Raw genomic sequence first — 111775 nt, forward strand, 5'->3', positions numbered from 1 at the left:
GGAAAGCTGGTGACAGGTTGCCATCGTTGCGCTAATCGGTGGCCCGATTTCCCCAACCCGCAAAGACCGGTTCATGGCAGACAGGCCCAACACGATAGCGTCCCTGACGGAGATATCGGGACGCTACGCCGCGATCCTTTGCGATGTCTGGGGCGTTCTACACAATGGCGAGTGGTGTTTCGAACCGGCAGCGCAAGCGCTGTCGCAGGCGCGCGAAAGCGGAATCGCTGTGGTCATGATAACCAACTCGCCCCGGCCCCATGATGGCGTGGAGGCCCAGTTCGAGACGCTTGGCGTGCCGGACACCGCATGGAATCGCGTGGTGACATCGGGCGACGTGACGCGCGACCTTGTCGCCGCTGGTCCGCGCCGCATCTTCCATCTCGGTCCTGAGCGCGACGTCAACCTCTACGACGGACTCGACGTGGAACTGGTCGAGGAGTTCGAGGCGAGCGGGGTGGTGTGCACCGGGCTTTTGGACGACGAGGTCGAGACGCCAGACGACTACCGCGACATGCTCGCCCGGCTGCGGGCGCGCAACCTTCCGTTCATCTGCGCTAACCCGGACATCGTGGTCGAGCGTGGCGAGAGGATCATATGGTGCGCCGGCGCACTGGCACGCGATTATTCACAGCTTGGCGGCCGCACGCTGATCGCCGGCAAGCCGCATAGGCCGATCTACGAGGCCGCGCTGAAAGCGGCGAGCGAGTTGCTGGGGCGCGAGATCGACCGCAGCGAGGCGCTGGCCATCGGCGACGGGATGCTGACGGACATCAAGGGCGCATCCGACAACGGTGTCGATGTGCTCTACATTTCCGGCGGGATCCATGCGCGCGACTATGGTCATCCGGAAGACCCGGAGCCGGAAAAGCTGCAGGCTTTCCTGGACAAGCACGGCTACCGGACGGTGGCGACCATGCCGAAGCTGAAATAGCGGACAGGCGATGAGCGACCCGTTTCGACATGTCACAGGCGATGACCCGCTCGGCGTGGATTTGCGCGGAGGCGTCGTGGCGATCGGCAATTTCGACGGCGTTCATCGCGGTCACCAGGCCGTTCTGCAGCGGGCGCTGGACGAGGCAAGGCAACAGGACGTCCCGGCGCTGGTGCTGACTTTCGAGCCGCATCCGCGCAAGGTCTTCCGGCCAGATGTACCGCTGTTCATCCTGACGCCGCCGGCCATGAAGGCAGCCGTACTCGCCGAGATGGGCTTTGCGGCGATGGTCGAGCAGCCTTTCACGCGCGAATTCGCGTCGCACACGGCCGAGAGCTTCGTCACCGACGTGCTGGAGGGCCGGCTGGGCATCAGCCACGCTGTCACCGGTTTCGACTTCCATTTCGGCAAGAACAGGCAGGGCGGCCCGGCTTTCCTCATGGAAAGCGGAGAGCGGCACGGTTTTGGCGTGACGCTGGTCGACGCCTTTCGCGACGAGGGCGCTGAAGTCGTATCGTCGAGCCGGATACGCGGGCTGCTGGAAGCGGGCGACGCCGCGCAGGCGGCGGGTCTGCTCGGCTACCGCTTCACCGTTCAGGCCAAGGTGAGGGGCGGTCAGAAGCTTGGCCGCACACTCGGCTTTCCGACCGCCAACATGGTCATGCCGCCCGACTTCGCGCTTCGCGAGGGAATTTATGCCGTCCGCTTCCGGCGACAGGACGGGTCACTGCATGATGGCGTGGCGAGTTTCGGCAGGCGGCCGACAGTGGACAGCGACGGCTCGCCCCTGCTGGAAACCTACGTATTCGACTTCTCTGAGGAGCTTTATGGCGAGGCCTGCCAGGTCTCATTCTTCAGCTATCTGCGCGGCGAAGAGAAGTTCGGCGGACTGGATGCGCTCGTCGCGCAGATGAAGCGCGACGAGGCCGAGGCGCGGGCGATGCTTTCGGGCGTCAAACCGTTGTCGGAACTGGACGCCCGGATCGCCTTTTAGAGTTTCGCGCCGCTCTTGAGCGCAAGGCCGAGCGCGATGCTGGCCCAACCCTGGAAGATCATGTCGATCGCCAGGAACATGCCGAGCACCCAGACGCTGTTGACCGGCCATCCGATCCCGATGACGATGCCGGCAAGCGCCGTGATGATCGCTGCCGCGATGATCCAGCCGGCGCCCTTTTCGTTCCAGTGCTTGAAGCCGATCCAGGCGCGCACGACGCCGGCGGCTATGAGGCTGGCCGCGAGCAACAGGGTCAGGACGCCAGCCGCGAGCAACGGGTTGATGAACGCGACAATGCCGGCGATGGCGTAGAGCAGGCCACCGAGCAGCCAGCCGAAGAAGCCACTCCAGGTCTTGACGCCAAACGCGTGCACAATCTCGAAGCCGCCCGCCATCAGCATCATGATGCCGACAAGATAGACGGAGGCGACCGTCGCGATGAGCAGGTTTCCGAGCGCGACGCCGCCGACGATCAGCATCAATATTCCGAGCGCGACGAACCATCCCCATTTGGCGCGCAGCTCGCCGGCTCGTTCCTTGAAAGTATCCGTTATGTCCGGTGTCAAAGTCATGGCTTCGTCCCTCCTGAAGCACACCCCAATCAGCGAGGGGATGGTAGTCTCGCCGCAGCGTTTCGTCCATGCGGCGGGCACGCGGAGATATTGCTGAATTAATTCAAATTTTACGCAATCGCCGCAAACAAAGGGTGGTGGCGGCCTTCGGCGCCGGGTAGGGTTGAGTCGTGCTGCGTAAAAAACCATCATTGCTTGCTGCAAGTCTTCTTCTGGCGCTTCCGAACATCTCCCTAGCCGGCGAGGGAGGTGGGGTTTTCGACTGGGTGCACGGCGACTGGAAGCTGATCGTCGGTGCTACCGGCATGGTCGCTCCAGATTTCGAGGGCGCCAAGGACCTGATTTTCAGCGTCTCTCCGATCATTTCGCTTGGCAAGGCCGGTCCTGAAGCACGCTTCACCTCGCGCAACGACGGCATTTCAATCTCGCTGTATGACAATGGCAGCGTGCGCGCCGGCCTGAACGGCCAGTTCATTCGCGAGCGCGACAGCAACGATTACTGGCAGTTGCAGGGGCTGGACCCGGTTCGTTGGGGAGGTGAAATCGGCGGGTTTGCCGAAGTGTATCCGACCGATTGGCTGCGCCTGCGCGGCGAGGTGCGGCACGGCGTGCGTTCTCACACCGGCGTCGTGGCGGATATCACTGTCGATGCATTCAACGACATTACTGACTCGGTTCGCATCTCGGGTGGCCCTCGCATGTCATGGGCTTCGGCGGACTATTTCGAAAGCTACTATGGCGTCGACGCTGCGGAATCCGCAGCCTCCGGCCTGTCCGAATACGATCCGGGCGGCGGCCTGAAGTCGATTGGTTTCGGCGGCGCCTACGATTGGAAGGCGACCGAAAAGCTGACGACCAGCGTTTTCGCGGAGTATTCGCGCCTGATGGGACCTGCGGCGGATTCGAGCCTCGTGGAACAGCGCGGTTCGCCGAACCAGTTCACCTTCGGCCTGTCGGCAGCCTACCGATTCGATTTTTCGATGTAGGACCCGGCGCAAACAGCGCTTTATTCCTTAACCGGTCTCGGCTAGAAGCGCGGCATGACGCATTTTTCGCGCATACCCTTTGCGGCGATACGAATTATGAGCCCGGTGTTCCGGGCAGCCTGAAGGCTGCCGGAGCCGCCGGGACTTTTTGCGCGAAGTTCCCTCGCGCTTTTTCCAGAACATGATAGTTCAACGCCCGAAGGCTTGCGCCCCACGGGCATGCACCATGGCAGAACGATGACCGACACCGCCGAGAAGATCGACTACTCAAAGACGCTCAACCTGCCGCAGACGGATTTCCCGATGCGCGCCGGCCTGCCGGAAAAAGAGCCCCTGGCTGTAAAGCGCTGGCAGGAGATGGACCTCTACAAACGCCTGCGCGAGGATGCCAGGGACCGTCCACTCTACGTGTTGCATGATGGCCCGCCCTATGCCAACGGCAACATCCATATAGGGCACGCGCTGAACAAGATCCTGAAGGACGTGATCACGCGCTCCTTCCAGATGCGCGGCTACAACTCCAACTACGTGCCGGGCTGGGACTGCCACGGGCTGCCGATCGAATGGAAGATCGAAGAGGAGAACTATCGCTCGAAGGGCAGGCAGAAGCCGGATCTTTCCGACCCTGCGGCGATGATCGAGTTCCGCCGCGAATGCCGGGCCTATGCCGAAAAATGGATCGGCGTGCAGGGCGAGGAGTTCCAGCGGCTCGGCGTCGTCGGCGATTTCAAGAACCCCTACACGACGATGGCCTATCATTCCGAGGCGCGCATCGCCGGCGAACTGCTGAAATTCGCCATGAGCGGCCAGCTCTATCGCGGCTCCAAGCCTGTGATGTGGAGCGTGGTCGAGCGCACCGCGCTGGCCGAAGCCGAGATCGAATACCACGACCACGAGAGCGACACGATCTGGGTGAAGTTCCCGGTTGTTCCGCAACACATTGTCCGTGACGGGCCAGTCGCAAAGGATCATCCGCTACGAACGCAAGAGGATCTTTGGTCCTCTTCAGTCGTCATCTGGACGACCACCCCCTGGACGATCCCCGGCAACCGGGCGGTCGCCTATTCGCCGCGCGTCGAATACGGCCTCTATGCAGTCGCGGAAGTCGAGAACGATTTCGGCCCGCGCGTTGGCGAAAAGCTGATCTTTGCGAAAAATCTGGCCGAGGACTCCGCTACCAAGGCCAAGCTCAAGCTGAATCTGATCCGCAACGTTTCAGCGCAAGAACTTGAAGCGATTCAGCTTTCCCATCCGCTGAAAGGTCTCGGAGGCGGCTACGAGTTCACCGTTCCCATGCTCCCCGGCGACCACGTCACAGACGACGCCGGCACCGGCTTCGTGCACACCGCACCTGGCCATGGTCGCGAAGACTTCGACGCGTGGATGGATGCGGCTCCGGAACTGCGCAAGCGCGGCATCGAGACCACCATCCCCTTCACCGTGGACGATGGCGGCTTCTACACGAAGGACGCGCCTGGCTTCGGGCCGGATCGTGAGGGCGGGCCGGCCCGCGTTATCGACGACAACGGCAAGAAGGGCGACGCGAACAAGGCGGTCATCGATGCGCTGATCGAGCGCAACATGTTGTTTGCGCGCGGTCGGCTGAAGCACCAGTACCCGCATTCTTGGCGCTCGAAGAAGCCAATCATCTTCCGCAACACGCCGCAGTGGTTCGTCTATATGGACCACGACCTGAAGGACGGCACGACCTTGCGCAGCCGCGCGCTAAAAGCGATCGACGACACGCGCTTCGTCCCGGCGGCAGGGCAGACGCGCCTGCGTGCAATGATCGAGGAGCGGCCCGACTGGGTGCTGTCGCGCCAGCGCGCTTGGGGCGTACCGATCGCGGTCTTTGTGGACGAGGACGGCAACGTCCTGAAGGACGAGGGCGTGAACCAGCGCATCGTCGATGCCTTCGAGGCAGAGGGCGCTGACGCCTGGTTTGCCGAAGGCGCAAAGGAGCGCTTCCTCGGCAACAGCCACGACCACGCCAAGTGGACGATGGTCAAGGACATCCTCGACGTGTGGTTCGATTCCGGTTCGACGCATGCCTTCACGCTGGAAGATCGCCCCGACCTGAAATGGCCGGCCGACGTCTATCTCGAAGGCTCAGACCAGCATCGCGGCTGGTTCCACTCCTCGCTGCTGGAAAGCTGCGGCACGCGGGGCAGGGCGCCCTACAACGCGGTCGTCACCCATGGCTTCACCATGGACGAGGAAGGCCGCAAGATGTCGAAGTCGCTCGGTAACACCGTGGTGCCGCAGGACGTCATCAAGCAGTCGGGCGCGGACATCCTGCGCCTCTGGGTGGTGACGACCGATTACTGGGAGGACCAGCGGCTCGGCAAGACCATCCTGCAGACCAACATCGACGCCTACCGCAAGCTGCGCAACACCATCCGTTGGATGCTGGGCACGCTGGCGCATGACGACGGCGCGACGGTTCCGCTGGCGGAGATGCCGGAACTGGAGCGGCTGATGCTGCACCGCCTGGCGGAATTGGATCAGGTCGTGCGGGCCGGCTATGACGCCTTCGACTTCAAGCGGGTGACGCGCTCGCTGCTCGATTTCATGAATGTCGAGCTCTCGGCCTTCTATTTCGATATCCGCAAGGACGCGCTCTACTGCGAAGGCCCATCGACCCTCAAGCGAAAGGCTTCGGTCCAGGTGGTCAGGCACCTCTTCGAGTGCCTCGTCACCTGGCTGGCCCCGATGCTGCCCTTCACCACCGAGGAAGCGTGGCTGGATCGCTATCCGGGCAAGGAATCCGTGCATCTGGAGCAGTTCCCCGCGATTCCGGCCGATTGGCGACACGATGGGCTTGCGGCCAAGTGGGAGAAGGTGAAGGACGTGCGCCGTGCCGTCACCGGCGCGCTGGAGATCGAGCGAGCGAAGAAGACAATCGGCGCGTCGCTCGAAGCCGTCCCGGTGGTCTACCTGACAGATGGGGCACTAAAGGAAGCGATCGCCGGCGTCGACATGGCCGAGGTTGCCATTACGAGCGGGCTGGACATCACGGACCATCAGGCTCCGGCGGGCGCTTTCATGCTGCCGGACGTTCCGGGCGTAGCGGTTTTGGTTGAGAATGCCGAGGATCGGGGCTTGCGGAAATGCGCTCGCTCCTGGCGCTACACGGCCGATGTCGGCGACGATCCGGCGTTCCCGGACGTGTCCGCGCGCGATGCTGAAGTGCTGCATGAATTGCGGCGGCTCGGGCGTCTCTGACGCATCCGTGATGGGACGTTGCGGGGCGCAAAGTTGCCCTTGACGGACCCTTAAGGTAAACATTGGACAATCCGGCCGACAAATTGTCGCCGGATTTCCGTCCGATATGCGCAGGATGCGCGGCTGGGCGACTGTTCGGCCGACGGAGAGGTGGTTTTTAGTGGGACTGGTGTCGATGAAGGAACGTTTTGGCGCACGGATGATCGTTGCCGCGCCGCTACTCGTATCCGGCCTGGTTGTGTCGGGCTGCATGAGTTCGCCGACATACGGCACGGGCGTCAGCGCCAACGAGCAGCTTGCATCGGATATCAGCGGCATGTTGTCGATGGCGCCGAAGAGGACGAGCGCCGAGTACGCACCCCGCGCGGAACTGGTCAAGCCGACCAAGCCGACTACGGAGCTTCCGGCACCGCAGGATAGCATTGTCACCGCCGACGCCGGTCAGTGGCCCGAGTCGCCGGAACAGCGACGCGCACGCCTTCGCGCCGAGGCGACCGAGAATCAGGACGATCCGAATTGGAACTCCGGCATCGTGAATGATCTGGGCACGTCGCCAGGCGGTGCCTCGAAGAACACGAAGCTCGGCACGTCGGGACGCAGTTCGGAATCTGGCGTTGCCAAAGCCGGCGAAGCAGAAAACCTCAATGCACTCGGCGCCAAGGCCCGGCAGGCAAAGGCTGTTGCGATGCAGGGTAGCCCGACGGTACGCAGGACTTTGACCGAGCCGCCACTTGACTATCGCCAGCCGGCCGCTACGGCCGCGACCGACGATCTGGGCGAGCCCGAATATCAGAAGCAGCGCCGCCTGAAGGCAGAAGCAAAAGCCGGCGGCAAGAAAACCTTCAAGGACTATATTCCTTGGCTCTAGCGCCAACTAAAGGTCCAGGCTTCACCGGCGTTCGCTGAAGAACGTCCTGAGCAGGTTGGCGGACTCCCGTTCGCCCAAACCCGAATAGACCTCCGGAACATGATGGCATGTCGGCGCGGCGAAAAATCGTACGCCGCTGACGACCCCGCCACCCTTTTCGTCAGTGGCGCCGAAATAGAGGCGGCGTATACGTGCGAACGAGATCGCGCCGGCGCACATGGTGCACGGTTCGAGCGTGACGTAGAGGTCCGCCTCGCCGATGCGTTCGGCGGAGAGCTTTTGCGAAGCCTCGCGGATGACCAGCATCTCGGCGTGAGCGGTAGAGTCGGAGAGTTCGCGGGTTCGGTTGCCGGCACGCGCGACGATGTCGCCACCGTTTACTAGCACTGCGCCGATGGGCACTTCGCCGCGTCGGCCGGCTGCCTCGGCCTCGGCGAGCGCTTCGCCCATGAAATTCGTGCGGCCGGCAACCAATCTCTATTTCCTCGCAAGGCTGAAACGATCCTGTTATCTACGCGCCCAAAGAGGCAAAGGCCACATGAACGACGAACGAGACAACAATCGCCCCCGCAACCGCGGAAAGAAGCCCGGCGGGTCGAAACCGGGCGCACCGGGACGCAGGCCGGACGACTTCCGCAAGGGACCGCCAAAGGGCGGCAAGCCGTTTCGAGCCGACGGAGGCAAGAAGCGCTTCGAGAAGAGCGACGGCGAGCAAGGTTCGGACAGGTCAAAGCGGCCATATGCGCGACCTGAGCGCTCCGAGGGCGATGCCAGAGCGGACCGTGGGCCACGCACCTTCAAGCCCGACGGCGCGCGTGGCGATGGCAAGCCTTTTGTCAAACGCGCCGCGGGCAAAGGCAAGCCTTTTGGCAAGCGGCCCGACCGCGAAAGCGGAGGACGTTCGGCCGGCGGCGGCGAGCACCGCGAGTGGAAGCCACGTCCGCAAGGCACTGAAGCCGGCGGTGCGGAACGCCCACGGCGCGAGTGGAAGCCACGTCCGCAAGGTGTTGAAGCCGGCGGTGCGGAACGCCCACGGCGCGAATGGAAGCCCCGCCCTCAGGGTGCTGAAGCCGGTGGCGCGGAACGTCCGCGCCGGGACGGCGCAAGGTCGTTTGGCTCGAAGAGCCATGAGGGGCAGCGTCGTTCCTATGGCTCGAAAAGCCATGACGACGGTCCACGAAAGCCATTCGCCAAAAGCGCTGAGGCTGTTGAAGGGGTATCTGAAGAGCGCATCGCGAAACGTCTGGCGCGGGCCGGTATCGCCTCGCGCCGGGATGCCGAGGACCTGATCGCGGCGGGCCGTGTGAGCGTTAACGGCCGCAAGCTGGATTCGCCCGCCGTTAACGTCACCGCGAACGACAAGATCGAGGTGGACGGAACCGAAATTCCGGCGATCGAGCGCACGCGGCTTTTCCTGTTCCACAAGCCTGCCGGTATAGTCACCACCAACCGCGATCCCGAGGGTCGCAAGACCGTCTTCGACGCGCTGCCGACCGATCTTCCGCGCTTGATGACCATCGGCCGCCTCGACATCAACACCGAGGGCCTGCTGCTGCTGACCAATGATGGCGGGCTGGCTCGCGTGCTGGAGCTTCCGGCCACCGGCTGGCTGCGGCGCTATCGCGTACGCGTGCATGGCAAGGTCGAGGAGAAGGCACTTGCTGGCCTCAAGGACGGCATCGCTGTGGATGGCGTGTTCTACGGCGCGATCGAGGCGTCGCTGGATCGCGAGCAGGGAACGAATGCGTGGCTGACGATCGGCCTGCGCGAAGGCAAGAACCGCGAGGTCAAGAACATCCTTGGCGCGCTCGGCCTCGACGTGACCCGGCTGATCCGCATTTCCTACGGGCCGTTCCAGCTCGGCGAATTGCCGGAAGGGCATGTGCTGGAGATCAAGGGACGCATGCTGCGTGACCAGCTCGGAGAGCGGCTGGTCGAGGAATCGGGCGCGAATTTCGAAGCGCCCATCGTCAACCAGTTCTCCAACCACCCGGTGCGGCGCGAGTCATCGAGGTCCGAGCCGTTGGAGGAGCGTCCGAAGTTCAAGCGCGACGGTGAGCGTGGCAGGATCGGCGAGGGCGGCTTGATCAAGAAACGCCAGCGTCGCGAAGGCGCGCGCGACGAGGCTCTGGGAAAGCTTTCGACCCGGCCCGACCGACCGAAATTCGAGCGCGGAGAAAGGCCGGAGCGCCCGAAACTGGAACGCGGCGAGCGACCTGAGCGACCGGCCAAGTTCGGCGAACGGCCCGACCGGTTCGCCTCCTTCGCCGACAAGGGTAGCCCTAGGCCGTCGCGCGGCGGAAAGCGCGAGCGCGAGCAGCGCCCGATCGAGCCGCCCGGACAGCGCAAGGCGAATGTCTGGATGGCCCCCGGCGCAAGGCCGATTGGTGCCGGACGCGCTGCGGCCGAGAAGGCTGAGGTAGAAGCAAGGCGGGCAACGAAAAAACCCTTCGGCAAACCCGGCCCACGCAAGCCTCGTGAGGGCGACAGGCCTCACAGCACTCGCAATGGTCCCGGCAAGGGCGGTCCGCGAGGGCCGCGCGGTGGGGGACGCAGCTAGGCGATGCGCATCGTCGGCGGTGAATTTCGCGGGCGTCCGCTCGCCACGCCGCGCAGCCAGTCCATCCGACCCACGACGGACCGGACGCGGGAGGCTGTCTTCAACGTGCTGGCGCATCGTTTCGCCGACAAACTCGAAGGCGCGCGCGTGCTCGACCTTTTCGCCGGCACGGGCGCGCTGGGCATCGAGGCGCTGTCGCGTGGCGCGGCGCACTGCCTGTTCATCGAGGATTCGACGGAGGGACGCGGGCTGATCCGCACCAACGTGGAATCCTTCGGGCTGGTCGGTCGCACCAAGATATTTCGGCGCGACGCGACCGGTCTGGGCGATGCGGGAACCATCGCGCCCTTCGGGCTGCTGTTTGCCGATCCGCCCTATGGCAGGGGCCTGGGCGAACTGGCCTTGAGTTCGGCGCGCAAGGGGGGCTGGCTTGCACCCGGCGCGCTGTGCGTCGTGGAAGAGACCAGTTCGGCGTTGTTCGCGCCGGGCGAGGGTTTTTCCGTCCTCGACGAACGCAACTACGGCGAGACGACGGTCCGCTTCATCGAAGCGAACTGAATTCGGCCTCTTTTCCCGCCCACATGACCAACAATTAACTTAAGGCGGCGGGCCGTTCCCTGTAGTTTCGCGCGCAAATCAGCGGAGCAGATATGGAATCGAAGAGCTTTTTGGGCCGGAGGCTGCGGCTTGGCGCGGCCCTCCTGATCCTGTCGACGGGTCTGGCGGGGACAGCGCACGCGGACACGACACCTGCCACGGCGACGCCCGTCGCACAGGCGCAGGTCGAAAACGAAATCTCCAGCTTCATACTAGACAACGGCATGCAGGTGGTGGTGATCCCCGACCGTCGCGCGCCGATCGTCACGCACATGGTTTGGTACAAGGTCGGCAGCGCCGACGAACCGCCCGGCAAATCCGGCATTGCCCATTTCTTCGAGCACCTGATGTTCAAGGGCACCGAAAAGCATAAGGCCGGCGAGTTCGCCGCCAGGATCGCCGAGATCGGCGGCAGCGAGAACGCCTTCACCTCCAACGACTACACGGCTTACTACCAGACGGTCACTCCGGACGCGCTAGAAAGCATGATGGAGTATGAGGCCGACCGCATGCGCAACCTCATCCTGACCGACAATGTGATCGGGCCGGAACGGGACGTCGTGTTGGAAGAGCGCCGACTGCGTATCGAGACCAGCCCGGAGGCACTGCTTTCGGAAGAGGTCAACGCGACGCTCTACCAGAACCATCCCTATCGGGTGCCGGTGATCGGCTGGATGCACGAGATCGAGCAGCTCAACCGCACCGATGCCGTGGCATTCTACAATCAGTACTACGCGCCCAACAACGCGATCCTGATCGTGGCTGGCGATGTCGATGCCGGCGAGGTGCGGGCGCTGGCCGAAAAGACCTATGGGCAGCTGAAGCGCGGGCCGGACCTGCCGCCAAGGCTGCGCCCGACCGAGCCGGAGCAGAATACCGCGCGTACTGTGACGTTGACCGACCCGCGCGTCACGACGCCGAGCTATTCCAAGACCTGGCTGGTACCTTCCTACAACACGGCCGAGCCCGGCGAGGCCGAGGCATTGGACCTTCTGTCCGAGATACTGGGTGGAGGCATGCGCAGCCGTATTTACCAGGCGCTGGTGGTGAAGAATGGCCTCGCCTCGTCGGCGGGAGCCTATTTCAGCGGAACGAGGCTCGATGTGGCCTCATTCGCCGTTTACGGCGCGCCCCGCGGCACCGCAAAGCTCGATGAAGTGCAGCGGGCTGTCGATGAGGAGATAGCCGCTATCGTCAAGGACGGCGTCGGCGAGCGGGAGCTGGAGGCGGCGAAGGACCGGTTCGTGCGTTCGATGATCTTCGCGCGTGACAACCAGTCATCCATGGCCAACATCTACGGCGCGTCACTCGCCACGGGCGGGACGGTCGAGGATGTCCAGCAATGGCCCGACCGGATCAGGAAGGTGACCGCCGCCGATATCCAGAAGGTCGCAGCGAAGTATCTCAAGGCCGGAAACTCGGTCACGGGGTATCTCCTGCCAGCCGAACCCGTTCAGAACTGACGTGAGTGAAATGACAAAACTCTTTCAAATGACTCGGGTTTCGGCCTTCGCCTTCCTCCTGGCGCTTGGCGCAGCCACGCCTGTTCCGGCATTCGCCGAGGTGGCGATCCAGGAAGTGAAGAGTGACAAGGGCATCACCGCCTGGCTGGTCGAGGACTACACGGTTCCGATCGTCACGATCCGCTTCTCCTTCCAGGGCGGCAACACACAGGACCCACCCGGAAAGGAGGGCCTGTCGGAGCTTATCAGCGGGCTGTTCGATGAAGGTGCGGGCGAGTTCGATTCCGACACGTTCCAGACGAAGCTGGACGAAGCGGGCGCCGAGATGCGTTTTGGCGCCGGGCGAGACACGATCTACGGGTCGATGCGGATGCTGGCCGACAGGCGCGACGAGGCGCTCGACCTTTTGAAGCTCGCAGTCGAGCAACCGAGGTTCGATGCCGCGCCGATCGACCGTATCCGCGCACAGATCGTGGCCGGCATCGTGGCGAATGCCCGCGACCCGGAAACCGCAGCCCAGGTAAAATGGCAGGAAGCCCTTTATGGCGACCACCCCTATGCGCGTCCCGACGACGGCACAGAGGAAACGCTGGCGACCATCACCGTCGACGACCTGCGCGCCTATCACAAGGCGATCTTCGCCAAGGACACGCTGAACGTGTCGGTGGTCGGTGCGATCGACGCCGAGACGCTGAAGCGGAAACTGGACGACCTGTTCGGCGAACTGCCGGAAAAGGCGGATCTCCGGCCCGTTCCGATGGTCGACCTCAAGCTTGGGCAGGAAGTGCGGGTCGATTACGACCTGCCGCAGACATCGCTGCAACTGGCCTTTCCGGGCGTCGCCCGCTCGTCGCCCGATTTCTTCCCTGCTTACGTGATGAACGAGATTCTTGGCGGGGGCGGTGCATTCTCGTCGCGGCTTTTCAATGAGGTCCGGGAAAAGCGCGGACTGGCCTACGGCGTCAGCTCGGGCGTGGTGACCAACAAGTATTCGTCCGGCCTCGTCATCAGGACCGCAACCCGTTCCGACCGCGCGCCCGAAACCCTCGGCGTCATCCGCGACGTCATCAGGCGCATGACGGAGGAGGGGCCAACCGAGAAGGAGCTCGCCGCGACGAAGAAATACATCATCGGCTCTTACGCGCTGAACAATCTGGACAGTTCTGAGGCGATTGCGGCAACCTTGCTCTCGCTGCAGCAGGAAGACCTTGGCATCGACTACATGCAGCGTCGCGACGCGCTCATAAACGGCGTGACACTTGAACAGGTGAAAGAGGTCGCCAGGAAGCTTCTGAGCGTCGAGCCCGCCATTCTCGTGATCGGACCGGCGTTCGAGGAAGGGACCAAGGGATGAATTACAAGGCGTCGGCCGGCCGGGAGGGCGGCTCAACTGGAGGGCCGACATTCGCGGTGGCGTTCGGCGGCGGTGGCGCGCGCGGGCTTGCGCATATCCACGCCATCGAAGCGCTGGATGAACTCGGCATCAGACCCGTCGCGATTGCGGGAAGCTCGATCGGCGCGATCATGGGAGCAGCGGTCGCCTCCGGGATGACCGGACAGCAGATCGAGGACTATGCCCGCTCCATCCTCTCGCGTCGTGCGGAAATCGTCAGCCGCATATGGAGCGTGCGGCCGCAATCATTGGGCGAGATCGTTGGCGGGCTGAAGGTCGCACAGTTCAATCTCGAGCGCGTCCTGCACGCTTTCCTGCCGCATCATGTTCCAAAAAGCTTCGAAGAGCTGGCAATCCCTCTGCAAGTCACTGCAACAGACTACTACGGGCATCACGCTAAGATCTTTTCCCAGGGCGATCTGCGCGGTGCGCTGGCGGCTTCTGCGGCGATCCCGGCAGTGTTCGCGCCGGTGGTGAAAGACGGGCGCACCTACATCGACGGCGGCATCTATAACCCGGTCCCATTCGACCTGCTGCACGGCAAGGCTGATATCGTCATCGCCGTCGACGTTGTCGGCGCGCCGCAGGAGGTGGAAGGCCGCAAGCCGACCTCCGTCGACCTGATGTTCGGCGCAACGCAACTGCTCATGCAGTCGATCATTTCCAACACGCTGCACAAATGCCGGCCCGACATCCTGCTGCGGCCGCCGGTCTCGAAGTACCGGGTGCTGGATTTCCTCAAGATCGATGCTCTGCTGGCCGAAACCGCCGGCATCAAGGAAGAGCTGAAATGGGCAGTCGATGCGGCGGTCAAGGCCAGGCAAGCGGCCTGAAGCGGCGGTTCCGCCATTGCAGAAGCGGGGTCGGCGCAATAGATGGTGCGCAACGCCATTTTACGCCGTCAGGACAATTTGATGAATGAAGGACCGGACGCCAAGCGACTGACCGACCAGGTCGCCGCCCTTGTCGACGCGGCGAAGAGGGCGGGCGCCGACGCGGCGGATGCGGTCGCCGTACGCGGTCGCTCGACCAGCGTCTCCGTGCGGCTGGGAAAGGTTGAAGGCACGAATTCGTCCGAAGGCGACGACGTGTCATTGCGCGTCTTCGTCGGCCAGCGTGTCGCCAGCATCTCCGCCACTGCCTCGTCCGATCCGGCGACGCTGGCCGAACGCGCCGTGGCCATGGCGAAAGTCTCGCCTGAAGACCCTTATCAGGGTCTTGCCGACGCCAACCTGCTGGCCAAGGCGGTGCGCGATCTCGATCTTTACGATCCCATCGAAGTCTCGGCGGACGAGTTGCGCGACGCGGCCCTGGCAGCCGAGGCGGCGGCGCTTGAGGTGCCGGGCGTCACCAATTCCGGAGGCAGCGGCGCAAGCGCCGGGCTCGGCGGCATGGTGCTGGCGACATCGCATGGTTTCGTCGGACATTATGTCGGCTCGCGCTTCGGACGTTCGGCCAGCGTGATCGCCGGCGAGGGGACCGGCATGGAGCGCGACTACGAATACTCGTCGCGAATTCATTTTGCCGACCTCGAGGCTGCCGAGGAGATTGGCCGCAAGGCTGGCGAGCGCACCGTTCGCAGGCTGAATGCCCGCAAGGCGAAGACCGGGACCGTCGATGTCGTGTTCGACCCGCGTGTGGCGCGCGGCATCGCCGGGCATCTCGCAGGCGCGATCAACGGCGCTTCGGTCGCCCGCAAGACCAGCTTCCTGCGCGACAAGATGGGCCAGCAGGTTGCATCCGCAGGCATTACCGTCACCGACGATCCCGGTATCGTGCGGGGACAGGCGTCGCGGCCGTTCGACGGTGAGGGCGTTGCCGGCGAAAGACTGCTGATGGTCGAGAAAGGTGTGCTGAACCACTGGTTCCTGTCCACCTCGGCCGCGCGGGAACTCGGCCTGGTCACCAACGGACGCGGCGCGCGCGGCGGGTCATCGGTATCGCCCTCTTCGACGAACCTTGCCATCGAGCCGGGCGAGCGCACGCCGGAAGACATCATCAAGTCGCTGAAGACCGGTTTCTACGTCACGGAGGTGTTCGGGCAGGGTGTCGACATTATCACCGGCGAATACAGCCGAGGTGCTTCCGGTCTCTGGATCGAGAATGGCGAACTTGCCTATCCGGTCGCGGAGGTGACGATCGCCTCCAACCTCAAGGACATGTTCATGAGGATGGTTCCGGCCAGCGACCTCGACAGGCATCATGCAACCGCGAGCCCGACGCTCTTCATCGAAGGCATGACCCTTGCCGGCAGTTGACCACGCCATCGACGCCGGAGTGGCTGCTGATCTGGCCGCCGATCTTGCGCTTCTGAAAGACGCGACGCGCGAGGCAGGCAGGATCGCGATGGGCTATTTCCGCCAGAACCCGGAGGTCTGGCTGAAGGGCGGCAGTTCGCCGGTGAGCGAAGCAGACTACGCGGCCGACAAGTACCTCCGCGAGACGCTGCTTGCGGCGCGGCCCGATTACGGCTGGCTATCCGAGGAAACGGCGGACGATGCCGCGAGGCTGAAGGCGCGCCGAACTTTCATCATCGATCCGATCGACGGCACGCGCGGATTCCTGGACGGACGCCGCGAATGGTGCGTCTCGGCGGCGGTGACAGAAGGTGGTCGGCCGCTCGTCGGCGTGCTAGAATGCCCGGCGAAAAACGAGACATATCTGGCGACGGCCGGAGCGGGCGCCTTCAAGGACGGCAAGCCCCTCCGCATCGGCGCGCCGCAATCGCCGGCCATGGTCGGCGGCCCGGTATCGATGATCAACGCGATGCCGGCCGGCCTCAGGGACCGGGTGAAGCGGTCGGAATACATACCGTCGCTCGCCTACCGCATAGCGATGGTGGCCGAAGGCCGGCTCGACGGGACGTTCATCAAGCCGAACTCGCAGGACTGGGACCTCGCGGCGGCCGACCTGATCCTGCACGAAGCCGGTGGGGCGATCCTCGATGCTGGTGGCGTTTCGCCGACCTATGGCGGCCGCGAGACGGTCCACGGTTCGCTCGTCGCTGGGAGTGGTGAACTTCTCGGGGCCATGATCCGCGCCATTCGCGGCGAAGCCTGAACGGAAACAGTTGAAAAGCGTACGATTCTTCGGATAGTGCGCGACCCATGCGATATTCTTCGTGATGACGCAGCGGCACGAACTTTGGTCGGCGCGGCTCGTCACAAATCGATTCCGATTTCCGGATCGATGCGCTAGACAGGCGGCAAAACAGTCAGGATCAAGACAATGTCCGGCAGCGAGAGTGAAAAACAGCTTCTGCACCTCGTATTCGGCGGCGAGTTGAAGAAGCTCGGGGGCACGGAGTTCCGCGACCTCGACGCGCTGGACATCGTCGGTGTCTACCCGAATTACAAGACCGCCCACGCCGTCTGGAAGGCCAAGGCCCAGGCCAGCGTAGATAACGCGCACATGCGTTACTTCGTCGTCCATCTGCACCGGCTGCTCGACCCGGAGGCGAAGGGCGGCGGATCGGAATAAGCATGGAGGACCAGACTACAGCAGAGCCGGCTGAGCGGCCTGCGGCCAGCGGGCCCGCTTCGCGCCGCAGCAAAGCCTTCTGGACGAAGGTTCGCGGACCGCTGGTCGAGTCCCGGTTTGCCAAGGCGACGATCACGTCGCTGATTGCCCAGGGGTTGCGTCTCATCAAGAGCACCAACCCGCTCGCCCCCGGCTCGACCGATCTCTACGACGTCTATGAGGACGAGCAGCCCTTCATCATCGCCCTGTGGCACGGCCAGCATATCCTTGCCCCGGTCTTCTATCCGCCCAAGCGCGGGTTGGTTGCGATGGTCTCGCGCAGCGCCGACGCTGAGCTCAACGCGATGGTGGTGCAGAAGTTCGGAATCGGGGCCGTTCGCGGCTCGGGAGGACGTGACAACGGGCATCGCCTGGACAAGGGCGGGGCGCGCGCACTCGTTGCCCTGAAAAAGGCGCTTGATGACGGCAACAACGTCTGCATGATCGCAGACATACCGCACGGAACGCCACGCGAGGCCGGCTTGGGGATAGTCCTTCTGGCCCGAATCTCGGGACGGCCGATCATTCCGATGGCCTTCGCGACCAGCCGGCGAAAGGTGCTCGAGCGAAGCTGGGACAAGACCACCATCTTCCTGCCGTTCGGCAAGGGAGCGGTGGCCGTCGGAGACTTGATCTACGTGCCCAAGGACGCTGACGATGCTGAATTGGAGCGCAAGCGCCTGCTGGTAACGGAACGGCTCAACGCGACGACGGACCACGCCTATGCGCTTGCCGATGGTGACGCATGAGCGAGAAGTGGGCCCGCACTGTACTGGCAGCGTACCGGTTCGCGGGCGCGGCCGCCTTTCCGCTCGTCGGTCCCTATGTCGCCTGGCGCGCAACGAAGGGCAAGGAAGACCCTAACCGTCGTCGTGAACGCTCGGGCTACGCCGGCAGGCCCCGCCCCGAGGGTCCGCTCATCTGGGCGCATGCGGCGAGCGTCGGCGAAACGATCGCCATCGTACCGCTGATCGAGAACATCCTCGACCTCGGCGTCAATGTCGTGCTGACCACGGGCACGGTGACGTCAGCACAGGTCGCTGACGAGCGGCTGGGTGACCGCATCATCCACCAGTTCGTGCCTCTCGACCTCAAGCCGGCCATTTCCCGCTTCCTTAACCACTGGCAGCCCGACCTGGCTCTGATCGCCGAATCGGAAATCTGGCCGATGACGATCATGGAACTCGGGCTCAGGCGGATACCGCAGGTGCTCGTGAATGGGCGGCTGTCGGAGCGTTCCTTCAACGCTTGGCAGAAACGGCACTTCATCGCGGAAGCGCTGTTCGAGAACCTGTCGCATGTTGTCGCGCAATCCGATCAGGATGCGGAGCGGTTCGAGACGCTCGGCGCGCGGCCAGTTACCGTATCAGGCAATCTGAAGGTCGATACCAACCCGCCGCCAGTGGATGTTCGCACGCTGCAGACCATCTCGCGCCAGCTTAGCCTGCGTCCGACATGGGCGGCAGTCTCGACCCATGATGGCGAAGAGCGGATGGCGGCGGATATCCATCTGCTGCTGCGCTCGCGCCACCCCGGCCTGATCACCATCATCGTACCCCGCCATCCTGAAAGGGCGCCGGCGTTGGCCGCCGAATTCGCTGCGATGGGGCTGAAGGTGGTGAAGCGCAGTTCAGGCGATCGCATACGCTCCGATACCGACATCCTGCTCGGCGATACCATCGGCGAGATGGGGCTTTATCTGCGGCTGACCGAGGTTGCCTTCGTCGGGCGCTCGCTGACGGCCGAAGGTGGACAGAACCCGCTCGAACCCGCGATGCTGGAAACGGCCGTCCTGTCGGGGCGCAACGTGCAGAATTTCCGTGAGGCCTATCAAAGGCTGATCGACGGCGGCGCAGCCAAGCTGGTAGCCGACCGCGACATGCTAGCGGGCGCGATCAACTTCCTGCTGCTCAACGATGCGCCGCGCCGCAGGATGATGGCGGCCGGCGTGGCGACGGTCGAGGAAATGCGCGGCGCGCTGGGCAAGACGATGAAGGCGCTGGAGCCCTTTATCCAGCCGCTGATCGTCAAGTCGCGTCTGAGGGGGACACGTTAGAAACATGGCCGCAGAAGCGCCTCCGTTCTGGTGGGAGAAAACGGACTGGCGCGCCCGCGCGCTCTATCCGGTCTCGCGCGTCTACGGATCGATCGCGCGCCGCAGAATGGTCAACGCCCGCCGCGAAAGGCTCGACGTCCCCGTGCTTTGCGTCGGCAACTTCACGGTCGGCGGCACAGGCAAGACGCCGGTCGCCATCGCGCTGGCCAAGCAAGCCAAGCAGATGAACCTGACGCCGGGCTTCCTGTCGCGCGGCTATGGCGGGACGATCCACGAGCCGCACGTGGTCGACCGCAAGCAGGACAGCGCGCGGCAGGTCGGCGACGAGCCGCTTCTGCTTTCCGATCACGCGTTGACCGCAACGACGCCGAACCGGGTCGCCGGGGCGAATCTTCTGCTCGACCGCGGCTGCAATTTCATCATCATGGATGACGGCTTCCAGAGCGCGCACATCCATATGGACTATGCGCTGGTGGTGGTTGACGGACGCTATGGCATCGGCAACGGCCATGTGCTGCCCGGCGGTCCCTTGCGTGCGCCGCTCATCGACCAGGTGCGCCTGGCCACCGGCATCGTGCGGATGGGCGACGACCAGGCGGGCGAGACGGTCGTCAGGCAGGCTGCGCGCGCGGGAAAGCCGATCTTCGAGGCATGGCTGAAGGCGCGTAGCGCGGAGAAATTCGCCGGCAGGCGTTTCCTGGCATTCGCAGGCATCGGCCATCCGGAAAAGTTCTTCGCGACGGTCGCCAACGCCGGCGGCGAGATCGTGACGTCTCGATCCTTCCCGGACCATCACTTCTATTCCAACGGCGAGCTGACCGATCTGGTGACGACCGCCCGCGAGGGTGGCCTAGAGGTGATCACAACGGCGAAGGACTTCGCCCGGCTGCGCAACGGCATCGCGCCCTCGGAACTGATCGACAAGCTCAACGTGCTCGAGATCGACGCCGTGTTCGAAAACGCCAATGCGACGCGGCGCATTATCTCCGAAACCCAGAACAGCTGGCGCGACAGGCGACTTTCGCGCTGAAAGCGAGGGTCAGGCGGCGTGCCCGGCCAACGCTGGATTGACTTCCATCTCGCGCTTCAGCGACGCCGCGGCGTCGATATAAGCTTCCTGGCGTGCGACGCTCCAGTAGCGCAGTTCGTCGAGTGGGATGGATTCTCCGGTCACGGCGCAGCGCACGAACGCGCCCGGGCTGGTGACCTGGAAATCGCCATCGAGGTAGCGGATGCGGGCTTCCCGTGCGCCGGGGCCTTCGAAACGGTTCATCATCGCCTTGTTCCGCCACAAATCCCGGGACAGGTCAAGCCGCCGACCTTGCGCTCAAGGCAAGGCGGGCGGTGGAGCGCTGTCCAGACAGCCGGTGCGAATAAACACCCCGCGCTCCATCGGGTCCCTCTCGGCGGTCTCGTCCAGCGTCACGTCGCGCGGCGAATACCAGAGGACGGAGCCAATTTCGGGTGCGAACCAAACATCCGGGGCCGGATCGCCTGCATTTGGCGGGTTTTCGAGCACCGTGAAATCACGCTGCATCGGGTAGATGCGCAGGGAATGGGTGCTGGTGTCGTCCGGTTCGATGTCTACCGGCCCGTTGTCCGGGTCGCCCCCGTCAGCCACATATGGATCACCGACCGGACCCAGCGAAATGCCGGTGTATCCAACGCCCATGCCGAAGGTGAACCAATAGGTGCGCTGCGGCGACTTGATCCAGAAGTAGAGGTTGGATGGCGTGCTGGCGAAGTGCTTCGCCGGGATGAAGCCTGCGCTGAACGCCGGGTTGCTCTTCAGCGTGTAGACCGCGCGCTCCGCGGCGCAGGCCATATCGTCGAAGGTGATTTCCGTCGCGGCTACTGACGGCGAGCCCGCGAGTGTTGCGGCGACGAGAGATGAAAAGCCCAAGATTGTGCGCAAGAGACCCCCAGATTTGCCCTTAGACACCAATGATGCAGATTCTGGCCGATTTGGGGAGAACTCATCGCCTCCCGAACAGGCGTTCGATGTCGGCGAGCTTGAGCTCGATATAGGTGGGACGTCCGTGGTTGCAGGTGCCCGACCCCGGCGTTGCCTCCATCTGGCGCAGCAGGGCGTTCATCTCCTCTGCCTTCATCAGCCGGCCGGAGCGGACGGAGCCATGGCAGGCCATGGTCGATGCGATGCGGTCGAGCCGCGCCTTGAGGCTGTCGACCGTGTCGTTGTCGGCGATCTCGTCGGCGAGGTCGCGGATCAATTGCCCGACATTGGTCTCGCCGAGCATGGCCGGCGTTTCGCGCACCGCGACCGCGCCGGGGCCGAAACGCTCGATACCGAGGCCGAATCGGGAGAGCGTCTCGGCATGCATCGCCAGTCTCTCGACGTCGTCTTCGGGCAGGTCGACGATTTCGGGCAGCAACAGCATCTGCGCAGGCATCGGCCGCGCATGCAGCGCGTTCTTCAGCGCCTCGTAGACCAGACGTTCATGCGCCGCGTGTTGGTCGACGATGACCAGCGAGTCGCGCGTCTGTGCCACGATGTAGTTCTCATGCACCTGCGCGCGCGCCGCACCGAGTTCCATGCCAAGCAGCGTTTCGTCCAGCGAAGCGGTTCCAGCGCGGGCGTCGGCGCTGGCGACGGGTCCGGTGTCGAATACCGCCTGCGCGGCTTCAGCCAAGCCCTGGCCGAGCGGCCTGTAGGGGGATTGCGCGGGGTCGTAGCCGGAGGTCGAGGCGCGGAAGGCGGGGTCGAAACTGCGGTGGCCATTCGCCGGTCCTGAATGTCCGTATGCCGCCGCGCCCGGCCGGAATGCGCCGGCGAGGCTGGTCGCGCCTGATGTCGCCGGGCGGATGCCGGCGCCCGCCAGCGCCTGCTTGATCGCACCAACGATCAACCCGCGCACGAGGCCGGGGTCACGGAACCGCACGTCGGCCTTGGCCGGGTGCACGTTGACGTCCACCAGCGCCGGATCGAGCGTCAGGAACAGCACGGTGACCGGGTGGCGGTCGCGGGCCATCACATCGGCATAGGCGCCGCGAATAGCGCCCGCGATCAGCTTGTCGCGCACCGGCCGGCCGTTCACATAAGCATATTGCTGCAAGGCGTTGGCGCGGCTGTACGACGGGATGGAGACGTGGCCGGCCAGCGTCACGCCCTCGCGCTGCGCATCGATGGCGAGTGCGTTTTGAGGGAAATCATCGCCCATGACCTGAGCGATGCGGCGCAGATAGCCTTCATCGCTGTCGTCCGTTGCCGGCAGGTCCAGCGTCGACCGGTCGGTCCCCGACAGCGTGAAGCGCACGGCGGGGAAAGCGATGGCGATGCGCTTCACCACATCGGTGATGGCCGAGCTCTCGGCGCGCTCGCCCTTCATGAACTTGAGACGGGCCGGCGTCGCAAAGAAGAGATCGCGCACCTCGACCGATGTGCCCCGGTTGGCGGCGGCGGGACGCACGGCGGAAACGCGGCCGCCATCGACGGAAATCTCGGCTGCCGCGTCAGCTTCCGGCGTGCGCGAACGGATCGCCAGCCGGGATACCGAGCCGATAGAGGGCAGGGCCTCGCCGCGAAAACCGAGCGAGCGGATGTCGTGGATGTCGGTGGACAGCTTGGAGGTGCAGTGGCGCGCGACCGCCAGCATCAGTTCGCTGGCGGCGATCCCCCCGCCGTCGTCCACCACACGCAACAAAGACAGCCCGCCGCCACCGGTCGCAACCTCGATGCGTGAGGCCCCTGCATCGAGCGCGTTCTCGACCAGTTCCTTCACCACGCTTGCCGGACGCTCAATGACTTCGCCGGCGGCGATCTGGTTGATCATCGTTTCGGAAAGATGGCGGATGGGCATGGGCTGATTATACAGGGATTCGAGGCGGCGGGCAGGTCCGGTGGCTTGCGATCCCCCGATCGTGCCAGTCCGGCTACGCGTTCGCTACCAGCCAGTCGCGCACGCGGCGCACACCATCGTTCAGCGGGCGGTTCTTCGGCCAGGCGACATAGAACGCGGCCTCCATGGTCATGGAATGGTCGGTCACCCGCACCAGCAGCCCGCGCGACAGCAGCCGCTCGGTAAGATGCCGCCAGCCAAGCGCTATGCCTTCACCCTCCATCACGGCCTGGATCACCAGCGCATAGTCGTTGATGACCAGCCCGCGCGGCGGCGCGCCGGCGACGCCCGCCGAGCCAAGCCATTCGCGCCAATCGGCCGCCCGGCGGAACGGTTCCTCCAGATGGATCAGCCGGTGCGAGAGAAGCTCGGCCGGCGCAGCCGGCGTGCCGGCGCGTGCGAGATAGGACGGCCCGGCCACGGCGACGATCTCCTCGTCTGCGATCCGCATCATCTCGTAGTCGGGGAACTCCTCGGGCGTGCCGCCGCGCACGCCGAGCGGGATGGTCTCGGCGACCAGGTCGAGGTCGCGGTCGGCGGTCTGGATACGCAGGTCGATGCCGGGCAGGTCGTCGCGCAGCTTTTGCAGGCGCGGCATCATCCAGAACGAGGCAAAGGCGGTGGAAGCCGACAGCGTGACGTGGCGGCCGGCGGCTAGCGCCCGCATCTCCTCGGCCGATTTGCGGATGTGGGTGAGGCCGAGCGTCACGTCGGCGAAGAAGCGCTCGCCCGCCTCGGTCAGCCGCACCTGCCGGTGCCTGCGTTGGAAGAGCTGGACGCCGAGCTGATCCTCGATTCCCTTGACAGCATAGGAGACGGCGGCCTGCGTCATGCCTAGCTCGCGCCCGGCGGCGGTGAAGGACGACAGCCGGCCGGCCGCCTCGAAGACGATGAGCGCGCCGGCGGAGGGGAGCAGCTGTCGGAGGGTTTGCATAAACACAGCTTATACAAATGATCAGGATTTTCCAGCGTCACAGGCGGGTTACGGGGCGCTAGCGTGAGTTCAACTGATCGGGGTGAACATGAGCGACGCAGCGACGGCACTGGCGCAGGAACCCTCAAAACGCCGAGAGCGCGGAGGCCGCAGCGCGCGACGCGAGCTGCGCTCGCATGGCCCGGAAGGTCTCGGAAGGCCTTACATCCTCCGCAACATCCCGACCTACGACATCCTCTCGGAAGAAAGCCTTGTTCGCATCGAAGCGACGGCAGACCGCATCCTTGCTGAAATCGGCATCGAATTTCGGGACGATCCTGTGGCTCTCGACCACTGGAAGCGCGCCGGCGCGAAGATCGACGGTGTCCTCGTAAAATTCGAGCCGGGCATGCTGCGCGAGCTCCTCAAGACCGCGCCGGCCGAGTTTACCCAGCACGCCCGCAACCCGGCCAATTCGGTGATCATCGGCGGAAAAAGCGTTGTTTTCTCACCCGCCTACGGGTCGCCTTTCGTGATGGATCTCGACAAGGGCCGCCGCTACGGCACCATCGAGGACTTCGGGAATTTCGTGAAGCTGGCGCAATCTTCGCCATGGCTGCACCACTCTGGCGGCACCATCTGCGAGCCGGTCGACGTTCCCGTGAACAAGCGCCACCTTGATATGGTCTACAGCCATATCAAGTATTCCGACCGTCCCTTCATGGGTTCGGTGACGGCCGAAAGCCGCGCCGAGGATTCCATCGACATGGCGCGCATCGTCTTCGGCGAGGACTTCGTTAACCGGAACTGCGTGATCCTCGGCAACGTCAACGTGAACTCGCCACTCGTCTGGGACGCGACGATGACGACAGCGCTGCGCGCCTATGCCCGCGCAAACCAGGCGGCTGTCATCGTGCCGTTCATCCTCGGCGGCGCGATGGGGCCTGTGACGAATGCCGGCGCGATCGCCCAGTCGCTTGCCGAAACCATGGCCGGCTGCGCGCTGACGCAGCTCGAAAGGCCGGGAGCGCCGGTGATTTTCGGCAACTTCCTGTCCTCGATGTCGCTGCGCTCAGGTTCGCCGACCTTCGGCACGCCGGAGCCGGCAATCGGCTCGATGGTGGTCGGCCAACTGGCGCGGCGGCTGAACCTGCCGCTGCGTTGCTCCGGCAACTTCACGACGTCGAAGCTGCCGGACGCGCATGCAATGAACGAGGGCACCATGTCCATGCTGGCCGCCGTCCATTGCGGCGCGAACTTCATCCTGCACTCGGCAGGTTTCCTCGATGGGCTTCTCTCCATGTCCTACGAGAAATTCGTCATGGACGCCGACTTCTGCGGCGCGCTGCATACCTATCTCGACGGCGTGAAGATCGATGACAACGAGCTGGCGCTGGAGGCCTTCCGCGAGGTTGGTCCGGGCAGCCATTTCTTTGGCTGCGCCCACACGATGCAGAACTACGAGACTGCCTTCTGGGACAGCGAGATCGCCGACAACGAGCCGTTCGAGAAATGGGAGGCGGCGGGCTCGGAAGACGCGGCGATCCGCGCCAACCGGCGCTGGAAGCGCGCGCTCGCCGAATACCAGGCGCCGCCGCTGGACGAGGCGATCGACGACGCCCTGAAGGATTTCATTGAACGTAAGAAAGCATCCATGCAGGACGCTTGGTACTGAGATGAAGATCACCGGGATCAAGGTCACCCACGTCAACGTCCCGCCTCGATGCTCCGTTCTGATGGACGGCCGGTCTCTACGGCGGCGCTTCGAAGTCGATAATCGAGGTGGAGACGGACCAGGGCGTCGTCGGCCTAGGAGAGGCACCGTGGTGGCACTTCGGCGAGGTGGTCAAGGCCGAGATCGCGCCGGCGCTGATCGGCGCAGACCCGCTTGATATCGCCGACTGCGAGAGCCGTTGCGTGCCGCCATGGCAGATCACCGCCAATACAGGGGAGAACGCGGCTTCGGTGGCGTTCGGTTCGGTGGAGCTGGCGCTCTGGGACATACGCGGCAAGGTTCATGGTGAACCGCTCTACAAGGCTCTCGGAGGCGCGGTTCGCAAGGACATTCCCTTCTCGGAATATTTCGCCTTCCGCCCCGAGCACGAGGGGTCAGGTGGGCAGATGACGCCAGAGGCGATCGTCGACTACTGCCTGCGCATGCGCGAGGAGCACGGCTCGACCATCTTCGAGGGCAAGCTCATCATGGGCGACCCGGCGCTGGAGATCAGGACGGTGCGCATGCTGCGCGAGGCGCTCGGCGAGGACGCGCAGCTTAAGCTCGATTCCAATATGCAGTGGTCGCTGACGGCGGCGCGGTGGATCCTGCGCGAGATCGAGCCCTACAACATCCGCAACTACGAGGATCCGGTCGCGACCTTCGAGGAAATGGCGGCTTTGCGCCAGCACTCGCGCATCCCGTTTTCCACTCACGTGCCCGATCTCCGGCGCGCGGTCGCGCTCGGCGCGCCTGACACCTTCGTGTGCAATTTCGCCGTTCTCGGCGGACTGTCGAAGACGCTCAAGTTCATCGCCGCCTGCGAGGCCATGGGCAAGGGTTTCTGGTGCTATTCGAACGATCTCGGCATCATGACCGCTGCCTATCTGCACGTCACGGCGGCTACCCAGTGGATCACAGAGGCGTCGCAGTCACTGTTCCACTGGCAGGTCGGCGATGTGATCAGGGACGGACCGTTCCGGCAGAAGAACAACACGGTGCGGGTGCCGGAGGGACCCGGGCTTGGCGTTGAACTCGATCCGGCTGCGATGAAGAAATGGGCGACCCACTTTACCGAGCATGGTCCGATGGGGCACTTTCATGATCCGGGCATGCCGGGAAGGTACCGCCGGCTGCCCCTGAACTAGGGAACAGAGCGGTGCGCGAGCCGGGGGGCGATCATGCGAAGTGCGATGGGAGCAGGACTGGGCTTGATATGTTCGATCGGCGCGGAGGCTGCCTTTGCCGGACCGGCCAGCGAGGTTGTCCGGCCGTTCTATCTTCAGCCAGGACTCGAACTCGAGCAGTCGGCAAGGGGCAATTTCATCGATCCGGCGCGCAAGGTGCTGAACCTCAACGACGAGATACGGCAGGGCGGCGAGGAAGGCTGCCTCGACCCATCGCTGCCGTTCAACGACACGAAATTCGATCCAGCCGAGGTCGTGGCTACCCTGAAGCTCGAGGAACTGATCACCGAAAACGACGCGACCGTTGTCGCAAAGTTCATGGCAGAAGGGCAGGAACAGGCCGTGCAGTGGCGGCTGAAGGACATAGGCGGCCGCTGGCGCATCTCCGACATTGCCTCGATGTCCAAGGACTGGGCGCTCAGCCGCTTTCAGTGCGAGTAGCTGAACGCCGAAGGTCGAAATGCGTCGCAGCGGGACGCTCTTGCGCATCGCGCATCCTGTCCGGTGACGCCTAAGATTGACGTCTGCCAGGGATGAGACCCAGGGAATAGCCTATGAACGCCGACCCCATCCTGCAGCCATTTCAACTGAAGCACCTGACGCTGAAGAACCGCGTCATGTCGACGAGCCACGAACCAGCCTATTCCGAAGACGGCATGCCTAAGGGGCGCTACCGGCTCTACCATGCCGAAAAGGCGAAGGGCGGCATGGCGTTGACGATGACGGCTGGCTCGGCGCTGGTGTCGCGCGACAGCCCGGCCGCCTTCGGCAATCTTCAGGCCTATCGCGACGAGATCGTGCGCTGGTTGCGCGAGCTTGCGGATGATTGCCACGAGCACGACTGCAAGGTCATGATCCAGCTTACCCATCTCGGAAGGCGAACCGGTTGGAACAAGGCGGACTGGCTGCCCGTACTCAGCGCCTCTCCGGTTCGCGAAGCCGCGCACCGGGCGTTTCCCAAGACTGCCGAGGACTGGGATATCGAGCGCATCGTCGCGGACTACGCGTCGGCCGCGCAGCGCATGAAAGAAGCCGGGCTCGACGGCATCGAGTTCGAGGCTTACGGCCACCTGATGGACGGCTTCTGGTCGCCTGCGACCAACCATCGCGACGATGAATATGGCGGTTCGCTTGAAAACCGCCTGCGCTTCACATGGCGCGTCATCGATGCCGTGCGCGCCGCCGTCGGCAAGGATTTCATCGTCGGCATCCGGATGGTGGCGGACGAGGATTTCGCTGCCGGACTGTCGAAGGAAGAAGGCGTGGAGATCGCGCGTCGCCTGGCTGCCTCGGGTAAATTCGATTTCCTGAACATAATTCGCGGCTCCATCGAGACCGACGCGGCGCTGACCAAGGTCATCCCGATCATGGGCATGCGCTCCTCGCCGCATCTCGACTTTGCCGGCGCGGTGAGGGAGGCGACGAAGTTTCCCGTGTTCCATGCGGCGCGCATCTCCGATGTCGCGACGGCGCGCCACGCCATTGCGTCCGGCAAGCTCGACATGGTCGGCATGACGCGCGCCCACATCGCCGATCCGCATATCGTGCGGAAGGTCATGGAAGGGCGCGAACACGAGATACGGCCGTGTGTCGGCGCGACCTACTGCCTCGACCGCATCTACGAGGGCGGTGAAGCGCTGTGCGTCCACAATGCCGCGACCGGGCGCGAGGCGACGATTCCCCAGATCATCGTCCGCACGCAGGGCGCGACGAAGCGGGTTGTTGTGGTCGGCGCCGGCGCCGCAGGACTGGAAGCGGCGCGCGTTGCCGCCGAGCGCGGGCACAAGGTGACGGTCCTGGAAGCTTCCGGGCAAGCCGGCGGGCAGGTGCGGCTCGCAGCGCAGAACCAGCGCCGGCGCGAACTGATCGGCATCGTGGACTGGCGGTTGGCGGAACTCGAAAGGCTTGCCGTCGACATCCGCTATGATGTCTGGGCGGAACAGGATGATGTTCTTTCGCTCTCGCCGGATATCGTCATCATCGCGACCGGCGGCCTGCCGCAGAACCCTCCGCTGAAAGCAGGTGACGATCTCGTCACATCGAGCTGGGATATCGTCTCAGGCGCGGTCAAGCCGGCGGAGAATGTGCTGCTCTACGACGACAATGGCGGCCATCAGGGCATGACGGCTGCAGAACTGATCGCCAATGCGGGCGCGAAACTGGAGTTGCTTTCCCCGGAGCGCTTCTTCGCCCCGGAAATGGGCGGCATGAACCACGTGCCCTACATGCGCGCGTTTCACGAAAAGGACGTCACGATCACCATCAACACGCGCCTGCATTCGGTGCGCCGCGAAGGCAACCTGCTCGTCGCAGTGCTGTCTTCGGACTTTGCGGAAGGCTGGCGCGGCGAGCGCCGTGTCGACCAGGTTGTGGTCGAGCACGGCACGCTGCCGCTGGACGACCTCTATTTGTCGCTGAAGCCGTTGTCCAAAAACAAAGGTGCTATCGACTACGAGCGACTGGTTTCGGGCGATGGTGACGTTTTCCCGGCGACAGACAGCGGGGCGAGCTTCATCCTGTACCGCATCGGCGACGCGGTCGCGGCGCGCAACATCCATGCCGCGATCTACGACGCGGTGCGGCTCGGGATGCGCGTCTAGAGCAATTCCGGGAAAAGTGCGCAGCGGTTTCCCTCCGGAATTGCGTGGAAATAACGACCTAGATCAGCCTGGCGTAGTACCGCACCGCTTTCTTGCCGCCATGAATCACGGCGTCTCCGACATGAGAGAAGCCGAGGGCTGCGTGAAAGGCTTCCGAAACCGGATTTGGTGGATCGACGTTGATTTCGCAGACGACGATAGCGTGGCCGGCCAGCTTCGCCCGTCCGAAAAGGTCGTCGTAGAGGCTGCGGGCATGGCCGCGCCCGCGCGCTTCCGGTGCGACGAGAATGCGGTCGACATAGACAAAGCGTGGATAGCGCGCCTTGAACCAGAGGAAGTTGGGGCTGTCGTAGTCGGCGTTCTGGTCGAAGGCGATCAGGAAGGCTTCGAGGTTGCCGATCCTCGGCGCACGAAATGCCCGCGCGACAAGATGCGCCAACTCCGCCGGCTCCAGCCAGGATAGTTCTTCAGCGTGCTCGTTGTTGAGCGCCAGGACGGATGGCTCGACCTTTTTGGTAATCGGTTCGATCATTCCAGTCCGCTACCACGACGGCCGAGCAGCGGGAATGATCCAGCTTGCGGCCGAGGATGGTCTCAGGCCCGGTTGCCTTGGACGACGGTAAGCTGTGGCTTCTTCGGATTGCGAAGCGCCAGCCATTCCTGCGCCTGCTCGGTCGGCATGGGGAAGGCGATGGAGTAACCCTGAACCTGGTCGCAGCCGATCGATTTCAGCGACGTCAGTTCCTCCTCGGTCTCCGCGCCTTCGGCGATGATCGAGATGCCCAGCCCGCGCGCCAGCTCGGTGATGGCGCGCACGATCTTCGTGTTGTCGCTGTTGGCGTTGATGTTCTGGACGAAGCGACGATCGATCTTCAGCCTGTCGATCTCGTTCGGATTTACGTGGCTGAGCGAGGCATAGCCGGTGCCGAAATCGTCCAGTTCGAGATGCACGCCCGCCGAGCGGATGTGCCGGAGCTTGGCGGCGATGCCCGTCTTTTCATCGTCGAGGATGACCGACTCGACGATTTCAAGCGAGAGTTTCTGCGGCGGAAGGCCAGATGCTTCGAGCGTCTCGAACAGGAACCTGTCGAAATCGACTTCACGCAGTTCGGTGCCGGAGACGTTGACCGCGAGCCGTCCGAATTGCAGCCCGGCGCGGTACCACTCTCCCGCTGCGGTAATCGCCTTGGCGATCACTATGCGACCGACATCCGCCATCAGGCCGGACTTTTCAGCGACCGGGATAAACTCGCCGGGCGAAATCATGCCGCGCGTCTCGTGTTTCCAGCGGACGAGGGCCTCTACGCCGGCGATCGATCCGGTGGTCAGCGAAACCTGGGGTTGGAAATAAACCTGGAACGACTTTTGCTCGATCGCCACGCGCAGATCGTGTTCGAGCTGCTTGCGATGCTCCAGTTCAAGGCGCAATTCCTCGGAGAAGAAGGAGAACCCGCCGCCGCCCTGCTTCTTGGCATTGTAGAGGGCGAGGTCGGCGTGGACGACCAGGTCCTTGGCGTTGTCGGCATCGACCGGATAGACGGCGATGCCGGCGCTTGCGCCGGGCAGGATCGTGGCGCCCTGGAACACGATCGGCTCGTTGATGCGGGTCATGATGCGCTTGGCCACCATGTTGATGTCTTCGGTGCTGCCCGCACCCTGGAGGATCATGACGAACTCGTCGCCGCCGAGCCGTACGCAGATGTCGGAAGCTCGGCAGGATTCACGCATGCGCTGCGCTGTGGCGACCAGCACGAAGTCGCCCGCCGCATGGCCGAGCGTGTCGTTGATCTGCTTGAAGCGGTCGAGGTCGATCTGCACCACCGCCATGCGCTCGTTGCGGCGTTGGGCGCCCTTGATGAGCGTATCGAAATGGTCCGTGAGGAAGGCGCGGTTGTGCAGGCCAGTCAGGCCGTCGTGCACGGCGAGGAAGGCCATCGAGTTGCGCGCGTCCATCAGCTCATCGGTCCTGCGCAGGATGACGTCCGACATCGGGCGGAAGACGAACAGGGCGACAAGGATGATAACGCCGATCGTCGAGTAGAAGAGCGTCCTGTGCAACGAAAGCGTGCTGTCGAGGCGGGCGTTCGCCTGCGCGGTAATGCGGTTGCCGAGCGCCGTGAAGCCATCGAGCGTGGCGTTGGCGACGGTTTCGTCGAGAATTGCCCGCTCCTTGCCTGCGCGATAGTCCGACCCCTTCACGCCAAGCTCGGTCTCCAGTGCCGAGATGAAGCGCCAGCCATTCGCCGCAAGCTCCGTCGAGTAGAGATCGAGATGGTACGGGCTGCCGTAGAGGATACCTTCCAGCGACTCGCCATCGAGTTGTCCTTGGGACCGCGCGTCGGCAGCCGTCCGGACGAGCAGGACATCCTGATTGGCCTCGAATTCAGTCACGGCCTTGCGCAGTGAGGCGAGCAGCGCCAGCCGATCCTTGTGCTGGGAGTCGCCGATTGCGCCCGCGAGGAACACCACGCGCTGCGAAAGCGCCTTCTGCGCATTGGTCAAGGTTAGAAGAGAGTCGTCGCGCTGCTGCGCCGCCATCATCTGCTGCAGCATGACGAAAGACGCCATGGTGATCGCGGCGATGACCAGCAGCGCAAACCAGTACGCACCCTTGATCAGCGCAATCAGCCGCCGCGAACTGGTGCTGGCGGGCTGCTGCTGCATGAACGGTTTGCGCGGTCGGTCCGGAGATTGCATGACATAACCCATTGCGCGAGAAGGGTTAACGGCATGTCGATGGAGGGTCCGTCGCGGCCGCGAACCGTTCGCAATCCGTTCGAATGGTTATCGGTCTGTTTTGCTTTTTCCGGGCTTTTTCGCGATCGGCGCTGGATCTGGTCTAACCAGACTGTTTCAGCCGCCGATACGATTCCCGACACGGTCGCATTCGGGCGGTTACAGCATCGGCCTATTTATTCCCGCGTAGATGAAAGACGAGGGAAAAGCCGAATGACGATGCACACGACGATAGGCAAGCCGGGCGACATGTTCTGGTTCAAGGGAACGCTGGTGAAAATCCGCGTATCCTGGAACGCAGGCGAGGACAGGGTAAGCGTCGTCGAGCACTACATGCCGTATGGCGAGTCGCCGCCGCTGCACATCCACCGCAACGAAGATGAGGTCTTTCACATCCTCGAAGGCGAGATGCGGATCCATATCGACGGCAAGGAAAGCGTGGCCAAGGCGGGCGAAACGGTGCTGGCCCCGAAAGGCAAGCCGCATTCGTTCAGGGTCGAATCTCCGGAAGGCGCGCGTTGCCTGACGATCACCTCGGGCGGCGATTTCGAGAACATGATCCGCGAGATGGCAGAACCCGCGACATCCGCCGGCCTCCCGCCACAGGTCGAGCCGACGCCGGCGATGATCATCGCGCTTTACGAGGCCTGCGCGCGCAACGGGATCGAAATCATAGGCTCACCTTTGTCATAGGGCTTGGTGGCAAGGGCGAAGGAATGGGCGAGGCGAGGTCCCACGTCTCGCCCATTCTGCTTTTTCGTCGCGTTTGTCATAGATTTTTCGACGCCTTCGCGCAAAAGTCCGCGCTGATGTGATGCAGGGCTGGCCGTCGATGACAAACGCGTTTCTGGAACACCTCTCGTCCGAACTGGACGGGCTGAAGTCTGCCGGGCTCTACAAGTCCGAGCGCGTGATCGCTTCGCCGCAGTCGGCCGAGATCGAGGTTGGCGGCCGAAAGCTGCTCAACTTCTGCGCCAACAACTATCTCGGGCTTGCCGACAACACGGAACTGCGCGACGCGGCCAAAGCTACGCTCGACCGCTACGGCTACGGCATGGCGTCAGTGCGCTTCATCTGCGGCACGCAGGAGGAACACAAGCAACTCGAAGCGAAGATCTCGCAGTTCCTGGGGATGGAGGACACGATCCTCTACGGCTCGTGCTTCGACGCCAATGGCGGCCTTTTCGAAACGCTGCTCGGCGAGGAAGACGCTATCATCTCTGACGCGCTCAACCATGCGTCGATCATCGACGGGGTCAGGCTCTCCAAGGCGAAGCGTTTTCGCTACGCAAACAACGACATGGCGGCGCTTGAGGAAGAACTGAAGAAGGCCGAAGGCAGCCGCTTCAAGCTGATCGCCACGGATGGAGTCTTCTCCATGGACGGCATCATCGCCAATCTGGAAGGCGTCTGCGACCTCGCCGAGAAATATGGCGCGATGGTGATGGTGGACGACAGCCACGCTGTCGGCTTCGTCGGCAAACACGGTCGCGGCTCGGCCGAACATTGCGGCGTCGAGGGCCGTATCGACATCATCACAGGCACGCTGGGCAAGGCGCTCGGCGGTGCGTCCGGCGGCTACACGTCTGGCAAACGCCAGGTGGTGGACTGGCTGCGCCAGCGCTCGCGGCCCTATCTGTTTTCCAACACACTGATGCCCGCCATTGCTGGAGCGTCGCTCAAGGTTTTCGACTTGGTCGAGAACGGCGATGGCCTGCGGAAGCGCCTGTACGAGAACGCCGGGCTTTTCCGGTCCGGCATGACGAAGCTCGGCTTTACGCTCGCCGGCGCCGATCACCCCATCATCCCGGTCATGCTGGGCGAGGCGACGCTGGCGCAGCAAATGGCAGAAAAGATGCTGGAGAAGGGCATCTACGTGATTGGCTTCTCCTTCCCGGTCGTGCCCAAGGGCCAGGCTCGCATCAGGACGCAGATGTCGGCTGCGCATTCCAAGGCCGATGTCGAGCGGGCGATCGAGGCGTTCGGCGAGGTGGGCAGGGAACTGGAGACGGTTAGCTAGCTCACCCAGAATCCAGAAAGACGATCTTGCCCTCGTGTGGATCGACAATTGCCACACCGATGCGCCCATAAGCGTAAAAACTACCGGGCGAAGAGATCAACGAATTGATGTAAGACTCGACGTCTTTTCTGATCTGGATACCAAAGCCGTAGCGGTCAAGGTAACCGGCGATATCCGGGTATTCCGCGAGTTCGCCATCCAAAACCGGCGTCGGTTTCCATTCTCCGAACATATTATGGCGATCACGCGGGCGTCGCCGTGCACTATCAAGTCCGTTAAGTTAGATGACGCCGCGTTCAAACGTTTGCCGGATGGATTCTTGGGGTAACGAATAGACGATTACCCCGGTTTCGTTGCCACCGGGGCCGAAGCCCCAACTTTCCTGTCTAGCATAGCCGATCCACCAAACGTTCAAGTCTTCGGGGATCAGCCAGAGCCGGAAACGGTATTCGAAAACCTTCCACGCGATGATCGGGGTCGCGATGATAAGAAACAGTGCGGAAAGGCAGCCGATGCGCCATCGCTTCCGGGCTTGAATTTGACCATTCATGCACTGACATTCCTGTCCTGAATGATAGGAGTATTTCTCGCGAGCCGGTCAAGTTTTGCAGAACGCCCGGTTGACCTGTCCCAGCAAATCTTCCGCCGCCTTGCGTGTCGAAAGATCATAGGTCTGAAAACGCTCGGTGCTGGTGGTCAGTTGAACGAACCACGTGTTCTCGCCTTCGGAGGATTCGCGCTCGACGACCTGCAGGCCGAGTACATCAGGAGGCTTCAATCGCACGACTTTCCTCTGGAAAGGGTTGCGCAGTGAAATGGTGATGAGGCCGGGCGTGACGTCCCACGTCGCAGACCAGCCGAACAGGCCGCCCAGGATCGTCGGTCCTCCGACGGTGCAGGCGCCGAGGATCAGAAACAGGAAGAACGGGGAGGTGACATTCAGCGGCCACACGCCTCTTCCGAGCTCGTAGATCGTGATGCCGATGATGAAGACGCCAAGCGCAATGAAAAGGACCCTGACGACCGGATATTCCGGCATTTCGATGCGAAATGGCTGTCCGCTCATACCAACCCGCCCCGCAGGCACACTATATTCAGTCGCCGCAACATAATGATGGCCAGCATATTGGCTTCAAAATCGTGCAAAATGCGTTCAAGACTATCCTCAACTTGTCCCGGAGAAGCCCATGTCCAACATGATGCGTGCACTGGTTAAGGCGCGTCCCGAACCGGGCATCTGGATGGAAGAGGTGCCGGTGCCGGAAATCGGCCCGAACGACGTGCTGATCAAGGTCCGCAAGACCGCGATCTGCGGCACGGATGTCCACATCTACAACTGGGACCAGTGGGCGCAGAAGACGGTGCCCGTGCCGATGGTCACCGGCCATGAGTTCGTCGGCACGGTGGCCGATTTCGGCGCGGCGGTGACCGAATACAAGGTCGGTCAGCGCGTATCGGGCGAAGGGCACATCGTCTGCGGCCATTGCCGCAACTGCCGGGCGGGCAGGGGGCATCTGTGCCGCAACACGCTTGGCGTCGGCGTCAACCGGCCGGGCGCCTTCGGGGAATATGTGGCGATCCCGCAGCACAATGTCGTGCCGATCCCCGACGATGTTCCCGATGAAGTCGCGGCGATCTTCGATCCGCTCGGCAACGCCGTGCACACCGCGCTGTCCTTCGACCTCGTCGGCGAGGACGTGCTGGTGACTGGAGCCGGGCCGATCGGCATCATGGGCGCGCTGGTGGCGCAGGTCGTTGGTGCACGCAAGGTGGTCATCACGGACATCAACCCGGTGCGCCTGGCGCTGGCGAAGAAGCTCGGCGTCCACCACGTGGTCGATGCGTCGAACGAAAGGCTCGCCGACGTGATGAGGCAGGAGGGCATGAAGGAAGGCTTCGACGTGGGGCTTGAGATGTCCGGCTCGGCGGCGGCTTTCCGTGACATGATCGACACCATGAACAATGGCGGCAAGATCGCCATCCTCGGCATCGCGCCGACCGGTTTCGAGATCGAGTGGAACAAGGTCATCTTCAAGATGCTGCACCTGAAGGGCATCTACGGCCGTGAGATGTTCGAGACCTGGTACAAGATGATCGCGTTGGTGCAGGGTCCTCTGGACGTGTCCGGCCTGATTACCCACCGCATCGGCGTGGACGACTACATTTCCGGCTTCGAGGCCATGAAGTCAGGCAATTCCGGCAAGGTGGTCATGGACTGGTGACGGCCGGGCCTTCGCCCACCGTCCGCGTGGCGCAACGAATTTTCTCCAGCAGGCCCGAAAAAGCGAATTTCTTCCGTTGCCGCCACGGCATCGGGATTGCTAACGGAGCCGGTCCTTTTCGCTTTGGTTCCGCCCAAGATGCGTCACCACATCAGACATTTTACGGCCCGGCACGAGCCGGCAGGCCAGATCGCGGCTCACCTCAAGTCCGGTGCCGGAGCGATGATCGGCATCGGTGCGGTCGGCGGGCTGTCTGTTGCAACGAGCCTGCCGCTGCTGATCGCGCCGCTCGGAGCCACGGTCGTCCTGCTGTTCGGCCAACCGGCCAGTCCGCTGGCCCAGCCGATGAACATTTTCGGCGGCTATCTGCTGGCAACCGTACTCGGCGTAGCCGCTGCATTCGCGTTCCCCGGAGTATGGTGGATAGCGGCCGTCGCCGTGGGCGTCGCGATCGCCGGAATGGCGCTGTTGCGAGTCACCCATCCACCCGCTGGCGCGGTGCCGCTGGTGGCGCTTGCGTCGCCCGTCCAGAGCGCTTGGCTGTTCCCGACAATATTGATCAGTTGCGTCAGCCTTCTCGCGCTGGCACTTTTGCACCACCGCCTGCCACCGCGCGTCCAGTATCCGAAGCAATTGCCCCAGGACTGATCGCCGAACCGGCCGGGCGGCTGTTCGGTGCGGGGGCCAGTCTTGGATACGACATTCTACGTTTTGGCCAGCATATGGGCGATCGTCATGATCGTCATCTTCATCATGGCCATCCGGCTGAGCTATCGCATCGAGGCGCGTTCGCCCGAACTGATCAACAAGACCGGCCTGCCGCAGCGGGCCAAGATCATCCATACCGTCACAAACTGGAAGGTGGCGCGAGATGAGGAGACGCAAGGGCTGCGGCGGCTGATGAACCTGCTGCTTCTGGTCAATCTTGCCGGTTTGGTCCTGTTCTGGATCGGCATCCGCGCCCTGCGCATCCACGGCGGCTGATCCTCGGCGCTTCTTTCGCGAGAAGATCGAGCGGTTGGAACGTGGCTGAAACCGTCAGTTCTTCACGATCGGCGGCAGCTCTATCGCCTCGACCGTGATTGCCTGCTGCACCGGCTCCTCGGCGAAGGTGAAAAGCTCCATTTCCTCCGACACGCCATTCAACCGCTGCCGGCCGATGCTGACCCAGCTCTCCGGCTGAAGCGCGACGATGTCGCGAGTCACCAGCGCGTCAACGCCGGTCGCCTTCGTCAGCGATTCGATGCGCGACACCTCGTTGACGGTCGGGCCGATGACCGAGAAGGTCAGGCGCTGCGACACGCCGATATTGCCGAACATGACGGTTCCCGTGTTCAGCCCGATGCCAAATTTGATGGGGAATAGCCCCTGATCCATGCGCGCCTCGTTCAGCCTGTCGCGCGCGGCCAGCACGTTGGTGAGCGCAGTCGTGGCGGCGATGACCGCTTTTTTCTGCTGTTCGTCATCCGAATATGGGAAAATCGCGAGTACGCCGTCGCCGACGAAATCGAGCACCTCGCCGCCCGCCTCGATGATGGGGGTCGCGGTGACGTCGAAATATTCGTTGAGAAGCTGGATGAAGTCCTTGCCGGGCATGGTGTCGGCCAGCGCCGTCGAATTGCGCAGGTCGTTGTACCAGACGACGGCTCGGGTTTCGGCACCGTCGCCGCGCCGGATCGATCCGGCGAGCACACGGTTGCCGGCTTCCCGACCGAGATAGGTCTCTGAGATGTTGCGGGCGATGCGTGCCTGGATGGCCGTCTTGCAGGCAACCGCGAAACGCCGCTGGATCTTCTTGATCGCCTCCAGCTCGTCGTTGGTGAAGCCGCCCGGCCTGTCCGCAGACCATGTCGCGATGATGCCGAGCGTCTTGGTGGTATCGATTTCGTTCCGTATAGTCAGTGCGGTCCTAAGTACGAGGTAGTCGGTCAATCCTTGGTCGGCCAGTTCGTTCAGGACCGGGAAGTCGAGGAGTTTCGCCGGGCCGTCCAGATTGCGGCGAAGCACGTTCAGATCATGATCGAACATGTATTTCATGGGGCTCTGGTTCCAGGCTTCCGAAGCATTCTCCTGATGCAGGAACTGCTCGAACTCCGTCGTCTGGCCGCGTCGCCAGACAATGGTTTCAGCCTTGAAGAGCGGATGCAGGGTAGGCCAGGTGAGCCTCGCGCGGCCGAGCGGGATGCCAATGCCGTGGATGCGGCTGCACAGGCCCTCGAACATGGTGACGACGTCCGGCTCGCCGAGCGCCTGATCGACCAGCCACTCGTTGATACCGGTTACAAGCGTTGCATCCGTCATGAAAACCTTCGTGAAAAATCCGCCCGTCTGTCCGAAGCGTAGCATGTGGGTAGACCAAAGTGATTTTTTTAGTGTTCCGGCAAAATTCGGTGCTGGGTTGTTGCAAGGCACGCTCATAGCAAGGCAGAGGACCTCCATTGTCCATCGAAAGTGAAAACTTCACCCGCTCTCTCCCTGTGAGCGCTGAGTTCAGCGCAGTGCTTGACGAGGAGTCGTATCGCCGGGTGCCCGACGACTGGCTGATCGCAGTGACCGACGTGGTCAGCTCGCGCAAGGCAATCGCCGCTGGGCACTACAAGGCCGTCAACATGGCGGGCGTGGGCGTCATCAGCGCCTTGATGAATGCGCTGGGGACGCAGACCTTGCCGTATATTTTCAGCGGCGACGGCGCGGCTGCCATTTGTGCGCCCGAGGACCGCGAGACCGTGGCCGATGCGCTGGCCAGGATGGTGGCCTGGACGAGGGACGAACTGGGACTGGAACTGCGTGCGGCGCTGATTCCCGTGGCCGACATCCGTGCCGAGGGCTACGACGTGCTCGTCCAGGCAGTGCGTGTTTCCGACGCCATCAACAACTTCGCATTTCATGGCGGTGGCCTTTCACGTGCGGAAACGCTCATGAAGGCCGGCAAATACGGGATTGCCGCGGCTTCGGCTGGTGATCGTCCTGATCTGACGGGGCTTTCCTGCCGATGGTCTCCGATCACCCCGCCGCATGGCAAGATCGTTTCGATCATAGCCGAGCCGGACAAAGCCGCCGAGGGGCGCTTTTCCGACGTGGCGCAACGTCTTCTGGCGTTGATCGGCATGCAGATGGCCGGCGCCGGATCGCCGATGCCGAAGGAGGGACCCACCGGAACATGGCCGCCCGAAGGCCTTGGGTTGGAGGCGCGCGCAATGCGGGGAGAACATCCGCTATGGCTGCGAAAGCTCGGCGTCTACTTCTGGACGCTTTTCTCGTGGTTCGTCATCCGCTTCGAAATCAACATGGGTTCGTTCAACGCACGGCACTACAGGGAATTTACTTCTCTCAACACGGACTATAGAAAATTCCAGGACGGATTGAGGGTGACGGCGTCGTTGGGGGACTCCGAGCTGGCCAGATTGACCGATTTTCTTGAGGGGGAGCGCGTGGCGAAAAATCTTCGCTACGGACTTTGCGTTCAAGATAGTGCAATCCTGACATGTTACGTGCCGTCTGTGACGTCGGATACGCATTTTCACTTTCTCGACGGCGCAGGGGGAGGCTATGCAGGGGCGGCGGAGAACATGAAGTCCTGATCGACGAGGACCGGCGTTTCAAATCGATACACGAGTGGTGGGTTGCAGGCGGCGCTGATGGCCGTATGGTCGTCGGCCTAGGCATGATGATGCGACGGCGCATCGAAAGCGGGTTGGGGAATGCGAGTTGGATGAGGGTGAGGTTCTCCGCGTCAACGACCTGAGGGTGGCGTTCGACGTAAACGGCTCGCCGGTCGAGGTCGTCAAGGGCATTGGGTTTCGGGTCTGTCAGGGGGCGGTCACCGCCGTTGTTGGCGAATCCGGGTCCGGTAAGTCTGTTACTGCCCAGGCCATCATGCAGATTTTGCCCAAGAACGGCTCCATTGTGGGTGGCTCGATCGAGTTCCGACCGAAGGATGGCACCGTAGTCGACATGGCAAAGCTGCCGCCCAACGGCCCGCAGGTCCGTTCGCTACGCGGCTCGGCGGTCTCGATGATCTTCCAGGAGCCGATGTCGTCGCTTTCGCCGGTGCACACCGTTGGCGACCAGGTGGAGGAGAGCCTGCGCATTCACGCCCTGGGCAAGGGCATGAACCGGAAGGAGTTGCGGGCGGCCACCGAGGAGACGCTCGGGCTGGCCGGTTTCCCCGATCCCCATCGCGCCTACGACATGTATCCGTTCGAGATGTCGGGCGGATTGCGCCAGCGCGCCATGATCGCCATGGCGCTGATCTGCCGGCCGGCGCTGCTGATCGCCGACGAGCCGACCACCGCACTGGACGTGACCGTCCAGGCGCAGATCCTGAAGCTGCTCAAGGATCTTCAGGCGAAGTTCAACATGGCGGTGTTGCTGATCACCCACGATCTCGGCGTCGTGGCCAATCTCGCCGACGAGGTCGTCGTCGTCTATGATGGCCGCGTCGTGGAGGCCGGACCTGTGGATGAGATATTCAGTGATCCGCAGCATGAATATCTGAAAGCGCTTCTGAACGCGGCGCCGCATTTCGACATGGCGCCCGACCAGAGGCTGGTCGCCCTGCGCGGCGGCAAGCGCGACATGGTCACGGCGAGGAAGACCGAAGTGCACCGCGAGCAGCCGGACAGCCGGCCATTGCTCACAGTGTCCAACCTGAGCAAAATCTACCATCTGCGCAAGGCATCGTTGTTCGGGGGCGAAGAGCGGGTCATCCGGGCCGTCGACGACGTCAGCTTCACGATCCGGCGCGGCGAATGCCTTGGCCTCGTTGGCGAAAGCGGCAGCGGCAAGACGACCGTCAGCAAGATTTTGACCCGTGCCGTCACCGCGGATTCCGGGTCGGTCATTTTCGACGATGGCGAAAAGCAGGTGAATGTGCTTGCTCTTGACGACAGGGAACTGAAGGCTTTTCGTCCCCACCTGCAGATGGTCTTCCAGGATCCCGTCAGCAGCCTCTCGCCCAGAATGACGATAGCCGACATCCTGCGCGAGCCGATGCAGATCCATGACCAGGGCAATCGGGCGCAGCAGATGGCGCGGGCCAAGGAACTGCTCACGGCGGTGGAACTCGGGCACAATGCGCTCAACCGGTATCCGCACAGTTTTTCGGGCGGCCAGCGTCAGCGGATAGGCATAGCGCGCGCGCTTGCGATGAACCCGGACCTGTTGATCCTTGACGAGCCGGTTTCCGCGCTGGACGTCTCCGTGCAGGCGCAGGTGTTGAACCTGCTGAAGGACCTTCAGAAAGAGCTGGGCCTGACGTATCTTTTCATCGCGCACAACCTTGCCGTGGTGAACTACATGGCCGAACGTGTTGCCGTGATGGCCGCTGGACGCATCGTCGAGATCGGACCGAGCCGCGCCATCTTCGAGGCGCCGACGCACCCCTATACCCGCGCACTGCTTAAGGCCGTACCCTTTGCCGACCTCAATCGGCCGCTCGTCCTGGACGAGCTTGTGCTGAAAGGTTCATCCGACCCGGGCAACTGGCCGGAAGCCTTCCGCGGCGATATGGACGATCTTGCCGCCGTCGATCTCGGCGGCGGACATCAGGTTCTGGCACGCAAGGCTGCCGATTTCAGGGAGTTCCGAGCATGAGAATCTTTGCTGTCTTGGTGGCCCTTCTGGCCATCGTGGCCGCCCCCACCGTCAATGCGGAGGAGGCGCCTCTTCTGGCGACCATGGTGAGCGAGGGCAAATTGCCTCCGGAGGCTAAACGGCTTCCCAAGGAACCGCGCGTCATGACCATAGACGAGTCTACGGGCCGCACCCCGGGCAAACGCGGTGGCACCATCCGCACGCTCATGTCAGAGCAGGGCGATCTGCGCCTGATGACCGTTTACGGCTACGCGCGATTGGTGGCTTATGACAGCGCGCTGGAGATCCACCCGGACATCCTGCTGAGCTACGAAAACGACCGCAACCGGGTGTTCACACTGCATCTGCGCCCCGGGCACAAATGGTCTGATGGCTCGCCCTTCACGGCCGAGGACTTCCGCTATCAGTGGGAAGACGTCCTGACCGACAAGGATATGGATCGCGGCGGGTTGGAACCCGAACTGCTTGTCAACGGGAAGGGGCCGAAGTTCGAGGTCATCGACGACCTGACGGTGCGCTACACCTGGGAAGACCCCAATCCGCTGTTCCTGCCCGCTTTAGCCGGCGCGCGGCCGCTCGATATCTACAGCGCCTCTGCCTATCTGAAGCAGTTCCACGCCAAGTACGCCGATGCGACGAAACTTGATGCCGAGGTGCAGAAGGAGAAGGTCAAGGACTGGACGCGGCTCCAGATCCGCAAGGGCCGCAGCTATCGTTTCGAGAACCCCGACCTGCCCACGCTGCAGCCATGGACGAACACGACAGCACCGCCGTCCAGCCGCTATGTCTTCAAGCGCAATCCCTATTATCACCGGGTCGACCAGAATGGCCTGCAGCTGCCATACGTCGATCAGGTCGTGGTCAACATCGCCGAGAGCTCGATCATTCCGGCCAAGACCGGTTCGGGCGAGAGCGACCTCCAGGAGCGCTACCTGAGCTTCGCCGATTACACCTTCCTGAAGGAGGGCGAGAAGCGCAACAACTACACGGTCACGCTCTGGACTGTCGGCAAGGGTTCGGCCGTCGCCATCTATCCCAACCTGAACACCAACGACGAAGGCTGGCGCAAGCTTTTCCGCGATGTGCGCTTCCGTCGTGCACTGTCGCTGGGCATCGATCGCTCGGAGATCAATCAGGTGCTGTTCGCAGGTCTGGCCAAGGAAGGCGCCAGCACCGTCCTGCCGGGCAGCCCGCTTTACCGCGACGAGCTGGGCAACGCGTATGCCGAGTTCGATCTGGAAAAGGCCAACGCCCTGCTCGACGAAATTGGCCTGACACGTGGCCCTGACGGCATGCGCAAGATGGCCGACGGCAGGTCGCTTGACATAATCGTCGAGAGCACCGGCGAAAGCTCGATGGAAGCGGACGTACTCGAGCTGGTGACCGAGGACTGGAAGCAGCTCGGCATCAAGCTGCTGACCCGCACCAGCCAGCGCGATATCTTCCGCAGCCGGGTGGCCGCCGGCGAGACCAACATGTCGGTCTGGGCCGGCGTCGACAACGGCGCACCGACCCCGGAATTCAATCCGCAGGAATTCGTGCCCAGTGACCCCTATCAGCTGCAGTGGCCGATGTGGGGTACCTATACCAGCAGCCAGGGGACGGCGGGCCAGAAAATCGACATGCCGGAGGCGCAGAAGCTGGTCGACCTCTACAAGCAATGGCTGGCTTCCGAGGACCCCGCGACCCACCAGAAGATCTGGGAGGAAATTCTGAACATCCATGCCGACCAGGTCTTCTCGATCGGCATCGTGACGGCCACGCTTGTCCCGGTCGTGATCTCGAACAAGCTGCATAACGTGCCGGCCGAAGGCATATCGAGCTTCGAGCCCTACGGTTATTTCGGCGTCTACGAGATGGACGCCTTCTGGATGGATCAGTGATGAAGCGGTGCGCCTCGCATGCAGGCGTCGCTGCCCAAGCGGCGGTGATGTCGCCGGTGTGCGAGGCCGCGGCGGCTAGGCTAGGCGGGGACACGCTTTAGAATGCTGTATTACATCTTCCGCAGATGTCTGATGATGATCCCCACGCTGGTGATCACCAGCGCACTCATTTTTGCGATCATCGAAGCGCCTCCGGGAGATTATCTCGAAAGCTACATCGCCGAGTTGAAGGCGCAGGGCGAGTCCGTCGATACCGCACGGATCGAATACCTGCGCAAGGAGTACGGTTTCGACAAGTCGCCCATCCAGCGCTACTTTAACTGGGTGGGCGGCATGTTCGTCGGCGATTTCGGCTACTCATTCGCTTACGAGCTGCCGGTGACCGCTGTCGTGGGAGACAGGCTGTTCCTGACGGTCGTCGTCTCAATCGCGACCATTATCTTCACCTGGCTGGTCGCTTTTCCGATCGGCATCTATTCGGCCACCCGACAATACAGTTGGGGCGACTACGGGTTCACCTTCCTGGGTTTGCTCGGACTGGCGATACCCAATTTTCTCCTCGCGCTGGTGTTGATGTATCTGGCCAACGTCTGGTTCGGGACGTCGATCGGCGGGCTTGTCGACGCCGAACTCATCGACCAGCCGATGAGCTGGCAAAAGTTCATGTCGGTGCTGCACCATATATGGGTTCCGGTCGTCGTTATCGGAACCGCCGGAACGGCTGGCATGGTCCGCCGCATCCGCGCCAACCTGCTGGATGAACTGCAGAAGCAATATGTGACGACCGCGCGCGCCAAGGGCCTGCATCCGTTCCGGGCGCTGGTGAAATACCCGCTCCGCATGTCGCTCAACTTCTTCATTTCCGACATCGGCTCATTGCTGCCGGCGATCATTTCCGGCGCCGAGGTGGTGGCGATCGTGCTGTCTCTCGAAACGACAGGACCGCTGCTGATTGCCGCGCTGCAGAAGCAGGACATGTATCTGGCCGGTTCCTTCCTGATGTTCCTGTCGCTGCTCACGGTCATCGGCGTCTTGATTTCCGACATAGCGCTCGCCTGGCTCGATCCGCGTATCCGCCTCAGCGGAGGAGTGCGCAAATGACCTTGCCCGCGAACGCTACGAGGCTCCCTCACACCGTCTCGGATCGTCCTTTCGATCCGGAGGCGATCTACCAGTTCACCGATGCGCAGAAACAGCTGTTCGAGGCATCCCAGCGGCGGCTGATGTGGTGGAAGTTCCGCCGTCACAAGCCGGCGCTGATTTCCGGCATCTTCCTCGGAATACTTTACATCTCCATCCTGTTTTCCGAGATATTGGCGCCCTACAACCTCGAAACGCGCAATTCGAAATTCATCTACGCGCCGCCGCAGAGAATTCATCTGATGCATGACGGCCAGTTCATCGGGCCGTTCGTCTACGGCTTCGACTACAAGCTGAACATGCAGAACCTGAAACGAGAATACGTGCCCGACCCGAACAAGGTACAGCCCCTACGCTTCTTCTGTAGCGGCGAGACCTACAAGTTCTGGGGGCTGATCGAGGGAAGCTTCCGCATCGTATGCCCGGCCAAGGACGGCACGTTCTTCTTCATGGGAACCGACCGGCTTGGGCGAGATGTCTTCAGTCGCATCATCTACGGTGCGCGTATCTCGCTCACGATCGGCCTTCTGGGCGTCGGCGTCAGTCTCGTTCTCGGCATCGTCATCGGCGGTCTTGCCGGCTATTACGGCGGGCTTTTCGATACACTCAGCCAGCGGTTGATCGAGGTTATCCAGTCGCTGCCGTCCATTCCGTTATGGTTGGCGCTTGCCGCGATCCTGCCCATTACATGGTCGCCGATCGTCGTCTATTTCGGCATAACCGTCATACTAGGTCTGCTGGATTGGACAGGTCTCGCGCGAACGGTGCGATCGAAGCTGCTGGCGCTACGCGAAGAAGACTATGTCTCGGCCGCGCAGGTCATGGGCGCCAGCGACCGGCGCATCGTGTTTCGCCATCTGGTTCCGGGCTTTGCGTCGCATCTGATCGCCACAGCCACCATTGCGATACCCACGATGATCCTCGGCGAGACGACGCTGAGCTTCCTCGGGCTGGGCCTCAGGGCGCCGATCACCAGTTGGGGCGTGCTCCTGACCGAAGCACAAAACATCAATGCCGTGGCGCTCTATCCGTGGCTGCTCTGGCCGGTGGTGCCCGTTATTCTTGTGGTGCTAGCTTACAACTTCTTCGGGGATGGCCTGCGAGACGCCGCAGACCCGTATAAGTGACTAGAGTGCTTATTCATGCTGAGGTGAAGATCTCGCCCTTGTGCAGGCGAGGGAAAGCTGGCGGCCGCTTGCTTCGGACGTGGAAGAGTTCCGCATGAACGACAGGATGGAGCAGAACCTCTTCAAGTATATCTGGAGCCATTCAAAGCGCCAGCAGATATGGATTCTGATCGTGGTCGCGCTGTCGATGCCGACCTATTTTCTTGCCTTCGACATCCCCAAGCAGATCGTCAACGGACCAATCCAGGGCGGTGGCTTCGAGACGCCCGACGCGACCCAGAAGGTCATGCCAGTCGTCGTCAGCAATCCCTTCGGCGATCAGTCCGTCACGCTCTTCGAAGGGTTCGAAGTAGGCCGCATGGGGGCGCTGATCGCGCTCTCGCTGGCGTTCCTCGGCTACGTCATCATCAACGGCTGGTTCAAGCTCTACATCAACACCTACAAGGGCCGCCTCGGCGAGCGGATGCTGCGGCGACTTCGCTACCAACTCGTCGACCGGGTCCTGCGTTTTCCTTTCCCGCACTACAAGCGCGTCAGAAGTTCCGAAATAGCAACGATGATCAAGGACGAGGTCGACCCGCTGGGCGGCTTCATCGGCGAGGCCTTCGCGACCCCGGCCTTCCTGGTGGGGCAGGCGGGCGCGGCTCTGCTTTTCATCATGCTGCAAAGCTGGGCGCTCGGCCTTGTCACGCTGGCGATCCTGATGGTGCAGACCATTCTGATCCCCAAGCTCAGGGCGCGCCTTCGCCGGCTTGCTCTCCAGCGTCAGTTGACCGCGCGCGATCTGTCCGGCCGCGTCAGCGAAATAGTCGACGGCGCAATCGACATCCGTCTAAACGACAGTACCAATTTCGAGCGTGCCGACGTTGCAGATCGCCTGGGGCGAATATTCTTCATCCGCTTCGACTTCTACCAGTGGAAGTTCATGGTGAAGTTCATAAATAATTTCCTCGCGCAGTTCACGCCCTTCGTCTTCTACCTCGGCGGCGGTATCCTCGCGATCCGCGGCAACCTGGACATCGGCCAGCTTGTCGCCGTCATCGCCGCATACAAGGACTTGCCCGGGCCCATCAAGGAGCTGATCGACTGGGACTACCAGCGCCTCGATGTCCAGGTGAAATACACGCAGGTGGTCAACGCTTTCGACGTGTCCCCGCTGGCGCCGCCCTTGATGCAGGAACTGCAGACAGACAGGGTGCCTCATCTCGAAGGTCCATTTGTATTCCGGCAGGTCTCGGCCATGGACGAGTCCGGCAAGACCCTTCTGGAAGGGCTCGACCTCACGATCGATCTGCGCGACGACGTCGCTGCCGTCGGGGCGACGGGCGATGGCGCCGAAGTCGTCGGTGAACTGATCGCCAGGCTTATGGCGCCGTCGGCCGGTACCCTCAGCGTCGGCGCCGCGCCGCTTGCCTCGCTTCCCGAATGGGAAACGGGCCGACGTATCGGCTATGTCAGCCCGGAGCCATTCTTCGCGCATGGCACGGCGCGTGACGCATTGCTCAGCGGATTGCGGCACGCCCCCTTCAGGCCGGCGCCAGAGGATCGGGCGATGAGCCCGCTTCTCATGCGGGAGGCGACGGCGTCCGGTAATCCGCAATTCGATCGGCACGCCGACTGGGTCGATTACGAGGCAGTCGGCGCAAGCACGGAGGAAGAACTCGCCACTCGCATCACTCAGGTGCTGGCGATAGTGAACCTGCAGGAGGATTTCTACGCCTTCGGCTTGCGCACCAAGCTGTCGGACGCAACCGAGGGCGACAGCGAGGAAATGTTCCTGAATGCGCGGCGCATTTTCCAGGAGCGCCTGACCAATGGCGACAACGCCGCGGACGTCGAGCCCTTCGTGCTGACGCAGTTCAACTCGCAGCTTACGCTGTTCCAGAACATCGTTTTTGGCGCAGCCTCATCGCCCGAAATGCTGCCGAGTGAATTTCCGGCCGACTCGCCGCTTTGGAATTTCCTCGCGGGCCAGGAACTCGACAGGAAACTGTACCGGCTCGGCCGTGAAGCCTCCGCCGTCATCGTCGACCTTTTCGGCGAAGTATCCGAGAATATGAAGATCCTCGAGAGGTTGGACCTTATCGACCCGACAAAGCTGCAGGACTACAGCGCTGCGCTCGGCCGCACCGAAGGTGTGGATTTCGCAAATGTGGTCCAGATGGACCAGCAGCGGTTCATCCGCGTCGCGCTGAACTACAACGAACCCCGTCATCGCCTGGACCTGCTGACCGACGAGTTGCGTGACGCCATGGTCACCGCCCGGATGAATTTCCGGGAGAACCTGCCGCCGGAGGTAGCAGCGGAGTTCTCATTCCATGATCCCGACGAGATCAATCCATACGCTTCGCTGCAGGATAACATTCTCTTCGGCCGTATCGTGGACAGCCGCGCGGGCGCAGTCGACCGCGTAAACGCGCTGCTGCGCGAAATCCTCGAGGAACTAGGCCTGTCCTACGCCGTTCTTGAGCGTGGACTGAAGTACGAGATCGGGTCCGGCGGACGGCGTCTGTCCCTGTCGCAGCGTCAGCAGCTTGGCTTGGCGCGCGTGCTTTTGCGCAGGCCGGAGTTCCTTGTCGTCAACCGCGGCCTTAACGCACTCGACAACCGAACCGTGGAAAGGGTTGTCCGCGGCATTCTGGACATGTCAAAATCGGAAGCAGGAGGGTTTGGGGTATTGTGGATCACATCAACGGAATCCCAGGCGGCGCTTTTTGACAGGGTATTGAAGTTTTCGCGTGGGTCGTTGATTTCGGACGAGACAGCAGGATGAACAGACCGATGAGTTTTCCCGCCGCTAGCAGGAGGGTCATATGAGTCTCGAAGAAGACGCATTGCTGCTCGCGAAAGTCGAGCTGTTTACGAACGTCGCTCCGCGTCGGCTGAAGTTGCTGGCGCTTGCGTCCAGCAGAATGCTTTTCGCGGCCGGCCAGGATCTCTGCGTCGAGGGTGAGGAAGGCTACGAAGCGTTCATCCTGGTTTCCGGCGAGGCCGACGTGAAGATCAATACGCCGACAGGCATCGCGACCGTGGCGCGGCTGAAACGCAACGACATCGTCGGCGAAATGGCGATCCTTCGAGACATGCCACGTACGGCCACGGTGACGGCCATTTCGGATGTCTCGACGCTGCGGATCGGCAAGCAGGATTTCCTGAACCTCCTGAAGGAGTTTCCCGAAGTGACCGTGGAGGTCATGCGCTCGCTGGCAGAGCGCTTGGCCCGGACCACCAGCGAACTGGCGAATCTGCGGTCGGCCGCGAAGGCCTGATGGATGTCGTTGACGCCTGCTATCGATGTCAGGGTATGGGGCGCGCGTGGCACCTTTCCGATGGTCGGCGCGGAGGCGCTTGAGTTCGGGGGCCATACTTCGTGCGTCGAAGTCAGGGCCGGCGCAGGCGTCATGATCTTCGATGCCGGCAGCGGCATCATTCCGCTCGGAAAGTCATTGCTGGAGGAGGGTGTCACTCATATCGACCTCTTCTTCAGCCATGTTCACTATGACCATATCATCGGCCTGCCGTATTTCCTGCCTGCTTTCTGGAACAAGGCGAAGCTGCGCATCTGGGCCGGCCACATGCAGGACGGTTCCACGCCCGAGCAACTCGTCGATGGCATTTTCCGCCCGCCTTACTTCCCGATCACCAAGGACTACATGCGCGCGGACGTCGAGTATCACAAATTCGCGCCCGGCGACGTTTTGCGCCCATCGGCCGACGTCGCGCTTGTGACCGGCTCGCTGAACCATCCCAACGGTGCGGTCGGATATCGTGTCGAGCGGCAGGGAGCCGTGTTCAGCTACCTGACCGACTTCGAGCACGACGGCGGGCATGGCGATGACGAGGTGCGGCGGCTGGCGCGAAACGCCGACCTTGCCCTGCTGGATACGACATATACGCCGGAGGAGTATCCGCGCTACGTCAAGTTCGGCCACTCGACATGGGACCACGTTGGCAAGATGTGCGCCGAAGCCGGCGTTCATCGGTGGGGCATGTACCACCACATGCACATGCGCGACGACATCGACCAGCGCGCGATCGAGGAGGCCGCGCGGAAGGCCTACCCGAACTCGTTCGCCGTGAGGCAGGGCCAGCACTTCCACCTTTACCCGCGCCCGGGGCACGACGGGAAGTGATCTCTCTGCCAACGCGCTACAGGCGCTGGCTGGGTCCTGTGCTAGGCCCACGCACCACCAAGACGTTGCCCACCCAGGTCGAAGGCGCGGTCCGCGAGCAGGAAAACCGTGGCGAGGTTCTGGCAAAAATCATCCAACTGGTCATCGCTGCGGTGTGGGGCGCTCTTTACCTGCTTTCACCGCAGGTCCGGAACGTCGACATAGTTTTCATACCCTATGCCGTCGGGACGTACATGGTAGTCAACGGGATCCTGTTGTTCTGGGCCACCCGCCGACGTCTGCCGAACTGGGCCGTCTATGGCTCCATCGTCTTCGACATGACCTTGCTCTATGTGGTGATCTGGGGGTTCCATGTCCTGTTGGATCAACCTCCCTCCTTCTACCTCAAGGCCCCGACGATGACGTTCGTCTTCGTGTTCATTGTCTTGCGGGCGTTGCGTTTCGACCCTCGTTTTGTGCTGGTTTCCGGGGCGGCCGCAGTGCTGGGTTGGCTTGTGATCGTTGGTTACGCCATTCTCGGCGATCCTGCAGGCCCCCGTTTTGCTCGCGATTTCATCGAATATTCGACAGGCAACGCGATCCTGCCGGGGGCGGAGCTTGAGAAGATCCTGGCGATGGTTCTGGTGACCATCACGCTGGCGGTGGCGCTCTACCGGGGGCGTGCGTTGCTGATCAGCTCGACGACCGAAACAATGGCCGCGCGGCGGCTCTCGCGGTTCTTTGACAGCAGCGTCGTGGAGGACATTCGCTCCGGCGAGAATGGCATTCTGCCGGGTGAGGGCAGGGCTTGCGAGGCCGCAATCCTGAATGTCGATATCAGGGGATTTTCGAGACTTATCGAAAATCTGCCGCCGTCCGAAGCCATCGAGATGTTGACGGACTATCAGCGCCGCGTCGTGCCTATCATTCAGGCAGAAGGTGGCGTCATCGACAAGTTCATGGGCGACGGGATCATGGCGACGTTTGGCGCCGTCCGTCCTTCAGAAACCTATGCGGCGGATGCCCTTAGGGCCATGGAAGCGATAATGGCCGACGCCGAGCTGTGGGACGTACACGCGCACCTTGCTCAACTTGCGCGTTGTGGGCTTGGCTTGTCGGTGTCTGCTGGACCGATAATCTTCGGCGCGGTGGGCGACGGTGACCGGATGGAGGTGACCGTCATAGGCGCAACAGTAAACTTGGGCGCCAAGCTGGAAAAGGCCAACAAGATCTTTCAGAGTCAGGCCATCGCGACCCGGGCCGCCTTCGACACCGCCGTGTCACAGGGCTTTGTCGCAACGAGGACGCCGGATTTTGTCGAAGCCGACCTTGACGGCCTGGCGTCCGGGTTGAAGCTTGCCGTCTGGATGAGGGCCAAAGACTAGCCATCGAGTGGCGCCGTGAAGCGGGCAACGCTGCTTGCCGCGAGCATATCCAACAGCCGATCCGTGAACACCCACGTCGCGTCGTCCTGCACGAGGTGGTGCGTCAAAAGCCCATAGGGTTCGCCATTGTCGGCGCTGCCTGTCCTGCGCGCCTCAAGTTCGCGGGCCATCTGGGCGTCCAGCAAAGCCGGGTCGAGCAACCCGCCGCCGGACTTCCAGGCGACGGGATCGAGATGCGTGTTGACCTGCAACAGTCCGTCGGCGGCAAATCTTCCCGAGCGCGGCATATAGGTGGAGATCGCCTTGAACCCAGTCGGGGCGAGTTGGCCGACGATGTCGTCGGCGATCCTGTTCCACGGCGGCGTGAATATCGGCAGCGCCTTGTCGCCAAACAGGTCCCTTATCCTCTCTCGTCCACTGGTGATTTCCTCAATCATGACAGAAAGGGCTCGGTAGGCTCCGAACTCCGCTTTCTTTCGGTCGGCCGGAGCGTGGTTCGCGTGTTTCCAACCATGCGTCAGCGCGAAAACGTCGCTCGTGCCCTGCAGGCGCTCGGCAAGTTCGCGCGTTGCCGGTTGCGGGACGATGGCAAGATGCAGCGGTGCGGAAAAGCGTTCGGCGAGCGCGAGCAACCTGTCCAGCGCTGGCGTGGGTTCGATCGCATCGTCATCGCGCCACCAGACAGGCAGCAGCAGGCCTGCGTCGCGCCAGCGCGCCAGTTCGGCCACGGTCGCTGGGAGTCCGGCGTTCACTCGCGTTTGTCCAGCATGTTGATCAGGATGCGGCCCGTCTCGGCCGCGCCGTCGAAATTCAGGCCGTCCGCCTTGAACCGTCCCTGCCGCACGGCGTTTTCGGCAGCCGCCGCGAGGTTTTCAGGGGTCAGTTCTTCCTCCGCGATCATGCCGTACCCATAGCGATCTCGAAGCAGCGACGCCCTCAGCGTCTGCTCGACTTCGCCGGCTTCGGCAAAAGGCACGAACACGCCGGGTACGCCGGCCTGCAACCAGTCGATCGCGGTGTTGTAGCCGCATTGTCCAATGGCCGCCGCGCAGCGTGTCAGCATGGTGCGATAATCTGCCCGGACGGGCTCGGCGACGGCTGAAGCGCCTTTGGCGAGAGCGTTCAGCCGCGCGCAGACAGCATCTGCATCGGCTCCGCCGACCAGAAGCCGCCAGTGACGGCGGCTGATGCGGGCAGCCGCGACGGCAGTTTCGAACAGCTTGCGACCGACACTCCCGCCACCCGCCGAGACAATGATTTCTCCCGCGCCATGAGTGTCCAAGAGGGAAGGAACCGGGGGAGGAGGAGTGATGAACCCGGTGTAGCGCAGCAACTCCGCAACCTTTGGCGTCACCGGCCAACTGGCGTCGAGTTCCGCTACGTTGGGGTCGGAGTGCACAAGCACGCCGTCGTAGAATTCGGACAGCCATCGCTCGGTCTGGGTGGCCTTTTTCTCGCTGGACGGAGGCGCGAGTATGTCACGCACCGACGACAGGACGAGGGGCGGGCGCGTCATCGAACGCGTGGCAGCAAGCGCCGTCAGGAATTCCTCGCGCAGCACGCGTCGACCGAAAGGAAAAAGTTCGGTGATCAGCGCGTCGGGCTCGCCCTTGCGAAGCGTGGCCACGAGCGCATCGCCGCGCGCCTGCATGAGGTCATGAGAGGCCGGATTGCCGTCGCTGTCCAGGAGGCTCGTGAAGCTCGTCCCGTCGGACCGCACAGGCGGCAACTGGACGAAATCGATGCGCGACAGATCGAGGTGCCTGACCGGCATGCCGCCCGAGATGAGTTGCGGCGCAAGGCCGGCATCGGCAAGCGCTCGCGCCAGCGTGATCGACCGGCTGAGATGGCCGGTGCCAAGCAAATGCGTAACGATAATGGCGACGCGTCTCATCAGCCGGCAGTCAGGCGAACGGGATCGTTGTCATGGGTGAGCGTTCCGTCGTCCTGCACGTCGATCCGATACAGGCGGTCGCGCTTCACCTTGAACGGCGGCGTATCGCGAAAATTCCAGCCGGTCGCCTTCGCCAGAAGCACGCGCATGACGCCGATGTGCGAGACGACGAGAACCGTCCCCCTGACCGAAGAAAGCCAAGGCTGCAAGCGTCCCCAGACGAGTTTCGGCGTTTCGCCGCCCGGTGGCTGAAAGTCCCATCCCCACCCCTCGATGTGGCGATAGCCTGAATTGCCATCCTCGAGCAAGTCCACGCCACGTTGCCCTTCCCAGCCGCCCCAGTCCATCTCGATCAGTTCGGGCACGACAAGCGGGTCGCGGCGGCCGAGGATGCGAGCGGTCTCGACCGCCCGCACCAGCGGGCTGGAAACGAGCGCGGCGGTCAGTAACTGCTTCGGCAGGCGAAGACTGGCGAGGTGTTCGCGCGCATGCTCGTCCAGGGGCTCGTCCGTGCGGCCCTGTATGCGTCCGGCGCGGTTCCAGGCGGTATGGCCGTGGCGCAGCAGCAGGAGTTGCGCGGCGGCGGTCAGCGGCGTCGTTCCCCGAGAAGCGGCGACAGTTCAGCCGTCAGTGCGGCGCGGGCGGCTGGCAGAAGATGGTCGGCCGCGACCTGCGTGCGCGCCCTTTGCCCTTTGGCGAAAAGCTCTTTTGCATTGCCGACAAGCCTGTCGATCGCTTTCGCATAGGCGTAAGCATCATTTGCAGGGACGAGCCATCCGCCATCGCGCACGACGTCCCGCACGCCTTGCCTGTCTTCGGCCAGGACAGGGCAGCCCTGCGCCTGCGCTTCCAGATAGACCATGCCGAAGGCCTCGCCGATGCCCGGCCAGACAAGCAGGTCGCTTTTGCCCATTTGCGCCGCGACGCCATTGGCATCGAGAGCACCCAAGAAGCTCACTCTGTCCGCGAACCGCGAAAACAACCCCTCAACCTCCGCCCGTGCCGGCCCGTCACCGATGATATCAAGCGTCCAGTCCGCCGATTGTACAAGCGCCAGTGCCGACGCCAAGGCCGAATAGCTGGCCAGCTTGTCGCCGGGTCGAAACATGGCGCAGGCAAGTAACCGTGTCGTGTCAGAACGAACGGCGCGCGAGAGCGGCGGCAGCGACTCCTGTGCGAGGAACGGCCGGATACGTGCTATGCGCTGGCCATCGACACGGTCGCGTTCCAATGCCTCCCGGTCGTAGTCTGTCAGCGAGAAGATGATGTCGCCTGCATCGCACGCCGCCTCGGCAGCCCTCGCGAAACGTGCGTAGGGCCCGGTGAGGCGGCTTGAGGCGCGCGTTCCCTCGACGATCACGTAGGGGATTTTCCACAGATCTGAAAGGCGGGGGCCGATCAGGTCCGGCGCCTTGTAGTAGCTGTGATAGGTAAGCCAGAGATCCGGCCTCGGTTCTGCGGAAAGCCGGACGATCTCGGCCTCCGCTTCCCGGAAAATTCGGTCCTGCGTAGCGGCGTCGCCGACTCCATCGCGGCTGCGCAGCCGGCTGGCCACCGATACCGAACCCAGCCCTGCCCCTTCGAGTGCGGCGATAAGGGCGCGCGCCATCGTGCGGTCGCCGGAAGGCACTGGGTCGTCCGGCGTCTTCATCGGCGCATAGAAGGCGACGCCGCTCACGTTCCGAGCGCCCTGCGCAATCGCGCCGACAGCAGGTCGATGCCCGCATCCATGCCAAAGGCCTCGACGAGACGCTTGCGGGCAGCGACGGCCATTCCGGCACGCCCTTTCGGGTCGGCGATCATTTTTGCCAGAGCCGCCGTGAATGCATCGGGATCGTCATGCTCGACAAGGACGCCCTCCCGTCCGTCCTCGATGAACTCAGGGATGGAGGAGACCCGTGTCGACAGGATCGGAAGCTCCTGGCTCGCGGCTTCCATGAGCACGTTCGGCAAGCCGTCGCGGTCGCCGTCGCTTGCGATGCGCGACGGCAGCACGAAGATGTCGGCCTCGCGCAGCGCGGCGATGACTTCGTCCTGCGCCCGCGAGCCGCGCCATTCGATGCGTTCAACAAGTCCAAGCTTTTGCGCCCGCGCCTTGAGCGGCTGCGACAGGTCTCCGCCGCCGATGTGCACGAACCGCCAGTTCAGCAATGGCGGCAGCCGCGCCAACGCGTCGAGCAGCAGATCATAGCCCTTCTTCTCCACCAGTCGACCGACCGAGACGATCGTCACCGGCTGACCCGAACCATCGCGCGCGGGGCGGGGAGGCGGAGGCGACGGAAACCGCGAAAGATCGAGGCCATGATAGACGAGGTCGAGACGGCCCGGATCGATCGACAGGCTGCGCAAATGTTCCGCGCCGAGCGCCGTGCAGGTGACGCCGAACTGGGCTCGGGCCAGCTTGTCGCGCTTTTCCCATTCCGGCGACTTCCAGATATCCTTTGCGTGCGCCGAAAAACCCCAGGGGACGCCACGCATCATGCTGGCGTAGAGCGCAACCGACGAAGGCGTGTGCATGAAATGCGCATAGATGAAGGCTAGGTCGGGCGATGCCTCGCGGGCAAGCACGGCCGCCTGCCCGAAGCGCCTGATGCGGTTGGGCGTCGGTTCGCGCAGCAGGTGGCCGAACCACAGTTTCAGGGCGCCGCCGAACCCCGGCAGGCGAGCTGAATGAAAAAACCCTTTCAGGACACGCAGCGGCTCCTGATAGAGGTATTCGGGCAGGTAGCGGACCTTCGCCTTCAGGGCATCGTGGAGAGCATGCCGCTTCTTGTCGGTCGGATGCCGCATGGACCAGATTTCGAAGGCAAACCCCCGCGCTTCCAGCGCGACAAGCTCCTGCGCGATGAACGTTTCCGACAGGCGCGGCCATCCCTTGACCACGATCGCAAGTCGTCCGGCCGACAGTGGACTTCCGGTCATGCCTTGGCGGGCACGTTGAGCAGGGATTTCGTCAGTGAGATGATCTTCTCGAGGCCATCCATGAAGCCCGCGGGAGCCCTGCCGGATGGCGGGGCCTGCGAGGGGAGTTCGCGGATCGCACGGGCCATCACCTCCGGCCCTTCGCCGTCACGCTCGCGGTCGAGCATGCGGATGAGGCCCAACTCCTCGGCTACGGACGCACGGATATGCTGCTCCATGCGCGGTACGGTGCGCGGCGCGATGACCGCGCGGCAGTCGAACGAAAGGATCTCACAAAACGTGTTGTAGCCGCCCATCGCAACGACACCCACGGCGTTGCGCATCAGGCCTTCCATGCGGGAATCAAAGCCGACAGCGGTGACGCGCGGCTCCAGCGCTGCAACCCGCTGGTCGAATGCGGCGCGCCGTTCGCCATTGAGGAAGGGACCGTAGACGATCAGCGCATCGGGCTGCAGCGTCGGGTCGTCTTCATAGGCGCGGAGCGTCCAGTCGACGAGCGCCTCCCCATCGCCGCCGCCGCCGGGCGTCACAAGCACATAAGGCTTGTCCGGAAGCGCCGCCGGTGTCTCGTGTGGTACGGCGCGCCGCAGATAACCGGTATAGTGCATCCGCTTCTTGAAGTCGTCCGACAGTCCAAGGCTCTGGAGTGGGTTGTAGATGCTCTGATCGCCATAAACCCAGAACTGGTCGTAGAACTTGTCGGCGATGTCGAGCGCGCCCTTGCGCTCCCATTCCTGGCTCAGCGCTTCCGGCGAGTCGAGAATGTCGCGAATGCCGAGCACGACCTTGGCGCGCCCCATTTCCTTGAGGATTTCCAAGGTGGTCGTGAGTTCGCCGCGAAAGCCTGCCGGCTCCTTGTCGACGATCACAATATCGGGATTGAACGTGACCGCCGCGGCCAGGATCACGCTGGCCCGGAGCGCCGTCGTTTGTTCGATATCGAGATTGAGGGACTCCGACACGTAGTCGGCATCGACCGTCTTCACCACGCCGGGCATGCGGATGTGATCGACGCCTGGCGGGAACGTGAAACGGCCTGCGACCGGCGATCCTGTCAGAATCAGCGCCGAAGAGCCTTGCAGCGAAGAAACCAGCGCCTCGGCAATGGCGCGCGAACGCCGCAGATGCCCCAGCCCGAACGTATCGTGACTGTAGAGCAGGATGTGCGGGGCACGGTTGGCCTGCTGGACTCCGTCACGCATTGATCGCTTCCGCTTCGTATCGACTGGCCGCGCAACTTATACCGTCCGACGGGCCCGGTTACCATTAGACGTAGGGGACGGTTTTGTGAATAGCAGCGCCGCTCTGACTTTAGGGACTGCTTAAGCGTGGCAGGACTTCCGCTGGAGCTTTCAACGTCTTAAATGACCATGCGGTTTACTCTGACCGTCAAGGAATTCACTCACAGCATGAGGCAGGCAAGCATGGCCGCAGCCGATGCCCGGCGCATAGCTACATCGGGACGGACTCCCGAGGAGCACGAGGACATTCTGCGGTCTTTGGAAAGTGATCCAGAGGGCAGCCGTTCCGTCAGGCTCGACTTCGAAAGCGGTGATTTCGCGGGCTGGAGCGTGCGCCGTCTTCCGCGCGACTATTCGGCGGTAATCCAAAGCGAGGTGGTGCGTACTGGAACGAAGGCCTGCCGCTTCGAGATCAGGCCGGGCGACGTCGTTTCGCAGGGGCTGCGCGCCGAACTGCGCGACTGGTACAACGCCCCGTTCGAGGCCGATACCTGGTACGGTTTCTCCACCTTTATCCCGCAGGACTTCTCCCCGCCGAAGGGCGTCGGGATCGTCCTTGCGCAATGGCATGACCAGGCCGAACTCGGCGACCCCGCCGGCAAGCCGCCGCTGGCGATGCGCTATCTAGACGGAACGCTGCGCTTCACCGGCGCCTTCTCGCCGGTCGCATCGCAAGACCCCGACATGCGCTACGTCTTTCATGAGATTCCGAACGTGCCGCATGGTCGTTGGCTGGATTTCGTCTTCCGCATCTATTGGTCACAAAAGGGCGACTCCACCATCGATGCGTTTCTCAAGGGCAACAGCCTGTTCCGCTTCACAGGCCCCCTCGGCTACCGCAACCAGATAAAGGGCCCTTATTTCAAGCTCGGTGTGTATGCCAGCGGCGACATCGAGGGTCCGCTCGTCGCCTACCATGACAATTACGGCAGGGCGGACAGCTTCGAGGCTGTCGATCCGGGTGTGGACCGCTATCTGGACAAGACATGAGCCTGCGCCTCGCAATCATTTCGGAGACAGGTCCTCGGCCTGCGATCCCTGCCGTGAAGGGCGGGTTCGCAGACGTGCAGGCTCTTTCCCTTGATCCCCCCGATAGCGGTTCAAAGGCTTCGGCGATTGCTTCGGTGGAGTGTGCGCGAGAGGCTGGCGCCGACTGGATGATCGTGCTGCGTCCCGGCGAGGCCCTGTCTGCCGATGCGCTCGACCTCGTTGCGCCCGGCCTCGGGCTCTACGATGCCATCTTCGGTGCAGCACATGTAGCGGGAAGTGACGAAGCGGTGGCGCGTCTGAGCCGCCTTGCCTTCGACGAACCGGAAAGGCTGCCTCACGCTCTGCTTAACTGGTGGATGCCGCGGGCGCATTTCGTCAGGACAGAGGTCGCCGCTGCGACGCTCGGGCGCATAGGCGGCGGCACTCGGCTCGACTATCTGTTCGATCTCTGGAACCACGCTCGGTGCGTGAAGTCCGCACAGCCTTTGCTTGATGTCATCGACGACCCGCAGCCTCTGGATGTTGAGGCGAGAGCGGTTGTTGTTCATCGGCTGGAAGAAAAGCCGGTGTTCCTGCCCGTCGTCCACGGCGACGCCGTCTACCATCTGCCCTACACGGGCCGAAACGCGGGCATCGAGCGCGAACAGTCGCGGGGCCTGTTTTTCGAGGCCATGGAACTGGAGGAATTGCGCAAGGTCGTGAAGCCGGGCGCTCATGTCGTCGATGTCGGTGCGAACACCGGCAATCACACGGTGTTCTTTGCCGGACCGATGAAAGCGGCCTCCGTCCTGCCCTTCGAGCCGCTGCCCGCCGCAGCCGCCGCGTTGCGGAGCGCTGTCGAGCGCAACGGCCTCGCAAATGTCGATCTTTGCCGCCTCGGGGTAGGGGTGTCGGACGGCGAAGGCCGCATGAGCCTGCACTTCTCGGGTCGCGGCGGACTTGGGGCCACCAGCCTGGTGCCTGATCCCAACGGCGAAATCAGTGTCGCCACGCTCGATTCGATGGTAACGGGGCCTGTCGATCTGCTCAAGATCGACGTCGAGGGGATGGAAATGGGCGTGTTGGCTGGCTCGCGGGACCTGATCCGGCGGTTTCGACCCTTGATCTTCGTGGAGATCGCCAACCGCAACACATCGGCCCTGATGGACTGGATGAGGGATACCGGCTACCAGGTAAGCCGCATCTTCACCGACAAGGGTCACGCCAACTACCTGCTGGCGCCCGGAGTGGCCGACTGATGCGTTTCCTCGTTACGGGCACGGCCGGTTTCATCGGCTTCCATCTCGCGCGCAGGCTGCTCGCCGAGGGACATTCCGTCGTCGGCTACGACGGCATGACGCCCTATTACGACGTCGACCTCAAGCGTCGCCGGCATGAAATCCTGGGGGCCAAACCGGATTTTGCAGCCGTAGAGGCCATGCTCGAGGACGCCCCTGCGCTTCGCGCGGCGGCCGACAAGGCGAGCCCGGACGTGGTCGTACACCTTGCCGCGCAGGCAGGCGTTCGCTACAGCCTCGAACAGCCGCATTCCTATGCCAGTTCGAACCTGACCGGTATGCTGAACATGCTGGAAGTCTGCCGCGCGGTGCAGCCGAAACACTTCCTGTTCGCGTCGACCAGCTCGGTCTACGGCATGTCCGACAAGCCGGAATTCGCCGAAACCGACCCCACGGACCGCCCGGTCTCCCTCTACGCCGCCACGAAGAAGGGTGGCGAGGTAATGGCGCATTCCTATGCGCATCTTTTCAACATACCGACCACGGTCTGCCGTTTCTTCACCGTCTATGGCCCCTACGGGCGGCCCGACATGTCCCTCTACAAGTTCGTCCGCGCCATCGTGAGCGACCGGCCGATCGACGTTTTCGGCAGAGGCGAGCATGAGCGCGACTTCACCTATGTCGACGATCTGGTCGAGTCAGTCACGCGGCTGGTCGACTGTGTGCCGCAGGTCGGGAAGCCGGTTACCGGCGCGACGGACACGCTCTCGGCGGTCGCACCCTATCGCGAAGTGAACATCGCCGGCGGCAAGACGGTCGGGCTGATGCGCTACATCGAGACGATCGAGAAGATTCTCGGCAAGAAGGCCATCCTGAACCTGCTTCCCATACAGCAGGGCGACGTGCTGCGTACGGCCGGCTCGCCCGCGCTGCTCCACGCCCTGACCGGATACCGGCCGGCGACCGACATAGAGGTCGGACTGCGGCATTTCATCGATTGGTATCTGGCCGACGTGCAGGCGCCGGCGAAGCCATGAATCTGGACAGCAGCAAGATAGCCGTTATCGGGCTGGGGTATGTCGGCCTCCCGCTGGCGATGGAATTTGCCAGCATCAGGCCCGTCGTAGGCTTCGACATCCGCCGCGAGCGGATCGGCGAGTTGCTGTCGGGTCGAGATGCGACGCTTGAGGTGAGTGAAGATGATCTGAGGCAGCGCGGCCAGATCGAATTCACCGATGATCCCGACGCCTTGCGAGAGTGCGGCATCTTCATCGTCACCGTTCCGACGCCGATCGACAAGGCAAACCGTCCCGATCTGACCCCCCTGATCAAGGCCACGGAGACCGTCGGCAAGGCATTGGGCGAGGGTGGAGTCGTCATCTACGAGTCGACGGTCTATCCGGGCTGCACCCGGGAGGTTTGCGTGCCAATCCTCGAAAAGCTGTCCGGCCTGAAGCTGAACGAGGGCTTTTTCGTCGGCTACAGCCCCGAGCGGGCCAATCCCGGCGACCGCCAGCACCGGCTTACGACCATCACCAAAGTCACCAGCGGATCGACGCCCGAGGCAGCGGAGGCGGTCGATGCGCTCTATCGCGCGATTGTTCAGGCAGGAACCCACAAGGCCAGTTCGATCGAGGTCGCGGAGGCTGCCAAGGTCATCGAAAACACGCAGCGCGACCTCAACATCGCGCTGATGAACGAGCTCGCCATCATCTTCAACCGGCTCGGCATCGATACGCTGGAGGTTCTGGCGGCTGCCCAGACCAAATGGAATTTTCTTCCGTTCCGGCCCGGTCTCGTCGGCGGCCACTGCATCGGCGTCGATCCCTATTACCTCACGCACAAGGCGCAGGAGGCCGGCTACCATCCCGAGGTTATCCTGGCAGGCCGCCGCATCAATGACGGCATGGGCCGCTATGTCGCCGACCAGGTCGCCCGCCTGATGATGCGACGCGGTTTCCCCGTGGTGGGCAGTCGCATCCTCGTGATGGGGCTCGCCTTCAAGGAAAATTGCCCGGACATGCGCAATTCGAAGGCGATCGACATTGTCCAGGAACTCAAGCAGTTCAACGCGCTGGTTGACGTGTGGGACCCATGGGTTTCGCCGGAAGCATGCCGTGAGGAGACGGGTCTGGACTGTCTGGACAAGGCCCCCGCGGACAATACCTACGATGCCGTCGTGGTTGCGGTTGGCCATCGTGAATTCGCCGGGATCGGGGCAGACGGCGTGCGTGCCTTTGGCAGGCAGAACGCTATCCTGTATGACGTCAAGGGCATCTTCGGAAAGGACGAGGCGGAGGGGCGTCTTTAGTTCGCATTACTGACCAGAAGCATGAAAATCAGCATTATCGTGCCCGCCTACAATCGTGAACGATATATCGGCGCGGCGCTCCAATCTCTTCTAAGGCAGCGCGAGGACGCGGATCTCGACATCATCGTAGTTGATGACGGATCTCGCGATGGGACGACGGACGTCGTCCGAGCGCTCATGCGGGAAGCGCACGAAATACGGCTTCTCTGCCAACCGAACAGGGGGATCGCTGCGGCGAGGAATACCGCTTTGAAGAACCTCTTGCCCGAAACCGGCCTGATTTCGTTCCTTGACTCGGACGATGTGTCACCGGCGGGCCGTTTCCGTAGGGATATGGCGCTTTTCGAAGCGGACAGGCAGCTTGACCTGACATATTCGCAGATATGCGAAACCGACCTGATCGACGAGGAAACCCTCGAGCCGGCCGAGGGTTCGTGCCGTTTCGTCCTGCGGACCGTGCAGATGGGGTCAGGGATATACAGGCGCGAACTGGTCGAGGCTCTTGGCGGATTCGACGAGAGTTTCGTTCAAGCTGAAGACACGGATTTTCTGTTCCGCCTGTTTGAAGGCGCACCGCGTTGCGCCTTCACCGATACGATAGCCGTCTATTATCTCAGACATATGGACAACATCACGATCGACCGCGCCCAGATGCGTCGCGACTTTATCCGCGCCTGCGTGAGGTCGACATCGAGGCGCCGCCTCGATCCGACACTGGCTGATCCCTATCCAGCCTTGAACATCTCATATCAGCCCGCGTAGGGCACGGCCTGACGCGGTCGCGGCCTACATCGTCGCGCCGATCTGCCAGGGAACGAACTCGTTGTCGCCGTAGCCGAGTTGCTCCGACTTGCTCTTCTTGCCGGACGCAACGGCGAGGATCTCGTTGAAGATCTGCTCGCCCTTTTCCTGCAAGGTCACGCCGTCCAGCACGTCGCCGCAATTGATGTCCATGTCGTCGACCATGCGCTCGTACATCGGTGTGTTGGTCGCGAGCTTGATCGAAGGCGTCGGCTTGCACCCGTAGGCCGAGCCGCGGCCGGTGGTGAAGGCGAGAATGTTCGCGCCGCCCGCCACCTGTCCCGTAGCCGCGACGGGATCGTAACCGGGCGTGTCCATGAACACGAAGCCCTTCTCGGTCACCGGATCGGCATAGTGGTAGACGGCGTTCATCGTAGTCGATCCACCCTTGGCGGCCGCGCCAAGCGACTTTTCGAGAATTGTCGTCAGTCCGCCGAGCTTGTTGCCGGGCGAGGGGTTGTTGTTCATTTCCATCTTGTTGCGGGCGGCATAGTCCTCCCACCAGTGGATGATCTCGATGAGCTTCTCGCCCACCTCCTTGTTCTTGGCGCGGCGGGTCAGCAGATGCTCGGCGCCATAGATTTCCGGCGTTTCGGAGAGGATCGCGGTGCCGCCGTTGCGCACGAGGATGTCGGCTGCGATGCCCAGCGCCGGGTTGGCGGTGATGCCGGAATAACCGTCCGAGCCGCCGCATTGCAGCGCCAGGATCAGTTCGGAAGCGGGCAGCGTCTCGCGCTTTGCGGCATTCACCGTGGGCAGCATCGCCCTGACGGCTTCTACGCCGGCGTCGACGGTCTTTCGCGTCCCGCCGACCTCCTGGATGGTCATGGTGCGGAAGGTCTCGCTTTCCTGTACGCCGTAGGCATCCTTGAAGCGCGGGATCTGGAAGCCTTCGCAGCCGAGGCCGACCATCACAACGCCGCCCATGTTCGGATTCGTCGCATAGCCCCACGTCGTCTTCTTCAGCGTGTCGAAGATGACGCCGCGATAGTCAATGACACAGCCATTGGCCTGCTTGAGCGCGACGATGCCGTCGATGTTGGGATAATCGTCGAGGATGCCGGAACGCTCGATCTCCTTGGCGATGAAGCCGGCAACCGTCGTCGAGCAGTTTACGCTGGTCAGGATGCCGACATAATTGCGCGTACCGGCCTTGCCATTGGCGCGGCGGAAACCCTGGAACGTCGCCTGTTCCTCGATGGGCAGGATGTTTTCCGGCCGGGCTCCCTGTGCGATCTGGTAATCGCGCTCGAAGGCGCCGTGCTCAGGTCCCATGTCGCAATTGTGCTCGTGGACCCAGTCGCCGGGCGCGATGGGCTTGCTGGCGAAGCCGATGATCTGGCCGAATTTGCGGACCGGCTGCCCCTGCTCGATCGGCACGATGGCGACCTTGTGGCCGAAGGGGATGCGCTGGCGGGCGATTACGCCCGGCGCGACTGTCGCGCCTGGCTCGGCCTTTTCGGTGGCGACGACGACATTGTCCTCGGCGCTCAGGCGAAGAGTCCTTGCTGGTTTGTCTAGCATTTTCGGAACGTTTCCAAATTCGATCAGACCATTTACAGCAGCACCGCTGGCAGCGCTACCATTAGCTTTCGGCGCAGAACGGCGAATTCTTCTGCTTAGGTGGTAGGGGCGTCTGCGCGCATCAAGCCCTCGGCCTTGAGGTCGGCCCAGAGGTCGGCAGGGATCTTGGCGTCAAGTATCTTGCGGTTGGCCTCGACCTCCGACGGCCTCTGCCCGCCGGGAATCAGCGAGACGACGGCGGGATGAAGCGAGGGGAACTGCAAGGCCGCCTCGATCAACGCCACGCCATGCCTTTTGCAGACGGCCTCGATCCTGGCAACACGGTCAAGTATATCCTGTGGGGCTTGTTCGTAATTGTAGAAGGCGCCGGGTTTCGGGCCGGTCGCTAGGATGCCGGAATTGTAGGGCCCGCCGAGGATGATGCCGATGCCGCGCTTCTCGCAAAGCGGCAGGAAGGATGTGAGCGCCTCCTGTTCGAGCAGCGTGTAGCGTCCGGCCAGCAGGAACAGGTCGAAGTCGCCGCGCTCGGCCAGCGTCTGTGCGACCTGCCATTCGTTGATGCCGCTGCCGAAGGCCTTGATGACCTTCTGGTCGCGCAGCGACAGCATGGCGTAGTAGCCGGACTTCATGAACTCGTCGACGCGCGCGTCCGACGCTTCCTTGGAGCCATGCGTGAAAATGTCGACATCGTGGGCAAGCAGGATGTCGATGCTGTCGACGCCTAGCCGCTCGAACGACGCCTCAAAGGACCGCATCACCCCGTCATAGCTGTAGTCGAAGACCTCCTGGCGCGACGGCGTGTTGAAGAATTTGCCGATGCCGGTGCGCTGGTCCGGCGGGCACACCTTGAGGACTCGCCCGGCCTTGGTCGAGAGGACATACTCGTCGCGCTTCTTGCCGCGGAGGAACTGGTTCAGGCGCGTTTCGGACAGGCCAAGACCATAGAGCGGTGCGGTATCGTAGTAGCGGACGCCTGCGTTCCAGGCAGCATCGAGCGTCGCCTGGGCATCCTCGTCGGAAAGCGCCCGGTAGAGATTGCCAAGCGGCGCGGTCCCGAACCCGAGTTCGGTGAAGGTCAGACCGCCGTTTCCGATGCGATCCCAATGCTTGGTCTTCATGGGCGTTCCTCAATTTTGTCCGACTTATTCGCCGTTTGCGCGGATCATGCAAATTCGGCCGGAGCCGTCCAGTGAAATCCGACGTATGAGCCAGGCTATCCGCGTGGTTCCTGCTGCCACATCGGGACGGATGGGCTATGTTCGGTGCCTAACGGGCTGGCGAAGGCGAATTTCCGATGGGCAGGCAGGATATCGACGACGTCAGGGACTTGCTGAAATCGCTGCCAAGGCCAGTCGGCTGGGCTGAGCGACGTGAGCGGATCGACAGCGTTGCCTCGGTCGACGGCATCCCCGCCGATGTCGATTTCACCTCGTTGCGGATAGGAGACTGCGACGCCGAGTGGTCGCTGGCCCTAGGCAGCGCCAGCGACAGCGTCCTGCTCTATTTCCATGGCGGCGGATATTGCTCGGGCTCGATCCGCAGCCATCGCGGCATGGTCGCCGAAACCGGCCGGACAGCGAAGATCCGCACCCTTGCGCTGGCCTACCGGCTCGCGCCGGAACATCCCTTTCCTGCGGCGCTGCAGGATGCGGTCGCGGCCTACGAGTATCTGCTCGCGCAGGGCTATGATCCCCGCCGGATCGCCATAGGCGGCGACAGTGCCGGTGGAGGGCTTACCCTTGCGACACTGGTCAGCCTGCGCAATGCCGGGCGGCCGCTGCCTGCCTGCGCATGGCTCCTCTCGCCCTGGGTGGACCTCGAGATGACCGGCGCGAGCATGGAGAAGAAGGATGCGGTCGATCCGCTGATACACCGGGCTTACCTCGAGGAACTGGCGAGTGCCTATTGCGGGCAGGAAAGCCGTCGCAACCCCTTGATCTCGCCGCTCCACGCGGACCTGCACGGCCTGCCGCCGGTCCTCGTACAGGTCGGATCGGCGGAAACCCTTCTGGACGACGCGGTTGCGATTGCCGGGCGGTTCGGCGGGGCCGACATTCGTGCAGCCCTCGAAATATGGCCGCTTATGATCCATGCCTGGCCGCTCTGGTGGAAGCGGCTCGACGCCGGCCGCAAGGCGATCGCCTCCGCCGGCGCTTTCATCGATTCTTCCCTGAAAGGCTGAGCCCTATTTGGGCATATTGGCCTCGACGACGCTCTTGCACTGTGGCGTGAGATGGTCGAGGTGTTCGCTCAGGCACTTGATCACGCGCCCGCCGCCCGGCTGAACGCCGGGGCAGTATTTTTCGAAATCAGCCTGACAAGCCTGCCGCTCGGCAGCGGTTTGAGCCAGGGCGACTCCCGGCGAGATGATGAACGCGGCGGCGAAGAACGAAACCAACCACTTCATGGTGACCTCCCTCAAACATGCCCGTGCAGTTTCGCCGGCATTGTATCGTTGACTCCGTGAAAGCGACATGCCGTGAAAATGCATGCATTTTGCCGCACTACCACTGCTCAAGCCGGCGAAATCTTGGTAAAGTTACGCAACGATAGGGAGGTCTGAAGATGTCGATTTCTGGTCCATTCCGCGCCGCGCTTGCCGCAGCAACGTTCTCTCTTGCCGTTGCGGGCGGCTACAACAGCCTGTCCGTACCAAGCTCGATCATGGGCAGCGCTGAAGCGGCGATGGTGATCCAGCGCACCACGATTTACATCAACACGCTGCCCAAGGGCTGCATAAAGAACGAGTACAAATACCAAGGTGGCACAGTCGTCATCTGGAAGTGCGGCAGCCTTTATTATCAGCCCTTCAATGGCCGCTACGTCCGCGTGACCATTCGCTACACGTAAAGTCTGCGCGGTTCGGGCACGGCTGCGGCGCTTCGTCCGAACGAGACGGTTGCGACACCATTTCCGGTCACTATGATGCGCCCCGTTTCGATCTTGGGCGGAGCCTGAATGATGAGTCCGTTGCGTACGGCGTTGCTGGTGTTTTCTCTGGCCGGGGTGATTCCGGCAGCGGCCGACGGTTCGACAGACCCGGTGAATATTGCTCCAAGCCCTGATGTTCCTGTTCCTGCCGAACTAGCACCTGTTCCTGTCGAACCAGCGCCTGTTCCTGTCGAACCAGCGCCTGCTCCTGCCGCACAGGCGCCTGCGCCTGCCGCACCCGCGCCAGCTGCTCAAGACGCCGGCACTCCTTCCGACAAGGTTAGCGTTCCCGTGGAGAAGGTTGCCGTGATCCCGGCGAGCGAGATAGAGCAGGCGCTGATGCGAGACGGCCGGATTGCGATCTACGGCATCTATTTCGATTTCGATAAGGCCGAGATTCTGCCGGAATCACAGCCGCAAATCGCACAGTTGGCCGCGTTGCTGAAAGCCCAGCCCGACCTGTCGATCCTTGTGGTTGGCCACACCGACGCTCAGGGCGACTTCGAATACAACATGACGCTGTCGCAGCAGCGCGCACAGGCGATCGCCGACGCGCTGGTGTCGGGTTTCGAGATCGGCGCGTCGCGCATCACGCCTGCTGGCGTCGGCATGGTAGCGCCGGTGACCACAAACCGGACCGAAGAAGGACGCGCCCAAAACCGCCGCGTGGAGATCGTCGAAATCTCCGGCGGCTGACGCTGCGGTTCGGTTCAGAAGCTAACGATATCTGTCGTACCAGTGGCGCGGTTCGTCACGCATCGCCTGGCCGATGGCAAGTCCTGCAGCCAGCCCGACGAGGGCACCAAACAGCATTCCTGCGGTACCCGGATTGTTCCGTATCGGCTGGGTCACCACCTCCGCCGCACGCGAAGCACCCTGCACGATATCGTCGGCGCGTTCAGCCAGAGCAGCCTTCAGGTTGCCTATCTCGGCTTTCAACTGCGCGATTTCCCGCGCGAGTTCGTCGTCGCCAGCCACTTCACCGTTTGCCATGCTTTTTCTCCGACATAAGGGACGAAAGAAACGGATGAGCGGGCGGATAGTTCCGTCGGTTCGGAACCGCAGTCAAGCACCTCGCTTGGCGCGTCGATGACGGATTGATCCAGTTCTTTCGACCTTATCGCTTGTTATCGGAACCGCTTTTCAGCGTATCACGTGCCGGCCGCGTCTCGATCCGCAAGGATCTCGCCGTTGCGGCATTCCGAGACGATTGTGGCTGGCCAGTCGGGTTCATAGGCGTTGGCCGCAGCGAGACGCGAAAAGGCCTCCCGTTTGCCTTCGCCCCACACGATCATCACGGCGGCCTTCGATTGCCTGTAGATTGTGTCAATGCCAACGGTCACCCCGAACGACGGCACCTCGTCGATGGTCCGGAAATCGGGGAAGGTCGACATATTGTCGAGCCGTGTCTGCTCCGCCAAAGGGACGACTCGGCTTATGCTGTCGCGTGCGCTCCCGGCTGGGTTGAATGCGATATGCCCGTCACTCGCGCCCGAGGCGAGGATGAAAACGTCGATGCCGCCGGCATCCTCGATGCGGGAGTCATAGACTTCCGGGTTGCGGGGGTCCGGAAACCAGACCTGATCCCAGGGAATCCGATCCGCTTTGGCCAATCCGACATTCAGGACGCCGACAATCTCGTCGCGCGCAAACCGTCGGCACGAAAAATGGCTTTCGATCGGGACGTGCTCGAAACCCTGCGCGCCGCTGTCGAGATAGTCGTCCATCATCACGAGGGTGACGTGGGAGAGCGAGCGAGGTCGTTCGGCGAGCAGCTTCCCCATGGCAAGATATACCGGCCGCGGCGACCGTCCGCCGGGACAGCCGAGCAAGAAACGGCGTCCTGCGACGCGCGCCTCTTCGATCTGCGCAAGCAGGCGGGTCGCGAACGCGGCGCCCAGCGCTCCCGCGTCCGGAAATATCTGGGGGGCAATCATGCTCATTCTGGAACCGGCCTTTCAATGCAAGCATACGATGCGGCGATCCTTGGGGCCTTGTTGCGTGCGCTTGCGCCCGGCTGGATGACCGAAGAGCCCGGCATAGCGCGTCTGCTACAGGAACGAAATGACCGAGCCTGATCTTCGCGCAAACGGGCCGGCCAATTCCTTCATGACTCCGACCGAATCCACCTATAGCTGCGCTGCCATCGAGATTGGATCGGCGCTGGTTCCACTTGATCGTGAACACGGATGGCTGATTGAATGTCCATCCAGCTCTGTCGATCAGGAGAAGGCTTCGTGCAAACGTCACGCATCGTTCGCGCGCTCCATATGGCAGAAGTGGGGACGCTGGTGGACTGGGCCGCCGGCGAGGGCTGGAATCCCGGCCTCCATGATGCAGCGGCCTTCCGCGCCGCCGATCCCCAAGGCTTCCTCGGCGCCTTCGTGGATGGCGAGATGCTGGCAGGCATCTGCGCGATCCGCTATGGCGTCTCCTACGGCTTTGTCGGTCTTTACATCTCCCGTCCCGACCATCGCGGCGAGGGCCATGGCAAGGCGGTGTGGGAGGCAGGCATGGCGCGGCTCTCTGGCAGGATCGTCGGTCTCGACGGCGTCGATACACAGTTCGAAAACTACCGGTCCAAGGGATTCGTGCCAGCCTACCGCACCATCCGTTTCGGTGGCAGATATTCACCCGAGGGCGCGACGCGGGACGCGGGCGTTGTTGCCCTCCTGACGCCCGACTTGTTCGACGATGTGGTCGCCTTCGATGGCAGGATCTTCCCGCAACCTCGCGTGGCGTTTCTGCAACGGTGGCTGGCTCCCCCACACGTCGTCCGCGTCGCCGTTTCCGGGGGACGCGTGGCGGGCTACGGCGTAATGCGCACATGCGGCGTCGGCGCGAAGATCGGATGCCTGTCCGCGATCGATCTGCCGACGGCAAACGCCTTGCTCGCCTCGCTGGCGGAGCAGGCAACGGGAGATGTCTTCATCGACGTTCCGCAGCCGCGGGCGGAGTTCGCAAGCTTGCTCGTCGCGTCGAACCTCACTCCCGGCTTCGAAACGACCCGGATGTATCGCGGTGGCACGATCCGGCTTGCCTCTGAATTGTTTGGCGTCACGACGCTCGAATTGGGATAGAATACCAGCGACTTCGGTCTGGCGTGTCAGGAGAGCAGCATGCATCTTTCCAGAAAAATCGGACTGGCCTTTACCGCGCTTTGGGGACTCGTCGTTCCCCTCGCACTGTTCCCCGCCGATGCGCAGGCGATCAACCGCTACACATCGACGTCCATGACATGCTCGGGCGTCGCCGCGGCCATAAATCGCGACGGTGCGGCGATCATGCGCTACACATCGAAATCGGGCGCGCTCCGCTATGACCGCTATGTCCGCAACCGGAATTTCTGCCAGCCGAACGAGACGACCCAACGCGCCTACATCCCGACCTCCGACCTCTCGGCCTGTCCGGTCAATCGTTGCAAGGAGATCGAATTCTTCGATTACCGATGAGCGCTTTGCATCACGGCATTGTCATGCTCAATGCCGCGCCGCCCTGCTAACGTCTGAGAACCGTGGGTTGCGAACATCGAGTATGTGAATGCGGCGACTCTCCATCCTGCTTCCATTGCTGCTGCTGACAACGGCCGGCGAGGCGTTGGCCATCTCGCGCTAACAGACCTCGTCCATGAGTTGTGCGAGGGTCCAGGCAATACTGCAGTCCGAGGGTGCCGCGTTGCTAAGCTATCCTGCTCCCGACAACCCGTCGCTTCAGCTCTTTGACCGCTACGTCCGCGACAGTTCCTTCTGCAGTTCTGCCGCGCAGAGAGCGCAGTTGCGTAGCGTGCCAGCCGCTGACACGAGCGATTGCCAGGTCCGCAAATGCGCGAGGGTTTCGGGCGCAAATCGCTGAAAACATCGGAACAAACGTGCAATTTAGACGTGCGTCACATTGTGGATAACTTTTAACGACCTGCGTGAAAGCCCTTCAATCCCCAAGGGAAGAGTCCTAATCGCTGACTTGTTGGTCAGGCCTTAGCTGGGGAGCGGGCAATGTTTACGGTTGGATTGGGGGTCGGCGTTTTCGTCGGCATGGTGGTCGCGTCCTGGTTCGCGCTCGCAATCGTCGCGTTTCTTCCGCGCGTTCGCCACATGTAGGCGCGGAAGCCTCTGACGCAGTCAGAGATATTGGCTGACTGTCTTGCCGACCTTGAGGAAGCGGACCGGATTGACGGCCTTTCCGTCGCGATGGATTTCGTAGTGCAGGTGCGGCCCGGTTGAACGTCCGCTGCTGCCAACCTTGCCGACGATATCGCCGGGCGCAAGCTCCTGGCCTTCCCGGACGAGGATCTTGCTCATATGCGCGTAGCGCGTGGTGAAGCCGCCGGCGTGCCGCACTTCGACCATGCGGCCATAGCCGCCGTTCCACCCCGCGCTGACGACCGTACCCGCAGCCGTGACATGGATGTCCGAACCCGTTGGTGCACGAAAATCCATGCCGGAATGCATGGCCGGAGTACCGAGAAGCGGGTCCCGCCGCACACCGAAGGTGCTCGACACCAGATGGCCGGGCGAAGGATTGGCGATCGGCAGCCCCCGCACCTCGGTTTTCATGCGGTCGAGCATATCGAGCGCTTCGTCGAGTTCCTTCACTTTCGTGTCGAAGAGGGCGGGCGTATCGACAGCGACCAGCGGACCGCCGATGCCGGCTTCTGCGTTGACGTCAACTTCCAGCCCTGCGTCCTGGAGCGCGCCCGCGATGGCGTCAGCGGTCTCGTAGGCATCTTCGGTAACCGCAGTGATCCGGCTGAGCTGTTCGTCTTCGATCGAACGCAACGACTGGTTGATCGCGACGAAGAGGCGATCGGCGCGGTCGGCGCTGGATTCCGCTTCCGCCGAGGAATTGCGTGTCGACCACAAGGAGAAAGGCTTGGCAGCCAGTCCCGCGTGTTGCGCGTCCGACGCACCCGCCGGTGTCAGGAAGGCGCGTAGATCGGGTTTGTCGGAGGGCAGGGGAATTTCGCTGGGCAGGGCCGTAGCCGTCTCGCCAACACGATCGAGGATCGGGCCGATACGGCCATGGCGCTGGGTGAGCTGGGATTGCCGCTCCAGAAGCTCGCCGACTTTGGCTTCCATCAATTGCTGGTCGAGCATCTGCCTGCTTGTGATGCGGTCGACCTGGCTGCGCAATGCCGAGATGCGATCTTCGTAGGCCTGCTGGAGACGCGCCTGCCGCGCTGTGGTCGCGTCGATGAGATCGTCGCGCAGCACGAGATAGGAGGTCGCTAGCAGATAGCCGATCGCCAGAGCAGCGAACGCCGATCCAGCCAACGCCGCCACCCAGGGACGCACCTGGAAGTGACGGATCTCATCGCCACGCGCGATGATGACCGTATGCGGTTCCCTGCGTTTGCCGAAGACAGTTGACTGACTTGCCTCTTTCACTGGAACTAGCGCCCACGCCGCTACAATTGCGATGGCGCTGATTACACATTGTTAGGGTTAACAAAGCCCTTAGCACTGGAGCCTGCCGGCAAATCCGGGGCTGTCGCGCGTCATTTAAGCGCCTGCGCCGCTTCCAGAACCTCTTCCGCATGGCCGGGAACGCTCACCTTGCTCCAGATCGTTGCGATCTTGCCTTCACGGTCGATGAGGAAAGTCGTTCGCACGACACCCATGTACTTGCGGCCGTACATCATCTTCTCCGCCCACACCCCGTAGGCCTCGATCGCCTCTCTTGATTCATCGGCGGCAAGAATCGTCTCAAGTCCATGTTTTTTCTTGAAGTTCGCATGTTTCTTGAGGCTGTCCGGCGAAATGCCGATCACCACCGCGCCTACTTCTGCGAATGCGCCCTTCAGTCGGGTGAAATCGATAGCCTCGGCGGTACACGCTTCCGTGTTGTCCTTCGGATAGAAGAACAGCACCACGATTTTGCCGCGAAGCTCTGCCAGCCCGACCGTGCCGCCATCGGCCGGTAAAGAAAAAATCGGCGCTTCGTCTCCAATTACCAGTTCGGCCATGGCCATGCCCTTGATCGGGTTACAAGAAAGACTTCACAGTTATAGGCTGGGCCCGGAGTCGTCCACGGCGCATGAGCGAGATACGGAAGATCGGGTGGAGCACGAGCTACGGCACGAGAAGATCAGGTTTCGGCGTGAAGAGATCACCGATCTCTCGACCCTGCCTTCCGCCGCCGACGATTCCAGGCCTCCGCGTCGCAAGGGTTCGGGCCGTGCGCTGAAGGTTTTTGCAGGCGTCGTCGGCAGTCTGTTCGTTCTCGTCCTTGCCGCCATTGCCGCGCTCTATGCTCTAGGCATGTCGGGTTTCGGCTCGGAGCGTGTCCGCCTGGCGGCGGAGGCTGCGCTGAAGGAGATCGTCGGCGTCGATGTCGATGTCACGATGGGCCCGGCTTACATCACGCTCGACGGCATGCGGTTCCTGGCGATCGAAGTGCGCGACGTCGATCTCAGGAGCGAGGCGGACGGCGAGCAGATTGCAAGCGCCGGCTCGGTCCGCTTCGGCGTGCGCCTGCTTCCGCTGCTCTCGGGTGATGTGAAGATATCGAGTGCGCGCCTGACCGACGCCAGCATCATCGCCAGCAAACTGAGCACCGGTGCACAGACCGACTGGACCAGGGCCTTTCGCGATGAGCGCGGGCTGATCGTTCCGGACCTCGTGGCAAAGGCTGTTTTCGCGGCGACGCACAAGGCACTCGACGCCGTAAGTTCGAAAGCCCTGCGACGCATTACGCTGAACAATGTCGAAGTGGTTCTCCCGCCCGGCGGCAGCGTCGCAGCCGTGAAGGTAGTCGAGGCCAGGCTTGCGGAATCGGATGGTGACAGCCTCGCTTTCTCCTCGCAGCTCGAGATCGGCTCTCGGCCGGTCGAACTTGGCCTTGCGGCTGAGCGGGACGACAGCACCGGGCGGATATTGTCGGTTGAACTGACCGCCACCACGCCGGCTCCCGACGGGGCCGAGCAGACTGGCAGCCGCATCGGCGCGGTCGACCTTGCCCTGACCGGCACGGAAGGGACGGGGCAGGGCAGCCTGAACGCGTTGCTGAAGGTTTCCGACTGGTCTGTCGACCTTGGTCCTCGCGGCGCCGTTTCTGGTGACGTGGCCTTGGAGGGACGGCTCGTTGCCGGCACGGATCGTCTCGAAATCAGCCGCCTGAGCGCATCTGTCGGGCGTTCCCAGTTCGAGTTTCGCGGCCTTGTCGGTCCGCGGCCGGCAACCGGACAGGCGGACGACGAACCGGGCTACAGGTTCAATCTCGTGAGCTCGCGCGCCAGCATCGCCCCGGACGGTTCTCCCGAACCGGCGCTCAATGCCGGCGTGCAGTTGACCGGCGCCTATCTTCCCGAGCAGCGCCAGCTCTCGGCGGATGAGATTGTGGTGAAGGCCAACGGCCCGGGCGAGGTTCTGGGCACCGCCTCGATGCGTTTCGTACCGGGCAAGGTGCCGGGCCTGTCGCTTGCGTTCAGTGCCCACGACATGCCGGTGTCGCAGCTCAAGCAGCTTTGGCCGTGGTTCTCCGCGCGTCCCGCCCGCAACTGGGTGCTCGGCAACGTCTTCGGCGGCCGGGTCACCGACGGACAGCTGCAAGTGCGTTTCGAGCCGGGTCGCCTCGGCAACGGCATTCCTCTTTCGGGCGACGAGTCGTTCGGTAGCTTCCGCGTCGAAGGCACGCGCTTCGATACGGCCGGCCTGATCCCGCCGGTCCGCGACGCGACGGGCGTCGTCGATTACCGGGGCGCCGATATCGACATCGCGCTGTCGTCCGGTACGGTCTACCTACCCAGCGGCCGGACGGTTGCTGCGAGCAATGGCAATCTTGCCATCAGGAAGGCGAACGTCCCACCGGTCATCGGCGCGCTCGACATCGATGTGGCCGGCGAGGCGCCCGCCGTCGCGGAGCTTGCATCCTACGAACCTATCAACGCCATGCGCCATGCCGGGCTGGTACCGGATGATTTCAGCGGCGGCGACGTAACCGGGCACGTCAAGGCCGATATCCCCTTGCAGAAGGGCATCGACCCCGCTCGCCTCAACTGGCTGGTTACGCTCGATTACAAGAACCTGTCGATGTCGAAGCCTTTTGATGGCCAGGTTGTCACCGAGGCCAACGGCTCGATATCAGTCGAGAAGACGCAGGCGGTGATCGATGCGAAGGCAAAGCTCAACGGAGTCCCGGCCGAGATCGCGGCGGTCGAGCCGCTGGGCGGCAGCGACGCAGAGCGCAAGCGCCTCATCACCCTCACGCTGGACGACAAGGCCCGCGAGCTTGTCGTTCCCGGTCTTTCTGGACTGATCGAGGGGCCGGTCAAGGTGGAGGTGGACGCGGGCGATCGCGTCAAACGGATCAACGCCGATCTCACCGGCGCGCAGGTCAACATTCCTTGGGCGGGCTGGAGCAAGGGGCCGGGTATCGGAGGCAACGTCTCCTTCCTGCTCGAGGATATCGAGGGCAAGTCGCGTCTCTCCGATTTCAAGCTCAGCGGCGACACGTTTGGCATCGCCGGCAATGTGCTGCTGGCCTCCGGCAGCCTCAGCGAGGCGCAGTTCTCGAACGTCAAGCTGAACCGCAACGACGATGTCTCCGTCTCAGTCAAGCAATCGGGCAAGGGCTACGTGGTTGACGTCAAGGGCAAGTCGCTCGACGCCCGTTCGGTAGTCAAGCAGTTCACCTCTGACTCCGCGACGGCAACCAAATCCTCCGATGGCAGCTCGGTGGGCTCTGTCACGCTGAACGTCGATGTCGACAGCGTCTCCGGGTTCAACGACGAGAAGCTCGGCAACGTGAAGCTCTCGTATCGCGGCCGAGGCGACAGGGTGGACAAGCTGGAGGTGGATGCCGTGTCCGCCTCAGGAGCCAAGGTTCAATTGCGCAACGGCATCGCTGATGGCGGCCGCACCATGCGCGCCAGTTCGTCGGATGCGGGCGCGGTGCTGCGCTTCCTTGACCTTTATGAATACATGCAGGGCGGCAAGATCGATCTTGCCCTTGCTGGCGGCGTGGACGGCCCGATGACTGGTCAGGTGGACGCGCGCGACTTCGTGCTGGTCAACGAGCCGCGACTGAGTTCCATAGTCTCGACGACGCCGGTGGGCGGAGACCGCAGCCTGAACCAGGCCGTGCGGCGAGACATCGACACCTCGCGCGTGAATTTCGAGCGGCTTTATTCGAAGGTCGACAAAGGAACCGGCTACTTGCGCCTGTCGGACGGTGTGCTTCGTGGCCAGCTTGTCGGCGCGTCCTTCCAGGGCACGCTCTACGACCAGAAGGGCAACATGGACATGACCGGCACCTTTATGCCGGCCTACGGCCTCAATCGCATTTTCGGCGAATTGCCGATCGTCGGCGCGCTGCTCGGCAATGGACGCGACGGTGGGCTGATCGGCGTCACCTTCAAGCTGGCTGGCGACGCGGACTCACCCGCCGTGCAGGTCAATCCGCTGTCGGTGATTGCGCCCGGCATCTTCCGCTCGATCTTCGAGTTCCGGTGAATACCGTTAGCTCGGCCGCACCAGGATGTGCTTCTTCTTGCCGAGCGACAGCTTTATCGCGCCGTCCGCGTTGAGGTCCGCGTTCGTCACGAGGCGGCGTTCGTCTGAAACGGGCTGGTCGTTGAGCCGGACGGCGCCGCCCTGCACATGACGCCGAGCTTCGCCGTTGGATGCCGCAAGCCCGGCATTCACGAACAGTGCGAGCACGCCGACGCCGGCGTCCAGCTGTGCGGCGTCGATCGCAACCGTTGGCAGCGTGTCGGCCGTGACGCCTTCCTCGAACGTCTTGCGCGCAGTCTCCGCAGCCTGCTCGGCAGCGGCGCGGCCGTGCAGCATCGCGGTAATTTCCGTGGCGAGCACCTTCTTCGCCTCGTTGATCTCCGCGCCGCCGAGCGCTGCCAGCCTTGCAACTTCATCTAGCGGCATGGTGGTGTAGAGCTTGAGGAAGCGCTCCACGTCGGCGTCCTCGGTGTTGCGCCAGTATTGCCAGAAATCGTAGACGCTCATCATCTCCGCGCTGAGCCACACCGCTCCGTTCGCGGTCTTGCCCATCTTCGCACCGGACGATGTCGTCAGCAGCGGCGAGGTCAGCGCGAAGAGCTGCGGCGTGTCCATGCGGTGGCCGAGGTCGATGCCGTTGACGATGTTGCCCCACTGGTCTGAGCCGCCCATCTGCAGCCGCGTGCCGAAACGCTTGTTCAGCTCGACAAAATCGTAGGCCTGCAGGATCATGTAGTTGAATTCGAGGAACGACAGCGACTGCTCTCGGTCGAGCCTCAGCTTCACGGAATCGAAGCTCAGCATCCGGTTGACGGAGAAGTGGCGGCCGACGTCGCGCAGGAACTCGACATAGTTGATGCTCATCAGCCAGTCCGCGTTGTTGACCATCATCGCGCCCGCGTTGAAGTCGAGGTAGGGCGCGAAGTTGGCGCGGATGCCGACGAGATTGTTCTCGATATCCTGCGGTGTCAGCAGCTTGCGGGCCTCGTCCTTGAACGAAGGGTCGCCGATCATCGAGGTGCCGCCGCCCATCAGCGCGATAGGCTTGTGGCCGGTCTTCTGCATCCAGTGCAGCATCATGATCTGGATCAGCGAACCGGCATGCAGGCTCTTGGCGGTCGCATCGAAGCCGATATAGGCGCTGACACTTTCCGTGCGGAAGAGTTCGTCCAGCCCGCTCTCGTCGGAGATCTGGTGGATGAAGCCGCGTTCGGAAATCGTGCGCAGGAAATCGGACTTGAAGGCAGACATAATTCTTATTCCCAGGAGACGCCTTGCGGCGCGCCGCATGGCAAGTTTGGTCGCGGGCGTTTAGCATCCCGCGACGGTGAATCACAAGGATGCCCTCTCAATGACAGTCCTGCGCGCGGTCGGCCTGATGAGCGGCACGTCGATGGACGGCATCGATGTGGCGGCGCTGGAGACGGATGGCGAGACGTTTTCGATAACCGGCCCGTCTCTGTCGGTGGCCTATGACGCGGCGTTCCGCAAGCGCATCGAGGCCGGTCTGGAGACGGCGAAGACGATCGTGTCGCGCGACGAGCGGCCGGGCGATCTCGCCGAGCTCGAACGCGAGCTGACGCTTCGCCATGCGCAGGCCGTTCGCGACTTCCTGGAGATCGCCGGACCCCAGTGGCAGCATCCCGATATCATCGGCTTCCACGGACAGACAGTGCTGCATCGTCCCCAACACGGCCTCACGGTGCAACTCGGTGACGGCGCGTTGCTCGCGTCGGAGACCGGCTTCGATGTCGTGCATGACATGCGTGCCAACGACATGCGGCACGGCGGGCAGGGCGCTCCGCTCGTTCCCGCTTATCACGCCGCGCGCGCCCGCTCGCTCGCGCCGGAATTCGCAGCCGGCTTTCCGATCGTCTTCGTCAACATCGGCGGCATATCGAACATCACATACGTGCCGCGCGACGGCGATCCGATGGCCTTCGACACAGGTCCCGGCAATGGTCTGATCGACCAGTGGGTGTCGCGCGAGGGAGGTGTTGCCTTCGACGCCGACGGCGCGATCGCCAGCAAGGGCGTCGCCGATCGCGCGCTCGTCGCGCGCTATCTCGACAATTCGTTTTTCGCGAAGGCGCCGCCGAAGTCTCTCGACCGGAGCGACTTCACGCTCGCCATCATGCAAGACGTCTCGCTCGCCGATGGTGCGCGCACATTGGCTGCGGTGTCGGCGCAGGCAATCCTCAAGTCGATCGATCATCTGCCAGGCAGGCCGACGCTTTGGATCCTGTGCGGCGGCGGTCGCAAGAATCCGCACATCGTCGGCGACCTTCGCGCCGGTGCCATGGCCCACGATGCGAAGGTGGTAGTGGCGGAGGACGTCGGATTGGACGGGGATGCGACCGAGGCGGAGGCATGGGCCTTCCTTGCCGTTCGCTCGCTGAAATCGCTGCCGCTGACGTTCCCGGGCACGACGGGATGCGAATTTCCAGTTACTGGCGGTGTACTGAATAAAGCAAAAGGCGCGTAGTAGAACCACGCGCCTTTAAAGAACGAAGCAGTCTGAACTGCTTCGAGCTTACTTCTTGGCCGGAGCCTTCTTCGCAGGTGCCTTCTTGGCAGCAGGCTTTGCAGCAGCAGCCTTCGCAGGAGCCTTCTTCGCGGCGGGCTTGGCAGCAGCCTTGGCCGGAGCCTTCTTTGCAGCCGGCTTTGCAGCCGCTTTTGCCGGAGCCTTCGCTGCGGGCTTGGCAGCAGCCTTGGCAGCCGGTTTTGCCGCAGCCTTGGCAGCGGGTTTTGCAGCCGGCTTCTTGGCGGCGGGCTTGGCCGTCGCTTTTGCCGCAGGCTTAGCGGCAGCTTTCGCAGCGGGCTTCTTGGCGGCGGGTTTGGCCGTCGCTTTTGGAGCCGCAGCTTTCGCCGCCATGGCAGGCTTCTTCGTCTTGTCAGTCTTGCTCACGTGAATTCCCCCTCGTCTAGGGATTGTGATTCGTCACATTCGGAGCCTGACACGCAGTAAGTCGGCTGTCGAGTATCTGTGAAGAGTGCAGCAAAACTTTCCACCACGACTCTGTCGTAGAAGACACACCAGTCGTGTTGGAATTTTCCGAAGTGAAGTTGCTGCGATCAGCGCAGACGTTTCGGTCTCGGATCGGAGAGCTCGCCGGCCAGTCTGCGATCGAGATAGTCGGCGCATTCGTCGAGCAGCAGTTCGGAGTCGTTCGAGAAGAAATGGTTCGCGCCCGACAGAGTCTTCTGCGTGATCGTGATGCCCTTCTGCGTGTGCAGTTTGTCGACTAGCACCTGCACGTCCTTCGGCGGCGCGACTTTGTCGGCGTCACCGTGGATGATGAGACCCGACGACGGACACGGAGCGAGGAAAGAGAAGTCGTATGTGTTCGGCTGCGGCGCGATCGATATGAAACCTTCGATCTCGGGACGACGCATCAGGAGCTGCATGCCGATCCACGCGCCGAACGAATAGCCTGCCACCCAGCACGTCTTCGAGTCCGGATGCAGCGACTGGATCCAGTCGAGCGCAGCGGCCGCGTCGGAGAGTTCTCCGGTGCCGTGGTCGAACTCGCCCTGGCTGCGGCCGATGCCGCGGAAATTGAATCGGAGCGTCGTGAAGTTCCGCTTCTGGAACATGTAGAACAGGTCGTAGACGATCTTGTTGTTCATCGTCCCGCCGAACTGCGGATGCGGATGAAGGATGATTGCGATCGGCGCGCTCTTTTCCGTGGACGGTTGATACCGACCTTCAAGACGACCAGCCGGACCCGCGAAAATCACCTCAGGCATAAGAACTCCATCACCCTGTCTACCGCCGGCTGGCTCAATTCCACCACGGCCTTGACGCAGGACTTTCGCCTACATAGAACCTAGTTTAGAATTGTTCAAAAGTGGGTGGCGTATCCACCCGGGCCGGCAAAGCGCGTAAATAGGACGGCTGCCCTTGCAAATTCAAGGAAATAACGCGCCTACCCAGAGAATGCGGAATCCGGGTCCCAGACCCAGCCAACGAATACCCCAGGTAACGAACACCCAGGTAACGACTACCCTAGGAGACGAACTGAGCGAATGACCGGGCATCGCGCCTATCTTGATTACAATGCGAGCGCACCGCTTCTGGCGGAAGCGCGCGCGGCGATGCTTGCCGCGCTGGATGGTTTCGCCAACCCATCGTCCGTCCACAACGAAGGCCGCAACAAGCGCCGCATCGTCGAGGACGCGCGTCGCGACATCGCCGCGCTGGTCAACACGAAGCCCGACCACGTCGTCTTCACCTCTGGCGCCACCGAGGCAGCCTCCACCTTGCTCACGTCAGACTGGAAGATGGGACGCGGCGACGTGCGCATGTCGAAGCTCTATGTTTCGGCCGCCGATCATCCCTGCCTGCTGAACGGCGGCCGTTTCGCGCCTGAGCGCGTCATGCGCATCGGTGTCGATGCTGCCGGCCTTTGCGATCTTCCCGCACTGACCGCCGCGCTCGCCGCGCATGATCGTGAAGAGGGGCTGCCGCTCGTCGCCATCCATCTCGCCAACAACGAGACCGGAGTGATCCAGCCGGTGCGTGAAATTTCCGCGATCGTGAAAGCGGCAGGCGGTGTCCTCGTACTCGACGCCGTGCAGGCGGCAGGTCGCATCCCGCTCGATCTCGCCGACGGCGTTGCCGACTATCTCATTCTCTCCGCGCACAAGATTGGTGGGCCGACCGGCGTCGGCGCATTCGCGGCCGCGTCCGACCTGATGATGCCGAAGCCTCTCGTCACTGGTGGTGGGCAGGAGAGGGGCCATCGCGCCGGCACCGAAAATCTTTCCGGCATCGCCGGCTTCGGCGCGGCTGCGCGCATCGCGCGAGGGGGTCATATATATAAGGACGAGATCGCGGCCATGCGGGACCGAATCGAGTCGACGATCCTGGCGCTTGCGCCTGACGCGGAAATTTTCGGACGCGGCGTGCCGCGACTTGCCAATACGGTCTTCTTTGCCATACCCGGCCTCAAGGCCGAGACGGCGCAGATCGGATTCGATCTCGCGGGCGTTGCGGTGTCCGCCGGTTCGGCCTGCTCGTCGGGCAGGGCCGGACCGAGCCACGTCCTGAAGGCGATGGGCCGAGACGGCGAGGGCGGGCTACGGGTCTCCATCGGTCGCGGCACGACGTCGAAGGACATAGAGCTCTTCGCATCGGCGCTGACTGGAATTCTGGCGCGCCGCGCCAACAGGGCGGCCTGACGGCTGCCGGGACTTCCATTTGCGGAAAGGTGCCATGCCGTTCCGCCGGGTGATTTCCGTGAAGGAACACCCTATATGAGCCTTGCGTCGCCGGCTGGCGGCGTCACGACTTGAGAACTGCCGGGCCTTTAACCCGGCGAGGATTGGAGAGTGTGATATGCCTGCTGTGCAGGAAACGATCGACAGCGTCCGCAAGATCGACGTCGATCAGTACAAATACGGCTTCGAGACGACGATCGAGACCGACAAGGCGCCCAAGGGCCTGTCGGAGGACATCATTCGTTTCATCTCCGCCAAGAAGGGCGAGCCCGACTGGATGCTGGAATGGCGTCTGCAGGCCTATCGCCGCTGGCTGACGCTTGAGGAGCCGACCTGGGCGCGCGTCGACTATCCGAAGATCGATTTCAACGACATCTATTATTACGCAGCGCCGAAATCGACGCCCGGCCCCACCTCGCTCGACGAGGTCGACCCGGAGCTTCTCAAGACCTACGCCAAGCTCGGCATCCCGCTCAAGGAGCAGGAAATCCTTGCCGGCGTGAAGAAGCCTGCGAACGGCGACGCCTTTCTGGATGAAGCGAACGACAACGCCGCGCCGCGCCGTGTCGCGGTCGACGCCGTATTCGATTCCGTCTCCGTCGTCACCACCTTCAAGGATGAATTGGCCAGGGCCGGCGTCATCTTCTGCTCGATCTCGGAAGCAGTGCGCGAACATCCCGAGCTGGTGAAGAAGTATCTCGGCACGGTCGTTCCGACGACGGACAATTTCTATGCGACGCTGAACTCGGCTGTCTTCACCGACGGCTCCTTCGTCTTTGTGCCGAAGGGCGTCCGTTGCCCGATGGAGTTGTCCACCTACTTCCGCATCAACGAGAAGAACACCGGCCAGTTTGAGCGCACGCTGATCATCGCGGAAGAGGGCGCCTACGTCTCCTACCTCGAAGGCTGCACCGCGCCGCAGCGCGACGAGAACCAGCTTCACGCCGCCGTGGTCGAACTGATCGCGCTTGACGACGCTGAGATCAAATACTCGACCGTCCAGAACTGGTATCCCGGCGACGCCGAGGGCAAGGGTGGCATCTACAACTTCGTCACCAAGCGCGGCGACTGCCGTGGCGACCGCTCCAAGATTTCGTGGACGCAGGTCGAGACCGGCTCGGCGATCACCTGGAAATACCCGTCCTGCATCCTGCGCGGCGACGACAGCCAGGGCGAGTTCTATTCGATCGCCGTGTCGAACGGCTACCAGCAGGTCGACTCCGGCACCAAGATGATCCACCTTGGCAAGAATACGCGGAGCCGCATCATCTCGAAGGGCATCGCCGCCGGCTTCAGCCAGAACACCTATCGCGGCCAGGTCTCGGCCCACCGCAAGGCGACCGGCGCGCGCAACTTCACCAACTGTGACTCGCTGCTCATCGGCGACCAGTGCGGCGCGCATACCGTGCCCTACATGGAAGCCAAGAACGCGACCGCCAAGTTCGAGCACGAAGCCACCACCTCGAAGATTTCCGAGGACCAGAAGTTCTACGTCATGCAGCGCGGCATCCCCGAAGAGGAAGCCATCGCGCTCATCGTCAACGGCTTCGTCAAGGACGTCATCCAGCAACTGCCGATGGAGTTCGCCGTCGAGGCGCAGAAGCTGATCGGGATCAGTTTGGAGGGCTCGGTCGGCTGATGGTCGATTTCGCCAAGACAATCAACGCGAAAACGCCGGAGGAATTCCGTGATCGCATGGTTGCGCTTGGCGCCAACCCGATCGAGACGATTAAGGAAGTGCGTCGTCGCTTTGGACTTGAGCTGGAGCCAGCGCGAGAGTTGGTCGTGACGCCACATGAGATAGACGTCTTTCTCCGGGCAAATCTCGAACGCGGCGTTGAACGTGTTGGAGCGAAGAGGCTGCTGCAACATGTCTATGGTTGCGCCGGTATTGATGCGATCCGCCTCGTCGATGAAAGCGGTCTTTGGCCGATTTCACTTTCGAGAGGGGATCGGAATTAGTTTGGAAGGTAGCGTGGGATGATGCCTATTGTGGCCGTCATTCCGGGGCCGCGCAGCGGAACCCGGAATCCAGAGCGTCGATAGTAAAATGGAATGCCCATCCGAAGGAATTCGGATGCAGTTGTAGATTGACCAGGGCCAGTGCTCTGGATTCCGGGTTCCGCTTCGCGGCCCCGGAATGACGGAAGAAAGAGACGAAACGAATGCTTGAAATCAGAAACCTCCACGCGAAGATCGCGGACACCGACACGGAAATCATCCGCGGCCTGAACCTCACCGTGAAAGCCGGCGAGGTCGCCGCCATCATGGGGCCGAACGGCTCGGGCAAGTCGACGCTGTCCTACATCCTTGCCGGCCGCGAGGACTACGAGGTCACCGAGGGCGACATCCTCTACAACGGCGAGTCGATCCTCGACCTCGATCCGGCCGAGCGCGCCGCCAAGGGCATCTTCCTCGCCTTCCAGTACCCGATGGAGATACCGGGCGTGGCGACGATGGAATTCCTGAAGGTCGCGATGAATGCGCAGCGCAAGGCGCGCGGCGAGGAGCCGCTTTCGGTTCCTGACTTCATCAAGCGCGTGAAGCAGGCCTCCGGCGAGCTCTCCATGGACATGGCGATGCTGAAGCGTCCGCTCAATGTCGGTTTCTCCGGCGGCGAGAAGAAGCGCGCCGAGATCCTGCAGATGAAGCTGCTCGAACCGTCGCTGTGCGTGCTCGACGAAACCGACTCCGGCCTCGACATCGATGCGCTGAAGATCGTGTCCGACGGTGTCAACGCGCTGCGTTCGCCCGACCGCGCCTTCGTCGTCATCACCCACTACCAGCGCCTGCTCGAGCACATCGTGCCTGATAGCGTCCACGTCCTCTATAAGGGCCAGGTCATCAAGACCGGCGACAAGAGCCTCGCGTTCGAGCTTGAAGAGAACGGCTACGCCGGCGTGATCGGAGAGGCGGCCTGAACCGATGAACGTCCACGCCCAACCCCAGCTCACGCCGGCCGAGACCGCGCTGGTCGACGCCTTCGGCGAGCGGCTGTCGCTGCTTCCCGGCGATGGCGCGGTCATGGTCCGCCGCGACGACGCCATCGAGCAGATCAAGGCAGGCCTGCCGACCAAGCGAGTCGAGTCCTGGCACTACACAGACCTGCGCCGCCTGCTGACATCGGTCCCGGCCTTTGATGAAACCGCAAAGGCCAAGGCAGTCCAGCCGTTGCTGAAGGGCTCGGCGGTTTTCGCCGTACTGAACGGCGTGGCCTCCGACAAGACCGAGATGGTCGAGGGCGTCACGGTCCAGCGCGTCGCCGACAAGCTCATTGACGGAAGCTTCGCCGAAGCGCTCGCGCCCCTCGGCGATGACGATGCGATCGGCGCGCTGAACTCCGCCTTCGCCGCCGACGGCTATTTCGTCGATATCGCCGATGGCACGCAGCTCGCAGACCCCATCGAACTGCAGAACGTGCAGGCGGGTGGACAGGTGCATGTGCGCCTGCCGGTGCGCGTTGGCAATGCCGCAAAGGCTGTCGTCGTGGAACGACAGACCGGAACCGGCGAGGCCTTCGCGACGTCGGTTGCCAATGTCACGGTCGGCGACGGCGCCGAGCTTGTCTGGCTGATCGTGCAGGAGCAGCCGGATGGCGCGACCTATCTCGGTCAGTTCAACGCCTGGATCGGCAAGGACGCCAAGCTCACCGTCTTCGTCATGAACGCCGGCGGCAAGCTCGTGCGGCAGGAAATCAATGTTGCTGCCAAGGGTGAGGGCTCGACCTTCACGCTGCGCGGCATCAACCTGCTGGCCGGGGACACGCATACCGACGTCACAATGGTGCTCGACCACGCCGTGCCGCACACCGAGTCGACGGAAGTCATCCGCAACGTCGTCACCGGCAAGGCGCGCGGCGTCTTCCAGGGCCGCATCAACGTGCACCAGTATGCCCAGAAGACCGATGCGAAGATGGCCTGCAACACGCTGTTGCTGTCCGACGACGGCGAGTTCTCGACCAAGCCGGAACTCGAGATTTTCGCCGACGACGTCCAGTGCGGCCACGGCGCGACCGTCACCGAGATCGACCGCAACCATCTCTTCTATCTGATGGCGCGCGGTGTCGAGGAAAAGACATCGCGGGGCCTTCTGGTGAAAGCTTTCGTCGCCGAGGTTATCGAGGAACTGGAAGACGAGGCCATCGTCGAGGCGCTGGAAGCGCGTCTGGACGCATGGTTTGCGGAACATGGCTAGGACGGCGACCAGCCTCGATCACTGCGTCATCCATGTCTCCGACTGGAACAAGGCCGTGCATTTCTATACGCGCGTCATTGGGGCGGAGGCTGTTCCGGCAAAGGGCGGTGGTTTCGTTTTTCGCCTGGGTTCTGAGCAACTCAACGTCCACGGGCCCGACAAGAAGGGCGATCCGCTTGCGCGTATCCCGGTCGCACCAGGAAACAGTGATCTCTGCTTCCGGTGGGATGGGCCGATTGAAGATGCAGTGCGCCATCTCGAAGACGAGGGCATCGCGATAGAGCTGGGTCCGATCGCACGTTATGGCGCTTTGGGTGATGGAACCAGCGTCTACTTCCGCGATCCCGATGGTTCACTCATGGAGTTCATCAGCTACTATGGATAAGCTGGTCGAAACCGCCCCCTACGACGTCGAGGCGATCCGCCGCGACTTCCCGATCCTGTCGCGAGAGGTCTACGGCAAGCCGCTCGTCTATCTCGACAATGGCGCGTCTGCCCAGAAGCCTCAGGTCGTGCTTGACACCATCCAGCACGCCTATGCCAACGAATACGCCAATGTCCATCGCGGCCTGCATTTCCTTTCCAACGCCGCGACCGATGCCTACGAGAAGTCACGCGAGACGGTACGCCGCTTCCTCAACGCGCCGTCCGTGGACAACATCGTCTTCACCTCCAACTCGACCGCCGCCATCAACACGGTCGCCTATGGGTTCGGCATGCCGAACATCGGCGCCGGCGACGAGATCGTCATCTCCATCCTCGAGCACCATTCCAACATCGTTCCCTGGCATTTCCTCAGGGAACGGCAGGGCGCGAAGCTGGTCTGGGTGCCGGTGGACGATCTGGGCGCCCTGCACATCGAGGAATTCGAAAAGCGCCTGACTGACCGCACGAAGCTTGTCGCCATCACGCATATGTCGAACGCGCTCGGCACCGTCACGCCCATCAAGCAGATCGTCGAGATCGCCCACGCGAAGGGTATCCCGGTGCTGGTCGATGGCAGCCAGAGCGCGGTCCATATGCCCGTGGACGTTCAGGACCTCGACTGCGACTTCTTCGTCTTCACCGGCCACAAGGTCTACGGCCCGTCTGGTATCGGCGTGCTGTACGGCAAGGCCGACATGCTGGAGCGCATGCGGCCATTCATGGGTGGTGGCGAGATGATCGAGGAGGTCACGGAAGAAAACGTCACCTACAACGCTCCGCCGCATCGCTTCGAAGCCGGCACACCGCCCATCGTCCAGGCCATCGGGCTCGGCGCTGCGCTCGAATACATGGAATCAGTCGGTCGCGACCGCATCGCCGCGCATGAGGCCGACCTGAAAGAGTACGCCCACGAGCGCCTGCGCTCAATCAACTCCCTGCGCATCTTCGGCGATGCGCCGGGCAAGGGCGCGATCGTCTCCTTCGAGCTTCAGGGCATCCATGCGCACGACGTGTCGATGGTCATCGACCGGCAGGGCGTCGCGGTCCGCGCCGGCACCCATTGCGCCCAACCGCTGTTGAAACGGTTTGGCGTAACCTCTACATGCAGGGCATCGTTCGGCATGTATAATACCCGCGCAGAAGTCGATGCGCTGGTCGAAGCGCTCGAAAAGGCGAGAAAGTTCTTCGGGTGAAAGCGATGGAAGACACGAAGGTCCCGACCGATACGGGTGACGCAGCCGCTGGCGAGCCTGTTGTCGCGGGAGCGTCCGCGCCCGCTCAGGTGTCGGCGATCCCCGCCGAGGAACTGGCGCGCCTCACCGACGACATCGTCGGTGCGCTGAAGACTGTCTATGACCCGGAAATCCCCGCCGACATCTACGAACTCGGTCTGATCTACAAGATCGACATCGAGGACGACCGCATGGTCAAGATCCAGATGACGCTCACCGCCCCCGGCTGCCCCGTCGCCGGCGAGATGCCCGGCTGGGTCCAGAATGCGGTGAGCGCGGTGGAAGGCGTCTCCGACGTCGATGTCGAGATGGTCTTCGACCCGCCCTGGACCCCCGACCGCATGTCGGAAGAGGCCCAGGTCGCGGTGGGGTGGTATTGAATAAGCCTCATATGGAAATCCTCGGCGAGATTTTTACTCGCTGGAGGGATCACAATGAAGCGCTAGGGTTGGCTTCCGACTACGATCGTTTTCTTGGCCAATTGCCGGAAGATGTCGTCAACGTCATCGCAGTCGAATGCCTCTTCGGCGAGATGCTGAACGGCGGCTTCGATGTCTATTTCTCGAACTCCGGCGGGCACACCATCGGCGATGCTATTCGCGGCATGATAGCAATGGGGCTGGCGGAGTACGCGGAGATCGCACGTGAAGCGCTCGCCGTGATGGGAGATAAATTCGTCATGGATCGCGCGGAACGGTGCGACCGGATGTATGCCGACACACCGGGTTACGGATCGACAGACATCTTCGATCATCTGGATGACCGGTTCTACGACCTGGAGGCGGCTGACAGCAAATACTCAGCCACTATCGAAGAATACGCTGTCAACGCATTGAGACGCTATCAAAACTGATGGAGTGTTGAGTCGGCAAGACGCCCGACTGGAGGCCCAGGTCGCGGTGGGGTGGTATTGAACCCTTGAAGGCGGCGTCCCGTCGTATGTGACGGGACGCGCGTTTTTGGATTAATCCTGCATCATCTGTTCGAAGCGCTTGCCGTGCCCGCGCGGACCGTGATCGTCCGCCCGGCCACCCTTGCGGAAGTCCTTGCCGGCCCGCATCTCGCGCCGGTCCAGTTGGCCGTCGTCATTGGCGTCGAGCAGCGCGAAGCGCTTTGCCTTGTGCTTCTCGATCTCTTCGAGCGTGACCTTTCCGTCGCGGTTGAAATCGAATCTTCGCTCCATCCGGTCGGCTGTTCTTTTCACAAGCTGCGCCAGTGCATGGGCCTCGATCTCCGCGCGGGAAAGGATGCCGTCGCCATCGGTGTCGGCGGCTTTCAGGTCCTCCATCCGCGAGAACTTGTCGAGGTCGATCGGCTCCCTGTCGAACTTGCCGTTCTGGGAACCGGCTGGTGCTTCTACAGAAGGTTGTGCCACGTCATCGGTGGATTGGGCGAAAGAATATCCGCCGGAGATCGCAACGGACGATGCCGCGAGGACAATGATGAGTTTTCGCATCTTTTTTACTCCATTTATTGACTGCATGTGAGTGCCGTCGAACACAACGCGGAGTATCCAGTTGAGCAAATGAACTGAAAATGAATACCACGATTAAACATCAGCAATGTCGAATTTGCCACAAGATTATCTCTGCCTATATCCCTCCGATGCAGAGAGAATTCACGGGTATTGCAATCGGCACGGTCATTGGCGTCAGCATAGGCCTGGCGTTCGACAACATCGTATTGGGTATCGGCGTCGGCATCGCGATAGCGATCGCGGCGGGCTTGGTATTTCGATCATCGGGAACTCGATGAGGAGTGCCGACAACAGGAGGGGCGCTTGACGTGCCCCTCCTTCGTCGCGTTAAACGCGTTATTCGAGAATGTAGACGACCTGCCTGGTCGCCGGATCGATCAGGGCGGTCCGCCCGTCCACCACGACATACTCGTAGCTCCTGTCCGGCAGGGTGTTTTCCTGCAGTGCGCCGGGCTTGAAGACGTCGGGAATGACCGCGCCCAGCACCAGTTCGAAATTTGACGGCCGTTCAACGACCTCGACTGGATGTGCTTTGACGTATTCCCTTACGATCACTTCTTCTTCCGGGGTGATGATCACCGTATCCTGTGCGTGAGCGGCGAAAGCGCCGCCTGCCGCTATGACGCTGGCGGTAATGAGGGTGCGAAGCGTGTTCATTTCATTCTCCAATTCTGCTCTCGCACCATGCAGCCGATGTGACGCCTGGTGCTTTGTCCGCCCGGCAATGAAAGCGGAACGGAGCGCGTTGGTTCCCCAGAGTTGAAAAGTGTAACAGCCGGTAACGTTGCCGCATGGCTTGCAGCGGATGGGCATTGTCACCATTTTAGAGTATCACGAAACATTCTCCGGGCCTGGAACCCGTTGTTTTGGAGACTGACATGGGCCGTTTCACTGTCATTTCGATGACCGACGCCGCGTCCGAGCGCGTAAACGAGATCGTCGCCGCCCGCGAGGACGCGATGGGCATTCGCCTCGGCATCAAGAAGGGCGGTTGCGCCGGCATGGAATATACCGTTGATCTCGTGACCGAGCCCAAGACAGGCGACGATCATGTCGAGCGCAACGGCGCTCATGTGTGGGTTGCACCGGAAGCCGCGCTGTTCCTCCTCGGCACCGAGATGGATTTCGAGAAGACGACGCTGCGCACCGGCTTCACTTTCCGCAATCCCAACCAGAGCTCCGCCTGCGGCTGCGGCGAATCCGTCGAGCTCAAGCCCGCCGACCTCAAGGCGCTCGCCGAGGCGAGGGCTGCGAGCGCGGCCTGAGTGGCCGCCGCATCATTGCGTGAACGTTTGCGAGTTCCTGCTTGGCTCGCTTTCTGCGTGTTGTCAGTATGCACCGTTGTCTGGATAGGTCCGCTTGACGACATTCCGGCCGGAGTCGTCTTTTTTCTCGGCCTGTCCGCTGCTTTTGCCCTGCTCCTTGAACTTGGCTGGACGATCAAATTGTACACCCGCGAAATCTACTCGTGGGATGCCAACCGGGCGATGTCAAAGAAAACGCCGCTTTCGATCAATGTCGCGATTATTCTATATTTGTCGGTGACGATCTTTGTTCTCCGAAGTTTTTTGCTCAGCAGGCCGCTTGAGCCTTTGGATGCGCGATATGCACTTTTGGCGCTGGGGGCCTTGTTAGGGGCGCTTGTTTACACGGCGGCGAGAAAAGTGCGCGTTGAATAGTAGTATTAGTCGTACGCCGGCGGCAACGGCATATGATGCGACGGGGTCATCTTGTCCCTCATGCTCAGCCTGCGGCTGCGGCGAGTCCGTCGAACTCAAGCCCGCTGACCTAAAGGCGCTCGCCGAGGCCCGCGCGGCCAGCGCGGCCTGAAAGTTCCACTCAACTCTGTCCCAGCCTGCCGCCGCCTGTCAGGGCGCCATAGTCTGTGCGGTGCACCCAAATGTCTTCGGACCCCGGCGGGTGTCGGTACGCCTATGGTTTCGAAAAAATAGCGTACCAGACCGGCCTCGCTCGCGATTTCATAGGAATGAACGTCAACCGTCGGAAATGCCTGGCAAAACAGCTCGAGTTGGCGTTCGTATTCGAACCATACGCTGAAAGCCTCGAGGAACTGATCGAACGACCCGTTCCACTTTTCTCGCCTGATCAATTCCGCGAAGAGTGAGCGCGCAAAATCCACCTTGTCGCGAAACCAGACGACCACGCGGACATCGAACCCGGCGAGCACTGTGGCAACGGTCTGGACATATCGCTTTCGCCTGTCCCAATAGTCACCGACATCGGAAAAATCGAACATGTCGGCGCCGTCGATATGACGGTAGATCGGCTCCGCACTGATTAGCAGTGTGTCGTCGTCCTTTCCGAGCGACGCCGCGTGGTCGATGAATGACGCAGACCTTTCAAGCTCCCGCCGATCTGTGCAGGTCAGCCCGTGCGACCATTCATGGTGCGGCATGCGATTGCTGTAGACCGGGCCGCCGGCAGGGTAGACCAGTCCCCGTTCCCGAAGCCATTCCCGGTTGACCGCCAACGCCTTCTGGATGCTTGTCGTTCCGGTCTTGTGGGTACCGATATGCAGGATCAGCTTTCGCATTGCCGCACCCTAGACCGCATGTTGCTGGCGCGAAACGACCTCTGCCCCTCGCTTGGTCGTTGCCGTTGCACTCCGTCGAAAATGAAATCCGCTGACCTCAAGGCGCTTGCCGAGGTCCGGTGCGCCACACGGCAGGTTCGGACTAGAGCGGATGAACAAAGCTATTCGTAATTCAGACTACTTATCAGAACACGCGCCATCGACTTCAATGATATCGAGCCATCGCGTACCTCGAAAGGCGTAATATCCATCGTGTCGGTCATAAACGCTGACATGCTTTCGAGATAGGCTGGCGTCCATGGATTTTCGATTTCTAGTTCGCCCTTCTCTGCAGCGGCAGACATGTCACGGACCCAATCGATGAAATCGTCCAAAGTTTCGATTTTATCGATGCGGTCGAAAAGGATATCGAATGGAGCGTCATCTTCCATTTCCTCGCCCGTTGTTGATGTCACTTTTATTCCACCCACATCTTCGTCCGTTTGTGCCATTCGGCGATTGATTCCTCCGGATAGAGATCGAAGGCTTTGTCGCCCCTTCTTATATCCGGCTCGACCCAGTTTGCCTTGTACTTCAGCATGATGTGCACGCGATGCTTCGGTTTCGGCAAGTCGCTGTCGATGGCCGACGCAAACGGGTGCACCAGGTCCGGCCATGTCGGATCATAGAGCCACAGCGCGGAGCCGCATTTCCGGCAATAGTTGCGCTCGCCGGTCGATGTCTCGCAATGCGGCCGCTCGTCGTCCTGGATTTCGGCCCGATAAACGCCGATCGAACGCTTGCCCTTGATCTTCAGCGTCTCGGAAATCGCGCCGAGGTTGATCGCATACCCGCCGCCGCCCTGCTGCTTGCGGCAGATCGAGCAGTAGCAGAGCATGAACGGTGCGGGCGTATGGCTCTCGACCTCGAAGCTGACAGCGCCACAGTGGCACGATCCCTTGAGCAGCACGGGCATGCGGTAAACTCCACGCGTGAGAACGATGTCAGCAGCATATGGGGCAGGGGCGGGGCCAGGCAATGACAGGTGCTGCGGCTGCTGCCATACTCCCTCGATGGACAATGATCGCATCCACGAACTCCTCGCCGGCGTCGGGCCGGTGAGCATCCGAAAAATGTTCGGCGGCAAGAGTATCTACCGCGACGGCTTGATCTTCGCGATCGACCTCGACGACGAATTGATGTTCAAGGCCGACGAGACTTCCGTACCGGACTTCTTGGCCGCCGGCTGCCGGCAATGGGTCTACACCCATTCCAAAACCGGCAGGGTCACCCCGATGCCCTATTGGAGCATCCCTGACGAAGCGCTCGACGATCCCGACGAGATGACACCGTGGGCGCGCAAGGCGATTGAGGCTTCGGTCCGGGTCGAGGCCGTTAGGGTCCCAAAAAGAAAAACGAAGCGAAAAAAGGCATAATCAGCCAGCCAGCGCCTTGGCGATCCGTGCCGCAATGCGCGCATTGTTCTCGACCAAGGCGATGTTGGTCTTGAGGCTCGCGCCGTCCGTCAGTTCGAGAATTTTCGCCAGCAGGAACGGCGTCACCGCCTTTCCCGCGATATTCTGCTCCTGCGCCGCGCGATGCGCCGCCTCGATGTACCCTGCCATCTCTTCGGCCGGAATCTCGTCGCTTTCCGGCACCGGGTTGGCGACCAGCAGGCCGCCGTCCAGCCCCAGCCTGCGCCTAGTCTCGAACAGCCGCGCGATGTCCTCCGGCTTCTCCAGCCTGAGCGGCGCACGGAAGCGCGACTCCCGCGACCAGAAGGCGGGCATCAAATCAGCCGCCAGCGCCACGACGGGCACGCCGCGCGTCTCTAGCACCTCCAGCGTCTTCTCTATGTCGAGGATCGCTTTCGCTCCGGCCGACACCACAATCACAGGCGTCCGCGCCAGTTCGTCGAGGTCGGCCGAGATGTCGAATGTGTCCTCCGCGCCCTTGTGCACGCCGCCGATGCCGCCCGTCGCAAACACCTTTATGCCCGCCATGTGCGCGCAGATCATCGTCGCGGCGACGGTGGTACCGCCCGTACGCCCCTGCGCCACTGCGAAGGCGAGGTCGGCCCGCGACAGCTTCATCGCCCCCGACGTCATCGCAAGCGATTCCCGCTCGCCGTCCGACAGGCCGATCTTGATCCGGCCGCCGATCACCGCGATCGTCGCCGGAACCGCGCCCTCGTCGGCGATGATCTTCTCGACATCGGCCGCCATCACGCTGTTCTGCGGATAGGGCATCCCATGCGTGACGATCGTGCTTTCCAGCGCCACGACCGGCCGTCCGGCCGCAAGGGCGGAGGCCACGGAAGGCAGGACGTCGACGTAAGCGCGGGCGGTGTCTGGGGTCATGGCTTGCTCCTTGGCATTTCAACCGCCTCCGGCACAAGGGCCAGCATGTCGCGGAGCGCCGGCTGCGACAGGTCCGGCACGGCGTCCGGCGTCTCGATCGCCAGCAACGCCGCCGCGACGCCTTCGCGCAGGGCGACGTCCATCGGCCTGTCGTGCAGGATTGCGACCGTCATGGCCCCAGCCAGCGCATCGCCCGCGCCGGTAACGTCGGCCACCCGTCGCGGCGGCGGCGGTGTTACCACGATGGTTTGGGAAGCGTCGAACGCCGTAACCGGCCTGTCACCATGCGTGATGACCCCGCGACCGAGGCCCAAACCGCGCAGGGCTTCAACCAGATCCGCGATGGGCGCACCACTATCGACACCAGCGATCGCCGCGGCCTCGCGGCTGTTCATGTAGAGGCAGGTCAGCGCCTGCAGCATGCCAGCCAGCCGCACCGCCTTGGCGGGCGATATGGCGATCGCGAAGAGCGGCTTGCCGGCGGCAAGCGAGGCGAGCTTCTCCAGCCCGGCCGCCGGCACGTTGGCGTCGCAGAGAATGGCATCCCCCGCAGCGACCTCCTCGCGCACCTTGGCGCGCCGCAACTGCTTGGCAAAGGCGATCTCGTAGAGCTGCATGTCGGCCAGCGCCGCAATCACGTCGCCCGCAGCGTCGAGCAGCGCCGTGTAGCTCGGCGTCGAGCGGTCGAGGAAGACCGCCGAGAGGTCTTCGATCCCTGCCTCTGCAATCGCGCGGGCAACCGTCTCGCCGGCCCCGTCGCCACCGCGCATCGACAGCATCGCCCCTCGCGCGCCCAGCCGCACGGCCGAGCGCAGCGCGTTGAACGCGCCACCGCCGACATCCTCGCGCATGGTTCCCGGTATGGACGCGCCCGGAATGAACGGGCTCGTCATCTGCCCGCGCCGGTCGATATGCGCGCCGCCGACGGCGAGGATTTTTGGAACTGTCATTAGTGGTAGGCCCGGGTTTTGCCGGAGATTATGTCCGGGGCAGGCACCCCGCAACCACACCTCGATTCGGGCAGCGTTGTCGCCGTCGGTTCTCGCAAGGAGATACATCCTGATGCGGTCGGATGTATCCCCTTGAAACATGTAAGCGGATTGAGCTTCTAACCCTACTGGGTTTGATGATTCTGCTGGGTGCCTCAGCCAACGGATTGGCAGCGCGGCATCAAGGAAACTTTGATCGCATCAAGGATAGTTGCGTCTGGGCTGTTTGGGGCGGTGATCTTGTACAGATCGGTCGCGGCTCCACATGCGCCAATAGCGGTATGGAACGCTGTCTCTTGCCCCTTGGTTCGGTAGATGACGCATATGAATACGTGGAGGTTCAAACCGATAGCTTCCTGAGGAGTAATTTCAGGCAAATCCTCGGTCATACCGAACATGTGCTCAACCTTGTTCGGGAAAACAATCTTGTTCCCGAAGCGCCATTCCTTCTTAGCACCAGTGAGTTCGCTGGCCATTGTGTCGAGCACATCAACCTTAGCATTCGTCATTTGGCTGGTTGCCAACCTCACTTCAAGCTCGACGTCGAAAGCGGGCGTCTTCCCGACATTTTTGACTGTCAGTTCGACCCTGAGGTTTATGCGCTTGCCCCCATGCGAAAACAAATGAACGGAAGGCTCACTTTCTATGGTCAGCCAAGGACGGTTCTCAACGACCCATCGGATGTCGGAAGCTTCGTTGGCCCGTCTCGCTTCATCTGCCGAATTCTGTGCAGCAATAGCGGCGCGGGCAGCTTGGCGGTTGCCGTGAGCGGCTTGCGCAGTGACTTTCCGAGCTTCGCGCAGGTTGAGAATGACATACCAGATACCCACCCCAGACAACCCGGTTTGGACGATACCAAGGGCAAAGATCATAAAGGCCCAAAAGGCCATATCCTTCTGGGCTTTCAAATCCTCGTTGGTTGCTTGCTCGCGATAGTAGGATTCCAGGGCCTGCGATACACAAGCACGGAAAGCGGCTCCCGAAATGCCTTCACAGGATGCTGCTGCTTCATTGGCGGCGTGCTGTCGATCTTGCTCGGCATTGCGCTGATAAGCGGCATTAACCTCGTGTACTTTGGCGTACTCTGAGATGGTTACGCCAGCCAACAAGATGCCAAGAAACAGGCACACCCCCAACCCAACTGTTGCTAGCGCTGCGCTTCCGAGCCAGTCGCGGTTGGACATGATTGCTTCCCCCGATCTTGCGCAATTTAGCGTGAGTCGAGGTATTTCTCAGAATCGTGTTATTGATGCGCCATCGCTAAAGGATTGGACGCGTCATGAAATACGAACCCCGCAATGTTTCGGACGACGAACTGGAAACCTCCTACACCGTTCCAACGGCGATCTCGAATACGTTCGTTTTGAGAGACATAGGGAATGGAGCAATTCGAATAGCCTTTGGGGAGCGGAGGGACCCGAATTCGCCCGCGCATTATCGCGTGGCGCTAGCCCTGCCACGGGAACAAGCCTTCGAGCTAAAGCTAATTCTCGGCAAGCTTTTAGAGCAGTACGAACCAGAGTTGGAAAAGGATTTCGAGCAGCGATTAGCGGAGCTAAACCGTGGCAAATCCGCGTAAGCAACCCGCTTCCTACGGAAACACATCCCCTCGTTTCCAAGAGGGGCCACAGGGTGCGTCAGGCCCTGTTGTCCCCGTTCAGCGTGAGCAATCAGCAGCGTTTGGGAACAATCAGGGGGGCATTACTGTGACGCACACAAAGCGCGCCCTCAAATCTTATAATTTCACAGATTCCGATTTGGATACTATCGGGTTGACCAACATTGTTTCGGCGTCAGCATTCTCGTTCGCCGCCGCCGTGGCGACATTTTGTATCGACATCAATAAGGATATGATCCTAGCGGGAGGTGGGGCTCCAGCCGCCGCCTCTGCCTTGCAGTTCACGGTAAATTGGCTGGGCATCCCGTTGGCCATCATTTTGGTGTTGGTCGGGATTGTCGCGCAAGTGAAGCGAGGGGCCGTAATCGAGCGCGTGATGCGAGAAAGCCAGAATGCTGACGGACAATGAACGTTTTAACCGCCTGCTAAAAGCCATGGTCACGTATCCGCATAAGGACGCGGGAACGAGCGCAAAAGAACGTCGAGCATCACGTGAGGCTGCTTCCGGAAGTTCTGGCGATACTCAAACTCCCAAAGGTACGTCTGGAGCCACTTCTTCGAAACCGACACGTAAGTCCCGCGCATAGAGCGCTTCACGTGCGACCAGAAGGCTTCAATCGTGTTGGTGTGGACCTGTCCGTTCACATACTGCCCTTCACGATGGTTGATCGTGCCATGAAGGTAGCCATTTTCGGATAGGTCTCGGAACGCGCCAGCTTCGTCCGTAGCGATACGGGAACCGCCCTTAACCCACTGGAAGATGGCCGGGAGAACCTGACGAGCGCCCTTGGAAGGCAGAACGCGGGTGATGACCTCACCGCCGCGTTCGATCATGCCAAGCACGACCGACTTGTCGTCCTCGCCTTTCTTGTCCTTGCCGCCATAGAACATCTTGTCGGCTTCCACGATCTTGCCGTCAGGACCACCAAGCGGCGTGTCGCCGTCAACGTAGCCCATATACTGGCGGATCAGGTTGCACATGCGCCAAGCGGTTTTGTAGGTCACGCCGATAGTGCGCTGGACTTCCTTGGCCGACACGCCGTTGCGGGACGTGCAAAACAGGAACATGACGGTGAACCAATCGCGCAATGACGTGCGCGTGTTCTCAAACGGCGTCCCTGCGGTCGGATAGACCTGATAGCCGCAGAAATCGCATTCGTAGCAGCGGCGCGACTTCACGCGATGGAAGTTCGCCAGCTTGTCGCACTTGGCGCAAACGTGGCGCTTTCCGTAGCGTGTTTCCATCAGGTGTTCGAGGCACGAATCATCTGTCGGAAACTGTTCGAGGAACTGCTTCAGGGTCGGGATTTTGGGTTGTTTCGTGCTCATAGAGAAACATATAGCAAATCAGCTTACATGTTTCAAGGGGATACATCCGGATGCGGTCGGATGGAATAAAAAAAGAACAAATGCAATAAATCGTTATTTTTCAATAATTTGAGACCTATTGCAAAAATAGAACAAACCATGTACATAAGACAAAAGGAAGCAGCGTTCCGGCCTTCATTGCTGACCAAGGGGTGATATCATGGCGCAGAATTCATTGCGGCTCGTAGAGGATAATTCGGTGGACAAGACTAAGGCTCTGGATGCCGCGCTTTCGCAGATCGAACGCGCCTTCGGCAAGGGCTCGATCATGCGGCTCGGCGCCAACGAACAGGCGGTCGAGATCGCGACAGTATCGACCGGTTCGCTCGGGCTCGACATCGCGCTCGGTGTTGGCGGACTTCCGCGCGGCCGTATCGTCGAGATCTACGGTCCGGAAAGCTCCGGCAAGACCACGATGGCGCTCCATACGGTGGCCGAGGCCCAGAAGAAGGGCGGCATCTGCGCTTTCGTCGACGCTGAACACGCGCTCGATCCGGTCTATGCCCGCAAGCTTGGCGTCGATCTCGAGAACCTTCTGATCTCGCAGCCTGACACTGGCGAGCAGGCGCTGGAGATTTGCGACACGCTGGTGCGCTCCGGTGCTGTCGATGTTCTGGTGGTGGACTCGGTGGCAGCACTCACCCCCCGCGCCGAAATCGAGGGCGAGATGGGCGATTCGCTGCCCGGCCTTCAGGCCCGCCTGATGAGCCAGGCGCTGCGCAAGCTCACCGCCTCCATCTCGCGCTCCAACACGATGGTCATCTTCATCAACCAGATCCGCATGAAGATCGGTGTCATGTTCGGCTCGCCAGAAACCACGACAGGCGGCAACGCGCTGAAATTCTATGCCTCCGTCCGCCTCGACATCCGCCGCATCGGTTCGGTCAAGGACCGGGACGAGGTCGTCGGCAACCAGACCCGCGTCAAGGTGGTCAAGAACAAGCTGGCCCCGCCCTTCAAGCAGGTCGAGTTCGACATCATGTATGGCGAAGGCGTCTCCAAGACCGGCGAACTGGTAGACCTCGGCGTCAAGGCCGGCGTGGTCGAGAAGTCCGGCGCCTGGTTTTCCTATAACTCGCAGCGCCTCGGGCAGGGTCGCGAGAACGCAAAACTCTTCCTGCGCGACAATCCCGAGGTGGCCAAGGAAATTGAACTCACCCTGCGCCAGAATGCCGGCCTGATCGCCGAAAAGTTCCTCGAGAACGGATCGCGCGAAGATTTCGACGAAGACGACGCCGCGGCCGGCTGAGCCAATCCAAAAGCGTAGTGCGTGTAAGACCGCCGGCCTCTTTGGGCCGGCGGTTTTGTTTGTGCTGTCATCTTTCTCCTGAGAGACAAGGCGGGGCCGCGCGGTCCCTCTTCACTTCGTCATCCTAGGGCAAGCGCAGCGCGACCCTAGGATCCATGCCGTAACCTCTCGGCGGCGCTCTGAGGGTGCAAAACTGATCCCCCTTGTTTCTCCCCTTGAGGCAGAAGGGGGATCGGCGCGACGGCGCCGAGACGGATGAGGGGTAAGTCAGCGCCAGGTGCCCCTCATCCGGCTTCGCTGCGCTCAGCCACCTTCTCCCTCAAGGGGACAAGGAAGGGCCCGCAATGTGTGGAAAGACACTCCACCCAACCCATTGATTTTATTCGCTCAGGCGGGAAAAAGTCGCCCGACTTATCCACGTCCTTCTGATCTAGACGATACTTCCTCCCGCAACTTGCCTGTGGGACCTGGTGTGTACAGCCAGCATTCAGGGGCAAGTGTGGCGCCGGGTGCTTCCGCTGGACTGAGCGGGACGTCCGACCGTCTGCCGCCTCGTGCGCTCGCGGACTCCAGAATATCGGAGTCCGATGGGCCGGGCGCCGGCAGGCCGATAAACGCCGGCGGCGCATGGCAGCGCGTCAACTTACTTACTTATAAGACGTCGCTGCCATGCGCCGCTTCCCACATCCTTCAATGGCCAGACTGCGAAAGCAGGGCGTGGCGACGATGAAGCGCGCGCATAACCCTCCCAAAGGGGGCCACCCCGGGTGGGGGGGGCTTGCGGAACGCGCCGCGCGCATTCGCTGAACCAAAACCGCTTTCTGGACAGCCACAGGGCCGGCGGCTAAAAGGCCCCAACCCAAATTCCGGGCCGGGCGCCCGTTTCAGAAGGCATTTCCATGAGTGGCGTGAACGAGATCAGGTCGACCTTCCTCGATTACTTCAGGAAGAACGGTCACGAGGTCGTGGCCTCCAGCCCCCTCGTGCCGCGCAACGACCCGACGCTGATGTTCACCAACGCCGGCATGGTGCAGTTCAAGAACGTCTTCACCGGGCTGGAGACGCGCCCTTACTCGCGCGCCACCACGGCGCAGAAAAGCGTACGCGCCGGCGGCAAGCACAACGATCTGGACAATGTCGGCTACACCGCCCGCCACCTGACCTTCTTCGAAATGCTCGGCAATTTCTCCTTCGGCGACTACTTCAAGGAGCGCGCCATCGAGCTTGCCTGGAACCTGATCACCAAGGATTTCGGCCTCCCGAAGGACAAGCTTCTCGTCACCGTCTACCACACCGACGACGATGCCGCCGCCCTCTGGAAGAAGATCGCGGGCTTCTCCGACGACAGGATCATACGCATCCCGACCTCGGACAATTTCTGGGCGATGGGCGACACCGGCCCCTGCGGCCCGTGCTCGGAAATCTTCATTGATCGCGGCGAGCATATCTGGGGCGGCCCGCCCGGCAGCCCCGAGGAGGACGGTGACCGTTTCCTCGAATTCTGGAACCTCGTCTTCATGCAATACGAGCAGGTGACGAAGGAGGAGCGCATCGACCTGCCGCGCCCGTCCATCGATACCGGCATGGGTCTTGAGCGCATGGCCTCCATCCTGCAGGGTGTCGACAGCGTCTTCGAGACCGACCTTTTCCGCCATCTGATCGACGCCACCGCGTCCGCCCTTGGCCGGGGTCCCGATGCGGAAAACGTCGCGTCCTACCGCGTCATCGCCGACCACCTGCGTTCGTCCTGCTTCCTCGTCGCCGACGGCGTGCTGCCGTCGAATGAAGGCCGGGGTTACGTTCTGCGTCGCATCATGCGCCGCGCCATGCGCCACGGCCAGTTGCTTGGCGCCAGCGAGCCGCTGCTGTTCAAGCTGGTCCCCGCGCTCCTGCGCGAGATGGGCCAGGCCTATCCCGAGCTGACGCGCGGCGAGGCGCTCATCACCGAGACGCTGAAGCTGGAGGAAACGCGCTTCCGCAAGACGCTGGCGCGCGGTCTTGGCCTCCTCGAGGACGCGACCGCGAGCCTCAAGGCCGGCGATATGCTCGACGGCGAGACCGCTTTCAAGCTCTACGACACCTACGGCTTCCCGCTCGACCTGACGCAGGATGCGCTGCGCCTGCGCGAGATTTCCGTCAACCTCGACGGCTTCCAGGATGCGATGGAGCGCCAGAAGGCCGAGGCGCGCAAGAGTTGGGCGGGCTCGGGCGAGGCGGCGACCGAAACCGTCTGGTTCCCGGTGCGCGAGAAGGCCGGCGTGACCGAATTCCTCGGCTACGACACCGAGCAGGCCGAGGGAATCGTGCTGGCGCTGGTGAAGGACGGCGCTGAAGTCGATGCCGCCGGCGAGGGCGACAACGTCGCCGTCATCGTCAACCAGACGCCCTTCTATGGCGAATCCGGCGGCCAGATGGGCGACACCGGCACGATCTCGGGCGAGGGTTTCGCCATCGAGGTCACGGACACCCAGAAGAAGGCCGACGGCCTGTTCGTCCATCTCGGCAGGGTGGCGCAAGGCTCGGTCAAGACAGGTGCCGCGGTCGAACTCAAGGTCGACCACAACAGGCGTTCGCGCCTGCGCGCCAATCACTCCGCGACCCATCTGATCCATGAGGCGCTGCGCGAGGTGCTCGGCACCCACGTTGCCCAGAAGGGTTCGCTGGTCGCGCCCGAGCGCCTGCGCTTCGACATCTCGCACAACAAGCCGGTTGCGCCGGAGGAGATGGAAGAAGTCGAGCGCATGGCCAACGAAATCGTCGTTCAGAACAGCCCGGTCACGACGCGGCTGATGTCGGTCGATGACGCCCGTGCCGAAGGCGCGATGGCGCTGTTCGGCGAGAAGTACGGCGACGAGGTGCGCGTCGTCTCCATGGGCACCGGCCTGCATGGCGCCAAGGCGAACCGGCCCTATTCGATCGAGCTTTGCGGCGGCACCCATGTGAACGCCACCGGCGACATCGGCCTCGTGCGCATCGTCTCGGACAGCCCGGTCGCGGCCGGCGTGCGCCGCATCGAGGCGCTGACCGGCGAGGCGGCGCGCCGTTATCTCGACGAGCAGGACCGCCGGCTGAAATCTGTGGCGGCGACGCTGAAGGTCGCGGCTGGCGACGTACCGGCGCGCGTCGAGGCCTTGATGGAAGAGCGCAAGAAGCTCGAGCGCGAACTGGCCGATGCGCGCAAGAAACTCGCGCTGGGCGGCGGCGCATCCGCTGGAGCCGGAGCGGCGAGCGAGAACGAAGTCGTCAACGGCGTCGGCTTCCTCGGCAAATCTGTGACCGGCGTCGCGCCGAAGGACCTGAAATCGCTCGCCGACGCCGGCAAGTCGTCGCTGGGCTCCGGCGTTGTCGTCTTCGTCGGCGCCAGCGACGACGGCAAGGCAAGCGTCGTGGTCGGCGTTACCGACGATCTCGTCGGCCGCTTCAGCGCCGTCGATCTGGTCCGCGTCGCCTCCGCAGCACTTGGCGGGCAAGGCGGCGGCGGCCGTCCCGACATGGCCCAGGCCGGCGGCCCGGACGCAACGAAGGCGGCGGAAGCGATCGCGGCGGTGAAGGCGGCTCTTACGGCCGCCTGACCGAGCAATAAAAAAAACCCGGAGCGATCCGGGGTTTTTTCTGGCGGGGTGAAGGCTTACGCCATCGCCTTCTGCAAATTCTCGTCGATCTTGTCGAGGAAGCCGGTGGTGGAGAGCCACGGCTGGTCGGGGCCGATCAGCAGCGACAGGTCCTTGGTCATGTATCCGGACTCGACCGTCTGGATGCAGACCTTCTCCAGCGTCTCGGCGAACTTCTTCAACGGCTCGTTGCCGTCCAGCTTTGCGCGGTGCGCCAGCCCGCGCGTCCACGCGAAGATCGAGGCGATCGAGTTGGTCGAGGTTTCCTCGCCCTTCTGGTGCTGGCGGTAATGGCGCGTCACCGTGCCGTGCGCGGCTTCCGCTTCCACCGTCTTGCCGTCCGGCGTCATCAGCACCGAGGTCATCAGGCCGAGCGAGCCGAAGCCTTGCGCCACGATGTCGGACTGCACGTCGCCGTCATAGTTCTTGCAGGCCCAGACGTAGCCGCCCGACCACTTGAGCGCGGAGGCAACCATGTCGTCGATCAGACGATGCTCGTACCAGATCTTGCGCGCCTTGAACTCTTCTGCGAACTCGGCGTCGAACACCTCGTGGAAGATGTCCTTGAAGCGGCCGTCATAGGCCTTGAGAATCGTGTTCTTTGTGGAGAGATAGACCGGATAGTTGCGGATCAGGCCATAGTTCAGCGAGGCGCGGGCGAATTCGCGGATCGACTCGTCGAGGTTGTACATGGCCATCGCGACGCCGGCGCCGGGCGCATCGAACACCTCGTGCTCGATGGTCTTGCCGTCCTCGCCGACGAACTTGATCGACAGCTTGCCCTTGCCGGGGAATTTGAAGTCGGTCGCGCGATACTGGTCGCCGAAGGCATGACGGCCGACCACGATTGGCTGCGTCCAGCCGGGCACGAGGCGCGGCACGTTCTTCATGATGATGGGTTCGCGGAAGATGGTGCCGCCGAGGATGTTGCGGATCGTGCCGTTCGGCGACTTCCACATCTTCTTGAGCTTGAATTCTTCGACGCGCGCCTCGTCGGGTGTGATGGTCGCGCATTTCACGCCGACGCCGTATTTCTTGATCGCGTTGGCCGCATCGATCGTGACCTGATCCTCGGTGGCGTCGCGATGTTCCACGCCGAGGTCGTAATATTCGAGCTTGAGGTCCAGATAGGGGTGGATCAGCTTGTCCTTGATGAACTGCCAGATGATGCGGGTCATCTCGTCGCCGTCCAGTTCGACGACCGGATTGTCCACCTTGATCTTCGCCATAGAAACCAACCTTGCTTTGGGAGCGACCGTTGCCAGGAGCGACGGTCTGGAATGCGGTTCCTATACAAAGCAGCGGCGCATGCGGCAACGTCAATTCGGCTTTGGGACGAAGCGTTGGACCGCAGCGTAGAGCAGGTATAGCGTGGCGATCCCCACCAGGACTCCTGCCAGACGTCCGAATGCCTGCTGCTCGTCGACCGTCCAGCCCTTGTCCTGCACGAACACCATGATGAAGGCGATGACGAACTGCATCGCCGCGTAGCGCCTCGTCGGAAACCGCGTCTGCGCGATCGTTCCGGCGAGGACGCCCGCGAAAAGCGCCACCTGACACAGTATCGGCTTGTCCTCGATCAACGGGAACAGAAGGAAGGCAACCGCACCGGCCAGAAGGCAGCCGGCGATCCGCTGATACATGCGGTCGATCACCAGAAAGCGCGGGAGGCCCGAACGGTGGTCGAGCGGAACGACAAGTACCGCAATTGTCGTCACCATTCCCTGCGTTACGGCGTCGAGTTGCCATAGGCTTGCTGGGCCGGCAAGAAGGGCGATCACCAGTCCGCCGGGCAGGGCATGGACTATGGCCTCGCGCGTGTCGATCTGCGTCTGCTGCTGCGGTTGGTTCGATTTGCGGGATAGGTCGTGACGGCGCCGCAGCACGATTTCGATCAAGGCTGCGATCAGGATGCACGCGCTGGTTCCGACCACGACATTTATGACGCGCTCCTGCGCGAAATGGCCGAAATCGTGGTTTGGACCGATGGCTTCGCACATCACCATGACGAAGGTGACGACCGCCAGCACCCATGCGTAACCGTGCGAGTAAACGACCGCACCGATGAGGCCCACCCACGTGACAAGGCCCATGAATGGCACGAAGATGAGGGGAAAGGGACCAAGCGCCGGACCTGCAACGAAGGCGATTGCTGCGCCGACGGCCGAGCCGGCGATCCTCAGGAATCCCCTATAGAAGGAGGCCCAGAGGTTCTCCTGCATGACGACGAAAGCACTGATACCCGCCCACCAGCTGTCGCTGAGGCCGAGCGCATGAGCGATCACGACCGCCAGCGCGACCGAAGCCGCCGGACCGAACTGCGTTATGATGGGGGGAGGGCTCTTGCCAGACACGTCGGCGTCCGAAGCTTCAATTCCGCATGCATCTATGGCAGGGACACAGAAAGTTCGCAAATCTGATTGACCGGAAACCATGGCATCCAGCATCGCCTCCGCAAATTCGCAGAAGGGCCCCGCGATCATTCTCGTCGAGCCGCAGCTCGGGGAGAATATCGGCATGGTCGCCCGCGCCATGGCCAATTTCGGCCTGTCGGAACTCCGGCTGGTCAGCCCGCGCGACGGCTGGCCAAGCGAGAAGGCGCGTGCCGCAGCAAGCCGGGCCGACCATGTCGTCGATGCGGCGGTCGTCTATGATGACTTGCGCTCGGCGCTTGCCGACCTGAACTTCGTATATGCGACGACCGCGCGCGAGCGCGACGGCTTCAAACAGGTTCGCGGCCCCGTCGAGGCGGGCAGGGTGCTAAGAACGCGGGCAAGAGCAGGCGAGCGGACCGGCATCATGTTCGGCCGGGAGCGTTTCGGCCTCTACAATGAAGAGGTTGCGCTAGCCGACGAGATCGTGACCTTCCCGGTCAATCCCGAATATGCGTCGCTGAACATCGCGCAGGCAGCGCTGCTGATGTCCTATGAGTGGATGAAGTCCGGTCTGGAGAAGGAGACCGACACGGCCTTCTCGGGACCCGATGCGCAACCGGCCGAAAAGCACCAGCTTCAGGGTCTCCTGGATCATCTGGAGGCAGCGCTGGAGGCGCGCGGCTATTTCCGGCCTGCGCCCAAGAAGCCCAAGATGGTGGACAATCTGCGCGCCGTGCTGACGCGGCCGGGTTTTACGGAGCCCGAAATCAAGGTCCTGCGCGGTATCGTCTCTTCGCTCGATTATTTTTCGCCGCGCGCGCCGCGCGGTGAGGGCTATCCCGAACGCAAGGCGAAGGCCGACCGCGACGCGCACGAAGACGGCGATTACCGCCGCAAGCCGGCCGAGCCCAAGGATGACGACAATGGCTGACCGCCCGATCCTGATGTTCGATTCCGGCATCGGCGGATTGACGGTGCTGCGTGAAGCCCGCGTGCTGATGCCAGACCGGCGCTTCGTCTATGTCGCGGACGACGCCGGGTTCCCCTATGGCGCGTGGGAGGAGCCGGCGCTAAGGGAGCGCATACTGTCGCTTTTCGCCGACCTGCTCGAACGCTTCGATCCCGAGATATCGGTCATCGCCTGCAATACAGCCTCCACGCTGGTCATGGATGCGTTGCGGCAGCGTTTCCCCGGCCACCCCTTCGTGGGCACGGTGCCCGCCATCAAGCCCGCTGCGGAGCGCACGCGCTCGGGGCTGGTGTCGGTGCTCGGCACGCCCGGCACGGTGAAGCGGCAATATACGCGCGACCTGATCCGGCAATGGGCTTCGAAATGCCATGTCAGGCTGGTCGGCAGTGGCAATCTCGCCCAGCTTGCCGAAACCTACATGCGGGACGGGTTTGTCGATGAGGAGGCAGTGCGCGCCGAGATCGCGCCGTGCTTCATGGAGCAGGATGGCCAGCGAACCGACATCGTGGTGCTGGCCTGTACGCACTATCCCTTCCTGGTAAACCGCATGCGCAAGACGGCGCCATGGCCTGTCGACTGGATCGATCCCGCCGAGGCGATCGCAAGGCGTGCGCTTTCGCTGCTTGGCGCGCAGCGTGCAACGGTCTTGTCCGAGCGAGCCGATATTGCGGTGTTCACCTCGGGCAAGACGGAGTTCACGACGCGCCGGCTGATGCAGGGGTTCGGCCTGACGGTACAGGGGTGAAGGCAGCCGGAACATTCGTCTAGCCGCCAGCGTTTCTCCTGCCCGACCACAGGAGGCAAAAATGCCTGCGAAATCCAAGGCACAGCAGATGGCCGCCGGCGCTGCCCTGTCTGCCAAGCGCGGCGAGACGAAGAAGAGCGAACTCAAGGGTGCATCGAAGGAGATGTACGAATCCATGAGCGAAAAGCAGCTTGAGGAGTTCGCCGAGACCAAGCGCAAGAGCTTGCCCTACAAGAAGGATTGATCTGCCGATTGGCCGTAGCGTTGACAATCCGCAACCCTTCGACTAGTTAGCCGCCATCGCCGGGCCGAAAGGTCCGGCGGTGCTATTTGACGTGTCCCGTGGGTTTCTTCGCAAAGCGTGCGTGGGAAACCCTGTCAGGTCTCGAAAACGGAGACCAGAGGAGGGCGCGTTTCCTTCTCCCGGCACATGTCGTTCCGGGTGCATTATTTTGAAAGGGAATGCGATGAGCAAGCGCGAATCCGCGAAATACAAGATCGATCGCCGTCTTGGCGAAAACATCTGGGGTCGTCCGAAGTCCCCGGTCAACAAGCGTGAATATGGTCCCGGCCAGCACGGCCAGCGCCGCAAGGGCAAGCTGTCCGATTTCGGCCTGCAGCTGCGCGCCAAGCAGAAGCTGAAGGGTCACTACGGCGACGTTTCGGAAAAGCAGTTCCGCAAGATCTACGAGGAGGCCAACCGCCGCAAGGGCGACACCTCCGAGAACCTGATCGGCCTCCTGGAGTCGCGCCTCGACGCCGTCGTCTATCGCTCCAAGTTCGTGCCCACGATTTTTGCGGCCCGCCAGTTCATCAACCACGGCCACGTCAACGTGAACGGCCGCCGCACGAACATCGGTTCGTACCGCTGCAAGCCGGGCGACGTGATCGAAGTTCGCGAGAAGTCGAAGCAGCTCGTGATCGTGCTCGAATCCGTTGCGCTGGCCGAGCGTGACGTGCCTGACTATATCGAAGTCGATCACAACAAGATGGTCGCGACCTACCAGCGCGTGCCGGGCCTTGCCGACGTTCCGTTTGCGGTGCAGATGGAACCGAACCTGGTGGTCGAGTTCTACTCGCGCTAACAGGCCCGAAGGGTAAGGATTTCAGGGAAAGCCGCCTTCGGGCGGCTTTTTCGTTTGTGGATGGAGACGGCAGATGGACGACCTGCAAGAGTTGCTGGACGACATCCATCGGGAGATGGCCGCGAAGACACGACGCGGCAAGGTGGCCGACTATATTCCGCAACTGGCTGCCGTCGACCCCGGCCATTTCGGCATCGCCGTCACCACAATCGACGGACGGGAGTTCACTGCCGGCGAGGCAGACACGGCCTTTTCGATCCAGAGCGTCTCCAAGGTCTTCACGCTGACGCTGGCGCTCGGCACGGTGGGCGACCGGTTGTGGAGCAGGGTCGGACGCGAGCCGTCCGGCACGCCGTTCAACTCCATCGTCCAGTTGGAGCTTGAACATGGAAAGCCCCGCAATCCCTTCGTCAACGCAGGAGCCATAGCCGTGGCTGACGTGTTGCTGGCCGGACATCAACCGAAGGAAGCGATCGGCGAGATCGTCCAGTTCGTGCGTTTCCTGGCCGGTGACGAGACCATCGTGATCGACAATCGCGTCGCCCGCTCCGAAACGGAGACGGGCTTTCGAAACTTCGCTCTTGCCCAGTTCATGCGCTCCTTCGGCAAGCTGGATCACCCCGCCGAACACGTCCTCGGCGTTTATTTCCACCAGTGCGCGCTGGCGATGAGCTGCCGCCAGCTTTCCCATGCGGGGCTGTTCCTCGCAGCAGGCGGCCGCAACCCGGTGACCGGGCATACGGTCGTGTCGCGCGACCGCGCGCGGCGTATCAATGCGCTCATGCTGACCTGCGGTCACTACGACGGCTCCGGCGATTTTGCCTACCGCGTCGGTCTGCCGGGCAAAAGCGGCGTTGGCGGCGGCATCTTGGTCGTTGCGCCCGGCAAAGCCTCCGTTGCGGTATGGTCGCCCGGGCTCAACGAAAACGGCAATTCGCTTCTGGGATCGCAGGCGCTGGAAATGCTGGCGCAGCGCACCGGATGGTCTATTTTCGGCGTATAATCGGAACGAGACAATGAACATCGCCGTCACGGAAGACCAGATTGATGAAGCCGAGGGCGGAACGCATCCGATCTTTCGCGATGTGCCGTCGTCGCTGGAGTTCAACAAGCTGCGCAAGCGTCTCGTGCGCAATGTCCGCGAGGCCATCGAGCAGTATGGGATGGTGAAGGCGGGCGACCGCTGGCTGGTGGCGCTTTCGGGCGGCAAGGACTCCTATGGCTTGCTGGCGCTGCTGCTGGACCTCAAATGGCGCGGCCTGCTGCCTGTCGATCTGCTCGCCTGCAATCTCGACCAGGGGCAGCCGAACTTCCCGAAACATGTCCTGCCGGAGTTCCTGAATAAGCTCGGCGTAGATCATCGCATCGAATATCGCGACACCTACTCGGTCGTGACCGACAAGATCGCGGAGGGCAACACCTATTGCTCTTTGTGTTCACGGCTGCGGCGCGGGCACCTCTATCGCATCGCCCGCGAGGAGGGATGTTCGTCGCTGGTGCTCGGCCACCACCGCGAGGACATCCTCGAGACCTTTTTCATGAACCTCTTCCATGGGGGCCGGCTGGCCGCCATGCCGCCAAAGCTGCTCAATGACGAGGGCGATCTCTTCGTCTTGAGGCCGCTTGCCTTTTCCGCCGAAACCGACCTTGCGCGGTTTGCCGACGCGATGGCGTTCCCTATCATCCCTTGCGACCTCTGCGGAAGCCAGGACGGATTGCAGCGCAATGCAATGAAGGCGATGCTGACTGACATCGAGGCGAAAATGCCCGGCCGCAAGGACACGATGATCCGCGCCATGACGAACGTCCGCCTCTCGCATTTGCTCGACACGAAACTATTCGATTTTGCAGGTCTCGCGCCCGGCGGCGAGTGAAGACTACGTCTTCGGGTGGATGTGTGTCTGGAACAGCTTCCCGCGTTCGGCGATCAGCACGAAGGTCAATGCGATGAGGGAGACGGCGCAGAACCCTGCGGCCAGCGGCGTGGTTGTGCCGTCGAAAAGCTGGCCGATCGTCGCCCCGATGGCCCCTCCGCCGACCGTCTGTGTAAAACCCTGTACGGATGAAGCGGTACCGGCCAGATGGCCGAGCGGTTCCATGGCGATCGAGTTGAAATTCGATCCTATCCAGCCGAACTGGAGCATTGCGGCGGCGAAGAGCGGCACGAAGACATAGATCGGCAACTGGCCGAACAGCGACAGCACGAACCACAGGCTGGTGACCGTGATGAAGCCGACCAGCGCGCCATGTGAGAGCTTGCGCATGCCGAACCGCCCGACGAGCCGTGAGTTGACGAAGGACGACACGGCCATCATGCCAGCGACGGCAGCAAACAGGACCGGAAACCATACGCCGAGCCCGTAGATGCCGACATAGACCTGCTGGGCAGAGTTGATGAAGCCGAATAGCGCGCCGAAGATCGCTGTCGTTGCCAGCATGTAGCAAAGCGAGACGCGATTGGTCAGCACGATGCGGAAACCGTCGGCAATGGTGCGGATATTGAAGGCGCGACGATATTCGGGGCGTAGCGTTTCCGGTAGCCGAAACGTTGCCCAAAGGGTGACAGCAAGCGCAATCAGCGCCATGACGACGAAGATCATGTGCCACTCGGAAAACAGCATCACGATCTGGCCTACTCCCGGCGCGACGACCGGGATGACCATGAACACCATGAAGACCAGCGACATCACTTCGGCCATGGCGCGGCCGCCAAAGACGTCACGAACGACGGACACGGTGATAACCCGTGTTGCTGCAGCGCCAATACCCTGCACGAACCGAAGGATGAGCAGGCTCGTGAAGCTGGGTGCGAAGGCGGCGGCGAGAGCGGCCGCGACGTAGATTACGAGTCCCACCAGCAGCGGCGGCCTGCGTCCGAAGCGATCCGAGAGCGGCCCGAAGAAGAGCTGGCAAATCCCGAAGCCCGCGATGTAGGCGGTGATCACATATTGCCGATGGTTCTCGTTCTCGACGCCCAGCGAGGCTCCGATCTGTTGCAGGCCGGGCAGCATGATGTCGATGGCGAGCGCATTGAGCGCCATCAGGGCAGCCGCCAGCGCGATGAACTCCCAGCGCGGAATCAGGAGTTTGAACGCTTGTGCTGCGGGGGCTGGCTGCTGATCCATGCGATCATTCCAAATCAAAAGGAAATGCGCCGGAAGCCGGCGCATTCAAGGGACAATGCCCGAATTTCTCCGGGCCAGACGGGTGCAATGGTGGTCAGGCGGCCTTTACGGTCACGCCCTTCTCATCAAGGAAGGACTGCAACTCGCCAGACTGGAACATCTCGCGGATGATGTCGCAACCGCCTACGAATTCACCCTTGACGTAGAGCTGCGGGATCGTCGGCCAGTTGGAGTATTCCTTGATGCCCTGGCGTAGT

General features: G+C 62.5%; 109 protein-coding genes and 1 pseudogene (1 of these 110 only partly in view). 70 read left to right on the forward strand and 40 right to left on the reverse strand.

The features are described 5' to 3' along the window. The first annotated feature begins 73 nt into the window (after window positions 1-73). Entirely contained in the window at window positions 74-934 is an 861-nt protein-coding gene (locus ABMA32_RS17115) for a TIGR01459 family HAD-type hydrolase (RefSeq protein WP_349015020.1), read from the forward strand. Window positions 935-944: 10 nt separating this feature from the next. Next, window positions 945-1928 carry a bifunctional riboflavin kinase/FAD synthetase gene (locus ABMA32_RS17120; protein ID WP_349015021.1) on the forward strand — a complete coding sequence of 328 codons (984 nt, stop codon included), beginning with the start codon at window positions 945-947 and terminating at the stop codon, window positions 1926-1928. On the opposite strand, the gene ABMA32_RS17125 is transcribed toward ABMA32_RS17120, so the two are convergent. Further along, complete coding sequence (locus tag ABMA32_RS17125) at window positions 1925-2500, reverse strand: HdeD family acid-resistance protein (RefSeq protein ID WP_349015022.1); 576 nt, start codon at window positions 2498-2500, stop codon at window positions 1925-1927. The two genes, ABMA32_RS17120 and ABMA32_RS17125, sit on opposite strands and share 4 nt — an antisense overlap. A 170-nt stretch (window positions 2501-2670) precedes the next feature. Between ABMA32_RS17125 and ABMA32_RS17130 the strand changes: the two genes are divergently transcribed. The 3 genes from ABMA32_RS17130 (at window position 2671) to ABMA32_RS17140 (ending at window position 7579) form a co-directional block, all read left to right on the forward strand. Beyond that, window positions 2671-3486 (forward strand): MipA/OmpV family protein, encoded by an 816-nt coding sequence (locus tag ABMA32_RS17130; RefSeq protein WP_349015023.1) that lies wholly within the window; start codon window positions 2671-2673, stop codon window positions 3484-3486. Window positions 3487-3723: 237 nt separating this feature from the next. Further along, window positions 3724-6711 carry an isoleucine--tRNA ligase gene (gene ileS / locus ABMA32_RS17135; RefSeq protein ID WP_349015024.1) on the forward strand — a complete coding sequence of 996 codons (2988 nt, stop codon included), beginning with the start codon at window positions 3724-3726 and terminating at the stop codon, window positions 6709-6711. 175 nt (window positions 6712-6886) lie between these two features. Beyond that, window positions 6887-7579 carry a hypothetical protein gene (locus tag ABMA32_RS17140; RefSeq protein WP_349015025.1) on the forward strand — a complete coding sequence of 231 codons (693 nt, stop codon included), beginning with the start codon at window positions 6887-6889 and terminating at the stop codon, window positions 7577-7579. Between the two features lie 21 nt (window positions 7580-7600). Here ABMA32_RS17140 and ABMA32_RS17145 read toward each other — a convergent pair whose 3' ends face one another. Next, the gene (locus ABMA32_RS17145; RefSeq protein ID WP_349015468.1) at window positions 7601-8029 is read right to left on the reverse strand and encodes a nucleoside deaminase; all 429 of its coding nucleotides are present in this window, start codon (window positions 8027-8029) and stop codon (window positions 7601-7603) included. Window positions 8030-8117: 88 nt separating this feature from the next. Between ABMA32_RS17145 and ABMA32_RS17150 the strand changes: the two genes are divergently transcribed. From ABMA32_RS17150 to lpxK, 11 genes are all read left to right on the forward strand, one after another. Then, entirely contained in the window at window positions 8118-10139 is a 2022-nt protein-coding gene (locus ABMA32_RS17150; protein ID WP_349015026.1) for a pseudouridine synthase, read from the forward strand. A 3-nt stretch (window positions 10140-10142) separates the two neighbouring features. Beyond that, window positions 10143-10697: a 16S rRNA (guanine(966)-N(2))-methyltransferase RsmD gene (gene rsmD / locus ABMA32_RS17155; protein WP_349015027.1), complete on the forward strand. Its 555-nt coding sequence runs from the start codon at window positions 10143-10145 to the stop codon at window positions 10695-10697. Between the two features lie 92 nt (window positions 10698-10789). Then, entirely contained in the window at window positions 10790-12199 is a 1410-nt protein-coding gene (locus tag ABMA32_RS17160; RefSeq protein ID WP_349015028.1) for a M16 family metallopeptidase, read from the forward strand. Window positions 12200-12209: 10 nt separating this feature from the next. Next, the gene (locus ABMA32_RS17165; RefSeq protein WP_425475554.1) at window positions 12210-13553 is read left to right on the forward strand and encodes a M16 family metallopeptidase; all 1344 of its coding nucleotides are present in this window, start codon (window positions 12210-12212) and stop codon (window positions 13551-13553) included. After that, window positions 13550-14425, forward strand: coding sequence for a patatin-like phospholipase family protein (locus tag ABMA32_RS17170; protein ID WP_349015029.1), 876 nt, complete (start codon window positions 13550-13552; stop codon window positions 14423-14425). Before ABMA32_RS17165 ends, ABMA32_RS17170 begins: the two co-directional genes overlap by 4 nt. 81 nt (window positions 14426-14506) lie before the next feature. Further along, window positions 14507-15850: a TldD/PmbA family protein gene (locus ABMA32_RS17175; RefSeq protein WP_349015030.1), complete on the forward strand. Its 1344-nt coding sequence runs from the start codon at window positions 14507-14509 to the stop codon at window positions 15848-15850. Then, window positions 15837-16652: a 3'(2'),5'-bisphosphate nucleotidase CysQ gene (locus ABMA32_RS17180; RefSeq protein ID WP_349015031.1), complete on the forward strand. Its 816-nt coding sequence runs from the start codon at window positions 15837-15839 to the stop codon at window positions 16650-16652. The genes ABMA32_RS17175 and ABMA32_RS17180 overlap by 14 nt, the downstream gene beginning before the upstream one ends. 168 nt (window positions 16653-16820) lie before the next feature. Continuing rightward, complete coding sequence (locus tag ABMA32_RS17185) at window positions 16821-17072, forward strand: DUF4170 domain-containing protein (protein ID WP_349015032.1); 252 nt, start codon at window positions 16821-16823, stop codon at window positions 17070-17072. A gap of 2 nt (window positions 17073-17074) precedes the next feature. After that, window positions 17075-17860 carry a lysophospholipid acyltransferase family protein gene (locus ABMA32_RS17190; protein ID WP_349015033.1) on the forward strand — a complete coding sequence of 262 codons (786 nt, stop codon included), beginning with the start codon at window positions 17075-17077 and terminating at the stop codon, window positions 17858-17860. Further along, window positions 17857-19167, forward strand: a complete 1311-nt coding sequence (waaA, locus tag ABMA32_RS17195; RefSeq protein ID WP_349015034.1) for a lipid IV(A) 3-deoxy-D-manno-octulosonic acid transferase — start codon at window positions 17857-17859, stop codon at window positions 19165-19167. The genes ABMA32_RS17190 and waaA overlap by 4 nt, the downstream gene beginning before the upstream one ends. Before the next feature lie 4 nt (window positions 19168-19171). Beyond that, window positions 19172-20197, forward strand: coding sequence for a tetraacyldisaccharide 4'-kinase (gene lpxK / locus ABMA32_RS17200; RefSeq protein WP_349015035.1), 1026 nt, complete (start codon window positions 19172-19174; stop codon window positions 20195-20197). A gap of 9 nt (window positions 20198-20206) precedes the next feature. Here lpxK and ABMA32_RS17205 read toward each other — a convergent pair whose 3' ends face one another. From ABMA32_RS17205 to ABMA32_RS17220, 4 genes are all read right to left on the reverse strand, one after another. Continuing rightward, window positions 20207-20443, reverse strand: coding sequence for a DUF2093 domain-containing protein (locus ABMA32_RS17205; protein WP_349015036.1), 237 nt, complete (start codon window positions 20441-20443; stop codon window positions 20207-20209). Window positions 20444-20494: 51 nt separating this feature from the next. Further along, entirely contained in the window at window positions 20495-21082 is a 588-nt protein-coding gene (locus tag ABMA32_RS17210) for a hypothetical protein (protein ID WP_349015037.1), read from the reverse strand. A 61-nt stretch (window positions 21083-21143) separates the two neighbouring features. Further along, complete coding sequence (gene mutL, locus ABMA32_RS17215; RefSeq protein WP_349015038.1) at window positions 21144-22985, reverse strand: DNA mismatch repair endonuclease MutL; 1842 nt, start codon at window positions 22983-22985, stop codon at window positions 21144-21146. Window positions 22986-23058: 73 nt separating this feature from the next. Continuing rightward, window positions 23059-23958, reverse strand: a complete 900-nt coding sequence (locus tag ABMA32_RS17220) for a LysR substrate-binding domain-containing protein (RefSeq protein ID WP_349015039.1) — start codon at window positions 23956-23958, stop codon at window positions 23059-23061. Between the two features lie 88 nt (window positions 23959-24046). Here ABMA32_RS17220 and ABMA32_RS17225 point away from each other — a divergent pair, with 88 nt between their 5' ends. The 4 genes from ABMA32_RS17225 to ABMA32_RS17240 all read left to right on the forward strand — a co-directional run bounded on the left by ABMA32_RS17225 (window position 24047) and on the right by ABMA32_RS17240 (window position 29438). Continuing rightward, window positions 24047-25612 carry a trimethylamine methyltransferase family protein gene (locus tag ABMA32_RS17225; RefSeq protein WP_349015040.1) on the forward strand — a complete coding sequence of 522 codons (1566 nt, stop codon included), beginning with the start codon at window positions 24047-24049 and terminating at the stop codon, window positions 25610-25612. Between the two features lie 107 nt (window positions 25613-25719). Beyond that, window positions 25720-26799: a mandelate racemase/muconate lactonizing enzyme family protein gene (locus ABMA32_RS17230; protein ID WP_349015041.1), complete on the forward strand. Its 1080-nt coding sequence runs from the start codon at window positions 25720-25722 to the stop codon at window positions 26797-26799. Window positions 26800-26832: 33 nt separating this feature from the next. Continuing rightward, complete coding sequence (locus ABMA32_RS17235) at window positions 26833-27279, forward strand: hypothetical protein (RefSeq protein WP_349015042.1); 447 nt, start codon at window positions 26833-26835, stop codon at window positions 27277-27279. Between the two features lie 113 nt (window positions 27280-27392). Then, window positions 27393-29438, forward strand: a complete 2046-nt coding sequence (locus ABMA32_RS17240) for an oxidoreductase (RefSeq protein ID WP_349015043.1) — start codon at window positions 27393-27395, stop codon at window positions 29436-29438. Window positions 29439-29496: 58 nt separating this feature from the next. Here the strand turns inward: ABMA32_RS17240 and ABMA32_RS17245 are convergent, their stop codons facing one another. Together ABMA32_RS17245 and ABMA32_RS17250 are read right to left on the reverse strand one after the other, a co-directional pair. Further along, window positions 29497-29970, reverse strand: a complete 474-nt coding sequence (locus tag ABMA32_RS17245; protein ID WP_349015044.1) for a GNAT family N-acetyltransferase — start codon at window positions 29968-29970, stop codon at window positions 29497-29499. 62 nt (window positions 29971-30032) lie between these two features. Then, the gene (locus tag ABMA32_RS17250; RefSeq protein WP_349015045.1) at window positions 30033-32102 is read right to left on the reverse strand and encodes a putative bifunctional diguanylate cyclase/phosphodiesterase; all 2070 of its coding nucleotides are present in this window, start codon (window positions 32100-32102) and stop codon (window positions 30033-30035) included. Between the two features lie 285 nt (window positions 32103-32387). On the opposite strand from ABMA32_RS17250, the gene ABMA32_RS17255 reads away from it, so the two are divergent. Beyond that, window positions 32388-32867 (forward strand): cupin domain-containing protein, encoded by a 480-nt coding sequence (locus ABMA32_RS17255; protein WP_349015046.1) that lies wholly within the window; start codon window positions 32388-32390, stop codon window positions 32865-32867. 139 nt (window positions 32868-33006) lie between these two features. Continuing rightward, complete coding sequence (locus ABMA32_RS17260) at window positions 33007-34194, forward strand: glycine C-acetyltransferase (RefSeq protein ID WP_349015047.1); 1188 nt, start codon at window positions 33007-33009, stop codon at window positions 34192-34194. A 1-nt stretch (window position 34195) separates the two neighbouring features. On the opposite strand, the gene ABMA32_RS17265 is transcribed toward ABMA32_RS17260, so the two are convergent. The 3 genes from ABMA32_RS17265 to ABMA32_RS17275 are packed head-to-tail and all read right to left on the reverse strand — an operon-like array spanning window position 34196 to window position 35260. Continuing rightward, window positions 34196-34426, reverse strand: coding sequence for a hypothetical protein (locus tag ABMA32_RS17265; protein ID WP_349015048.1), 231 nt, complete (start codon window positions 34424-34426; stop codon window positions 34196-34198). 48 nt (window positions 34427-34474) lie between these two features. Beyond that, window positions 34475-34744, reverse strand: a complete 270-nt coding sequence (locus ABMA32_RS17270) for a hypothetical protein (protein ID WP_349015049.1) — start codon at window positions 34742-34744, stop codon at window positions 34475-34477. A 48-nt stretch (window positions 34745-34792) separates the two neighbouring features. Further along, a complete protein-coding gene (locus ABMA32_RS17275) occupies window positions 34793-35260 on the reverse strand; it encodes a hypothetical protein (protein ID WP_349015050.1) in 468 nt (155 codons plus the stop codon). A gap of 121 nt (window positions 35261-35381) precedes the next feature. On the opposite strand from ABMA32_RS17275, the gene tdh reads away from it, so the two are divergent. The 3 genes from tdh (at window position 35382) to ABMA32_RS17290 (ending at window position 37400) form a co-directional block, all read left to right on the forward strand. Further along, window positions 35382-36416 (forward strand): L-threonine 3-dehydrogenase, encoded by a 1035-nt coding sequence (tdh, locus tag ABMA32_RS17280; protein WP_349015051.1) that lies wholly within the window; start codon window positions 35382-35384, stop codon window positions 36414-36416. Window positions 36417-36554: 138 nt separating this feature from the next. Beyond that, window positions 36555-37064 (forward strand): HPP family protein, encoded by a 510-nt coding sequence (locus ABMA32_RS17285; RefSeq protein ID WP_349015052.1) that lies wholly within the window; start codon window positions 36555-36557, stop codon window positions 37062-37064. 42 nt (window positions 37065-37106) lie between these two features. After that, window positions 37107-37400: a hypothetical protein gene (locus ABMA32_RS17290; RefSeq protein ID WP_349015053.1), complete on the forward strand. Its 294-nt coding sequence runs from the start codon at window positions 37107-37109 to the stop codon at window positions 37398-37400. A 54-nt stretch (window positions 37401-37454) separates the two neighbouring features. On the opposite strand, the gene ABMA32_RS17295 is transcribed toward ABMA32_RS17290, so the two are convergent. Beyond that, a complete protein-coding gene (locus tag ABMA32_RS17295; RefSeq protein WP_349015054.1) occupies window positions 37455-38717 on the reverse strand; it encodes an adenylate/guanylate cyclase domain-containing protein in 1263 nt (420 codons plus the stop codon). Window positions 38718-38854: 137 nt separating this feature from the next. On the opposite strand from ABMA32_RS17295, the gene ABMA32_RS17300 reads away from it, so the two are divergent. The 9 genes from ABMA32_RS17300 to ABMA32_RS17340 all read left to right on the forward strand — a co-directional run bounded on the left by ABMA32_RS17300 (window position 38855) and on the right by ABMA32_RS17340 (window position 51658). Then, window positions 38855-39997 carry a DUF3095 domain-containing protein gene (locus ABMA32_RS17300; protein ID WP_349015055.1) on the forward strand — a complete coding sequence of 381 codons (1143 nt, stop codon included), beginning with the start codon at window positions 38855-38857 and terminating at the stop codon, window positions 39995-39997. 127 nt (window positions 39998-40124) lie between these two features. Beyond that, window positions 40125-42011: an ABC transporter ATP-binding protein gene (locus ABMA32_RS17305; RefSeq protein WP_349015056.1), complete on the forward strand. Its 1887-nt coding sequence runs from the start codon at window positions 40125-40127 to the stop codon at window positions 42009-42011. After that, window positions 42008-43894 (forward strand): ABC transporter substrate-binding protein, encoded by a 1887-nt coding sequence (locus ABMA32_RS17310; protein WP_349015057.1) that lies wholly within the window; start codon window positions 42008-42010, stop codon window positions 43892-43894. Before ABMA32_RS17305 ends, ABMA32_RS17310 begins: the two co-directional genes overlap by 4 nt. Before the next feature lie 102 nt (window positions 43895-43996). After that, window positions 43997-44995 carry an ABC transporter permease gene (locus tag ABMA32_RS17315; protein ID WP_349015058.1) on the forward strand — a complete coding sequence of 333 codons (999 nt, stop codon included), beginning with the start codon at window positions 43997-43999 and terminating at the stop codon, window positions 44993-44995. Beyond that, window positions 44992-46161: an ABC transporter permease gene (locus ABMA32_RS17320; protein WP_349015059.1), complete on the forward strand. Its 1170-nt coding sequence runs from the start codon at window positions 44992-44994 to the stop codon at window positions 46159-46161. Before ABMA32_RS17315 ends, ABMA32_RS17320 begins: the two co-directional genes overlap by 4 nt. A gap of 94 nt (window positions 46162-46255) precedes the next feature. Next, window positions 46256-48934 (forward strand): ABC transporter transmembrane domain-containing protein, encoded by a 2679-nt coding sequence (locus ABMA32_RS17325; protein WP_349015060.1) that lies wholly within the window; start codon window positions 46256-46258, stop codon window positions 48932-48934. Window positions 48935-48974: 40 nt separating this feature from the next. After that, window positions 48975-49430: a cyclic nucleotide-binding domain-containing protein gene (locus tag ABMA32_RS17330; RefSeq protein WP_349015061.1), complete on the forward strand. Its 456-nt coding sequence runs from the start codon at window positions 48975-48977 to the stop codon at window positions 49428-49430. A 3-nt stretch (window positions 49431-49433) separates the two neighbouring features. Further along, entirely contained in the window at window positions 49434-50294 is an 861-nt protein-coding gene (locus tag ABMA32_RS17335) for an MBL fold metallo-hydrolase (protein ID WP_349015062.1), read from the forward strand. Next, window positions 50291-51658, forward strand: a complete 1368-nt coding sequence (locus ABMA32_RS17340; RefSeq protein ID WP_349015063.1) for an adenylate/guanylate cyclase domain-containing protein — start codon at window positions 50291-50293, stop codon at window positions 51656-51658. Before ABMA32_RS17335 ends, ABMA32_RS17340 begins: the two co-directional genes overlap by 4 nt. On the opposite strand, the gene ABMA32_RS17345 is transcribed toward ABMA32_RS17340, so the two are convergent. The 6 genes from ABMA32_RS17345 to ABMA32_RS17370 are packed head-to-tail and all read right to left on the reverse strand — an operon-like array spanning window position 51655 to window position 57676. Further along, on the reverse strand, window positions 51655-52410 hold the full coding sequence (locus tag ABMA32_RS17345; RefSeq protein ID WP_349015064.1) for a polysaccharide deacetylase family protein: 756 nt from the start codon (window positions 52408-52410) through the stop codon (window positions 51655-51657). The two genes, ABMA32_RS17340 and ABMA32_RS17345, sit on opposite strands and share 4 nt — an antisense overlap. After that, window positions 52407-53552 carry a glycosyltransferase family protein gene (locus ABMA32_RS17350; RefSeq protein ID WP_349015065.1) on the reverse strand — a complete coding sequence of 382 codons (1146 nt, stop codon included), beginning with the start codon at window positions 53550-53552 and terminating at the stop codon, window positions 52407-52409. The genes ABMA32_RS17345 and ABMA32_RS17350 overlap by 4 nt, the downstream gene beginning before the upstream one ends. Further along, a complete protein-coding gene (locus ABMA32_RS17355; RefSeq protein WP_349015470.1) occupies window positions 53552-54142 on the reverse strand; it encodes a histidine phosphatase family protein in 591 nt (196 codons plus the stop codon). The genes ABMA32_RS17350 and ABMA32_RS17355 overlap by 1 nt, the downstream gene beginning before the upstream one ends. Next, the gene (locus tag ABMA32_RS17360; RefSeq protein WP_349015066.1) at window positions 54139-55230 is read right to left on the reverse strand and encodes a glycosyltransferase family 4 protein; all 1092 of its coding nucleotides are present in this window, start codon (window positions 55228-55230) and stop codon (window positions 54139-54141) included. The genes ABMA32_RS17355 and ABMA32_RS17360 overlap by 4 nt, the downstream gene beginning before the upstream one ends. After that, window positions 55227-56474, reverse strand: a complete 1248-nt coding sequence (locus ABMA32_RS17365; RefSeq protein ID WP_349015067.1) for a glycosyltransferase family 4 protein — start codon at window positions 56472-56474, stop codon at window positions 55227-55229. Before ABMA32_RS17365 ends, ABMA32_RS17360 begins: the two co-directional genes overlap by 4 nt. After that, window positions 56471-57676 (reverse strand): glycosyltransferase family protein, encoded by a 1206-nt coding sequence (locus ABMA32_RS17370; RefSeq protein WP_349015068.1) that lies wholly within the window; start codon window positions 57674-57676, stop codon window positions 56471-56473. Before ABMA32_RS17370 ends, ABMA32_RS17365 begins: the two co-directional genes overlap by 4 nt. 207 nt (window positions 57677-57883) lie before the next feature. Here ABMA32_RS17370 and ABMA32_RS17375 point away from each other — a divergent pair, with 207 nt between their 5' ends. The 5 genes from ABMA32_RS17375 to ABMA32_RS17395 are packed head-to-tail and all read left to right on the forward strand — an operon-like array spanning window position 57884 to window position 62995. Continuing rightward, window positions 57884-58705, forward strand: coding sequence for a polysaccharide lyase family 20 protein (locus ABMA32_RS17375; RefSeq protein WP_349015069.1), 822 nt, complete (start codon window positions 57884-57886; stop codon window positions 58703-58705). Next, window positions 58702-59943 (forward strand): FkbM family methyltransferase, encoded by a 1242-nt coding sequence (locus ABMA32_RS17380; protein WP_349015070.1) that lies wholly within the window; start codon window positions 58702-58704, stop codon window positions 59941-59943. Before ABMA32_RS17375 ends, ABMA32_RS17380 begins: the two co-directional genes overlap by 4 nt. Continuing rightward, window positions 59943-60959, forward strand: coding sequence for an NAD-dependent epimerase/dehydratase family protein (locus ABMA32_RS17385; protein ID WP_349015071.1), 1017 nt, complete (start codon window positions 59943-59945; stop codon window positions 60957-60959). Before ABMA32_RS17380 ends, ABMA32_RS17385 begins: the two co-directional genes overlap by 1 nt. Next, window positions 60956-62233, forward strand: coding sequence for a nucleotide sugar dehydrogenase (locus tag ABMA32_RS17390; RefSeq protein WP_349015072.1), 1278 nt, complete (start codon window positions 60956-60958; stop codon window positions 62231-62233). Before ABMA32_RS17385 ends, ABMA32_RS17390 begins: the two co-directional genes overlap by 4 nt. A gap of 21 nt (window positions 62234-62254) precedes the next feature. Then, window positions 62255-62995: a glycosyltransferase family 2 protein gene (locus ABMA32_RS17395; protein ID WP_349015073.1), complete on the forward strand. Its 741-nt coding sequence runs from the start codon at window positions 62255-62257 to the stop codon at window positions 62993-62995. 24 nt (window positions 62996-63019) lie between these two features. Here the strand turns inward: ABMA32_RS17395 and ABMA32_RS17400 are convergent, their stop codons facing one another. Next, window positions 63020-64558, reverse strand: a complete 1539-nt coding sequence (locus ABMA32_RS17400; RefSeq protein WP_349015074.1) for a UxaA family hydrolase — start codon at window positions 64556-64558, stop codon at window positions 63020-63022. Between the two features lie 95 nt (window positions 64559-64653). Continuing rightward, the gene (locus ABMA32_RS17405) at window positions 64654-65676 is read right to left on the reverse strand and encodes an aldo/keto reductase (RefSeq protein ID WP_349015075.1); all 1023 of its coding nucleotides are present in this window, start codon (window positions 65674-65676) and stop codon (window positions 64654-64656) included. 176 nt (window positions 65677-65852) lie between these two features. On the opposite strand from ABMA32_RS17405, the gene ABMA32_RS17410 reads away from it, so the two are divergent. Beyond that, on the forward strand, window positions 65853-66740 hold the full coding sequence (locus ABMA32_RS17410; RefSeq protein ID WP_349015076.1) for an alpha/beta hydrolase: 888 nt from the start codon (window positions 65853-65855) through the stop codon (window positions 66738-66740). Window positions 66741-66743: 3 nt separating this feature from the next. Here the strand turns inward: ABMA32_RS17410 and ABMA32_RS17415 are convergent, their stop codons facing one another. After that, window positions 66744-66965, reverse strand: coding sequence for a cysteine rich repeat-containing protein (locus tag ABMA32_RS17415; protein ID WP_349015077.1), 222 nt, complete (start codon window positions 66963-66965; stop codon window positions 66744-66746). Window positions 66966-67123: 158 nt separating this feature from the next. Between ABMA32_RS17415 and ABMA32_RS17420 the strand changes: the two genes are divergently transcribed. Next, a complete protein-coding gene (locus ABMA32_RS17420; RefSeq protein WP_349015078.1) occupies window positions 67124-67408 on the forward strand; it encodes a hypothetical protein in 285 nt (94 codons plus the stop codon). 108 nt (window positions 67409-67516) lie between these two features. Further along, complete coding sequence (locus ABMA32_RS17425; protein ID WP_349015079.1) at window positions 67517-68185, forward strand: OmpA family protein; 669 nt, start codon at window positions 67517-67519, stop codon at window positions 68183-68185. 21 nt (window positions 68186-68206) lie between these two features. On the opposite strand, the gene ABMA32_RS17430 is transcribed toward ABMA32_RS17425, so the two are convergent. Both ABMA32_RS17430 and ABMA32_RS17435 read right to left on the reverse strand, forming a co-directional pair. Continuing rightward, window positions 68207-68482, reverse strand: coding sequence for a hypothetical protein (locus tag ABMA32_RS17430; protein WP_349015080.1), 276 nt, complete (start codon window positions 68480-68482; stop codon window positions 68207-68209). A 158-nt stretch (window positions 68483-68640) separates the two neighbouring features. Further along, window positions 68641-69432: a 6-phosphogluconolactonase gene (locus ABMA32_RS17435; RefSeq protein WP_349015081.1), complete on the reverse strand. Its 792-nt coding sequence runs from the start codon at window positions 69430-69432 to the stop codon at window positions 68641-68643. Window positions 69433-69726: 294 nt separating this feature from the next. On the opposite strand from ABMA32_RS17435, the gene ABMA32_RS17440 reads away from it, so the two are divergent. Both ABMA32_RS17440 and ABMA32_RS17445 read left to right on the forward strand, forming a co-directional pair. Further along, a complete protein-coding gene (locus ABMA32_RS17440; protein WP_349015082.1) occupies window positions 69727-70569 on the forward strand; it encodes a GNAT family N-acetyltransferase in 843 nt (280 codons plus the stop codon). A 39-nt stretch (window positions 70570-70608) separates the two neighbouring features. Continuing rightward, window positions 70609-70941 (forward strand): hypothetical protein, encoded by a 333-nt coding sequence (locus ABMA32_RS17445; protein WP_349015083.1) that lies wholly within the window; start codon window positions 70609-70611, stop codon window positions 70939-70941. A 666-nt stretch (window positions 70942-71607) separates the two neighbouring features. Here ABMA32_RS17445 and ABMA32_RS17450 read toward each other — a convergent pair. Both ABMA32_RS17450 and ABMA32_RS17455 read right to left on the reverse strand, forming a co-directional pair. Further along, entirely contained in the window at window positions 71608-72873 is a 1266-nt protein-coding gene (locus ABMA32_RS17450) for a M23 family metallopeptidase (RefSeq protein WP_349015084.1), read from the reverse strand. Window positions 72874-72983: 110 nt separating this feature from the next. Further along, entirely contained in the window at window positions 72984-73451 is a 468-nt protein-coding gene (locus ABMA32_RS17455) for a peroxiredoxin (RefSeq protein WP_349015085.1), read from the reverse strand. Window positions 73452-73545: 94 nt separating this feature from the next. Here ABMA32_RS17455 and ABMA32_RS17460 point away from each other — a divergent pair, with 94 nt between their 5' ends. Beyond that, window positions 73546-76938 (forward strand): AsmA-like C-terminal region-containing protein, encoded by a 3393-nt coding sequence (locus ABMA32_RS17460; protein WP_349015086.1) that lies wholly within the window; start codon window positions 73546-73548, stop codon window positions 76936-76938. 6 nt (window positions 76939-76944) lie between these two features. On the opposite strand, the gene tyrS is transcribed toward ABMA32_RS17460, so the two are convergent. Then, window positions 76945-78189, reverse strand: a complete 1245-nt coding sequence (gene tyrS, locus ABMA32_RS17465) for a tyrosine--tRNA ligase (RefSeq protein WP_349015087.1) — start codon at window positions 78187-78189, stop codon at window positions 76945-76947. 100 nt (window positions 78190-78289) lie between these two features. On the opposite strand from tyrS, the gene ABMA32_RS17470 reads away from it, so the two are divergent. Continuing rightward, the gene (locus tag ABMA32_RS17470) at window positions 78290-79423 is read left to right on the forward strand and encodes an anhydro-N-acetylmuramic acid kinase (RefSeq protein WP_349015088.1); all 1134 of its coding nucleotides are present in this window, start codon (window positions 78290-78292) and stop codon (window positions 79421-79423) included. A 48-nt stretch (window positions 79424-79471) separates the two neighbouring features. Here ABMA32_RS17470 and ABMA32_RS17475 read toward each other — a convergent pair whose 3' ends face one another. Together ABMA32_RS17475 and ABMA32_RS17480 are read right to left on the reverse strand one after the other, a co-directional pair. Continuing rightward, entirely contained in the window at window positions 79472-79846 is a 375-nt protein-coding gene (locus ABMA32_RS17475) for a hypothetical protein (protein ID WP_349015089.1), read from the reverse strand. Between the two features lie 167 nt (window positions 79847-80013). Further along, window positions 80014-80688 (reverse strand): alpha/beta hydrolase, encoded by a 675-nt coding sequence (locus ABMA32_RS17480; RefSeq protein ID WP_292773045.1) that lies wholly within the window; start codon window positions 80686-80688, stop codon window positions 80014-80016. Between the two features lie 279 nt (window positions 80689-80967). Between ABMA32_RS17480 and ABMA32_RS17485 the strand changes: the two genes are divergently transcribed. From ABMA32_RS17485 to ABMA32_RS17525, 9 genes are all read left to right on the forward strand, one after another. Then, entirely contained in the window at window positions 80968-82122 is a 1155-nt protein-coding gene (locus ABMA32_RS17485; protein WP_349015090.1) for a cysteine desulfurase family protein, read from the forward strand. A gap of 157 nt (window positions 82123-82279) precedes the next feature. Further along, window positions 82280-83800, forward strand: a complete 1521-nt coding sequence (gene sufB / locus ABMA32_RS17490; protein ID WP_349015091.1) for a Fe-S cluster assembly protein SufB — start codon at window positions 82280-82282, stop codon at window positions 83798-83800. Beyond that, window positions 83800-84123 (forward strand): hypothetical protein, encoded by a 324-nt coding sequence (locus ABMA32_RS17495; protein ID WP_349015092.1) that lies wholly within the window; start codon window positions 83800-83802, stop codon window positions 84121-84123. Before sufB ends, ABMA32_RS17495 begins: the two co-directional genes overlap by 1 nt. A gap of 203 nt (window positions 84124-84326) precedes the next feature. Continuing rightward, a complete protein-coding gene (gene sufC, locus ABMA32_RS17500) occupies window positions 84327-85082 on the forward strand; it encodes a Fe-S cluster assembly ATPase SufC (RefSeq protein WP_349015093.1) in 756 nt (251 codons plus the stop codon). A gap of 4 nt (window positions 85083-85086) precedes the next feature. Then, on the forward strand, window positions 85087-86355 hold the full coding sequence (sufD, locus tag ABMA32_RS17505) for a Fe-S cluster assembly protein SufD (RefSeq protein ID WP_349015094.1): 1269 nt from the start codon (window positions 85087-85089) through the stop codon (window positions 86353-86355). After that, a complete protein-coding gene (locus ABMA32_RS17510) occupies window positions 86348-86740 on the forward strand; it encodes a VOC family protein (RefSeq protein ID WP_349015095.1) in 393 nt (130 codons plus the stop codon). The genes sufD and ABMA32_RS17510 overlap by 8 nt, the downstream gene beginning before the upstream one ends. Then, entirely contained in the window at window positions 86733-87974 is a 1242-nt protein-coding gene (locus ABMA32_RS17515; protein ID WP_349015096.1) for a cysteine desulfurase, read from the forward strand. Before ABMA32_RS17510 ends, ABMA32_RS17515 begins: the two co-directional genes overlap by 8 nt. Window positions 87975-87979: 5 nt before the next feature. After that, window positions 87980-88393: an SUF system Fe-S cluster assembly protein gene (locus ABMA32_RS17520; protein ID WP_349015097.1), complete on the forward strand. Its 414-nt coding sequence runs from the start codon at window positions 87980-87982 to the stop codon at window positions 88391-88393. 11 nt (window positions 88394-88404) lie between these two features. Then, a complete protein-coding gene (locus ABMA32_RS17525; RefSeq protein ID WP_349015098.1) occupies window positions 88405-88866 on the forward strand; it encodes a DMP19 family protein in 462 nt (153 codons plus the stop codon). Between the two features lie 111 nt (window positions 88867-88977). Here ABMA32_RS17525 and ABMA32_RS17530 read toward each other — a convergent pair whose 3' ends face one another. Beyond that, a complete protein-coding gene (locus tag ABMA32_RS17530; protein WP_349015099.1) occupies window positions 88978-89469 on the reverse strand; it encodes an EF-hand domain-containing protein in 492 nt (163 codons plus the stop codon). An 80-nt stretch (window positions 89470-89549) separates the two neighbouring features. Between ABMA32_RS17530 and ABMA32_RS17535 the strand changes: the two genes are divergently transcribed. After that, the gene (locus ABMA32_RS17535) at window positions 89550-89768 is read left to right on the forward strand and encodes a glycine zipper domain-containing protein (protein WP_349015100.1); all 219 of its coding nucleotides are present in this window, start codon (window positions 89550-89552) and stop codon (window positions 89766-89768) included. A gap of 58 nt (window positions 89769-89826) precedes the next feature. Here the strand turns inward: ABMA32_RS17535 and ABMA32_RS17540 are convergent, their stop codons facing one another. Then, on the reverse strand, window positions 89827-90147 hold the full coding sequence (locus tag ABMA32_RS17540) for a DUF1236 domain-containing protein (RefSeq protein ID WP_349015101.1): 321 nt from the start codon (window positions 90145-90147) through the stop codon (window positions 89827-89829). 221 nt (window positions 90148-90368) lie between these two features. Here ABMA32_RS17540 and sufA point away from each other — a divergent pair, with 221 nt between their 5' ends. The 3 genes and pseudogenes from sufA to ABMA32_RS17555 form a co-directional block, all read left to right on the forward strand. Further along, a complete protein-coding gene (gene sufA / locus ABMA32_RS17545) occupies window positions 90369-90755 on the forward strand; it encodes a Fe-S cluster assembly scaffold SufA (protein ID WP_349015102.1) in 387 nt (128 codons plus the stop codon). Further along, a complete protein-coding gene (locus ABMA32_RS17550) occupies window positions 90756-91169 on the forward strand; it encodes a hypothetical protein (protein WP_349015103.1) in 414 nt (137 codons plus the stop codon). A gap of 64 nt (window positions 91170-91233) precedes the next feature. Then, window positions 91234-91320 (forward strand): annotated as a pseudogene (locus tag ABMA32_RS17555) (Fe-S cluster assembly scaffold SufA); the annotation flags it as partial. Window positions 91321-92205: 885 nt separating this feature from the next. On the opposite strand, the gene ABMA32_RS17560 reads toward ABMA32_RS17555, so the two are convergent. Both ABMA32_RS17560 and ABMA32_RS17565 read right to left on the reverse strand, forming a co-directional pair. Next, window positions 92206-92535, reverse strand: coding sequence for a hypothetical protein (locus ABMA32_RS17560; protein ID WP_349015104.1), 330 nt, complete (start codon window positions 92533-92535; stop codon window positions 92206-92208). Then, on the reverse strand, window positions 92502-92999 hold the full coding sequence (locus ABMA32_RS17565) for a GFA family protein (protein WP_349015105.1): 498 nt from the start codon (window positions 92997-92999) through the stop codon (window positions 92502-92504). Before ABMA32_RS17565 ends, ABMA32_RS17560 begins: the two co-directional genes overlap by 34 nt. 97 nt (window positions 93000-93096) lie before the next feature. Between ABMA32_RS17565 and ABMA32_RS17570 the strand changes: the two genes are divergently transcribed. After that, window positions 93097-93459 carry a TfoX/Sxy family protein gene (locus ABMA32_RS17570; protein ID WP_349015106.1) on the forward strand — a complete coding sequence of 121 codons (363 nt, stop codon included), beginning with the start codon at window positions 93097-93099 and terminating at the stop codon, window positions 93457-93459. On the opposite strand, the gene ABMA32_RS17575 is transcribed toward ABMA32_RS17570, so the two are convergent. From ABMA32_RS17575 to ABMA32_RS17585, 3 genes are all read right to left on the reverse strand, one after another. Continuing rightward, window positions 93460-94383 carry a pseudouridine-5'-phosphate glycosidase gene (locus ABMA32_RS17575; RefSeq protein ID WP_349015107.1) on the reverse strand — a complete coding sequence of 308 codons (924 nt, stop codon included), beginning with the start codon at window positions 94381-94383 and terminating at the stop codon, window positions 93460-93462. It abuts the gene before it with no gap. Further along, window positions 94380-95333 (reverse strand): carbohydrate kinase family protein, encoded by a 954-nt coding sequence (locus ABMA32_RS17580; RefSeq protein ID WP_349015108.1) that lies wholly within the window; start codon window positions 95331-95333, stop codon window positions 94380-94382. Before ABMA32_RS17580 ends, ABMA32_RS17575 begins: the two co-directional genes overlap by 4 nt. A 194-nt stretch (window positions 95334-95527) precedes the next feature. Then, the gene (locus ABMA32_RS17585) at window positions 95528-96556 is read right to left on the reverse strand and encodes a hypothetical protein (RefSeq protein WP_349015109.1); all 1029 of its coding nucleotides are present in this window, start codon (window positions 96554-96556) and stop codon (window positions 95528-95530) included. A 95-nt stretch (window positions 96557-96651) separates the two neighbouring features. Between ABMA32_RS17585 and ABMA32_RS17590 the strand changes: the two genes are divergently transcribed. Together ABMA32_RS17590 and ABMA32_RS17595 are read left to right on the forward strand one after the other, a co-directional pair. Continuing rightward, a complete protein-coding gene (locus ABMA32_RS17590; protein WP_349015110.1) occupies window positions 96652-96951 on the forward strand; it encodes a hypothetical protein in 300 nt (99 codons plus the stop codon). A gap of 193 nt (window positions 96952-97144) precedes the next feature. Further along, on the forward strand, window positions 97145-97399 hold the full coding sequence (locus ABMA32_RS17595) for a hypothetical protein (protein ID WP_349015111.1): 255 nt from the start codon (window positions 97145-97147) through the stop codon (window positions 97397-97399). Between the two features lie 29 nt (window positions 97400-97428). On the opposite strand, the gene ABMA32_RS17600 is transcribed toward ABMA32_RS17595, so the two are convergent. Then, window positions 97429-98319 carry an IS1595 family transposase gene (locus ABMA32_RS17600; protein ID WP_349015112.1) on the reverse strand — a complete coding sequence of 297 codons (891 nt, stop codon included), beginning with the start codon at window positions 98317-98319 and terminating at the stop codon, window positions 97429-97431. 199 nt (window positions 98320-98518) lie between these two features. On the opposite strand from ABMA32_RS17600, the gene recA reads away from it, so the two are divergent. Both recA and alaS read left to right on the forward strand, forming a co-directional pair. Next, complete coding sequence (gene recA / locus ABMA32_RS17605; protein WP_292773063.1) at window positions 98519-99607, forward strand: recombinase RecA; 1089 nt, start codon at window positions 98519-98521, stop codon at window positions 99605-99607. 899 nt (window positions 99608-100506) lie between these two features. Beyond that, on the forward strand, window positions 100507-103179 hold the full coding sequence (gene alaS / locus ABMA32_RS17610; protein ID WP_349015113.1) for an alanine--tRNA ligase: 2673 nt from the start codon (window positions 100507-100509) through the stop codon (window positions 103177-103179). A 56-nt stretch (window positions 103180-103235) separates the two neighbouring features. Here the strand turns inward: alaS and ABMA32_RS17615 are convergent, their stop codons facing one another. Both ABMA32_RS17615 and ABMA32_RS17620 read right to left on the reverse strand, forming a co-directional pair. Next, a complete protein-coding gene (locus ABMA32_RS17615) occupies window positions 103236-104447 on the reverse strand; it encodes an NADP-dependent isocitrate dehydrogenase (protein WP_349015114.1) in 1212 nt (403 codons plus the stop codon). A gap of 90 nt (window positions 104448-104537) precedes the next feature. Continuing rightward, window positions 104538-105572 carry an FUSC family protein gene (locus ABMA32_RS17620; RefSeq protein WP_349015115.1) on the reverse strand — a complete coding sequence of 345 codons (1035 nt, stop codon included), beginning with the start codon at window positions 105570-105572 and terminating at the stop codon, window positions 104538-104540. 79 nt (window positions 105573-105651) lie between these two features. On the opposite strand from ABMA32_RS17620, the gene ABMA32_RS17625 reads away from it, so the two are divergent. The 6 genes from ABMA32_RS17625 to ttcA all read left to right on the forward strand — a co-directional run bounded on the left by ABMA32_RS17625 (window position 105652) and on the right by ttcA (window position 110267). After that, a complete protein-coding gene (locus tag ABMA32_RS17625) occupies window positions 105652-106524 on the forward strand; it encodes an RNA methyltransferase (protein ID WP_349015116.1) in 873 nt (290 codons plus the stop codon). Next, on the forward strand, window positions 106517-107308 hold the full coding sequence (gene murI, locus ABMA32_RS17630; protein WP_349015117.1) for a glutamate racemase: 792 nt from the start codon (window positions 106517-106519) through the stop codon (window positions 107306-107308). Before ABMA32_RS17625 ends, murI begins: the two co-directional genes overlap by 8 nt. Window positions 107309-107369: 61 nt before the next feature. Continuing rightward, window positions 107370-107552 (forward strand): DUF3008 family protein, encoded by a 183-nt coding sequence (locus ABMA32_RS17635; protein ID WP_349015118.1) that lies wholly within the window; start codon window positions 107370-107372, stop codon window positions 107550-107552. Between the two features lie 223 nt (window positions 107553-107775). Beyond that, the gene (rpsD, locus tag ABMA32_RS17640; protein ID WP_292773076.1) at window positions 107776-108393 is read left to right on the forward strand and encodes a 30S ribosomal protein S4; all 618 of its coding nucleotides are present in this window, start codon (window positions 107776-107778) and stop codon (window positions 108391-108393) included. 73 nt (window positions 108394-108466) lie between these two features. Beyond that, window positions 108467-109396 carry a glutaminase gene (locus ABMA32_RS17645; protein ID WP_349015119.1) on the forward strand — a complete coding sequence of 310 codons (930 nt, stop codon included), beginning with the start codon at window positions 108467-108469 and terminating at the stop codon, window positions 109394-109396. A gap of 13 nt (window positions 109397-109409) precedes the next feature. Next, window positions 109410-110267: a tRNA 2-thiocytidine(32) synthetase TtcA gene (gene ttcA, locus ABMA32_RS17650; protein WP_349015120.1), complete on the forward strand. Its 858-nt coding sequence runs from the start codon at window positions 109410-109412 to the stop codon at window positions 110265-110267. 3 nt (window positions 110268-110270) lie between these two features. Here the strand turns inward: ttcA and ABMA32_RS17655 are convergent, their stop codons facing one another. Both ABMA32_RS17655 and grxD read right to left on the reverse strand, forming a co-directional pair. Further along, window positions 110271-111518, reverse strand: a complete 1248-nt coding sequence (locus tag ABMA32_RS17655; RefSeq protein WP_349015121.1) for a multidrug effflux MFS transporter — start codon at window positions 111516-111518, stop codon at window positions 110271-110273. Between the two features lie 94 nt (window positions 111519-111612). Beyond that, a protein-coding gene (grxD, locus tag ABMA32_RS17660; RefSeq protein ID WP_292773082.1) for a Grx4 family monothiol glutaredoxin crosses the window boundary here: on the reverse strand, window positions 111613-111775 show its 3' portion. The gene runs 170 nt beyond the window's last position; the window shows 163 of its 333 coding nt (coding positions 171-333); its start codon lies beyond the right edge, outside the window; the stop codon is at window positions 111613-111615.

This window comes from Mesorhizobium quangtriensis, assembly GCF_040081925.1.
In the GTDB taxonomy this organism is placed as follows: domain Bacteria; phylum Pseudomonadota; class Alphaproteobacteria; order Rhizobiales; family Rhizobiaceae; genus Mesorhizobium_K; species Mesorhizobium_K quangtriensis.

What these genes read in the sequence shown, in the direction of transcription:
- ABMA32_RS17140 (WP_349015025.1), top strand. Translation starts at nt 6,887, where the DNA reads ATGAAGGAACGTTTTGGCGCACGGATGATCGTTGCCGCGCCGCTACTC.
- murI (WP_349015117.1), top strand. Translation starts at nt 106,517, where the DNA reads ATGGCTGACCGCCCGATCCTGATGTTCGATTCCGGCATCGGCGGATTG.
- ABMA32_RS17260 (WP_349015047.1), top strand. Translation starts at nt 33,007, where the DNA reads ATGACAAACGCGTTTCTGGAACACCTCTCGTCCGAACTGGACGGGCTG.
- ABMA32_RS17350 (WP_349015065.1), bottom strand. Translation starts at nt 53,552, where the DNA reads ATGAGACGCGTCGCCATTATCGTTACGCATTTGCTTGGCACCGGCCAT.
- ABMA32_RS17330 (WP_349015061.1), top strand. Translation starts at nt 48,975, where the DNA reads ATGAGTCTCGAAGAAGACGCATTGCTGCTCGCGAAAGTCGAGCTGTTT.
- ABMA32_RS17515 (WP_349015096.1), top strand. Translation starts at nt 86,733, where the DNA reads ATGGATAAGCTGGTCGAAACCGCCCCCTACGACGTCGAGGCGATCCGC.
- ABMA32_RS17525 (WP_349015098.1), top strand. Translation starts at nt 88,405, where the DNA reads ATGGAAATCCTCGGCGAGATTTTTACTCGCTGGAGGGATCACAATGAA.
- ABMA32_RS17220 (WP_349015039.1), bottom strand. Translation starts at nt 23,958, where the DNA reads ATGCAAACCCTCCGACAGCTGCTCCCCTCCGCCGGCGCGCTCATCGTC.
- ABMA32_RS17390 (WP_349015072.1), top strand. Translation starts at nt 60,956, where the DNA reads ATGAATCTGGACAGCAGCAAGATAGCCGTTATCGGGCTGGGGTATGTC.
- ABMA32_RS17510 (WP_349015095.1), top strand. Translation starts at nt 86,348, where the DNA reads ATGGCTAGGACGGCGACCAGCCTCGATCACTGCGTCATCCATGTCTCC.
- ABMA32_RS17115 (WP_349015020.1), top strand. Translation starts at nt 74, where the DNA reads ATGGCAGACAGGCCCAACACGATAGCGTCCCTGACGGAGATATCGGGA.
- ABMA32_RS17325 (WP_349015060.1), top strand. Translation starts at nt 46,256, where the DNA reads ATGAACGACAGGATGGAGCAGAACCTCTTCAAGTATATCTGGAGCCAT.
- ABMA32_RS17295 (WP_349015054.1), bottom strand. Translation starts at nt 38,717, where the DNA reads ATGACGGATGCAACGCTTGTAACCGGTATCAACGAGTGGCTGGTCGAT.
- ttcA (WP_349015120.1), top strand. Translation starts at nt 109,410, where the DNA reads ATGAACATCGCCGTCACGGAAGACCAGATTGATGAAGCCGAGGGCGGA.
- ABMA32_RS17405 (WP_349015075.1), bottom strand. Translation starts at nt 65,676, where the DNA reads ATGAAGACCAAGCATTGGGATCGCATCGGAAACGGCGGTCTGACCTTC.
- ABMA32_RS17310 (WP_349015057.1), top strand. Translation starts at nt 42,008, where the DNA reads ATGAGAATCTTTGCTGTCTTGGTGGCCCTTCTGGCCATCGTGGCCGCC.
- waaA (WP_349015034.1), top strand. Translation starts at nt 17,857, where the DNA reads ATGAGCGAGAAGTGGGCCCGCACTGTACTGGCAGCGTACCGGTTCGCG.
- ABMA32_RS17520 (WP_349015097.1), top strand. Translation starts at nt 87,980, where the DNA reads ATGGAAGACACGAAGGTCCCGACCGATACGGGTGACGCAGCCGCTGGC.
- ABMA32_RS17335 (WP_349015062.1), top strand. Translation starts at nt 49,434, where the DNA reads ATGTCGTTGACGCCTGCTATCGATGTCAGGGTATGGGGCGCGCGTGGC.
- ABMA32_RS17485 (WP_349015090.1), top strand. Translation starts at nt 80,968, where the DNA reads ATGACCGGGCATCGCGCCTATCTTGATTACAATGCGAGCGCACCGCTT.
- ABMA32_RS17655 (WP_349015121.1), bottom strand. Translation starts at nt 111,518, where the DNA reads ATGGATCAGCAGCCAGCCCCCGCAGCACAAGCGTTCAAACTCCTGATT.
- ABMA32_RS17160 (WP_349015028.1), top strand. Translation starts at nt 10,790, where the DNA reads ATGGAATCGAAGAGCTTTTTGGGCCGGAGGCTGCGGCTTGGCGCGGCC.
- ABMA32_RS17205 (WP_349015036.1), bottom strand. Translation starts at nt 20,443, where the DNA reads ATGATGAACCGTTTCGAAGGCCCCGGCGCACGGGAAGCCCGCATCCGC.
- rsmD (WP_349015027.1), top strand. Translation starts at nt 10,143, where the DNA reads ATGCGCATCGTCGGCGGTGAATTTCGCGGGCGTCCGCTCGCCACGCCG.
- ABMA32_RS17470 (WP_349015088.1), top strand. Translation starts at nt 78,290, where the DNA reads ATGACAGTCCTGCGCGCGGTCGGCCTGATGAGCGGCACGTCGATGGAC.
- ABMA32_RS17580 (WP_349015108.1), bottom strand. Translation starts at nt 95,333, where the DNA reads ATGACAGTTCCAAAAATCCTCGCCGTCGGCGGCGCGCATATCGACCGG.
- ABMA32_RS17370 (WP_349015068.1), bottom strand. Translation starts at nt 57,676, where the DNA reads ATGCGTGACGGAGTCCAGCAGGCCAACCGTGCCCCGCACATCCTGCTC.
- ABMA32_RS17395 (WP_349015073.1), top strand. Translation starts at nt 62,255, where the DNA reads ATGAAAATCAGCATTATCGTGCCCGCCTACAATCGTGAACGATATATC.
- tyrS (WP_349015087.1), bottom strand. Translation starts at nt 78,189, where the DNA reads ATGTCTGCCTTCAAGTCCGATTTCCTGCGCACGATTTCCGAACGCGGC.
- ABMA32_RS17270 (WP_349015049.1), bottom strand. Translation starts at nt 34,744, where the DNA reads ATGAATGGTCAAATTCAAGCCCGGAAGCGATGGCGCATCGGCTGCCTT.
- ABMA32_RS17175 (WP_349015030.1), top strand. Translation starts at nt 14,507, where the DNA reads ATGAATGAAGGACCGGACGCCAAGCGACTGACCGACCAGGTCGCCGCC.
- alaS (WP_349015113.1), top strand. Translation starts at nt 100,507, where the DNA reads ATGAGTGGCGTGAACGAGATCAGGTCGACCTTCCTCGATTACTTCAGG.
- ABMA32_RS17185 (WP_349015032.1), top strand. Translation starts at nt 16,821, where the DNA reads ATGTCCGGCAGCGAGAGTGAAAAACAGCTTCTGCACCTCGTATTCGGC.
- recA (WP_292773063.1), top strand. Translation starts at nt 98,519, where the DNA reads ATGGCGCAGAATTCATTGCGGCTCGTAGAGGATAATTCGGTGGACAAG.
- mutL (WP_349015038.1), bottom strand. Translation starts at nt 22,985, where the DNA reads ATGCCCATCCGCCATCTTTCCGAAACGATGATCAACCAGATCGCCGCC.
- sufC (WP_349015093.1), top strand. Translation starts at nt 84,327, where the DNA reads ATGCTTGAAATCAGAAACCTCCACGCGAAGATCGCGGACACCGACACG.
- ABMA32_RS17150 (WP_349015026.1), top strand. Translation starts at nt 8,118, where the DNA reads ATGAACGACGAACGAGACAACAATCGCCCCCGCAACCGCGGAAAGAAG.
- ABMA32_RS17495 (WP_349015092.1), top strand. Translation starts at nt 83,800, where the DNA reads ATGGTCGATTTCGCCAAGACAATCAACGCGAAAACGCCGGAGGAATTC.
- ABMA32_RS17365 (WP_349015067.1), bottom strand. Translation starts at nt 56,474, where the DNA reads ATGACCGGAAGTCCACTGTCGGCCGGACGACTTGCGATCGTGGTCAAG.
- ABMA32_RS17430 (WP_349015080.1), bottom strand. Translation starts at nt 68,482, where the DNA reads ATGGCAAACGGTGAAGTGGCTGGCGACGACGAACTCGCGCGGGAAATC.
- ABMA32_RS17445 (WP_349015083.1), top strand. Translation starts at nt 70,609, where the DNA reads ATGCATCTTTCCAGAAAAATCGGACTGGCCTTTACCGCGCTTTGGGGA.
- ABMA32_RS17320 (WP_349015059.1), top strand. Translation starts at nt 44,992, where the DNA reads ATGACCTTGCCCGCGAACGCTACGAGGCTCCCTCACACCGTCTCGGAT.
- ABMA32_RS17285 (WP_349015052.1), top strand. Translation starts at nt 36,555, where the DNA reads ATGCGTCACCACATCAGACATTTTACGGCCCGGCACGAGCCGGCAGGC.
- ABMA32_RS17385 (WP_349015071.1), top strand. Translation starts at nt 59,943, where the DNA reads ATGCGTTTCCTCGTTACGGGCACGGCCGGTTTCATCGGCTTCCATCTC.
- ABMA32_RS17600 (WP_349015112.1), bottom strand. Translation starts at nt 98,319, where the DNA reads ATGAGCACGAAACAACCCAAAATCCCGACCCTGAAGCAGTTCCTCGAA.
- ABMA32_RS17225 (WP_349015040.1), top strand. Translation starts at nt 24,047, where the DNA reads ATGAGCGACGCAGCGACGGCACTGGCGCAGGAACCCTCAAAACGCCGA.
- ABMA32_RS17380 (WP_349015070.1), top strand. Translation starts at nt 58,702, where the DNA reads ATGAGCCTGCGCCTCGCAATCATTTCGGAGACAGGTCCTCGGCCTGCG.
- ABMA32_RS17255 (WP_349015046.1), top strand. Translation starts at nt 32,388, where the DNA reads ATGACGATGCACACGACGATAGGCAAGCCGGGCGACATGTTCTGGTTC.
- ABMA32_RS17455 (WP_349015085.1), bottom strand. Translation starts at nt 73,451, where the DNA reads ATGGCCGAACTGGTAATTGGAGACGAAGCGCCGATTTTTTCTTTACCG.
- ABMA32_RS17315 (WP_349015058.1), top strand. Translation starts at nt 43,997, where the DNA reads ATGCTGTATTACATCTTCCGCAGATGTCTGATGATGATCCCCACGCTG.
- sufB (WP_349015091.1), top strand. Translation starts at nt 82,280, where the DNA reads ATGCCTGCTGTGCAGGAAACGATCGACAGCGTCCGCAAGATCGACGTC.
- sufA (WP_349015102.1), top strand. Translation starts at nt 90,369, where the DNA reads ATGGGCCGTTTCACTGTCATTTCGATGACCGACGCCGCGTCCGAGCGC.
- ABMA32_RS17415 (WP_349015077.1), bottom strand. Translation starts at nt 66,965, where the DNA reads ATGAAGTGGTTGGTTTCGTTCTTCGCCGCCGCGTTCATCATCTCGCCG.
- ABMA32_RS17645 (WP_349015119.1), top strand. Translation starts at nt 108,467, where the DNA reads ATGGACGACCTGCAAGAGTTGCTGGACGACATCCATCGGGAGATGGCC.
- ileS (WP_349015024.1), top strand. Translation starts at nt 3,724, where the DNA reads ATGACCGACACCGCCGAGAAGATCGACTACTCAAAGACGCTCAACCTG.
- ABMA32_RS17585 (WP_349015109.1), bottom strand. Translation starts at nt 96,556, where the DNA reads ATGTCCAACCGCGACTGGCTCGGAAGCGCAGCGCTAGCAACAGTTGGG.
- ABMA32_RS17560 (WP_349015104.1), bottom strand. Translation starts at nt 92,535, where the DNA reads ATGGCACAAACGGACGAAGATGTGGGTGGAATAAAAGTGACATCAACA.
- ABMA32_RS17240 (WP_349015043.1), top strand. Translation starts at nt 27,393, where the DNA reads ATGAACGCCGACCCCATCCTGCAGCCATTTCAACTGAAGCACCTGACG.
- ABMA32_RS17190 (WP_349015033.1), top strand. Translation starts at nt 17,075, where the DNA reads ATGGAGGACCAGACTACAGCAGAGCCGGCTGAGCGGCCTGCGGCCAGC.
- ABMA32_RS17410 (WP_349015076.1), top strand. Translation starts at nt 65,853, where the DNA reads ATGGGCAGGCAGGATATCGACGACGTCAGGGACTTGCTGAAATCGCTG.
- ABMA32_RS17575 (WP_349015107.1), bottom strand. Translation starts at nt 94,383, where the DNA reads ATGACCCCAGACACCGCCCGCGCTTACGTCGACGTCCTGCCTTCCGTG.
- ABMA32_RS17565 (WP_349015105.1), bottom strand. Translation starts at nt 92,999, where the DNA reads ATGCCCGTGCTGCTCAAGGGATCGTGCCACTGTGGCGCTGTCAGCTTC.
- lpxK (WP_349015035.1), top strand. Translation starts at nt 19,172, where the DNA reads ATGGCCGCAGAAGCGCCTCCGTTCTGGTGGGAGAAAACGGACTGGCGC.
- ABMA32_RS17535 (WP_349015100.1), top strand. Translation starts at nt 89,550, where the DNA reads ATGAATACCACGATTAAACATCAGCAATGTCGAATTTGCCACAAGATT.
- ABMA32_RS17570 (WP_349015106.1), top strand. Translation starts at nt 93,097, where the DNA reads ATGGACAATGATCGCATCCACGAACTCCTCGCCGGCGTCGGGCCGGTG.
- ABMA32_RS17265 (WP_349015048.1), bottom strand. Translation starts at nt 34,426, where the DNA reads ATGTTCGGAGAATGGAAACCGACGCCGGTTTTGGATGGCGAACTCGCG.
- tdh (WP_349015051.1), top strand. Translation starts at nt 35,382, where the DNA reads ATGTCCAACATGATGCGTGCACTGGTTAAGGCGCGTCCCGAACCGGGC.
- ABMA32_RS17615 (WP_349015114.1), bottom strand. Translation starts at nt 104,447, where the DNA reads ATGGCGAAGATCAAGGTGGACAATCCGGTCGTCGAACTGGACGGCGAC.
- ABMA32_RS17245 (WP_349015044.1), bottom strand. Translation starts at nt 29,970, where the DNA reads ATGATCGAACCGATTACCAAAAAGGTCGAGCCATCCGTCCTGGCGCTC.
- ABMA32_RS17250 (WP_349015045.1), bottom strand. Translation starts at nt 32,102, where the DNA reads ATGCAGCAGCAGCCCGCCAGCACCAGTTCGCGGCGGCTGATTGCGCTG.
- rpsD (WP_292773076.1), top strand. Translation starts at nt 107,776, where the DNA reads ATGAGCAAGCGCGAATCCGCGAAATACAAGATCGATCGCCGTCTTGGC.
- ABMA32_RS17145 (WP_349015468.1), bottom strand. Translation starts at nt 8,029, where the DNA reads ATGGGCGAAGCGCTCGCCGAGGCCGAGGCAGCCGGCCGACGCGGCGAA.
- ABMA32_RS17590 (WP_349015110.1), top strand. Translation starts at nt 96,652, where the DNA reads ATGAAATACGAACCCCGCAATGTTTCGGACGACGAACTGGAAACCTCC.
- ABMA32_RS17375 (WP_349015069.1), top strand. Translation starts at nt 57,884, where the DNA reads ATGAGGCAGGCAAGCATGGCCGCAGCCGATGCCCGGCGCATAGCTACA.
- ABMA32_RS17530 (WP_349015099.1), bottom strand. Translation starts at nt 89,469, where the DNA reads ATGCGAAAACTCATCATTGTCCTCGCGGCATCGTCCGTTGCGATCTCC.
- ABMA32_RS17125 (WP_349015022.1), bottom strand. Translation starts at nt 2,500, where the DNA reads ATGACTTTGACACCGGACATAACGGATACTTTCAAGGAACGAGCCGGC.
- ABMA32_RS17165 (WP_425475554.1), top strand. Translation starts at nt 12,210, where the DNA reads ATGACAAAACTCTTTCAAATGACTCGGGTTTCGGCCTTCGCCTTCCTC.
- ABMA32_RS17235 (WP_349015042.1), top strand. Translation starts at nt 26,833, where the DNA reads ATGCGAAGTGCGATGGGAGCAGGACTGGGCTTGATATGTTCGATCGGC.
- ABMA32_RS17435 (WP_349015081.1), bottom strand. Translation starts at nt 69,432, where the DNA reads ATGAGCATGATTGCCCCCCAGATATTTCCGGACGCGGGAGCGCTGGGC.
- ABMA32_RS17480 (WP_292773045.1), bottom strand. Translation starts at nt 80,688, where the DNA reads ATGCCTGAGGTGATTTTCGCGGGTCCGGCTGGTCGTCTTGAAGGTCGG.
- ABMA32_RS17120 (WP_349015021.1), top strand. Translation starts at nt 945, where the DNA reads ATGAGCGACCCGTTTCGACATGTCACAGGCGATGACCCGCTCGGCGTG.
- ABMA32_RS17425 (WP_349015079.1), top strand. Translation starts at nt 67,517, where the DNA reads ATGATGAGTCCGTTGCGTACGGCGTTGCTGGTGTTTTCTCTGGCCGGG.
- ABMA32_RS17170 (WP_349015029.1), top strand. Translation starts at nt 13,550, where the DNA reads ATGAATTACAAGGCGTCGGCCGGCCGGGAGGGCGGCTCAACTGGAGGG.
- ABMA32_RS17400 (WP_349015074.1), bottom strand. Translation starts at nt 64,558, where the DNA reads ATGCTAGACAAACCAGCAAGGACTCTTCGCCTGAGCGCCGAGGACAAT.
- ABMA32_RS17275 (WP_349015050.1), bottom strand. Translation starts at nt 35,260, where the DNA reads ATGAGCGGACAGCCATTTCGCATCGAAATGCCGGAATATCCGGTCGTC.
- sufD (WP_349015094.1), top strand. Translation starts at nt 85,087, where the DNA reads ATGAACGTCCACGCCCAACCCCAGCTCACGCCGGCCGAGACCGCGCTG.
- ABMA32_RS17635 (WP_349015118.1), top strand. Translation starts at nt 107,370, where the DNA reads ATGCCTGCGAAATCCAAGGCACAGCAGATGGCCGCCGGCGCTGCCCTG.
- ABMA32_RS17540 (WP_349015101.1), bottom strand. Translation starts at nt 90,147, where the DNA reads ATGAACACGCTTCGCACCCTCATTACCGCCAGCGTCATAGCGGCAGGC.
- ABMA32_RS17420 (WP_349015078.1), top strand. Translation starts at nt 67,124, where the DNA reads ATGTCGATTTCTGGTCCATTCCGCGCCGCGCTTGCCGCAGCAACGTTC.
- ABMA32_RS17625 (WP_349015116.1), top strand. Translation starts at nt 105,652, where the DNA reads ATGGCATCCAGCATCGCCTCCGCAAATTCGCAGAAGGGCCCCGCGATC.